The organism is Paraburkholderia dioscoreae (genome assembly GCF_902459535.1).
In the GTDB taxonomy this organism is placed as follows: domain Bacteria; phylum Pseudomonadota; class Gammaproteobacteria; order Burkholderiales; family Burkholderiaceae; genus Paraburkholderia; species Paraburkholderia dioscoreae.
This window is the reverse complement of sequence record NZ_LR699554.1, coordinates 3380746-3494936: the sequence shown is the minus strand read 5'-3', so window position 1 is coordinate 3494936 and position 114191 is coordinate 3380746. Positions and strand designations below refer to the sequence as shown.

Below are 114191 nucleotides of genomic sequence, written 5' to 3'. Positions count from 1 at the left end.
CGTACATGTGGTCGGCGCAGGCCTTGCCGGTCTGGCCGCCGCAGTGCAGTTGCAGCGGCGCGGCGCGCACGTCGTGCTGCATGAAGCGGCTGCCCAGGCGGGCGGCCGTTGCCGTTCGTATTACGACGCGAGGCTGGGCGCGACGCTCGACAGCGGCAATCACATGGTCCTCGCGGGCAATGTCGCGACGCTCAACTACACGCGAGCGATCGGCGCCGCCGACGAACTGGCCGGGCCGGCGCAGCCCGAATATCCGTTCGTGGATCTCGCCACGCGCTCGCGCTGGACCGTGCGCCTGTCGCCGGGACGCCTGCCCTGGTGGGTCTTCGATCCGAACGCGCGCGTGCCGAACACCGGGCCGGGCGACTATCTGGCGCTCGTGCCGCTGCTGTTCGCCAAACCCGGGCGCAGCGTCGCGCAGACCATGCGCTGCACCGGTCCGTTGTGGGACCGCCTGCTGCGGCCGCTATTTCACGCCCTGCTGAACGTCGAACCACGTGAAGCGTCGGCGGAACTGACGGGCGCCATCGTGCGGCAGACCGTGATGGCCGGCGGCCTTGCGTGCCGGCCACTGGTCGCGCGCAACGGTCTGGGCAGCGCGTTCGTGGATCCGGCGTTGCGGCTGCTGCAGCATGGCGGCGCGGCGATCAGGTTGGATTCGCGCCTGGAAGAAATCGTATTTGCCGCCAACAACGGCCGTGTGCAGGCGCTGAAATTCGCCGGCGAAAGCATCGTGCTCGAAGCGGGTCACGCCGTGATTCTCGCGGTGCCGCCGGAGACCGCACAAACGCTCGTGCCCGGTGTGCGCGTACCGACGCGCTTCGCGGCGAGCGTCAACGTGCATTTCGCGATCGATCCGCCGTTTGGTTTGCCACCGGTCACCGGGCTGCTCAACGGCACGGCCGAATGGCTGTTCGCTTTCGACGGGCGCCTGTCGGCGACCTTGAACGGCGCCGAGCTGCTGCTCGACACGCCGCACGAAGCGCTCGCGGCCACTGTCTGGGCCGAAGTGGCGCAGGCGGCCAACTTGCCTGCCGCGCCGATGCCGGCGTGGCAAGTCGTCGTGGAAAAACGCGCGACCTTCGCCGCGCTGCCGGATCAGGAAACGCTGCGGCCCGGCACGCGCACTCGCTGGAAAAACCTGATGCTCGCGGGCGACTGGACGGCCACCGGCCTGCCCGCGACGATTGAAGGCGCGATCCGCTCCGGCCAGAAGGCCGCGGATACGCTGCTGAATGAACCGATGGAACGCCGATGAACGATTTATCCCAAACCCAGCCGCTGGACGCCGTTTTGCCCGAAGTCGCGGGCGCGGTGCCGCCCGCGCCGGCCGCTGCGAGCGAAGCTCCCGCAGCATTGCTCGACGCCGCCATCACGCGCGCCACCGATGCGATCCTCGCCGCGCAAAAGCCGGACGGTCACTGGGTCTACGAACTCGAAGCCGATGCGACGATTCCCGCCGAATACGTGCTGCTGGTCCACTATCTCGGCGAAACGCCGAACGTGGAGCTGGAGCAGAAGATCGCGCGCTATCTGCGCCGCATCCAGTTGCCCGACGGCGGCTGGCCCCTCTTTACCGATGGTGCGCTCGACGTCAGCGCCAGCGTCAAGGCGTACTTCGCGCTGAAGATGATCGGCGACCCGGCGGATGCCGAGCACATGGTCCGTGCGCGCGAGGCGATCCTCGCCAACGGCGGCGCCGAAGCCGTGAACGTCTTCACGCGGATTCTGCTCGCGCTGTTCGGCGTGGTGTCATGGCGCGCGGTGCCCATGATGCCCGTCGAGATCATGTTGTTGCCCATGTGGTTTCCGTTCCATCTCTCGAAGGTGTCGTACTGGGCGCGTACCGTGATCGTGCCGCTGCTCGTGCTCAATGCGAAGCGGCCGCTGGCGCGCAATCCGCGCCGCGTGCGGATCGACGAGCTGTTCCGCGGTGCGCCGGTCAACACCGGCCCGCGCGATCGGGCGCCGCATCAGCATGCTGGGTGGTTCCGGTTTTTCAGTGGCGTGGACATGCTGCTGCGCGCGGTGGACGGTCTGTTCCCGAAAGCCACGCGCGAGCGCGCGGTGCGCGCGGCGGTGGCCTTCGTCGATGAACGGCTGAACGGCGAAGACGGGCTCGGCGCGATTTTCCCGGCTATGGCGAACTCGGTGATGATGTACGACGTGCTCGGCTATCCGGCCGATCACCCGAATCGCGCGATAGCTCGCCAGTCTGTCGAAAAGCTGCTCGTTATCAAGGATGACGAAGCATATTGCCAGCCGTGTCTGTCGCCGGTCTGGGACACCTCGCTCGTCGCGCACGCGCTGCTCGAAACCGGCGAGGCGCATGCCGAGCAGGCAGCCGAACGCGGGCTCGCGTGGCTGCGTCCCCTGCAGATTCTCGACGTGCGCGGCGACTGGATTTCGCGCCGTCCGAATGTGCGGCCGGGCGGTTGGGCATTCCAGTACAACAACGACTACTACCCGGACGTCGACGACACGGCGGTGGTCGTCATGGCCATGCATCGCTCGGCGGCGCTCACGCATTCCGAGGTCGATCGCGAAGCCATAGCGCGGGCGCGCGAATGGGTGGTCGGCATGCAGAGCAGCGACGGCGGCTGGGGTGCGTTCGAGCCGGAAAACACACAGTACTACCTGAACAACATTCCGTTCTCCGACCACGGCGCCTTGCTCGATCCGCCGACCGCGGACGTCTCCGGCCGCTGTCTGTCGATGCTCGCCCAACTTGGCGAACTGCCGCAGGGTAGCGAGCCGGCCCAACGCGCGTTCGCGTACATGCTGAAGGAACAGGAATCGGACGGCAGCTGGTATGGCCGCTGGGGTCTGAACTACATCTACGGTACGTGGACCGCGCTGTGTTCGCTGAACGCAGCCGGCATGCCGCACGACGACCCGCGCATGAAGCGCGCCGCGCAGTGGCTTCTGTCGATCCAGAACGAAGACGGCGGGTGGGGCGAGGGCGGCGAGAGCTACAAGCTCGACTACCAGGGCTACGAACGCGCGCCGAGCACGGCTTCGCAAACCGCGTGGGCGCTGATGGGCCTGATGGCGGCGGGCGAAGTCAATCATGAAGCGGTGGCGCGCGGTGTCGCGTACTTGCAGCGGGAACAGCGCGAGCATGGCCTGTGGGACGAAACGCGCTTCACGGCGACCGGCTTCCCGCGCGTGTTCTATCTGCGCTACCACGGCTATCGCAAGTTCTTCCCGTTGTGGGCACTGGCGCGCTTCCGCCATCTGAAGCGTAATGGTCTGACGCGCGTCGCGGTCGGGATGTAACGGATGCCTCTTCCGAGCACTCCTTCAACGGATGGCGGCCGTAGTGCCTTGCCGGTCATCGTGGTGACGGGCATGGCGTTCGAAGCGCGAATCGCTCGCGGCGAAGGCGTCGAGGTCGTCTACGCGGCGCGCGCCGATCTGCTGGAGCAGGCATTGAGCGCAGCGGTCGCGCGTGGCTGCTCGGGCATCATGAGTTTCGGCACGGCGGGCGGTTTGGCGCCGGATTTGCAGCCGGGCTCGGTGATCGTCGCGGACGCCGTCGAGGGGCCGTTTGGGCGCTTGCCGACCGATCGGCGATGGGCGGACAGGCTTGCGGCCGTGCTGGCAGCCGGGCCGCTCTCCGGGCGTGTGCGGCGCGGGCTCATGGCGGCTGTCACCGCGCCGTTGGTGAGCGCGGGCGACAAGGACGTGCTGCATCGCTCGAACGGCGCTCTGGCGGTGGACATGGAGTCGCATATTGCCGGCGCGAAGGCTGCCGCGCTTGGCGTGCCGTTCGCCGTCTGCCGCGCGATCGTCGATCCGGCGTGGCGTACGCTGCCGTCCGCGGCGACTGCCGGCCTGCGCGACGACGGCACGACCGCGCTTGCACCGATTTTACGTGAGCTGCTGCGCCAGCCGTCGCAACTCGCCGCCCTGATCCAGGTTGCCGTCGACGCCCGCGCGGCCCGCATCTCGCTAGTCGAGGCGCGGCGCGCGCTAGGCGAAGCCGGGGCCTTGCAGATGGCGAGCGCCTGAAAACGTCCTGTATATCCAGTGCCGCGCAAGTGTCAATCCAATGCGCGGCACCTCTCTGAAATCCCAACCCTTACTGCGTTACCGGTGCCGAAGCCGGCTGTGTGTTGTCGGCCGGCGGCGCTGCGGGCAGCGTTGGCGCGGGCGTGTCTGAAGCACCGTTCGGCGCTGCAGCCGGCGCAACCGACGTCGAGCCTGCTGCGCCGCTCGCCGGCGTATCACCCGGATCGGTGTAGTTGGGCACGCCAGCCGGGGCACCCGTGGCAGCGCCGGAGGCCGCGTTCGGCGCCTCCGCGGCGTCGCCCGGATCGGCGTAATTCGGCAGAGCGCCTGCCGCCGGTGCGCCTGCGGCAGGCACCGACGAAGCGCCGGAATCGCCCTGATCGTCGTAGTTCGGCAGCGGCGCCGCGGTGTCGCCCGTGCCGCGCAAACGCGCCTGGCGTTGCTGCGTATAGGCGTCGCGCACGAACGAGTACTTGTCCAGCGCGGCCTGTTGCAGCAGGTCCGACGCGCCCAGCAGGTCGGAACGCACGCTGACGAACTGCAGCACGTACAGCGGATTGCGTACCGCCGGCTCCATGTAGTTCAGCGGGTTGAACTTCACGTCGACGATAAGGCCCATGCTGTCACGCACGGTGCTCGGGCCGAACAGCGGCAGGACCAGATACGGGCCCGACGGAATGCCCCAGTGACCCAGCGTCAGGCCGAAATCCTGATGGTGCTTGGGCAGCCCGGCGGGCGTTGCCCAATCGAGCAGGCCGCCCAGACCGAAGGTCGAGTTGAACGCGAAACGGACGATGTCCTCGGTTGCGTCGGTAATCTTCAACTGCAACAGCGCGTTCGCCGCGTTCGTCAGATCGCCCAGATTCGAAAAGAAGTTACTCACCGCCGTGCGCAACGGCTGCGGCGTGACCTTCTGATAACCCTTCGCTGCCGGAACGGCGATATAGCGGTCCAACCCATCGTTAAAACTGAACACCGCCCGGTTCACCGGTTCGAACGGGTCGCCCGGTTTGCGGTCGGGGCCGGTGGCACAGCCAGAAATCAAACCGGTGGCGACGATTGCCAGCGCGGTGTTACGCAGCTTCATGCTTATATTCCTTTTTGCTTCGCGCGACGTGCGCGCGGCTTGCCCATCAGCACGGGTTGAAATACCACGGCGCCGATCAGCGTGCACAACAACGAGAGCGCCAGCAGACGCCCCATACTTGACGTCCCCGGATGGTGCGACAGCCATAGGCTGCCGAACGCCGTTGCCGTGGTCGCCGCGCTGAACAGCACAGCGTGCGTCAGGCTCGACTGCAGGAGGCCGGTCTGACCGTTGCGCCACGCCATCACGAAGTAGATCTTGAAAGCTACGCCGACGCCGAGCATCAGCGGCAGCGCGATGATATTCGCAAAGTTCAGGGGCATGCCGAAAACCACGCACAGTTCGAGCGTCACGAGCGCCGAGACCAGCAACGGAACCAGCGTGCGCAACATGTCGCTGACACGGCGCAGCGCGATCCACAGCAGGATCGCAATCGAGATGAGCGCGTAGGCGGCGGCCTGCAGGAACGCCTTGATGATGGTGTCGGCCGAATGCAGGATCGAAATCGGGCCGCCGATCGCGCCTGGCTCCGCCTTTTTCACCGCGTGGGCGAAGCGGGCGAGCATGGCGTCGTCGTTCGGATCGGTGCCGGGTTTCACCTTCGGCGAGATGTCGACGAGGGCGCGGCCGTCCTTCGATACCCAGCCTGACGAGATTTCCTTGGGCAGATTGTCACGGGTGATTTCAGTCGGCTGAAGCAGGTTGGCCAGCTGACCCAGCGCGATGCGCAACGTCTCGGACATCGCGGTTTCTGCGCGGTCGCGCGTGGCGGCGTTGGCGGCGGCTAACTTCTCTAGTGTGGCCGATAGATGCTTGGCTTCGGCGGCGCCAGGGCCTGGGTGATCGTCGGCGGCGAGCGAAAGCTGGTTCGACGTGCGCCTGAGCGCGGCGACACGCACCGCGTCCGTGGCCTGTTGCGCGGGCTGTTGCTGCAGCGCGGGCAACAGTTGCTGCGCGGCGCTCGCGATCAGCATCAGCTTTTGCTGCTGGTCGGTGGGAACGAAGGTGTCGAGCGTGTTGACGCGTCCCACTTCCGGCAACGTGCGCAGGCGCGCGGCCATGCGGTCGGCCTCGGCGAGCGACGGCGCCAGCACATGCACGTTGTTGACCGCGGCTTCCGGCGAGTCCTTCAGCGACAACAGCGTGGCCATCGACTCCGTGTGCGGATCCTTCAGATGAAGCGGGTTGAAGTCGAAGCGCAAATGCGTGAGCAACGGCGTGGCGCCGATCACGACGATCAGCGTGCCGATCAGCACCGGCTTGCGATGATGATCGAGAAAATCGTCGACGGGCGCGAGTTGCTTGAAGCCAGGCGAACCGGCTTCGCCCGGCGGATTGAAGATCTTCAGCAGGGCCGGCAGCAGCGTCATGTTGGTGAAGTACGCCACGAACATGCCGACGCCCGCGATTTCGCCCAGTTCGGACACGCCGCGGTAAGCCGTCGGCAGGAACGAGAAGAAGCTCAGCGCGACGGCGACCGCGGCGAGCGTGAGCGGCACGCCGATGCTGTGCGACGTATGCATGAGGGCGGCGGACAGACGGTCGTCGCGATTGCGCTCCTCACGATACTTGACGCCGAACTGCACGCCGAAATCGACCCCGAGCCCTACGAACAGCACCATGAAGGCGACCGAAATCATGTTGAGCGCGCCCACCATCAGCAGCCCGAGCGCCGCGGTGATGGCGAGCCCCACGAACAGCGTGATGAACACGGCCGCGATCATGCGGCCCGAGCGCAATGCCAGCCACAAAATGATCAGCACGACGATAAAGGTGCCGATGCCGTTGAGCACCGCGCCGTCCTTGACTGACGCGAATTCTTCGTCAGCGAGCGGTTGTTCGCCGGTCAGACGGATCGTGGCGCCATAGCGCGAGTCGAGGTGCAGCGCGGCGGCCGTGTTGCGGATCGACTTCGACGCCGTGGCGCCCGGCTCCAGCGCGTCGTAGTTCACGACCGGTTGCACGACGACGAAGGCGCGCGCCGGCTCCGTGGCCGCGCTCTTGTCGACCAGCGCACGCCACGAGAACGCCGCCGGTTGGCCAGCCAGCACCCTGTCGAGGGTGGTCGCGCTTTGCGACAGCAGATGGCTCATGTCGCCGAGCTTCACCTGACCGATCTGCAGCGGCAGCAACAGGCTCGTGGTGAGCGTGCCGGCGAGGCCGGTCAGGCTCGGATCGTGCGCGAGGGCATTGACGAGCGGGCGCGACTGGACGAGTTGCGAGGTGGTCGACATCACCTCGTCGGTCGACGGAAACAGCAGGCCGTTGTGTTCGAAGAACGGGCCGCCGGCCGGCTGCGAAACCGCCACGAATTCCTTGGGATCGGCTTTGAGCGCGGCAGTCAGCGCCTGGGCAGCGGCATCGGCGAATTCCGGCGCGCGTGCTTCGACGACCACCAGCACGGTATCGCCGCGATCGGGGAACGCCTGGTCTATGGCGTTGTCCAGAGCCGTCCATTGCTTGTCGGTCTCGATGAGACGGCTGATGTCCGTGTTGATCTTGAAGTTATGGGCAACGTAGAAGCCGCTCAGAACGGCGAGCACGAACGACACGGCGACGATCCGCAGTGGATGACGCACTGAATACGCGACGAGACGGACAATAGATGACTTCAGCATGTAGGCGAAGGTGGTCTTATCACGGTGTTGTTTTTGACGAAAGTGCACAAGTATACAGAGCCGGAGCGATTAGGCTCTGGTTCGCTAGCAAGTGCGGCTCCCGGAAGGGTGCTTTGGGGCGGGAACGCAATGTCGGTATACTGGTCTATCCTGCTTTCGCCGCGAGCTTGCGAGCCCGGCGGCGCTTTCTTCTTTCAGGTTCTGTCGAGCGTATGAAACGTTATCTGTCTGCTTTTCTGGCTGCGGCCGTCGTATCCACTGCGGCTTACGCGCAAAGCGCGCCCGACGCGGTGGTAAAAAGTGCTGTCGAGGGCACGGTGGCCGCGATGAAGGCTGACCCGCAGGCGCGCGGCGGCGACATGGCGAAGATCACCCAGCTCGTCCAGTCGCGCTTCCTGCCGGCCACCGACTTTCAGCGCACCACGCGGATCGCGGTCGGCAAGGCGTGGACCACCGCGACGCCCGAACAGCAAAAGCAACTGTACGAGCAGTTTACGCTGCTGCTCACCCGCACTTATGCTGCTTCGCTATCCCAACTGCGTGACCAGGACGTCAAGTTCAAGTTCTTGCCGGCCAACGTGCCGGCCGGTGCCAAAGACGTCGTCGTGCAGTCGCACGTGCTCAGCAATGGCGGCGACGACGCGATCGACTATCGCATGACCAAAGACGGCGCTGGCTGGAAGGTCTACGACATCAACATGATGGGCGCCTGGTTGATCCAGGTGTACCAGACGCAGTTCGCCGACCAGATCGCCAAAGGCGGCATTGACGGGCTGATCAAGTTCTTGACCGCTCACAATGCGCGCAGCGCGGGGTAACGGTCAAATGCCTCGTGAGGCATGAGGCGTAAAAAAAGCGCGGTGGTTTGATGGCCACCGCGCTTTTTTTCTTCGCGATCACCGGCGGCGCGACAGCACCGCCAACGACCGCTTAGTGGGCTGCTGTAGCCGTCTGCACTTTCTTGCCCTTGCCGGAAACCTTGATCTCTTCCAGCTTGATCTCGACGTGGCGGGAGAAGACATATTCGGCCGGGCGTTGCTTATCCAGAGGAATATCTTTGGTGAAAGCGCCCGACGTTTTCGGTCCGCGCAGGCTGACCTTCAACGCCTTCAGCGGATGCGCTACCGTGTCCATCACGGCGGTCGCTTCGAAACCGCAGTGAACCATGCAGTCGGCACACTTCTCGTAGTTACCCGTGCCGTATTTTTCCCACTGCGTGGTTTCCATCAGTTCCTTGAAGGTCTTCACGTAACCTTCGCCGACCAGATAACACGGCTTTTGCCAGCCGAACACGGTACGTGCCGGGTTGCCCCACGGCGTGCACTCGTACGTCTGATTGCCGGCCAGGAAGTCGAGGAACATGCCCGACTGGCTGAACGACCAGTTCTTGCCATTGTTGCCGCGCTTGAAAATCTCGCGGAACAGTTGCTTGGTTTTGTCGCGGTTCAGGAAGTGCTGCTGATCCGGCGCGCGCTCATACGCATAACCCGGCGAAACGGTGATGCCGTCCACGCCCATCGGGCCCAGCGTGTCGAAGAACGCGGCGACGCGTTCCGGCACGGCGTCGTTGAACAACGTGCAGTTGATGTTCACGCGGAAACCGCGGCGCTTCGCTTCCTTGATGGCGGCGACAGCCTTGTCGTACACGCCTTCCTGCGACACCGAATGATCGTGCGCCTGCTGATCGCCGTCGAGGTGAACCGACCACACGAAGTACGGATTCGGCTCGTAGTCGTCCATCTTCTTTTCCATCAGCAGCGCGTTCGTGCACAGGTACACAAACTTCTTGCGCGCGATGATGCCCTTCACGATCTGCGGCATTTCCTTGTGCAGAAGCGGTTCGCCGCCTGCGATCGAGACCACCGGCGCGCCGCATTCGTCGACGGCGCCGAGGCATTCTTCCAGCGACAGACGCTGATTCAGGATGGGATCCGGATAGTCGATCTTGCCGCAGCCATTGCAGGCGAGATTGCAGCGGAACAGCGGCTCCAGCATCAGGGCGAGCGGGTAGCGTTTATTGCCGGAGAGATGTTGACGCATGATGTATGCGCCGACCCGGACTTTCTGTAGCAGCGGAATAGACAAAACGTCCTCCTTAAACTTCGCGTGCGGCGAGTGGTTGCATCAGCTTCGATGGCAACTTGAATTCGACTTTCTCTTCACGGCCCGCCATCGTCGTGACATCGACAGGCCCCAATGCGCTCAGCGCATCGATTACGTTCTTCACCATCTCTTCCGGCGCCGAAGCACCGGCCGTGATGCCGACGGTCTGCACGTTCGCAAACCATTCCGGCTTCACCTCCGAACCGTCGGCGACGAGGTAACTCGCCACGCCGCTTTCGCTGCCGATCTCGCGCAGCCGGTTCGAGTTCGAACTATTGGTTGCGCCCACCACCAGCAGCACGTCCACCTGTTTGCTCAACTCGCGTACCGCCGCCTGGCGGTTTTGCGTGGCATAGCAGATGTCGCGCGTATCCGGGCCGACGATGTCGGTGAAACGGCTCAGCAGGGCGTCGATAATGCCACGCGTGTCGTCCACCGACAGCGTGGTCTGCGTGACATAAGCGAGCGGCGTGTCGAGCGGCAGGTCGAGGTTTTCGACCTCGGCCTCGCTCTGCACCAGCAGCACTTTGCCCGGAATCTGGCCGACCGTGCCTTCCACTTCCGGATGCCCGGCGTGGCCGATCAAAATCAGCGTGCGGCCGGCGCCGACATATTGGCGACCCTGCACATGCACTTTGGTGACCAGCGGGCAGGTCGCGTCAAGCACGTCGAGACCGCGCGCTTCGGCGTCACGCTCGACAGTTTGAGCGACACCGTGAGCGCTGAAAATCGCCACGGCGCCTTGCGGCACTTCGTCGAGTTCCTCGACGAAGCGCGCGCCTTTCTGGCGCAGATTGTCGACTACGTGACGATTGTGAACAATCTCGTGGCGTACGTACACGGGTGCGCCGTGTTGTTGTAACGCGCGATCGACAATCTCGATTGCACGAACAACACCCGCACAAAAGCCGCGGGGTTGAGCAAGGATGACTCGCATAAGTTGGCGAACTCCGACTGACGCGGGTTCGAAGAAGTCGGTAAATATGACTCTATCGCCGCGATCATCTAATTAGTTGACGTCTTGAGCCCGGCGACAGCCGGTACAGCAAAACCAAACGCGCATTCTAACGCTATCAGGCCGGCTTTGCTCTGGGGGCGCCCGGCCGGTGTTGGGCGGGCGCCGCAGTGGCAGGCGGCGGCTGGAGCGGCAAGCAGGCTCACGGCAATGCGGACACGGCAATCGTGCGGCAATCATTACACGCTGCAGCGGTTTAACGGAACCCTTAAACTACGTAGTCCTGCGGCGCTGCGGCGCCCGCATTACAAAAGGGTTTCGAGGCTCGCTGGATGGACGTCGATCAGTACGAAAATTTTCCGGTCGCGAGCGTGTTGCTGCCAAAGGCGCTGCGCGCGCCTGTCGGCATAATCTATCAGGTCGTCCGCACGGCGGGCGACATTGCCGACGAAGGCGACTGGAGCGCGGCCGAACGGCACGCCCGTCTCGCCGACTTCCGCGCCGGCCTCGACGCGGTGGCGGCGCGGCGCGCGGCGCCGGTGCACCCGCATCTGTTCGGCAAGCTCGCCGGTGTCGTGGCGCAGTATAAACTACCGCTCGCGCCGTTCTACGATCTGCTGCATGCGTGCGCTCAGGATATCGACACCAGCCGCTATGCCGACCGGGCCGCGCTGCTGGACTATTGCCGCCACTCGGCGAATCCGCTCGGGCATCTGATGCTGCACCTGATCGGCGCGGCCACGCCGGAAAATCTCGCCGACGCCGACGCGATCTGCACGGCGTCGCAGTTGATCAGTTTCTGGCTCGACGTCTCCGCCGACTGGAAAAAGGACCGCTTGTATCTGCCGCTCGCGGACCTGCGGCGCTTCAACGTGAGCGAGGCGCATATCGCCAACGGTGTCGCCGATCAGGACTGGCGCGCGCTCATGGCACATGAAGTGTCCTTCGTCCGGGAGATGCTGGTGCGCGGCGCGCCGCTTGCATTGCGCATTTCCGGCCGGCTGGGAATCGAGTTATGCGGCGCCATTCACGGCGGCCTGCGCTTCCTCGAACGGATCGAGAAGGCAGGCTACGACGTGTTTCGCGAGCGGCCGGAACTCAATACGTTTGACTGGTGCGTCGTCGCGGCCCGCACTGCAGTGATGTGGCTGTCGCGGCGCGTCGGTGTGGCAGCGCGTTCAATCGAGGGTAATGCTTAATGGCGGTGGTTCTGTTTCTTCTTTCGTGTGTTTCCCTGCTGATCTGGTGTGTGTTGCTGTTCGCGCGCGGCGGTTTCTGGCGCGCGCGTCCTGCCGCGCCGCTCACCATCGGGCCGCGCGCGTCCTGGCCGGCGGTTGCCGCCGTGGTGCCGGCCCGCAATGAAGTCGATGTGATTGCAGAGGCGGTCACCACGCTGCTTCAGCAGGACTATCCGGGCGAATTCCACGTGATCGTCGTGGACGACCACAGCACCGACGGCACCGCCGACGCCGCCCGGGCGGCCGCGTTGCAGTTGCAGTGCCCCGACCGCCTGACCGTGCTGAGCGCGAAGCCGCTGCCGCCGGGCTGGTCGGGCAAGGTGTGGGCGCAGTCGCAAGGTATCGAGGCCGTGCGCACGCTCGGCTTGCCGGCGGACTTTCTGCTGCTGACGGACGCCGACATCGGCCATCCCGCCGACGCGGTTGCGCAACTCGTCGCGCGCGCGGACGCGGAACAGCGTGATCTCGTCTCGCTGATGGTCCGCCTGCGCTGCGATTCGTTCTGGGAAAAGGCGCTGATTCCCGCGTTCGTCTTCTTCTTTGCCAAGCTGTATCCGTTCTCGTGGGTCAACAACCCGCGCAATCGTACGGCGGCGGCCGCAGGCGGCTGCATGCTGGTGCGCCGTAGCGCGCTGGAAGAAGCGGGCGGCATCGAGTCGATCCGCGCCGAGCTGATCGACGATTGCAGCCTGGCCGCACGAATCAAGCATCGCGGCACGGGGCGCCATCCGATCCGGCTGGATGTGGCGGCGCGCAGCGTATCGCTGCGTCCGTACGACAGCTGGCGTGAGGTCTGGAACATGATCGCGCGCACGGCTTTCACGCAGTTGCATTACTCGCCGTTGCTGCTGGCGGGCACGCTGGTGGGCATGACGATCATCTATCTGATGCCGCCGGTGGCCGCACTGGTGCTCGGTCCGACGGGGTGGCCCGCATGGCTTGCCTGGGCGGCCATGTGCTGCGCTTATGCGCCGATGCTCAGCTACTATCGCCGCTCGCCGCTGTGGGCGCCATTTCTGCCGCTGGTCGCGCTGTTTTATGTCGGCGCGACGTTTGCGTCGGCGGTGCGCTACTGGCGTGGCAAGGGCGGGCAGTGGAAGGCGCGTGTTCAGGCGCCAGTGCAGGAACGCTGAAGCAGCGCTCAGAAACGGTCGGAATGGGAAAGCAGCGCTCTCGGGCGCCGCTTTTTCACATTAGCCTTTGGTGAGCATCATGTAGAGCTGGATCACCATGTCCGGCGAGAACGTGAACGGCACCCAGCCATGGCCCGTATGGCGCATCACCAGCAAACGGTCGCCGTTCGACTGCTTTTGCACCGCCATGACCGGATTCTTCGTGGATACGAAGCGCCAGCCCGTAGGAATTCCAGGCGGCGGTTCCGGCGTCATCGAGGCGCGCGCGTTCGACAATTCCTCGATCAGTTGGCCGATCTGCTCCGCGCGCAGCGCGACCGTCTGGCCGCCGATCGTCATCGTGATCTCGTTCTGCGCGGGACGATTGATTTCGAGCGTGGGCTGAAGCTGCGGGGCCGGTGCCTTGTCTTCGACGGCCGCCTCGGTCCCAGCCGCAACCGCTTGCGCGGTGGATTCGGTCGCGATCGGATCCGCCGCCGTTTGTGGCGCGGCGGTGTGAGCGGGTGTCTCGGGGATGTTTTCGGCCTGCGGGGCCACGACAGCCTGAATGAGCTGATCGACGCCCATTTCCAGTGCGCCGAGCTGTTCGTGAAGATTCATGCGAGGTTTCTCTGGTAAGACCTACGATTTTACCTGCTGCGCGTAGGCTTTTACCTGTCGCTAACACGGTGACGTTGTAACAAATGCTTGCGGCTATACCGTATTGTCCGGCGCGGGCCGCGCGTTCGGATCCGCATCAGGCCTTCAGATAGCCCGCTTGCCGGAACCAGTCGAGCGCGTCGCCCAGACCCTGGCGGTAGGGTCGCGCACGATAGCCGAGCTCGCGTTCCGCTTTCGCCGACGTGAAATACATCTTGTTCTTCGACATTTTCAAACCGTCGACGGTGACGAACGGTTCGCGTTTCGTGATCTTGGCGATCGCTTCGGCGCCCATCGCCAGCGGATAGAGCGGCCAGCGCGGCAGGCTCAGTGTTGGCGCCTTGCGGCCGGTCAGCGCCGCGATATCCGCGAGCATCTGTTGAAGCGACAGATTTTCGCCGCCCAGGATATAGCGCTCGCCGATCTTGCCGCGTTCGAGCGCGAGGAAATGGCCGGCCGCGACGTCGTCTACGTGCACGAGGTTGAGCCCCGTGTCGACGAACGCCGGAATCTTGCCGAGCGCCGCTTCCACGATGATGCGTCCGGTCGGCGTTGGTTTGACGTCGCGCGGACCGATCGGCGTGGACGGATTGACGACCACGGCGGGCAGGCCGTCTTCCGCGATCATCCGCTCCACCGCGCGTTCGGCCAGCACCTTGCTGCGCTTGTACACGCCAATGGCCTGATCGGCTTTGAGCGGCGAGGTTTCATCGGCGGACTGGCCGGAACTGGTCACTTTCAGCGTTGCCACGCTGCTCGTGTAGACGATGCGCTCGACGCCTTCCTTCAGCGCCGCGCGCATCGTCGCCTCGGTGCCTTCCAGGTTCGAGCGCTCGATCTCGCTCGGGTCCGGCGCCCACAGGCGATAGTCGGCGGCCACGTGCAGCAGATAGCGTACGCCGCGCAGCGCGTTGCGCATCGACGCTTCATCGCGCATGTCGCCGACCACGATTTCCGCGTCCAGCGACTCGACGTTTTGACGCGGACTGGTGGCGCGTACCAGCACACGCACCCTGAAACCCTTCTGTTGCGCGACGCGTGCCACCGACGAGCCGACGAAGCCGGAGGCGCCGGTCACGAGTACGAGATCGCGATTCTGTTCGGTCATTCTGTTTCCATTTCCCTGCGTGACAGTCGACGGATTGTACGTGGCGCGCGTGTTGCGTGTCGCGCGGGCGGCCCGAGCGGACGGCTGGAGGCGCGTTGCCGAGCAAGCTTGCCGTGACGCGACTAGAATGCCGGCTTGAAGATTTTTGCGTTTGCATGGGACCGGAGTCAGTGCTGAAGCGCTAACTCCGGCCGACAGAGGAGAGGACGGCATGGCCCCGGATCTGGATCAGCGGATCGAAACATATTACGTGCGGGTGCGCGGCACCGTGCAGGGCGTCGGCTTTCGCCACGCGACCGTGCGGCAGGCCCACGCGCTCGGAATCAAGGGATGGGTGGCGAATCTCGACGACGGTTCCGTCGAAGCCATGTTGCAAGGCTCGGCCAACCAGGTGGACCGCATGTTGTCGTGGCTGCGTCACGGACCGCCGGCGGCGCGCGTGACTGAGGTCAGCGGCGAAGAGCGCTCGACCGAGAAGCGTTACGAACGCTTCGAACAGCACTGAGCCGACTTCTACCCAAAGAAAAGGCGTCGCGCCATCATGCCGATGGCGCGACGCCTTGCTGTTTTTGTGCCGCTACTTAAGTGAGTCAGCGGCCCGCCGCGTTCACCGCGCCACGAGCAGGCTTTCCGCAAAGCCCCATTCTTCCTCGACCCATTGATGGCTGCACACGAAGCCGGCGTCGTCGGCAATCGCGGGCATTTCTTCCGCGCGATACTTGTGGCTGCTCTCCGTCCAGATCGTTTCGCCCGCTTTGAGCGACACCGTCAATTGCGCCGCGCCCACGTGCGCGGTGATATCGCGTTTTGCCCGCAGATGCATTTCGATGCTGCGCGCGTCCGGGTTGAAGCGCGCGACGTGTTCGAATGCATCTAGCGGGAAGTCGCCATCGAGCTCGCGATTGATGCGCGCCAGCAGATTCAGATTGAACGACGCAGTGACGCCGATCGAGTCGTCGTAGGCGGCGACCAGTACGGGCGTCGGCTTGATCAGATCCGTGCCGAGCAGCAACGCGTCGCCGGGCGCGAGCATGTTGCGGATATCGCGCAGAAAACGCGTCGCCGCAAGTCTGCCGAAATTACCGATCGTACTGCCAAGAAACAGTACGAGTAACCGTTCGTCCGTTGCGCGTTGCTTGCTCACTTCGGCGAGGCCGGCCAGGTAATCGCGTTCATAACCCACGATCGAAATGCGTTCGATGTCGCCGAGTTCGCGCCTGCACAACTGCAATGCGCTGCGCGAAATTTCAATCGGGCAGTAAGAAGTGGGGCGTTTTTTACACAGTGCTTCCAGAATGCGCCGTGTTTTACGGCCGCTGCCGCTGCCGAGTTCGGCGACCGTCACGTCATGCGGCAGGTGCGCGACGATGTCTGCGGCGTGCTTCGCGAGCAGGCGTTCCTCGGCGCGGGTCACGCCGTACTCCGGCAGCACGGTAATCACTTCGAACAGCGCGGAGCCTACTTCGTCGTACAGATACTTCGACGGCAATTCTTTTTGCGGCGTATGGGTGAGACCCGCGCGAACCTCGGCGGCGAAGGCGGCACGCAGATCGGGCGATGCGTCGTGCGATAGGGCTGGCTGGGTCATGCTGTCTCCAGTAGTCACATTCGATAAGCGGGATTGCTGCCGGGGCGGCGGCACGCGCGGTGAAGCACAGTTGAGGCGTGCCGTGGGGAAGAAGGGCGGGCATGGTCCGTAGGACTGCCATTGCCGGCCCATGGATGCTGCACATGCTGTCCCACGAGGACTTCCTGTGGGGTTGCGAGCGACGCCGCCAACAGCGTCGCCATACTTCGTAGCAAGATTCGCGCTTGAGCCGCATTGCGCGAGAGTGTGCGATGTTGCCGCTGAAAAATCGCGACGTGGCCGGTCGCACGTGCAGTTATGTTCTAGTGCACCGACGCGCAATGCGCACGGAATAATTGCAGTCTGCTTGTAGACGCCAGCAGACCGGTGGCCGGATACCCGTCTAGAATGCCGGATTGCGTCGCTTTCGAAGACGAAAAACGCAGCGCCTGATTTGCACTGCCCGCTGGTGAGAACGCTGTGAGACCGCTTGTGAGACTTCAATTCCAATGACAACGACTAACGCCGCGGGACTGCATGCTGCGCTGCAAATACAACCATCAGCCTACCCACACGCATCTGCACCGACTGCCAAAGCGACTGCGCGACAGGGCGTTCAATGAACCAGTATGACCCAAAGCGCGGTATCGCGTTGTCGGTCGGCGCGTCGGCGATGTTTGCATTACTCTCCGCTTACGCAACACTGCTCGCGCCACTGAGCGGGCTCGACATTTTCGCGTGGCGCATCGTGTGGACTGTGCCTGGCGCGTTATTGCTGATCGCATTGCGAAAGCGCCTGCCTATTCTCCGGCAGCTTCTTTACCGCATGGTGACCGAGCCGAGGCTCGGCGCGGCGATGACCGTGAGCGCGGCCCTGCTCGGCGCGCAACTGTGGGTGTTCCTCTGGGCGCCGCTGCATGGAAGGATGCTCGAAGTCTCGCTGGGCTATTTCCTGCTGCCGCTGGTGATGGTGCTTGTCGGGCGCTTCTACTATCACGAGCGTCTCGACGGTCTGCAGTGGTTGGCCGTTGCTTGCGCCGCTGCGGGCGTAGGCCATGAACTGTGGATGACCGGTGCTTTTTCGTGGCCGACCTTGCTGGTCGCGCTCGGCTATCCACCGTATTTCGTGTTGCGCCGCAAGATCAATCAGGATTCGCTGGCCATGTTCACCGTGGAGATGATGCTGCTCCTGCCGGTGGCGATCGTGTTGGCGTTCAGCAGCGATTCGCTGGCATTGATCGTCGGGCGCGCGGATATGTGGTGCCTGTTGTTGCCCGGCCTCGGCGCGTTGAGCACCATTGCGCTGGCTTCGTATCTGAAGGCGAGCCGCCTGTTGCCGGTCGCGTTGTTCGGCATTCTCGGCTATGTCGAGCCGGTGCTGCTGGTACTGGTCTCGATCACGTTGCTCGGCGAAACACTTGGCGCCGCACAGTTGGCCACCTACATTCCAATCTGGATCGCGGTCGCGTTGACGGCATTGCATAGCGTGCGTCTCGTTCGCCTCGCGCCGGGCTGATCCGGATTGATCTGCATCGAACATGCAGATGGTGAATCAGGCGGCGCGCTCTAGTGATGCGCCGCTGTACGGTCCGCATTGATACGCGTCGGACCGACTTGTGCCTCGATCGCTTCGCGCAGCGCGGGTCGCCAGCCGAAGCCGAACAACGCTTCCGCAAGCACGAACAGCGGTCCGATCAGCAGGCCGATCACGTCGTCGACGAAGGCAGGCTTGCGATGCTCGTAAGCAACATGGCCGACGAACTGAAACACCCAGCCGACCAGAAAGAGACCGACGCCGATAACGAGCCACGCCAGCGTGGATTGCGCCGCCGCCCACTGGCCGAACGCGACACATAACGCGGACACGAACGCCATCATTACGCCGAGCGGCACGTCGAGCACGAGGTAGTAGAGCGTGGCCGCGACGAATAGCACCCAAGCCGGCGATAGCGTCATCGGTAACGCGCCCACAGCAAAAGCGGGCCGGCTCAACAACGTCGCCAACGCCAGCACGATCATCGGAATGCCGATGAAGTGCGTGGCGATATTGCGCCGGTCACGATGGTAGGCCGCGTATTGCGTCAGCTGTTGCGTCAGCGTTCTCATGGATCCCGCTCCCTGGTTAAAGTCAGCATAATCGCGGGCAGCGGAATTTGAAACCATCGGGTAGCCGACAATCGGACACGGGTGCCGTCCTATGACTGCGAGTTTTCCATCGAACAAGCTTGCCGCGGTGCTCGAGCGCAGCGCGTGGTTTCGCTCGGCGCCGGCTGCCATGCGGGCGCAACTGGTCGAAGCGGGGCGTCTCGAACGGCTCGCCGCCGGTCAACGGCTCTTCACACGCGGTGATTCCGACGACGGCCTCTATTGCGTGCTCGACGGCCTGGTGAGAATCGGTGCGGCCAGTTCGGCGGGCAAGGAGGCTTTGCTCGCCGTCATCGAACCGGTGAACTGGTTCGGCGAGATCGCGCTGTTCGACAATCGGCCGCGAACCCATGATGCGTATGCCGAGCGCGATTCCGAGCTGTTTCATGTGCCGCGCGCCGCGCTCGCCGAACTGCTCGAACGCACGCCGGCTTATTGGCACGTGTTCGGTTTGCTGTTGACGCAAAAACTACGCCTTGCTTTCGACGCGATCGAAGAAGCCGCGTTGCTGCCCGCAGCGCAGCGCGTGGCGCGCCGTTTGTTATTGATGGCGGGCGGCTACGGCGAGCCCGGCGCATTGCGGCGCGTGCTCAAAGTCCCGCAGGAGGATCTCGCGATGATGCTGGCGCTGTCCCGGCAAACCATCAACCAGATACTGAAGCAGTTCGAAACGCAAGGTGCGCTGAAGCTCGGTTATGCGGAAATCGAAATTACCGATGTGCACAAACTGGGCGCTTTGGCGCAATTGAATCCGGCAGCCGATTGACGGCTGTGCTTCTGCCTTTGCCTGCATAGACCCCGCATAGACCCCGCGCGATGCACCACGCGCCGCCACATCTTTATAAGCATTTTACGGCGCACCCCCATTTCTATTGCGATTCGCTATATCCAGCCCGGTAAGGTCGAGGGATCCCGGTCAGGAAGCGAAAATATGCATGGAGATAGCGCTCTGGAAGGTGTGTCACCACGACGAAGAGCCGACCGTTACCCGGCAACTCGCGGTTTCAAGATCATGCTTGCGGCGATCATGTTCTCGTTCGCTGCTGCCGCGCATGCCGCCGAGACTGATACCGATGCACAGTCGGCCGTATCGGCTCCGCTCGTCGCGAGCGACGCCACTCTGGAAGCCGGCTTGCCGACTCTCAGCGATATCACCGCCGTGCTGCGCGCGCAGTTTCGCGTGGCGCCGACGGAATCGCTGAAGATTGCCCGTGCGGTACTGATCGAAGCGGATCGCCACGCTATCTCACCCATCTTGCTGCTCGCCGTGATGGCGGTCGAATCGAGCTTCGATCGCAATGCGGTCAGCGTCGCGGGCGCGCGGGGGCTCATGCAGATCTTGCCGGCGGCGCATCCGCAATTGATTGCCGGCGCGGCCGATCTGACCGATCCGGCAATCAACGTGCGGATCGGCTCGACCATTCTGCGCCGCTATCTCGACGAAAATGGCGGCAATCTCGATGCCGCGTTGCTCCGCTACAGCGGCGGCGGACGTGGCTATGCGCGGCGCGTTGCGCTTCGCATGCAGCGTTTCGACGCAAGCTTGCGCCGCGAATGAAGTACTCATTCGCGGCGCAGCGACGGGAGATCGAACAGGGATTCGTTAGTTCATCACGCCGGCGAACTCCGCGCGCAAGTCCTGCAACCTGTCGCGCGCGGTGCTCAGACGCTCGACCAGTTGCGCCGACGCGCGCGAGACCGGCATGCGTGTTTCGTCGCTGAGCGAATGATCGAAGGCCAGCATGGCCTTGATGGCGGACGGATTGGGCGCGGCGAACAGGAGCCGTAAAACCGGCAGCAAGCTGGCGAACAGATTTCGCGCATCCACGTCGCGTTCGGCTCGCAGCAGATCCTGGAACGCAACCAGCAGGTCGGCGCAGACGTGCGCGCTGGCGAGAATGCCGCCTGTTCCGCCGTGATGCAGACAGTCGTCCAGGGCTTCGTCGGTGCCGCACAGGACGTTGATCGGCAGGGCGCTCAACTGGCTGAAGTGCTCTTTTACGCACTCCTTGATCGCGACGATGTTGCCGCATTCGAGGAGTCGCGCGACGGTATCCGGCGCGATGGACACGCCGGTTCGGTGTGGCACGTTATAGAGGACGACAGGACGCCCGGTCGCGCCTGCGACCTGCTCGAAATGCCACTGCACGCCGGCCTGATCCGGACATATGTATGACGGCGCGGAGACCAGATAGCCCGCGCAGTCCCACCGTTCGTAGCGCTGGATATCGTGCAGGACGTCGCGTGTATTCGATCCGCCGACGCCGATCAGCATTGGCAGACGGGAGCGGACTACATCGCTTAGCGCCTGCAATACGGTGAGACGCTCGGCGTCCTGTAGCAAGGCCGCTTCGCCGGTTGTGCTCAACGCGACAATGCCGGCGATCTCCGTGCGCGAATAATAGTCGGCGAGGCGCTGCAATGCGTCGATGTCGACTTCGCCGTTGCGCAGCGGCGTGACGATTGGTAACCAGATACCTGAGAACATGATTAGCGCGCCTTCGCGACCGCGCTGCGGCGCTTCAATGGGCCGATCATCGCGGCGGGAAGTGTCGAGATCAGCGTGTGCAGTGTGAAGTCGAGGTCGTCGAAGGCAATGTCGAGTTGTACGCGAATTTCCTGGCGCATCGCTTCCGTGGCAACGACATAGACACCGAGGGGAGAATGAAGCAGGACGCGAAGCTGGGTGCCGGGAAGTGCGCACGATCGGTGAGGCAGGGTGACCTGCAAGCGAACGCGTGCCGCGGGAAAGGGAATGACATTGTTGCGTTGAACGCGCGGCTCGTTGAGCGGCTGAGCGGCAGCGTTGCCGATTGATTGTGAGAGAGCCATGTGATGCGGCGTCCGTGGACGCCAAGGTTGATCAGGACAGTTCGAGATTAGACGTCGGCAGGTAAACGCAGTGCAAAAATTGAGGCATCCGCTGAAAAAATCATACTGGGCGATTGCGGATCCGTCTTGCCAGCAAGCATTCGTCGCGCGCTCGAACGTGCATAAAAAAAGGCGAGTCATATGACTCGCCCTCCCTGAACGGCACAGTTCGGCTTCGATTATCTACACATGCCTGGCCGGTGCGTGCCGAAACCGATCACCTGTTATTGCGTTTTCGTCGTGTCGGTTTTTGCGCCGTCGGCTTTTGCCGGGGCATTGCTGGCCTCTTTTGCGCTCTCGGTTTTGGGGTTGGCGGCGCTCGTTTCTGCGGCGGCCTTCTTCGTGGTCTTGTGCGCTTTTGCCGTGTGATGGGCAGAAGTCTTCTTCACATGCGTTTTGGCCGTGGTTTTGGCCGGCGCTTTGGTGGCCGCTGCGCCTTCATCCGTCGCGCCCGTTTGCACGGCGGTGCTCGCCTTCAGGTTCGCCTGTCCAGCGGGCTGCGTTTGCGCGGGCTGCGCAGGTTGTGTGCTGGACGGTGCGGCCGTTTGAGCAAAAGCGGTCGACACGAGCAAAGCGGAAGCGAGAGCAGCGAAAAGCGTCTTCATGGTTTAACTCCTGGTTTAACCGGTTGATTCTTGTGTCGCGGCTGAAATGATTCAGCGCTGCCGGGTTAACGCCCGCCGGGAGACAGGAGTTGACGAGCTTGTGGTGACAAAACGTAACCGCTGAAACATATCTTGGGATCCCGAAGCAGTTGTGGCTGCGAGACTCACCGCGGTGTGCAAGACGCGTGATACGACGAATGCGCTTTTTGAGGCGAATTCTTGAAGCGTGCGGCAGCGTGCGACGAGACGGCGAAGGCGGCGAGAAGTCTCCGCGCCTTCGCCCTACTATTACGCCGCGCTACCGCCTTATTGAAACGGATTCTGTACGACGCCCGGCTTGGCATCGGGCTCGTCCTTCACCTTTGCGGGCAAATTACCCTGCGCCTGCAAGCTGGCGACGATCGCATCCACCGCTTCCTTCAGTGCGATCGCCGCTTTCAATCCGCGCTGATCCTGTGTCAGTTCCAGCGTGCCGTTCAGCACGATGCGCGTGGTGCCGTTGCTCACGGTCAGCGCATCGCCCTGAATGTTGAGCACGTCGTCGTCGTTCGAATAGGGTTTAAACACCTTTCAGTCCTCCCGGTCGCTGATCTTTGAGGCTCTCCGGAATGCCCGGAAAACGGACGCCCGACATCGCCTCGAGTTCGTGAATCGTCTTGATGTCATAACGGTTGGTCGAAACATTGTCCACCACCACTGAGAACGCCATCTGCCGCGAAGGCACGTATACCACCTTGAACAACTGCGTCGGCACGAACACGCGCGTCGGTCCAATGGTCTGCAACTGCTGGCCGTTGAAGATCGGGCCGGTGACGACATACGTATCGTCGTACGAGACCGCGATCTTGCGCACGGAGGTTTCAATGCGTGCCCACAGGCGCTGGTTGTTCTCGCGGTTTTGCGGCACGACGTTGGCGAGCGAGAACGATTGTGCCATCGCTTCCTGATTCCAGCGATTGCCCGCCGGGCTCATGTGGCCGCGATCGAATCCGCTGCGTTTATAGTCCGCTAACGTGGCGCCTTCGCCGTCTGGCAAACGTGCGTCTTCAAAGAACTTGTTGGTGCGCACCATATCTTTGGCCGCCTCGATATGGTCGCGCGTGAGATGCTCCGCGGACCACAGCGGACCATGTGTAATACCCGAATGCAAAACCGCGAAATCGCTATAGCAGAGCATGCGCGTTTTGGGGGCCATCTTCTGATTGCTCAGAACCGGCCATTGCGCATTCGGCGTGAACTGGGTGCAGGAAGGCGCTGCGCTCGCGTGAGCTGCAACGGCTAACAACAGAGAGGCAAGCCACTTCTTCATGTGTCAGTCGATGGAGGGATGGGGGCGCAAGTATAGCGTTGCCATGCAAGGTCTGGCATCGGCAACCCTTCACGTCGCAGGACCAGAGCCCGGTATCCCAGAGCAGCAGCGCGCCGAGAAAGATCGATTGCAACGGATGATTGAGTAATGGCTCGAGCGTCTCGCCAAAAAGCATGAAGCGGCCGGCGAACATAGCGAAGAAAAAGCGTGTAGAGGCCGATATCGATGCGCCAGAACCATTCGGCCAACGCGGCCTTGAGGCAGCCTCGTCGGCTGCTCTCGACGGCACGGCAATGCTTGATCGCCCGCGACACATTCGCGTCCAGCAGATGGCTGTCGCACCGGGCATCGTTTTGATGCGACTCCGACATGCACCGCAGCCTGTGCGCTGAAGTGAGGATCATCCTGCCCGCACATTCCACCGTGTGATCTGCGCAAGCGCGGCAAGCCTCGCCATCAATGAAACCTCTCGTCCGCATCGCGCACATAATTTCCACAAATTAAGCTGGCTGCCAGAATTTTTTGGCAAGTGCCGTGAAATAACGTTGTTTCCTATTTTTTTGTCAGGTATAAATACGAACAACTGTGCGACTGGCGCACTAAATTGGGAGATATGGGCATGGCGGTCGGCAGAAATGGGGAGCGAGAAACGGCGGGTCATTCGGGAAAACGGCGCCGACTGCTCAAGTTGGCAGCATCGGCCGGCTTGTCGGCTGCGGCAGGTTTGCCGTTCGGCCGCGCCGCCTTCGGCGCGGAGCCGATCACGTTGCGCTGGTGGTCGACTCAGGCGGCGCCTGATCAACTGAAGGCCTACAAGGCGCAAATTGCCGGGTTCATGGCAGCGCATCAAGGCGTTAAGGTGGTGTTCGAAGCAACGTCCGACGAAGGCTATCCCGCGCAACTTGCTGCGGCCTTCGCGGCGAATCAGGTGCCGGACATCATCACGCACCTGCCTTCGTATGCAGCGCAAACGTATTACGCCGACGGCCTGGTTGCCCCTATCGACGACGTCGTTGCAGCCGTAGGTGCAGACAAGTACTACCCCAGCGCGAACGACGTGTTCAAAACCGCTGACGGCAAACTGTGTGCGACGGGACTCGCGAATACCGCGGCGGATGTGTTGTGGATCCGGCGCGATCTGATGCAGAAAGCTGGCGTGGAGAAGGTGCCCGAAACATGGGATGAGTTGCGCGCCGCGTGCAAGAAAATGCAGGGCGGGCGTATTTACGGCGCACCGCTGCCGTACGGACTGAACAGCATGACGTCGCTGATCATGCTGGGCTTCATCCACCGGGCGGGCGGTCAGGTGTTCACGCCAGACCTGCAGGTTGCCATCGACAGCCAGGCGACGCTGGACGCACTCGACTTCTACAAATCGATGCGTGAATTCTGCCCGCCGGGCGCGACTGGTTACAGCTGGGGTGAAAGCCTGACAGCGTTCGTATCGGGTTCGACCGCGACGGGCATTTATGGCGGACGCATACTCGACAACATCGCGACGCAGAATCCTGGTATCGCGGATTTCGTCACGTGTGCGACTTACCCGACCATTTCGAAATCGGTTCCGCCTTGGACCTATAACGACTTTCCGTGCATCTTCATTCCGAAGAAAGCCAAGAACATTTCGGCATCCAAACTGTTCGCGGAATATCTTTTCGATCCTGCCGGTTATATCTCGGAGTTGCTCGGTGCACCCGCGCACCTATTGCCAGTATTGAAGACCATTGCCGCGGACCCTCGTTACATTAGCAATCCGATCATCAGGAAGTATCCGAAAGAAGTAGCGCTGATGTCCGCCGCGGCAGCGGCGGGTCATAACCTCGGTTATGAGTCGCCGGCGCATAAGCCGAACCGGCGCGCCAACGAGATCGTCGCAAGCAACGTTCTGGCCGAGATGGTGCAGCGCGTCGTGCTGAACAACGAAGCGCCAAAGCCAGTGGTTTCCGCCACGGCGAAGAAGCTCGAAGCATTGATGAAAGCCTGAGCGATGAGCCCGGAATACCGCCTGCAAATCGCGGGCGGTATTTACAGCACGTCTGTGCCAGCCAGCGTCCGCGCTTCCTGGCAGTCAGGCAGAGATGGATCCGTTACGGAAATACGCATGGCTACCGCCTCATTGTCCAGCATGGGTGTTCGTTCGCTCGAGTCTGCTTATAGTCGGCTCGGTATTCTGCTGATCGCCCCCGCGATGTTGCTGCTGATTGCAACGATCGTGTATCCGCTGCTCTACGCGCTGTGGCTTTCGCTGAATTCGGTATATACGCCGACCCAGCAATCGTCATTCGTCGGGCTGGCCAACTACCGCGACATGCTCGGCTCGCCGACATTCTGGTTCTCCCTCTGGGTCACCATCGTCTGGACCACCTCGACGCTGATCCTGCAGATTCTCTGCGGCGTTGGGATGGCGTTGCTGCTGAACGAAAAGATTCTGTTCCGCTCGGCGGCGCGCAGCCTCGTACTGTTTCCGTACTTCGTGTCGACGGTGGTCGCGGTGCTGGTCTGGCGCTGGCTGTTCAACGACCTCTACGGCCTCCTGAACCAGGTTCTGCTCGAATTGCATCTTGTCGATGCGCCGGTGAACTGGCTGGGACAGATGCCGAATGCGATGATCAGCATAGTGCTGGTGGGTACGTGGAAGTACTTTCCGTTCGTCGTAATAGCGGTACTGGCGCGCCTTCAAACCATCCCGTTGTCGCTTTACGAAGCAGCGCGTATGGACGGAGCGGGCCCGGTCGGCCGATTCTTCGACGTCACGTTGCCTCAATTGCGCGAGGTGCTGGGCGTCGTGATCCTGCTGCGCATCATCTGGGATTTCAAGGAATTCGACCTGTTGTATCTGATGACCGGCGGAGGGCCGGTCAATCAGACGCGCTCCGTGCCGCTACTGGTCTATCAACAGGCGTTCGGTCTGAACCAGATGGGCACGGCCTCCACCTCGGCGGTGGGCATGATGGTGGTCATGGGGCTGCTGATGGCGGCTTATCTCTATCGTTCGCAGCGCACGAGGAGTCAAGATGCGAGCCGATAAATTCAACCCGCTGGCGTCGCTCGTGACCTGGGTGATCGTGATCCTGATGGTATTTCCGCTGATCTGGATGGTGCTCACGTCGATCAAGCCGCAAAGTGAATTGTTCGTCTTTCCGATCAAGCTGTTGCCGGAACACGTAACGTTCGAGCATTACCGGCGATTACTCGAAGACACACCTTTCCTGAGCTATTTCTGGAATTCCGTGATGCTTTCGGTAGCGACTACGGTCGTAGTAATGGCGGTGGCGACACTTGGTGGCTACAGTCTCGCGCGCTTCAGATATCGCGGTCGCGAGACGATCGCCGTGGCGGTGCTCTGCACCTATCTGATGCCGTCGGTCGTGCTCATCATTCCGCTCTATCTGATGATGGTGAAGCTCGGGCTCGAGAACACGTTGACCAGCCTCGTGATCTCGTACACCACGTTCGCACTGCCATACGCGCTGTGGCTGCTGCGGTCGTTCATGGCCGGTATTCCAGAAGATCTGGAGGCCGCCGCGCTCGTAGACGGTGCAGGCCGCCTCGGCGCGTTCAGGGACGTGATCCTGCCGCAGGCGCTCCCAGGCATTATTTCGACCGCGCTCTTCACATTCATTCTGGCGTGGAACGAGTACCTCTACGCACTCGTCATGGTCAACACCGATGAGACGCGACCGCTTACTACCGGTGTGATGAATATGCTCGTGTCGTCGTTCAACATTGAGTGGTCTTTGCTGATGGCGGCTTCCGTGATGATGAGCGTTCCATTGCTGTTCTTTTTCGCCTTCATGCAGCGCTATCTGACAAGCGGCTTTGGCGCGGGCGGAGTAAAGGGATGAATACCGGCAACACCAGACACACGCATTCTGGAGCAGATAAATGGCAGCAGTAAGTTTCAGGAACGTACGCAAGGTTTTCGGCGAGACCGTCTCCATCCCGTCGCTCGACCTCGATATTCGCGACGGCGAATTCGTATGTCTGCTCGGGCCTTCGGGCTGCGGCAAGACGACTACGCTGCGCATGCTAGCAGGCCTCGAACAACCGACGAGCGGCGCAATCCACATCGGCGGTCAGCAGGTGCATGAACTGCCGCCCGCCAAACGCGATATCGCAATGGTGTTCCAATCGTACGCGCTTTACCCGCATTTGACGGTGGCGGAGAACATTGTCTACCCGCTCAAAAAGCGCGGTGTACCGAAAGGCGAATGGCCGGCGATGCTGGCGAGCATCGCGCAGTTGCTGCAACTCGAACCGTTGCTGGCCAGAAAGCCAAAACAGTTGTCTGGTGGTCAGCAGCAACGGGTTGCGCTCGGTCGCGCGCTGATTCGAAAACCGAAAGTGTTTCTGCTCGACGAACCGCTCTCGAATCTGGACGCGAAGCTGCGCGCGCATATGCGGGCAGAACTGATCGAGCTACACAGACGGATCGGCACGACGACAGTCTACGTCACGCACGATCAGCTCGAGGCGATGACCATGTCAACGCGTATCGCCGTGATGAATGGCGGCGTCCTGCAGCAGTTCGGCACGCCTGATGAGATCTACTACCGCCCAGCCAATCAGTTCGTTGCGGGTTTCATCGGCACGCCGGCCATGTCGTTGATCGATGGTGACATGCAGCGCGACGATCACGGTTTCTCGGTGCGTGCCGGCGGTTTGTTGCTGAGACTGCCGAATTCGGCATTGCGCGGCGATGCGGCGCGCGAAGTGGCAATCGGATTACGCCCCGAGGACATCGTGTTGGGGCGAGGCGCGCACAGCGCTCGCATCAAGGTGGTCGAGCCGACCGGCCATGAATCGATCGTGCTGATGGAGTGCGGCGGCGCGACGCTTTGCACGCGGATTGCCAGCGACGTGCCGCTTGCCGCCGAACTGCGCGCCGGCCAGGACGTGCCTTTCGACGTCACGCTTGCGCGTGTGCATGTGTTTTGCCGGCAAAGCGGTTTGCGCCAGAACCGCGACGACGTCAACGTTACCGCGATCAAGCGCACCCGCGACGCCGCATGAACTTCGATTTCAATGACCACGGGATTCTGAATGAACCGAGATAGTGTGAACTGGGTCGGCGCAATGCCGGCAATCACCACGCCGTTCGACGATAACGGCAAGATCGATGAAAACGAACTGGGCGATGTCATCGAGCGGCATCTCGCGCTCGGCGCGACTGGCGTCGTGGTGGGCGGCTGCACTGGCGAATTCTGGGCAATGACCGCTGCGGAACGCAGCCGCTTGTTCGCGGTGTCGAAAGCGGTGATCGGTACGCGCGGCACGCTGATCGCAGGCACCGGGATGATTGGTGTGGAAGACACGATTGCGCTGACTTTGCAAGCCGAACAGGCGGGTTGCGACGGCGCGCTAATCCTGCCGCCTTACTTCGTCAAACTAACGGACGACGAAATCTACGCGCACTACGCCGCTGTCACCGCGTGTATCGGTTTGCCAGTGATGCTCTACAACATCCCCGGAAATGCGGTGAATTATCTGACACCGAAGCTGGTCGAGCGCCTGGGCCAACTGGAACGCGTGGTCGCCGTGAAGGAAAGCTCCGGTGACTGGAACAACTTTTACGGCACCTTCCTTGCCGTGCGGGACACTTTACGTGTCTTTTGCGGACCTTCCTCGGTATTCGGCGTGCCGGCGATCGAATTGGGCGCGGACGGTGTGATCGACTGTTTCCCGAATGTCTGGGACGAAGGAGGGCAAACGCTTTTCGAAGCTGCGCGCGATGGCGAACGGTTATTGGCCGCACGGCTCCAGGCTACGGGCCGTCGTTTGACCGATCTGTTTACGAGCGGGGGCCGCACGTTGTATCCGTCGACCAAAGCGGCGATGGATCTGCTCGGTCTTCCCGGCGGCGGCAAGCCGCGCGCGCCGCTGCGAGCGCTCAGCGCGAGCCAGTGCGACGCGCTCGCGGCCGGCTTGCAGGCGGAAGGTCTGCTGTAGAGCGGAAGGTGCACGGAAATATAAGCAAGGAGAGAACAATGACGCAACATCAAACGCAACCGAAGACGGATGCCAACCCCTGTGGCTTTTCCGTCCAGTACGGCAAATACATCGGCATTGGCGCAAACGGCAATCTGTGGGTCGACGGATGCGATGTGCAGGCACTCGCGGAAACGCACGGTGCGCCGCTTTACATCATTTCCGAAAACGAATTGCGCGACCGCTATCGTGCGTTTCGCGACGGTTTCCTTGCTCACTATCCGCAGGTCGAAATCCTGTTTGCGAACAAGTCGAATAACGGTCTTGCGATCCGCCACATTCTCAATCAGGAAGGCGCTGGCGGTGATTGTTTCGGCGTGAACGAGATGTATATAGCGTTGCTGGCCGGCACAGATCCGCAAAAGCTCGTGCTGAACGGATCGAACAAGCAGGACGAAGAGTTGGAGATGGCGATTGCCAACGGCATTTGCGTGAACATCGACGCAATGGACGAACTGGACCGTATCGACGTCATATCGAAGCGGCTTGGCAGGAAGGTCGCAATCGGCATCCGTTTGAAGCTCGACTTGCTGCCGCTTGCCGGACGCACGGGCGTGGCGATGCACGGTCCCGGCACGCTCAAGGAACAAAGCGATTCCACCAAGTGGGGCATGACGCGTGAGCAGACAGTCGACATCGTGAAGCGCGCCCAGAAGATGGCGAATATCGAACTGAAGGAAACGCATTTCCACCTGAGCCGCATGTCGAACGATCCGGAAAATTTCGCGATCATGGCACGCGAAATGATCGTCTGGTCCGGCTTCCTGCGCGACGAAACGGGCTGGACGCCACCATGCATCGATATTGGCGGCGGCTGGACCTTTGGGAAATGGTATGGCACGGGGCCGCGTTCGCAGATCGACGACAGCGCGGCGCCGACGCCGGACATTTACGGGCGCTTGTGCGGTGCGGCGATCCGTGAAGAAGCGGAGCGGCTGAAATTGCCGCTGCCCAAGCTGCGTATCGAACCGGGCCGGGCGATATCGGGGCCGTCTGGCGTCGCTGTTGGGCAGGTAGGGGCGATCAAACAGGGCGCGTCGAAGAAGTGGGTGAATCTCGACTTGTCGACGAATCATCTTTCGTGGGCGTCCGCGCTCGACTGGTATTACCACGCAGTCGCGGTCAAGGACACGGGGCGTGAGGCGAACGACCATGTCGATCTGGTCGGTCCGCTCTGCAATTCCGATGAAGTTGGTGCGGACCGGGTGATGCCGTTGCTCGAGCGGGGCGACTTCGTAGCGTTTCTCGATGCCGGCGGATACACGGAGTCCGGCGCAGCGCGCTACAACGCGCAATTGTTGCCGGCTACGGTGCTGGTCTCGGGCGATACCGCGGAGGTCACGACCGTGCGCGAGCAATGGCGTGATGTAGCGGGGCGCTTCAAGGTGCCTCCGCGCCTCCTGGCGGCCTCGTTCGCAAAGCCGGAGAAATAGGCCACGTTACTTACGGGTGCAACGGGAGGCTGCAGCGGGACGGTTCGATAAGCGGGCCGCCGCGCGGCTCAACAGGAGATAGGCCGACGCACGGTGCGCCGGCTAGCGGAGATGGTATGGATTTGGGAATCAGAGGACGTCGCGCGGTGGTATGCGGCGGGAGCAAGGGGCTGGGATTCGCGGCGGCGCGCTCGCTCGCGCGCGAAGGCGTGGACCTGACACTGGTCGCGCGGTCGCATGAGACGCTCCGCGTGGCCGCGCAACAACTTATCGACGAAACAGGAGTGAAAGTCGAAACGGTGAGCGCCGATCTGGGCACGGCAGAAGGCCGATCTGAAGTGCTGGCGAAAGCGGGGGTCGTGGATATCCTCGTTGCGAATCCCGGTATTCGCCAGGTGCCGGACGACTTCCGAACGCTCACCCGTGAGGCGTGGGACGGCTGGATGGAAGCTCACTTCTATTCGTCACTCGAATTGATCCGTGCCGTCGTGCCGGGCATGACCACGCGTGGCTTTGGCCGGATCGTCAATATGTCGGTAAGCTTCATCAAGTTTCCGCAGGTTGGCTTTGCGCCCAGTCACGCAGCGCGCCTCGCGCTGACCGGCGCGATTGCCGCAATGGCGCGTGAACTCATTGCGCGGAACGTGGTTATCAACAGCGTATGTCCGGGCCTGTTCGAGACCGACGCACTTATCACCAATCTGCACGGTCACGCGGCGCGCGGCAACACGACTTTCGAAGCGATCGTCGAAGACCGCTTGCGTCATTGCCCAGCCGGCAGATTTGCCGATCCGGCAGAATGCGGCGACCTGATCGCGTTTTTGTGCAGCGCGCAGAACGGTTTCATGACCGCCCAGAATATCGTCAACGACGGCGGCGTTTATCAAGGGCTATTCTGATGGCGCAAGTCGAAACGGAGGGACGCGTCGTGATGCTATCCGGCGCATCGCGCGGCATCGGCGCCGCTATCGCGGTGCGTCTATATGACGAAGGCTATACGTTGTCGCTCGGCGTACGCGACGCCACGAAGATCGCCCCGGCGCTGGCGGCGGATACCGCACGCGTGCTGATTGCGCACTACGACGCGTTTGAAGCGGCCTCGGCCACTTCATGGGTCGCAGCAACGCTCGAACGCTTCGGCCAGATCGACGCACTGATCAACAATGCCGGCATCCTGCTCGAAATCACGTTCGACCGCGGCGATGAAAGCGCGCTCGACCAGATGTGGGAAGTCAATGTGAAGGGTCCGTACCGCGCGATTCGCGCCGCCATGCCCGCCCTGAAATTGAGCGGCCGGGGCCGGGTCATCAACATTGCTTCGACCGATGGCAAGCGCTACCGGCCCACGGATTCCATCGGCTACTCGATGACCAAGCATGCAGTGATGGCGCTGACGCACGCGGCGCGTTTCGAAGGCTGGGATAGCGGCGTGCGCGCAACAGCGGTATGTCCCGGCGCGGTCAACACCGAGCTGATCGCGACATTCGCAAGCGCGAGCCCAGCGGCGGACCGGCTGGATCCGGAAACGGTTGCTGATACGATCGCCTTCCTGTTGTCGCTGCCGAACAATGCAACGGTGGCGGAACTCGTGCTGAACACCCGCCTGGAGCCGTCGCTTTGAAACAGGCCGCTTTCTCTTGCCGGACGCATCCCGGCATATGCGCTGATCGATCATGACCCAAACCATTCCTATCGAGTTCGAAGGTGCGACGTTGCGCGCGCGGCCCGGCGAAACGCTCGCGGCGACGCTAACCGCCCACGGCGTGCAAGATTTTCGAACTACCGCATCGGGGCAGCCGCGCGGCGTCTTTTGCGGAATGGGCGTGTGTCAGGATTGCCTGGTCGAAGTGGACGGCGTCGCCAATCGGCGCGCCTGCATGACGAAGATCGAAAAACCGATCAGCGTACGGCGCGGCGCGCATGGGCGACCGCTGATCGCGCCATCTCCATCCGCCGGCGTGAATGTGTCAGGCGCATTCACCGGCACGGACGAACCCGAGTTGCGCGAGCCCGAATTACTGGTGATTGGCGCAGGACCGGGCGGATTATCGGCGGCGCTCTTCGCGCAACGCGCGGGTGTCGGCGTAACCGTGCTCGATGAGCGTAGTCAGGCCGGCGGCCAGTACTACAAGCAGCTCGGCGTATCGGAGCAGGGCGTGTTGCCGGCGGACGCGCAACATCGGCGCGGTGCGGCACTCATAGATGCGGCCCGCAAGGCAGGCGTCCAGATTATTGCCGACGCGCCGGTCTGGGGCGCGTTCGAACCGAAGGAATTTATTGCGACGGTGCGGGGGCGATCCATTCGTTTTCGTCCCGCCGCCTGCATCGTGGCAGCCGGCGCGTATGAGCGCGGCTGGCAGGTGCCGGGCTGGACGCTGCCCGGTGTCATGACGACCGGCGCCGCGCAGACCTTGTGGCGCACGTCGCGGCGCCTGCCCGGCCAGCGCGTGCTGATCGCGGGAAATGGTCCGTTGAATCTTCAACTGGCGGCGGAGTTGCTGAGCGGCGGGGCGAGCGTCGCGGCGGTGGTGGAAGCGGCACCCGCGCCTGGCCTCGGCTCGCTCGATTCATTGCTGACTATGGGTCTTGCTGCCCCTGCGCTCGTCGCCGAAGGTGTCGGTTATCTGCGAACGGTAAAGCGACATGGCGTGCGTATCGTCAACGACACGGTGATCGAGTCGATCGAGAAAGTTGCCGGTGGACTTTCCGTGACGTTGGCGCATGTTTCGGGCGCGACGCTGACTCAGCGCATTGAAGTGGACGTGGTGTGTCTCGGCTACGGCTTCGAGCCGGCCAACGAACTGCTCCGCGCGCTGGGCTGCGTGCATGACTTCGATCCGCGCAGACGGCAACTGGCGACGCGCCGCGACGAGACAGGTCTGACGAGCATCGCGGGCGTGTATGCCCTCGGCGACTGCACGGGCCTCGGCGGTGCGAAAGCGGCGCTTGCCGAGGGCGTGGTCGTCGGTGCAGCGGTGGCTGCCGCGTTGGGCCATGCGCCCGCCGAAACGTTGATGCACGAACGTGCCCGCGCGGTCAATGAACTGGCCAGACAGCGCCGCTTCCAGCACGCGCTCTGGAACGTCTACGCGAGCCCGCTGACAGCACCCAGGGAGCGTTGTGGCGACACGGTGATTTGCCGCTGCGAGGAAGTGACTTTCGCTCAGCTCGATGCGGCGCTCGACGAAGGTCTCAGCACAGCCGGCGCGATCAAGCGACGCACGCGTATCGGCATGGGACGCTGTCAGGGCCGCTACTGCGCGCCTGTGCTGGATGAGATCGTGTGCGAACGCTTTGGCCGCTCGCGTGACGAGATGTCTGGTTTTGCCCCACGCGTGCCGGTCAAGCCGGTAACGATTGCGGAACTGAGCGGGCGCGGCAGCGGATCATGAGCCCCATCCGGATAGACGAATTGCCATGCCGTCAAACCGATGTCGCAGTGATCGGCGGAGGTATTGTCGGCTTGTGTCTGGCCGGCTTTCTTGCGCAGCGCGGCCGTGCGGTGACGTTGATCGATGCGGGCGGATCTTCGGCTTCGACAGCTAATGCCGGCAGCCTGCACGTGCAGATGCAAAGCCGCTTCATGCGGCTCTTTCCGCAGCGCGTGGCCGGTTTCGAACAGCAGTTGCCGCTCTATCCCAGAGCAGTTGAATACTGGCGGGAATTCGAGCGCGATATCGGCGCCGATTTCGAAATGAAAGTCTCTGGCGGGTTGATGGTTGCGGAGACGCCCGAGCAATTCGAATTTCTCGTGACGAAGAGTCGGCGTGAGCGCGAACTGGGTTTGTCGGTCGAGTTGCTCGAACGGGGCGATCTCGAGCGTATCGCGCCTTATCTCGGTCCAGCCGCATACGGTGCGGAATTGTGCGCCAACGAAGGCAAGCTCAACCCCCTCCGCTGCAATGCACAGGTGCGGGCGTGGGCGGTCCGTCTGGGCGTGACGATCGTCGACCGATGCAAGGTCGAACGACTGTGTGCCATCTCTCCGGGGTTCACGCTTGCCACCACGCTGGGTTCGCTCCAGGCGCGGCAGGTCGCAGTTGCGGCTGGTCCCGGTGCGCGTGCGTTGATGGATAGCGTGGGCGCTTTCCTGCCGGTGGAGCCCGAGCCGTTGCACATGAATATCACCGAGGCCGCGCCGCCGCTGATCCTGCATCTGGTGCAGCATGCGGAGCGTTCGATCACGCTCAAGCAGTTGTCTACCGGGCAAGTTGTGATCGGAGGTGGCTGGCCCGCGAAACTTGCACCCGGATCGGATTATCCTGTGGTTGATCCGGCGAGCCTGATTGGGAACGTTTCGCTGGCGCAATACATGGTGCCGTCGCTGGCGCAGTTGCAGATCATCCGCACGTGGGCCGGTCTGAATTCGAAGGTGGACGGGCGCGGTGTGCTGGGCGAGATGCCGGGTTTGCCGGGACTGCATGCGGCTATTCCTGGCGACGCCGGTTATACGCTTGGGCCGCTCACCGCCCGTCTGGTCGCCGATCTGATGACGGGCCGCGATCCGGGTGTCGACATGCAGCCTTATTCGCCAATGCGTCTGCAAGAGGAAGAGTTGCGGGCGCTGGCTGGACAATAAAACACTGGATTCATCCGCAGCGAAACTTCGGGCCACAACCAGCGCCGCACGGCTCGACGAGCCGTACGGCGCTTTCACATCAGAAGCGGTGACGCAGACCAATACGTACGCTTGTCTGCGTACTGGTGGTCGACGGCGTGAACAGGTAGCCCTGCACAGCATCGACGCCCGAGGAAGCACGCAGATAAGAGCCTTGCAAATAGACGTCGGTTCTCTTGGAGAAGTTGTAGTCGAAGCCGAGGCTGGCTTCGTTGTAGTGGTGTCCGTCCAGGGTCGAATAGAAGTAACCTGCCGAGGCGTTGAACGAAGGTGTGACCTGCCACGAGGCACCCGCGTCATACGTGCGTAGCACCGCGGTCTGGCCGAAGCCCTTGAACCAGACATCCGAATACGCAAGTCCGTAGGTGACCTTCCCCAGTATGTAACTCGCGCCGACCGTTAGCACGCTCTGACTGTCGATCTGCATCGCTGTGCTGGAGAACAGGTCGGTGACCTGGCCGGTGGACGGGTCGCGCGTTGCGGTAGTCTGGCCGAGGAAACTGGAGACGCCCATTGACGCATACGGGTCTATCGCATTCGAGCCATTCGGGTTGTTCATGCGCAGATAGACCACGCCGGCGGAGAACGGACCATGGTTATATTGTCCGCCAAAAGACCACGAACTATCTTCATGCAAACTGCCCGGCACGTTGCCGAACGAATACAATGCGCCGGCTTGCAATCCGTTGAAATCGGCACTCTTGAGCTTGATGACGTTGTCCAGGCGTTCCCAGCCCATGCGGTCCAGATCGCCCTGGTGAGTCGCGTAACCGCTTGCCCAGGCGCTCATCGCGTAGATGGCGGTGTAATCGTAAATCAGGTCGTATTGACGGCCCATCGTAATGGAACCGTATTTGTTTTGCAGGCCTACCCATGCCTGACGGCCGAATTCGCGACCACCTTGACGGAAGGTGCCATTTAACGCGTCGAAGCCGTTTTCAAGGGTGAAAATCGCTTGCAGTCCGCCACCCAGATCTTCCGTTCCTTTCAAGCCCCAGCGATTGCCCGACGCGATCGAGTCGTCCATCTTGATGTTGTGTGCGCCGCCTTCGTTGCTGACGAATGTGGGGCCTACGTCGATCACGCCGTACATCGTCACGCTGCTTTGTGCGTGAGCCAAACCCGTTGCCGCAACGCCGACAAGCGCAGCGATCCGTCTGATAGTCCTCATGCCGCTCAACTCCCCTGAATTGATACTGCTGGAAATTGGTAGTGCGAACCAGATGCCTCGCAGCAGGTGCGAAGCGGTTGACTGGGTCGAACTACCTGCACACGTGGTTTGCACGTTCTGCGGTCGCCACAGCACACGGCAAGTTGGGAATTTCGATGCAGGTGCTTTGTGACAAAACGTGCGCCATGCTAACATTCAGGCGCCATGTGAACAAAAATGATTGTGGGATTTTTATGAAATTTAGGTAATTTTCGCGTCATAAAGTGATGAGAGACGACAAAAATTACCGATATAGGGCGAGGTTCGGGACGATGGCAACGTTGCAGGCTTTATGAAAAGCAGGAAGATCATCAAATTCGGCGTGTGACAATTGTGCGCATGGCGCTCTGAAGTTCAACGAGTAAATTGGAGAAAGCTACGTGTGTAAAGTTTTTCGAGGCAGTTACGGCGTGACCGTTACGCCGTTCACAGCGGACGGTAAGTCGATCGATATAGAGGCGCTCAAGCGTTTTCTCGACTGGCAGATAGAAGCGGGTTCCCCCGGTGTCATCATTCTTGGCACCACGGGCGAGTTTTTGACGATCACGGACGAAGAACGCACGCAATATGTAGAGGCCACGGTCAAGCACGTTGCAGGGCGAATGGACGTGCTGGTCGGTACGATGAACGCGTCGACACCCAACGCGGTGCGCTACACCCGCGAAGCGGAAGCGCTCGGAGTGGACGGATACATGATTGTTCCACCGTATTACTACACGCCAACCGAAGATGAAATCTTCGAATACTACCGGGCGATTTCCGAAGCCACGTCGCTGCCGATCATGCTGTACAACAACCCGGTCACGACCAATGTCGACATGTCGGCGCAACTGGTGGCGCGTCTGACCCGTGCATTCGACAACGTGCGCTACATCAAGGAAGCGAGTATGGACGTAGGGCGTGTCTACGACGTGATCGAGGCCACCGACGGCGTGATGAACGTCTTCGCGGGCGAACGGCCGGTGGAAAGCTTCCTGCTCGGTGCGGTCGGATATGTCAATCCGTACGCGAACTACATTCCGAAAGCCTCCACGCGTATGTGGGATGCGCTGGTCGAAGGCGACATCGAAGAGGCAAAGACCATCCAGAAGATGATTGGCAGTTTCGACCGGATCATCGCGGAAGGTCATCCGACTTATGGGCATCAGTGCTACTCGAAGGCGCTGGCGGCATCGCAGGGTTATCCGGTCGGCGATGTGCGTCCTCCACTCACGACGTTTTCCGCGCTTGGTGAAGAAGGCATTCAACGGCGCGCGAAGATCGTGTCGATCCTCGACGACATCAACGCCTATGTCGCGCGCTGCGCGGCACAAAAGGCCTGAGCCCACCATGCGCGAGATCAGCCTGTTCACACCGTTCAGTTCGCGAGGCACGACTTTCGCCAATCGGATCGTCGTGTCGCCGATGTGTCAATACCGTGCCGTCGAAGGTCAGGTCGGCGCGTGGCATCTTGCGCATCACGCGCGCTTTGCGCTCGGCGGTGTGGGAGGTGCGCTGATCGAGGCAACGGCCGTTGAACGCGACGGCCGTATCAGCGAGGGCTGTCTCGGCCTATGGCACGACGGCCAGATCGCTGGTTTCCGTCAGTTGGCCGGGCTGTATCGCGATCAGGGTATCCCGCTTGGCGTGCAGATCGGGCACGCCGGGCGCAAAGCCAGTTCGGCTAGCCCGTGGGACGGCGCGGGACCGCTCGCGGAAGCAGTGCCGCCGCGCGGCTGGACCGCGATTGCGCCGTCGGCGCTGGCGCACGCCGACGGTTGGCCGATCCCCGTGGCGCTAGATGAAGCCGGTATTGCGCGCATCGTTGCCGCGTTCGCGGCGAGCGCGCGGCGGGCGGTCGAAGCCGGACTCGATTTTGTCGAGTTGCACGGCGCGCACGGCTATCTGTTGCACGAGTTCCTGTCGCCACTGGCGAATCACCGTACGGATCGCTATGGCGGCGCGTTCGACAATCGCGCGCGCCTGGCGCTGGAAGCCGCGCTCGCGGTGCGGCAGGCTGTACCGGAGGCCATGCCGGTGTGGTATCGCGCATCCTGCGTGGACGAAAGCGCGGGTGGCGTCACGCTCGACGAAACGGTCGAGCTGGCGCGGCGGCTGAAAAACATCGGCATCGATCTGCTCGACTGTTCGTCGGGCGGCATTCGCGGGCCCGTCGCGCGGTCGATTCGCGCAGAGGCGCCGGGACATCAAGTGCCGTACGCCGAAAGGATTCGTCGCGAGGCTGGAATGGCGACAATGGCGGTGGGATTGATCACCGAACCTGAGCAGGCGAACCGGATTATCAGCGACGGGTCAGCCGATTTTGTAGCGATTGGGCGCGAGTTGCTGGCTGATCCCAACTTCGTGTATCGCGCCGCGCGGGCGTTGGGCCATCCTTTTCCGCACGAAGTGCTGCCCAGGAATTTCGCCTTCTTCCTGGCGCGGCGTAACATGCTTTCTGCCGATGCCGTGACGAAGTAATCCGTCGCGTCTTCCCAACACTCCACCTGTCGAACCGATGAACGATGTCATTGTGATCGGCGGCGGTCTCGCCGGCTGCGCGACTGCCTATTACCTTGCCCGTGACGGCGTTGCCGTAACCGTGCTGGAGCGCAGCGAGTTGAATACGCAAGCGTCCGGGTCGAATGCCGGCAGCCTGCACGCACAGATTCCGCATGATCCGTTCGTCAATCGCGGGCCGCAATGGGCCAGAACGTTTGCGCCGACCATTGGCCTGCTGCACCGTTCTATCGACGTATGGCGCGGTTTGCCGGCCGAGCTCGACGCTGATCTGGAAGTGTCGCTGAAGGGGGGGCTTCTGGTTGCGACCGACGAATCGCAGATGGCGTCGATTGCGGCAAAAGCAGAAGTGGAGCGCTCGCAAGGACTCGAAATCCGTCTGCTCGACCGGGGCGAAGTCAAAGCGCTCGCGCCGTATCTGTCCGATGCGATTGTCGGCGGCGCGTTCTGTCCCGACGAAGGCAAAGCGAGCCCGCTTGCTGCCACGCTCGCTTATGCGCGCGCTGCGCGCACGCACGGGGTGGTGTTCGAGCGCCATGTCGCGGTGACACGGATTGTCCGTAGCGGCGAGGGCTTCGAGGTGTTCGCCGGCAACCGGGCATTCCGGGCGCGGCGCGTGGTGAATGCGGCAGGCGCCGACGCCGGCAAGATCGCATCGCTGCTCGGTATCGCCATCGACGTGCAGGGATTCGCGATTCAGGTTGCCGTGACGGAGCGCGTCGCGCCGCTGATCCCACACCTCGTCTATTCAGCCGGCGACAAACTCACCCTCAAACAGAATCAGGCCGGCTCCATTCTGATTGGCGGCGGTTGGCCGGCGCGCTGGCACAGCCGCGGTCATCCGAGTACCGACCCCGACTCGCTGGAACGCAATATGGCGGTCGCGCTGGCTGCAGTGCCGGCGCTCGGCGCGCTGTCCGTGATTCGCACGTGGGCAGCGGTGGTGAATGGAACCGACGACTGGAAGCCAATTCTTGGCGAAGTGCCGGGCACGCCTGGCTTCTTCATCAATTTCTTTCCGTGGATGGGCTTTACGGCAGGGCCGGCTATCGCACGGATCATAGCGAGTCTGGTGCAAGACAAACCGGCGCCCTTCGATGTCGACCTTGCGCCATTCCTGCTGGCGCGCGCCTGATTTCTCAGGCATGCGAGCCGGCGCACAGCCGGCTTAGTGATGCCGCAGAATCTTCCCGACGAAGTCCCGCGTACGTGCTTCGCTGGCATTGCCGAAGATCTTGTCCGGCGTGCCGATTTCGACGATCTGCCCTTTGTCCATCATCACCACCCGCGTGGACACTTCGCGCACGAACGACATTTCATGCGATACGAGCAGCATCGTGATGCCTTCGCTCGCCAGTGTGCGCACGGTGTCGAGAACTTCGTTCACGAGTTCCGGGTCGAGCGCGGCGGTGATTTCGTCGAGCAAGAGCAATTCGGGTTTCAGCGCCAGCGCCCGCGCAATGGCAACGCGCTGTTGCTGGCCGCCGGAGAGTTCGTCCGGGTAGCTACGGTGTTTATCCGCCAGGCCCACGCGGCGAAGCAGTTCCTTCGCCTCGTTTTCCACCTGATCGCGTGCGCGCTTCTTGATCTTCAGAGGCGACAGCGTGACGTTGCGCATTACGTCCATGTTCTGGAACAGGTTGTATTGCTGGAACACGATCGCCATTTTGTCTCGCGCAGCGCGAACGCTCTTGCGCGACGAGTAATTGAGCGGCTCGTCGTCGAGCACGACCCGGCCGGCAGTGGGCGGCATCAATCCGACCAGCGTACGCAGCAGCGTGCTCTTCCCCGAACCCGACGGTCCGATCAGGCTGATGACTTCACCGCGTTCAACCGAGAGTGTGATGTCGCGGAGAACCTGTTGCTGAGCGTATGCGCTTGAGAGCTTTTCGACTGCGAGGTGAGGCAAGGCGATTCTCCAGATAGGCACCCAGACGGCTTAACGGGTAGGACAGAATAAAGTAGGCGGCAAGCACCGCACCGTAGACGAGAAAAGGCGAGAAGCCGCGGTTCATCAACACCTTGCCGGTGAAGGTCAGTTCGACCACGCCCATTTGCGAGGCCAGCGAAGTGTCCTTGATGAACATCACCATGAAGGCGAAGGCAGGCGGCAGAATCACTTTCCACGATTGCGGCAGCAGCACGAGGAACAACGTACGCGTAAAACCGAGGTTCATCACCTCGGCCGCTTCGATCTGCTGCCGGGGAACCGATTCGAGTCCGGCGCGAATCACCTCGGACAGAAAGGCGGTAGCGACGATGCAAATGGAAACGGTCGCAATCGTGAAGAGCGAAACCTCGGAGCCGAAGCCTTGCAAGGCGAACATCACAATAAACAGATTCACCAGAAACGGAATACGGCGGAACACTTCCACCAGCATCGTCAGTACGATACGCACCGGCGCCAGCAGACGCGTTTTCGTATAGCGGATAACAGCGATCAGTGTGCCGAGTACGATGCCGACGCCGCATCCAAGCGCAGTCATGGCGAGCGTGCGGCCCATTGCTTCGAGCAGGAACTCGAGCGTGAAGCGGGTGAAAAACGTAGGGACTTGTGCAGCGATTTGATCGAGCATCAGAAGATCCTCGCTTTGACACGGAAGGCGTAGCGGCCGGTCAGCGCGAGCGCGATCGACGCAACGAACGTCAGTGCGACGTACATGGCGGCCACGACCGAGAAGGTTTCGATCGTGCGCATGTTCGCGCTGGAAATGTTGATCGCGCGGCCGGTCAATTCTTCCACGCCGAAAATGGAACCGATCGAGCTGCCCAGCACGAGCCAAATGAAAAAATTGCACAGCGGCGCGTAGATGGTCTTGGCGACGTGCGGCAAGATCACATAGCGAACCGTTTGCAGGCGCGACATACCGAGCGTTTCTGCGGTTTCCAGTTCAGACGTGCGCACTGAACTGATGCCCGAGCGCAAGATATCCGTGAGGTAAGCGCCGGAGTTCAGCGTGAGGCCGATCAGAACGGCGGCCATTGGCGAAAGGGTGATGCCGGCGTCCGGCAGCGCGTAGAACAGAAAGAATATCTGCACGAGGGCTGGCGTATTCGTCAGCACAACCACGTAAAGACCGATCGCGCGGCGTGTGAGCGCGCCACCGTGCAGCTTGCCGAGCGCACCGGCAAGACCGATCAGGCACCCGAGCCAGAATGAAACGAAGGCGATCTCGAGCGTCAGAACCGCACCGGTTGCCAGATACGGTAACTGGCGCAGCACATCGGCATATTGAAGCGTGTAGGTCATGGCAATCCAGAACAAATGACGGCGTGCCTTTGCAGGCACGCGCTGTCATGCAGGATGTGGCCGCCGCGCGGCTGTCCGTGCCAGCGGCCCCGGCTCAAAAACTCAGAAGTACGGGTTCGGTACGATCGGCTTCTGCATGGGCGTGCCATACGCCTTTTGCCAGGTATCGTTGACGAAACCCGACGAGTGCAGGTCGAACAGCACCACGTTCAGATAGTCCTTCAATGTCGAATTGCCTTTCGAAACGCCAATGCTGTCGTAATTGACGAAGATCGGGTCGTTCAGCGTACGCCACTTGATATTCGGATAGTTCTTGGTGAAATTCTGGAAGAAGTCGATGTTTTCGACAATCGCGTCGCCGCGTCCTTGTGCGACCGCGCGCACGGTATCCGCAATCGATTCGACCAGTAGCATCTTCGCTTTAGGCAGTTTGTCCTTCACATAATCGACCGACCAGTTGCCGCGCATGTCGACCAACGTGATGGACGGTGAATTCAGATCCGTCCATTTGGTTGCCTTGATCTTGCTGGTCGTTAACACGGACATCGACTCCGTGTGCAACGGCACGGTGAAATCGATCAACTGCGCGCGCTCGGCGGAGCGGGTCAGTGCACCTAACGAGATGTCGATACGATCAGATACGAGAAAGGGCACACGCTGCGCGGCTTCGGTCGGCACGAATTCCGCCTTGATATTCAGCGTGCTGGCAATCTTGTTGCCAACGTCGATATCGAAGCCGGCCAGTTGATTCGTTGCGTTGTACGAACTCATGGGGGGAAAGTTCGGGTTCACGCCGATGCGAATGGTGCCGCTCTTGATGATCTGATCGAGCGTGCGGGCTTCGGCCACCTGTGCGGTCATCGTTGCGACAACCGCAGCCAGCACGAGAAATACTGCTCTAAACATTGAGAACTCTCCGGAAGGGGCAAGTGGGAAATCGGGTGGCAGGCGCCATAGTCCGGATGCCGTCGCCCCGGTCGGCCTTGCCTGGCTGTCCACGAAAAAATTGTGGGCTCATCAAAATACGCTGTCAAAGAAAATGTGCGCAAGGCGCACTTATGTTCTCAAAAATTCCTTACTAACGCTTGCGCGAGAAACTACCGGACGTAGCTCGCGCCGTTGACGTCGAGCGTGGCGCCGCTCAGGTGGCGCGCCGTGCCGCTCGCCAGAAAAGCGACCAGATTGCCGATGTCGTCCGGTGGCACCCACTCGCCCATCGCGAGTGATGCGGTGATCTTCTCCTCGCCCCCCTGGGTCGCTGCGAATGCCTCGGACATCTGGGTTCGAACCACGCCTGGCGCCACGATGTAAGCGAGCAAGCCGTCGCGGGCGTGCGCGCGGGCAACGGTTTGCGTCATGGCGCGCACGGCTGCTTTGGAGGCCGCATAGGCGATCGTGTCGGGGTTGGTCACACCGCGTTGCGCTGCCCAACTGGAGATGGTGACGAGCACGCCGCCGCTCTGCTCAAGGAAATGCCGGACCGCACGCCGGATCAGCCTGGCCGGGGCGAGCACGTTGACGGCGAGCGTGTCTTCCCAGACAGCGTCCCAGGTCGCGTCGTCCGCGCCGAAGCCGCCGTGCCACAGCATGATGGCTGCGTTATTGACGTAGACGTCGATCTTGCCGCGCCAGGCCTCGGCGTCGTCCCACATTGCTTCGGTGGCCGCCAGATCGTGCAGGTCTGCCTGCACGAAATGCTTGCGCGCTGGCGGTACGTCGGCCAATGCCTGTTCGGCGCCCGCGCGGTCACTGCCGTAATGCGCGATGACGTGAGCGCCCGCCGCGCCCAGCGCGCCGGCAATGGCCGCGCCGATGCCTTTGGACGCGCCCGTCACGAGCACGGTCTTGTTTTCCAGACTGAACATAGAGATGACCCGAGTTGAGGAAGACAAACCGCGGCGGATTACTGAAGGCCCGCGTCTACGGGAAGCAGCACGCCGGTGATGCCGCTGGCGGCATCGGAGGCCAGGAACAGCGTGGCTTGGGCAACCTCGGCCTCGGTAGCGAGACGTCTCAGCGCATTGCCGTTCGCGAGTTCCTGTAGCGCGACATCCGCTTGCGCGCCGCCGGCACTGGCGCGATATCTGACGCGTTCGAGCAGCGCCTCGGTTGCGATCGGTCCGGGTGCCAGTGCATTGACACGAATGCCTTGCGGACCGAGATCGCGCGCCGCGGAGCGGACGATGCCAAGCACGGCGTGCTTCGACGCCGTGTAAAGCATCTGGCGTGCATGCGCCGCATACGCATTGATCGAAGCCATGACAACCACTGATCCGCGCGTGGCGCTCAACGCCTTGGCCGTTCTGGCTAGCGTGAGCGCGACGCCGCGCGCGTTCACCGCCATTACCCGATCCCATTCATCGAAATCGAGGGCTTCGGTGGTGCGCCAGCCGGGCACCAATCCGGCATTGGCGATCACGACATCGAGCTGGCCGAACTGTTCCACTGTTGCCGCGACGCAGGCGGCGACACTTGCCTCCGAGGTGACGTCGCAGTCGAGAGCCACCATGCCGTCGGGCGGTAGCATTCGCGACGCCGAAGGCAAATCTGCAACGACACCGACCGCGCCGGCCTGAGCGAAAGCGGTCGCGACAGCATGACCCAGGCCGCGCGCGCCTCCGGTGACCAGTACAACCTTACCCTTCAATGACGACTGCATGAACGATGGCTCCAATGGATATCTCTTTCGAGATTGCCATTGATACTAGCGCACAAAAGTTCGCTATGTAAACATCGCGTCATTAAAAAAGGGGATGGGAACTTGCGAAAATGGATAAAAAAACGGCACGCAAGGCGTGCCGTTCGGGTGCTGCTTCAGGTTTGCGGCGGCCTAGGCCTGCAACGCCCGGGTGATATCTTTCGACGCCTCCAGCATGGCTGACAGGATCCGGCTGTTGATGTCCTGTGGTGTCACGCGCTCGGCCGGACAGCAGACGTTGAGCGCAGCCACGACCTTGCCGTCGCGGTCGCGAATCGGCACTGAAATGGAACGTAGGCTGATTTCCAGTTCCTGATCGACGATGGACCAGCCGCGCAATCGGGTTTCTTCAACCAGTTCACGCAACTTCACCTTCGAGGTCACCGTATTCGGCGTGAATTTGTGCAGCTTCGCCTTTTCCAGATACGAGTGAAACTCGGCATCCGGCAGTGCGGCGAGGAGCACGCGCCCGGTCGACACGCAATGCGCGGGCGTGCGGCTGCCAATGGAGATGCCGACATTCATGATCCGGTTCGATGTAGCCCGCGCCACGTAGATCACCGAGTCGCCGTCGAGTACCGCGGCAAAGCACGATTCCTGCACATTCGCCGAAAGCGCGTTCATGATCGGCTGGGCGATGTCCCAGATGTTCATGGACGATAGCGCCGAAAAACCGATCTCTAGAATCTTCGGCTTCAGGTTGAAGTACTTGCCGTCGGTCTCCGCATAGCCCTCGCGTACGAGCGTGAGCAGAAAGCGTCGGACCGTGGCGCGCGTCATGCCGCTCGCCTCGGCTACTTCGCTCAGCGTGCGCCGCGGCGTGTGCCGGTTGAATACCTTGATGACTTCCAGTCCACGAGCGAACGAGCCGACGTAATCGCGATCGCGAACTTCGTCGTCGTCCTCCAAAGCCGTCTCGTATGCGGCCATATGCTTCCCCTTTAAGTAGTTGCAGTGGGCGCATGGCGCACAAAATCTGCATTACGTAAAGTTTATCAGCAGACTTCCGCAATGCACACATATTTGAGTTCAGTAAATTCCTCGATGCCGTGCTTTGATCCTTCGCGACCTACGCCAGATGCCTTGACTCCGCCGAATGGGGCGCCCTCGAAGGAAGTCGCGCCCGTGTTGACGCCCACAATCCCGCATTCCAGCGCTTCGCTGACGCGCCACACGCGCGCATTGTCGCGAGTAAAAAAATAAGCGGCGAGGCCGAATTCCGTGTTGTTGGCAGCCGTTACTGCTTCCGCTTCTGTTTCGAAGCGGAAGATCGGCGCAACTGGGCCAAACGTCTCCTCGATCGCGACTTTCATCGATTGGGTCACGCCGGTGAGCACGGTTGGTTCGTAGAACGAGCGGCCCAGGGCGTGCCGCTTGCCGCCCGCCGCGATCGTCGCGCCTTGAGCGAGCGCGTCCGCAACGTGTTCTTCGACCTTTGCGACCGCGTCGTCGTCAATCAGTGGACCCTGGGTGACGTCCGCGTCGAAGCCGTCGCCAACCTTGAGCGCGTTCACCGCGCGCGTCAACGCTTCGACGAACCGGTCGTGAATGCCGCCCTGCACATAGATCCGATTCGCGCACACGCAGGTCTGACCCATATTGCGGAATTTGGACGCGATCGTGCCGGCTACGGCGACATCGATATCCGCGTCGTCGAAAACGATCAGCGGTGCGTTACCGCCCAGTTCCATCGCCACCTTTTTGATCGTGCCCGACGCCTTCTGCATCAGCGAACGGCCGACTTCGGTCGAGCCGGTAAACGTGAGCTTGCGTACGAGCGGATGGGTTGCGAGTTCGTCGCCGACTTCCGATGCCGCGCCCGTCAGCACGCTGAACACGCCAGCGGGCAGCCCGGCACGATGCGCGAGTTCGGCCAGTGCGAGCGCTGAAAAAGGCGTTGCGCTGGCAGGCTTGAGCACCATTGTGCAGCCGGCGGCGAGTGCTGGGGCAGCTTTGCGCGGGATCATCGCCATCGGGAAATTCCACGGTGTGATGGCGGCGCACACGCCGATCGGCTGCCGTAGCACGAGCATGCGGCGGCCTGCCGTCGGAGCCTGGAGTACCTCGCCGTGCAGGCGCTTGGCATCTTCCGCGTACCACTCGAAAAACGCCGCGCCATAGAGAATCTCGCCGCGTGCCTCGGCGAACGGTTTGCCCTGCTCGGCGGTGAGAATCCGGGCGAGATCGTCGACATGCGCCACGATCAGCTCGTACCAACGTTTGATGATTTGCGAACGTTCTGCCGCAGGGCGCGCACTCCACGCGGGGAGCGCTATGTGGGCTTTCCTGATTGCGTCCGCCGTCATTGCGCGGCTCGCTTTCGGCGCTTTGCCGACCACTGCGCCGGTCGACGGGTTGATGACTTCGATAAACCCGTTGCCTGTCTGCTCGATCCATTCGCCATTCAGATACAGCGCTTGCTTGAGCAGGCTCGGATCGTTGAGTTTCAGCATCGTTGAAATTTCCTTGGTTGGGCGTGAACGTTTTTTTCCATTCGTTGATTTATGTTCTCATATCGCCCAAAATGACGCAATGCGCACAAATTTATTTAAATAAATTTGCAGTGAATCGACGCGATGCGATTCCCTGTCTGCTGTTTTTCGGCTGTTAAGCAGCTTCCCTACCTGGAGATAGTCATGAGTTTTCCCGTGGCGGACCACGCGCCCGACCTCAACAATCTGGACCGGCAATTCTTTTTTCATCCGTTTACAGCGCTGGGCGATCACGAGCGCAATGGACCGCTCGTGATGGTGTCCGGCGAGGGCGTGTGGTTGGAGGACAACCACGGGAAGCGCTACATCGATTCGATGGCGGGTTTGTGGTGCGTGAACATCGGCTATGGACGCCGCGAGATTGCGGACGCGATTCACGCGCAGGCGATGAAGCTGCCTTACTATCACACGTTCGCTTCGATGTCGACGGAGGCACCGATTCTGCTGGCGCAGAAGCTGATCGAAATGTCGCCGGTGCCCATGTCGAAGGTGTTCTTCGGCAATTCCGGGTCGGACGCGAACGATACGCAGGTGAAGCTGGTCTGGTATTACAACAATGCACGCGGCCTGCCGCTGAAGAAGAAAATCATCGCACGGCGGCGCGGCTATCACGGAGTGACGGTGGTGACGGCCGGCATGACCGGCTTGCCGGGACTGCATGGCGGATTCGATTTGCCGCTCCCGTTCATCAAGCACACGACGGCGCCGCATCGGCTCTGGGAGGCCGAGCCCGGCCAGAGCGACGCTGAATTCGTGGCAAAGCTCGCCAACGACCTGGAACAACTGATTCTGGCGGAGGGTCCGGAAACGGTCGGCGCAATGATCATGGAGCCGGTGATGGGTGCGGGCGGTGTAATTGTGCCACCGGAAGGCTACTACCCGGCGATCCAGAAAGTGCTCGACAAATACGACGTGCTGCTGATCGCCGACGAAGTGATTTGCGGCTTTGGCCGGCTCGGCACCATGTTCGGTACGGAGGCAATGGGCATGAAGCCGGATCTCATTACGGTGGCCAAGGGCGTGACGTCGGCCTATGTGCCGTTGTCGGCGTGCCTGGTTTCGGAGAAGGTGTGGCGCGCGATTGTGGCGGGCAGCGACAAGCTCGGCGTGTTCGGTCATGGCTTTACGTATAGCGGTCACCCGATCGCGGCGGCTGCGGCACTCGCCAACCTGAAGGTCATCGAAGACGAACAACTGGTCGCGCAGGCGGGCTCGCGCGGCAAGATCATGCATCAGTATCTGCGCGCGGCTTTCGCCGACCATCCTGCGGTGGGCGACGTGCGTGGTTTCGGTCTGATTGGCGCGGTGGAATTCGTCGCTGCACGCAACCCGGCCAGGCGTTTCGACCCAGCCTTGAAGGTGGGCGTTCGGGTGGCCAAGGCGGCGCTCGCGAGCGGGCTGATTACGCGTGGCTTGCCCGACGGCGATTCCATTGCCTTCTCGCCGCCGTTTGTCATCTCAGAAGAGGAGATTGCCGAGATGGTGCAACGTGCGCGCAAGGCGGTCGACCAGGTATTCGGTGAATTGAAGGCCGAAGGGCATTGGCAGGGCTGATCTGCGTACGGTCCGCAAACCATTGATTGGTGTGCGGACCGTTAGCCAGCTTCGCCGGTCAACGAGGACGCGTGGCGACGCTCCCTGAACTATGAAGCGCCGGTCACGGCGTGGCCCGTTTTTTCAGATGCGCGCGCCACGTCATCGCCCAGCGTGACGGGTCTTCCAGTGGTCCGCCGTCGATCCGTCCCGCCGGATGATTGTGCGGCGCGCTGCGGACGATATCCGGCGTGGTGTAAGCCTCGTGGCAGATCTGTTCAAGTACTGCGATCCACGTGTCGATATCCTCTTTCGACCACATCTCGCCTGCTTCCGGCGTAAAGGGCTGCGGCACGATCCACGGTTCGTGCGCGAGCCAGAATGCGTCTATGCCGAAATCGACCATCCGGTTCTGCACGTCGAACACCGTCACGCCCGTTTCCCGTTCGAGGGTTTCCAGGCTAAAGCGCGTCATCTCCATCCGCCATGCGTCGACGTGTGGATGCGAGCAGGTCACGCCGCGAATTTGCGTGAGTTTCTGCGTCATGTAGTTGTTCGCAAGAACCGAGATATCCGCTGCCGCCGCAATGCCTTGCGCGCCCATTGCGCGTACCCACGCGTAAGCCTTGATGACCGTTTGCATGTTGCCGAAGAATTCACGCACGCGGCCAATGCTCATGTCCGAGCCGGGCTCCAGCCGGTACGCACCGTCGTGCTCGACGACGAGCGGCCCCGGCAAATACGGCGCAAGCGCGTTGCTGCAGCCATATGCGCCGACTGCGGGGCCGCCGCCCCCTTTCGGGCCGCCGAAGGTCTTGTGCAGCATGAACATGCATGCGTCGAATCCGAGTTCCCGCGCACGAAGGCGACTCATCACCCCGTTGAAGTTGGCGTGATCGTAGAAGCACAAGCCGCCTGCTTCGTGCACGATCCGCACCCACTCCTTGATGTTCGGGTTATAGATGCCCATGTCGTCCGGATTGTTGACCATCAATGCGGCCGTGCGGCTCGAGACGACCGATTTCAACGCCTCGACCGACGGATAGCCGTTCTCCTCCAGCGTCAGCGTGATCACCTTGAAGCCCGCCGTGGCGGCAGTCGCGGGATTGCACGGATGCGACTGTATCGTAGTGATGATTTCGTCGCGCGTTTCCAGTTCGCCGCGCGCCGCATGGTAGGCGCGCGTCACGCATGCGTGTGTGTATGCCGCGTCCGCGCCGCCAGCGGGCTGGAACGTGAAGCTGTCCATGCCGGACAGCTCGCGCAGCGCGAGGTCGAGCGAATGGATGATGTGCAGCGCACCTTGCAGCGTATCGGGATGTTGGCGCGGATGTAATTCGGCGACTTCATCGCGCGACGTAATGGCTTCGTTCAGGCGCGCGTTGTATTTCATTGTGCAGGTGCCGAACAACGAGATGCCCATCATGCCGAGCGTCTGCTGCGACAGATGCAGATAATGGCGCAGCACGTCGGGCTCGGACATTTCGGGCAACGCCGGACGCTTCACGCGGCGCAGCGCGGCGGGAATCAGCTGGTCGGACGGGCCGACGGATGCGGTAACTCTGGGATCGGGTTCGGGAAACAGCACGCCGCGGCGGCCTTTGTACGACATTTCCATTACGATCGGTTCGTCCCAGACAGCGGCGTGATAGCGGCGCAGGGCCGGTTTAGTCGTCATGATTCAGGATCTCGCCAAGGGTGTCGAAGAGCCGGTCGATGTCGCGCCGCTCATGGAGCTCGGTGACGCAATAAAGCGCGCGCTGGCCGAATGCCGGAAACTCCGCGGACAGATCGTGGCCGCCAAAAATTCCGCGTGCGCGTAGCGCCTGATTGATCGATGCGACGCTGCGGCCCGTTGCGGAAAAATCGACGACGAATTCCTTGAAGAAGCTGCCTGATAGCGGCACCGTCACACCAGGAAGCGCGGCGAGCCGTTGCGCTGCATAGCGGGCCTGCGCAGTGATGAGCCGGCCTGCGTCCTCGAAGCCTTGCGGACCCATCAGTGACAGGTAGACCGCGTTAGCAATGGCCCAAAGGTAGACCGAGTTGCCGGTCCAGTCCTTGCCGTTCTCCCGCGATCCATACGAAGACTGCTCGGCGAGCGACAGGCCGAAGCCGATTTCGCCCGCGCGACTGGTGCTGGTCATGCTGACGAGCAGCGTCGGATATTCGCGCGCATAGCGTTCTTCGTCCCGGGTCGCGATGAAGCCGCCCAGACCGCCGCCGCCATACATGTGTACACCGAGCGGCTGGGTTGTGCCGACCACGATGTCCGCGCCATAAGACGGGGGCGGCGCGAGCACGCCGAGCGAAATCGGGTCCACGCCGACGATCATTTCCGCGCCCACAGCGTGTGCCAACGTGGCGAGCCGTTCGGCATCTTCTTCGAGGATGCCGAAGTAATTCGGCATTTCGATGTACACCGCCGCCGTGTCCCCGTCGATTTGCGCGGCGGCCTGCGCCAGATCGATGCGACCGCTCGCGGGATCGGTCTGCATCGACACGATCGACAGATGCTGCGCCATCCCAGACGGCTCGCAATAATTGCGAATCACGAGCAGACGTTCGGGATCGAGCACTTCCGGCACGAGCACCTTGCGCCGGCCGTTGAGGCGCGAGGCCATGCGCAATGCGTGGCCGGCCGCGCAACCCCATGTATAGACGGGCAGGCCGACCAGATCGCAATCGACCAGTTCGCCAAGCTGGCTGCAGAACTCGAACCATGCCTGATAGCGCCCCTGGTCAGACGAAGGCGTCCCCCAAACGGAGGTCAGAAATTCACTGCGTCGCGCGATTTCGTCGCAAATGGCAGGGACGTGATGACGCCAGCAGCCGCCGCCGAGAAAACTCAGTTCGCTTTCGCAATGACGGTTCTGACTGAGCGTGTCGATCAGATACCTTCTGAGTGCGGCTTCCGACGGGAGCGCGGGCGGCAGATCGAGGGGTGCCTTCGTCAGATGATCAGCGGGAATCTGCTCGAACAATTCCGCAACGGTCTTTGCGCCGATTGCGTCCAGCATCTCCTGCTGGATCGCAGTGACGGAATTGGCCATGAAGGGATGCGGCTGACTTCGCATGCGGTACTCCGGTGATGCACGCCTGATTTAAGTTGCGCACATTTGTTTGTATGGCGCACAATATAACCATATAAATTTGTTGTCGCAAGGTTGGATGCGAACGTGTCGATCTGCATTGGGATAGTCATCAATCCGCTTGCCGGCGTGGGCGGCGCGGTCGGACTCAAAGGAAGCGATGGGCCGCAGACCGTTGCCGAGGCACGCGCGCGGCAAGCCTGCTTCGCGGCGGGTACGCGTGCGTTGCCCGCATTGCTGCGACTGCGGGCGGCAGCGGATACGGCGTGTTTCCGTGTGGTCACTGCGGCGGGCGCGATGGGCAAGGACGCCTGCCGGCTTGCAGGACTCGATGCACGAGTTGTGGCGTGGCCCGCTGGTTCGCCGAGTTCTTCGGCGGATACGGCGGCGGCGTGCCGCGCGTTCATTGCTGCCGGAGCCGATCTGATCCTGTTCGCGGGCGGTGATGGCACGGCGCGCGATGTCGCCGCCAGTGTCGGGACATCTTTTCCGATGATCGGCATTCCGTGTGGCGTGAAGATGTATTCGGGCGTATTCGCCATGACATCGGCGCGCGCCGGGGAAGTGGCGGTCCAGTGCGCGCTTGGACGATTCGACGTGCATCCCGTCGAATTGCTCGATATCGACGAAGCGCAATTGCGCGCCGACCGTGCGTCATCGCGGCTGCACGGACATGTGCTGGCACCGGTAGACCGCACGCGGATGCAGGCGAGCAAGGCGCAGTTACCCGAAAGCGGTCTTGCGGATATCGAGGCGGCATGCCGTCAACTGGCGGCGGAATTTGCACCAGACACGCTGTATATCGTTGGTCCCGGCACGACGATGGCGACGCTTTGCGAATGCGCTGGCGTGCGCGGCACGATGCTGGGTGTCGATGCGATCGTCAATGGCAGGATCGTGGCCGCCGATGCGTCGGAAGCCACGCTGTTGACGCTGCTGGACAGATGGCCGTCCGCGTCGATCGTAATGGGAGTGATCGGACGCCAGGGATGCCTGTTCGGCCGCGGCAATCAGCCGATCAGCGCGCGCGTGCTGGCGCGCGTACCGCGCCAACGCATCGAAACGGTGGCGAGCGTTCACAAACTGCTGTCGCTTGTGGACGGCCGCCTGTTCGTGGATACCGGTGACGCCGACATGGACCGTGCGCTTGCCGGGCCGTTGCGGATTCGCACGGGGGCTAATCGCAGCATGGTGATGCGGTTGACCTGCTGAAAACTCGAATGGGAGAAGTGATGAAGAAGGTCGCGATCATCGGCGGGGGCAGCATTGGTGTTGCGTTTTGTATCGTGTTTGCCCGAGCCGGCTTTGCAGTGCATCTTTACGAACCGGCGCAAGAGCGGCGAAACGCCGTGAAACCCGAGGTGCTGACGCGCCTTGCCGATCTCGCCGAGTTTGGGCTACTCGCCGAACCAGCGGAGTCGATGCTGGCTCGCATTACGGTATTCGATGACCTGGCCGAGGCGATAAGTGAGGTTGTGCTCGTGCAGGAATGCGCGCCGGAGCGTGTCGATCTGAAACGCGAACTATTCGCGCAAATCGACCTGCATGCGCCTGCTACCGCAGTGTTGGCGAGTTCTTCGTCGGCATTGACCACGTCTTCTTTCGCCGGTGCTTTGCCGGGGCGCGCGCGCTGCCTGGTTGCGCATCCAGGCAATCCGCCTTATCTGATCCCGGTAGTCGAGATCGTGCCGGCACCCTTTACAGACGACGCGACGATCAGCCGCGCTACGGAGTTCTACGAATCGGCGGGGATGAGCACGGTCCGTGTGACGGGGGAGATCGAGGGGTTCATTTTCAACCGGCTGCAAGGCGCGGTGTTACGCGAAGCATATTGCCTGGTGCGGGACGGTGTGGCTTCGGTTGCGGATATCGACACGGTGATACGCGACGGCGTCGGCCTGCGCTGGTCGGTAACAGGGCCGTTCGAGACCGTTGATCTCAACACGCGCGGCGGGATCGCGTCGCATGCGCAGAAGATGGGGCCTGCGTACGAACGAATGGGCGCATCGCGTGGCCAGCATGATCCATGGACACCCGATCTCGTGACACTCGTGGCGGCCCAGCGGCGCGCTGCCTTGCCACTCGACGATTGGGATGCACGGGTTCGGTGGCGTGATCGCCAGTTGATGGGCTTGATCCGGAATCGCAGGAAAGCGTGACGATTGTACGTAAGCCTTTGAGATCCGGGGTGAGGCCGTCGATTCGCCCGGAGGCAGCCGCTCGCCGGAAGAGTCAGGTTTTCCACTAGCGGATTCGCACAAAAAAATGGGCCGCTTTGCAGCGACCCTAATGCGTGGATTGCCAACTCTACGTGCGCAAACTTAAGGCGGCCTTAAATTCGCGCGCGAGAACTTCTTTGATGTAGTGAGCGAACGCGCGTGCGAAATTGCCGCACGCGAGTCTCTCGCGCGCGGCAATTTCGACCGACAAGAAATGAGGTGCTGAAACCTAATTGCCGAACACGCTGTTTTCGGCGCGGACCGTTTGACGGTCCACTGCTTGTAGACGCCAGAAGCCGCTGGTCGGCGCGCGCGTCGGCAGGGCCGTCCATGCCGCGGCGCCTTGCGCGGCGCTCACGCGCTGTTTGCGGTCCACGTGTAAGCCGCGCAACGTGCACAGCGGTGCGTCCGTGCTCGGCGCACAAAGCGTCGTCACGCCGTTGTCGTCGTGCAGTTCGCCCCACGGCGGCAGATCGATCCCCTGGTGCGCCTCTCTCGACCACCGATGCTCTTCGGTATCGAGCCATAAGACAGCGTAGTCGTGGCTGACGGTGGGATCCGAACCGTTGATGAGGATGGTCAGTCGCATGGCAGTTCCGTACAGATTGCGAAGTCGTGCTTTATCAGTCTATGCCGCAACGCGTGTTATTCAAGGCAAAAGGTATGACGGTCGGGCACGAAAAAATGGACGCAACCGCGCAGCGCATTTGCGCGTGACGAGTACAGTAACCGCTGATGGATACCGATACGCCTGCGGCCACACCGCAGGCGTACGAACCTCGACTCTCAAGCCAGATCCAGGCTCGCTGTCAAATCTCCCAACGGCGCGAGCCCATTGCTCGCGAATGCGCGATCGCGTGCCACCACGCCCTTGAGCGGCGCGAGGCCATGCACCCGGCTGATCAATCGAAGAATCGAATTGGTGTCGTACACGGTGTGGTCGACATAACCCTTCTTCGCCAACGGCGAAACGACCAATGCAGGAATCCGCGAGCCCGGACCCCAGCGGTCGCCTCTTGGCGGCGAGACCGGATCCCACCAGCCGCCGTTCTCGTCGACGGTCACGATCACGACCGTATTCGCCCACTGCGGGCCGCGTTGAATATGTTCGATCACCGTCGCGATATGACGGTCGCCCGATTCGACGTCCGCATAGCCCGCATGCATGTTCAGATCGCCTTGCGGCTTGTAGAACGTGACCGTGGGCAAACGACCCGCATCGATATCCGCGATCAGACGGTTGGTCGACGCGTCGTTGCCGAGGCCGCCGTCGCGTAGATACCTGCGCCGCGCCGCCGTGCCCGGCGCGTAATTGGCGAAGTAGTTGAACGGCTGGTGGTGATACTGAAAGTCGGGCACGGCACCGGTATCCTGATGCTCCAACGCGTACTGCCATGCGCCGCTGTACCACGCCCAATCGACACCTTTGTCCGTCAGGCGGTCGCCGATCGTCGCGTAATTCTGCGGCGGCAGCACGCGCGGATTCGACAGATCCGCAAAGGCCGGATTGCCGCCTTCGGCCGGCCGCACGTTGCTCGGCTGATATGGCGGCGCCATCGTGTTGACGGCATAGCCGTCGGCGGTGAACGCGCCGTCGTTGACGAACTTCGGCGGACCGTCGAGCGCGGAGGCGGGCGAGTCTTCCGCCTGCTTCAGCCGTGTGCCGGTCGGATCGTCGCCTTCAACCACCGACACCATCTTCTTTGCCGGGCTGTTCTGAATGTCGGGATAGAACGGCGCCTGTGCCGAAATCAGAAAGATGTGGTTCAGCCACGAGCCGCCAAAAGCCGCCATGAAAAAGTTGTCGCACAGCGTGTACTGCTGCGCGAGATTCCACAGGCGCAGTGTGTCGGCGGAGTTGCGGTAGTGGCCCATCACTAGGCCGCCGGAATCGCCCCACGCGGCGAACTGGTTGTTGCGGCCGGCGTTGATCTGCATCTGGTTCTGATAGAAGCGGTGCACGAGATCGCGCGTGATCACGCCGGTCGGCAGCGGCGCACCCTGCGCGTCGGCGATGTAGAAGGGGCCGTTGCGCAGATCGACGATGTCTTTCTGGCCGATCATGTAGCGCTTGCCGTCCACTTCCTGCGCTTGCGGCACGAGGCCGCCCCAGATTGCCGGCAAGCGCGGCAGCGGCGTCTTGCCGTCGCGGTCGAGTTGCAGATAGCGCTTGGCGCTCACGGCATCGAGCGGATTTTGAATGCCGGGGAAGTTGCCGTACAGGTTGGCGAAGCTGCGGTTCTCCGCATAGATCACCACGATGTGCCTGACCTGATCGCGGAGCGCGGCGTCGAGGCGTAGGTCGGCGGCGCTGCGCGGCGCGCCGTCGCTGAACAGGTTCTGGTCGGTTTTGCAGCCGGTGAGCGCCAGTCCGAGACCGACCGCCGCGAGGCCGGTGAGAACCCGGCGGCGGTCGGGATCGTCCGGCGCGTCAGGGGTGTTGTCGGCGTTGGTGGCGCTCGGCGGCAGGTTGGAGTCGTGATCGGTCATCGCTAGGTTTCGACGTGGCTGTGACGGGCGCTCAGGCTCCGCTCGGAGCCGCCTATGCGCGGCACCGGTTGCGGATTCGAAGCGGGCGGAAAGTACAGGCTAAGGCAGCCGGCGCTTTACGCGCCAACTGTTATGCGTCGCGTCGACGGCAAGCAGAAGCCAATGCCGGGTGTCGACGGGGTGACGCTTTTGCGTGGCATAGCGGTCCACCATCAATTCGAGTTCGTCGAGCGTTCGTCGATGGCAAGTGGCGTTGGCGCCGGAACCGTCGGCGAATTCGACGACGGCCGCGGCCGCCCGTGCCTGCTCCGGCAAGTATGCGATGCGCACCGCGCAGCCCGGATAAAGGTGCGAGTCGGCAACCTGAATCTGAATGGAATCGGACATGGGTGTGGCCTCCGAACGCCTGAGCGGAGCGAATGCGCGGCCGCAGCGAGGCTTGGCGCAATGGACCGCTTCAAAGCATAGCACCGCGTGAAACGGTGGCGGTGCGGCGAAAGGCATGGTTAACCACGACCCAGCACACGACCCGGCACACGACCCGGCACACGACCCGGCACACGACCCGGCACACGACCCGGCACACGACCCGGCACACGACCCAGCGCACGACCCGGCGCACGACCCGGCGCACGACCTCGGGCACGTTCCGCCATACCGGCGAGCGCTCCACGAGTGTAGAGGATCGGACGGCTCGCGGCGGGGCGTGTCGGAAGAAATAACGACGACAGTGAAGGTGCCCGGCGGCACGCGCTATCATGCTGATCTGACCTTGATGAACAGCAGAAACGGCAGCCAAGATGGCAAAAGAAGAGCAGACAGGAGCGGGACGCAAGCACGCAAAGCCACGCGGTGCGGCAGCCGCGATTTCGCAGGACGACGCGGCGTTGCCGAGCCGGCTGGATGGCGCCGAGTCCCCGGATTCCACCGACGAAGAAAGCGCCGGCGGATCGACTTATCTCGTGCCGGGCCTGGAACGGGGTCTGCGTATTCTGGCGGAATTCAGCGCGCGCGAGCCGGTGCTCGGTGCGCCCGAATTGTCCAAGCGTATCGGCATTCCGCGCACCACCACGTTCCGTTTATTACAGACGCTCGAAGCGCTCGGCTTTCTGGAGCGCGTCAACGGCGACCGTTATTTTCGCCTGAGCGTCGCGGTGTTGAGGCTTGGCTTCGAATATCTGAGTTCGCTCGAACTGACCGATGTCGGCACGCCGATTCTCGAACGCCTGCGCGATGCCACGGGATTGAGCACGCATCTGCTGATTCGCGATCAGCGCGACGTGGTGTTCGTCGCCAAGGCGCAAACCCATGCACCGATGTTCAGTTCGGTGAAGGTCCACGTCGGCACGCGTTTGCCGGCACATGCGACGGTGCACGGCCAGGTGTTGATGGGCGATCTCAGCTTCGAGGAATTGCGCCAGTTATATCCCGAGCCGCAACTCGAACGTTTCACCGAACGCACGCCGGCCACCGTGGAAGAGCTGTATGGGAGAGTGCGCGAAAGCGCGACGCTCGGCTATGCGCTGAGCGAAGCGTCGTTCGAGCGGGGTATTTCGGTAGTGAGCGCACCGGTGCGCGACCAGAGCGGCAAGATCGCGGCCGCCTTGACGGTCACGATCCCACGTTCGGATATCGGCGAAGCCGAAGAGCGCGAGCCGCTCATCATTGCGGTTTGCCAGGCGGCGCTCGAATTGTCCGAGCGGCTCAGCTATCGGCCGCGTGCGGACGATCCGACCGCGATTCAGGCCCGCCGCAAGCCGGTGGCGGCGAGCTGATTCCGCTTTCGCCCCTGTTTCCGCTTCCGCATTCGCTTGGGCGCTAGTCCGGCTGCATTCGCCAGCCGGACCGCCTGCTTCACATCACAGCATCGTCAGCACATCAGAACGAGTGATGGATGCCGGTCAGGATGATCGTCTGGTTCCGGCCGCTCGACACACCTGCCGTAAAGAACGCCGCATCCGTGTTCGAACCCGCGCGCTCGTACAGTGCATTCACGTAGAGTTGCGTCGACTTCGACAGCGCGTAGATGTCGCCGATCTCGAACTGCGTCCAGCGATGCCCCGCCAACGTCGTCGTCGCGGCACCGCCGGCGACGCTGTTGAACGGCGTGAACTGATAATTCGCGCCGACGTCGTAGCTCTGATACGTGTCCGAGTGCCCGGCCGACTCCAGCTTCACGCGCGTGTACAGACCGTGCACCAGCAGCTTGCCGAACTGGTATGACGCGCCCGCGCCCATGTTTTCGACCTTGCTCGCGGTGTAAGCCGCCGCTGCCACGCCCTGGAAGTTGGTGATGCCCGTGGTGACGATCGACGGCGTGCGGTCGTGCTCATTCGCATACGTCGCGCCGGCCTTGAACGGACCGTTCGCATAGCTAAGCGCAAAGCTCAGTGTCTTGCCGGTGGAGAAGTTGGTCGTATTGCCGAGACCCATCATCGCGCCGACCTGAAAGCCGTTGAAACTCGCCGAGCGGAATTTCACCGAATTGTCGAACGGCACCACGCCCGTGTCGGCGAGTTCGTCGATATTGCCCGGGTGGAACGCGTACCAGCTGGCCGCCAGATAAGCCGTGCTCAGCGGACCCAGCACGTCGAAGCTGAACGGCGTCTGATGACCGAGCGTCAGCGTGCCGATCGTGTCGGAGCTCAAACCGACAAACGCCTGGCGGTTGAACAGCACGCCGGATTTCGCGAACGCGCCGGTGTTCGTATAGAAGCCGTTTTCCAACTGGAAGACCGTCTTCAGGCCGCCGCCCAGATCTTCCACGCCCTTCAGGCCCCAGCGGTCAGGCTGCATGTTGCCCTGTTCTTCCATCCACTTCGAATGGCCACCTACATTGCTGACATACGCGACACCGGCATCCAGGCTGCCGTATAGCGTCACACTGCTCTGCGCCCATGCGCCTGTCGTTGCGCAGATTGCCGTCAAGCCGGCCGCAATGATGTGCTTCACCGTTGGTTCTCCTGATCACACGACGGATAGCTTTCGCCAGATTCGTCGTCCCTGATCCTTGCTTTGGGTTGAATGCAGTTCTGGGTTTATGCGCCAAAACTGCTACGCTTTATGTTCCACCTATGGGCGTTTGTATCGCCTATGGAAAATTATAGTGAGTCTAGAAGTGGTCAAAATAAATTTTCGGACCCCGTACAAACCCGCATGAGGGCTGTCGGTTTCGTCTGAAAATACGGCTCAAAGCCAAGCGCTGTAAGGCTTGGCGCGCACAGGCGCCGGTCTCGCCGGTTCGCGCGGCGATGTATTTTGGCCGCCACACTCGGTGTTTTCCCCTACCCGTCCAGATTTTTATTTTTTCTCGCCGAAGCCGCTCCTATAATTATCCATACACGAACTGATGTTCCGTATATGGAACATAGGGCTTCAGGAGAAGGCGAGAAATGACTGAACAATGGCGCTGCGCCGGCCATGCCGGCGACCTGTCCGATGACGCGCCGCTCGAGTTCAAACTCGACGGCACGGAGATCGGCATCTACAAGGTGGGCGATGCGCTGTATGCGCTGGAAAACGTCTGCCCCCATGCGTACGCGTTGCTGACGCAAGGCTTTATCGACGGCGACACCGTCGAGTGCCCGCTGCACGAAGCCGTGTTCCATATCCCGACCGGCAAATGCCTGAAAGAGCCGGGTGGCCGCGACCTGAAGACGTATTCGGTACGTCTCGCCGGCGAAGAAATCCAGATCAAGGTGGAATGACATGCGAGAGCAAACCGTGAACTTCAATCCCTTCCTGAAGCCGTGGCTCGCGCCGCAGCCGAACAACGTCGCCGGCAAGGGCGTGATCGAGAAGCCGGGCGAAAGCGAGAACTTCATCTGGCAAACGCGCAAGGCCGAGCCGACCCAATACGAAAACGATTTCGGCGACGCGCTCGAAAAAGTGTTCGAAGCGGGCGCAACGGAGTTGCAGGAAGTGGTCGACGGTTTGAACCGCGTCGGCTTCCGCACTCCGGAAGGCAATACGTGGGACGCCGAGCGCCTCGCCGCCGAATTCCGCCTGCTCGCCGAATAAGCGCGCTTTCCCGAACACGTTCATCGCATCCGCATCCGGAGTCTTTTCATGACGTCCCCCAATACAACGCAAGGCGCGGCCGACCCGATCCAGTCCTATCTGAACAAAGGTCTGCGCAACTACTGGTATCCCGTTGCGCCGAGCTGGCAAGTCGGCGACGCGCCGGTCGGCATCACGCGGCTGGGCGACCAGATCGTGCTGTGGCGCGACAAGGAAGGCAAAGTCCGCGCGCTCGAAGATCGCTGCCCGCACCGCGGCGCGCGTCTGTCGCTCGGCTGGAACCTCGGCGGCAGCGTCGCATGCTGGTATCACGGCATTGAAGTCGACGGCGGTGGCACGGTTACCAAGGTGCCTGCTGTATCGAACTGCCCGTTGGAAGGCCAGAAGTGCGTGAAGTCGTATCCGGTCGAAGAGCATGCCGGCGCGATTTTTCTGTGGTTCGGCGACGACGCGCATAAAGAACCCGCGCCGCTCGTGCTGCCGGAAGAACTGGTCGGCGAGGAATACGCGAGCTTCCTGTGCATGTCGCACTGGAAGTGCAATTACCAGTACGCGATCGACAACGTGATGGACCCGATGCACGGCGCGTATCTGCACGCGACCTCGCATTCAATGGCTGAAGGCGACAAGCAGGCCGACATGCGCGTGCGCAAGACCGAAACCGGACTGATGTTCGAAAAGATCGGCCAGCGCGATGTGAATTTCGACTGGGTGGAACTCGGCGAAACCGGTTGCCTGTGGATGCGTCTCGCGATTCCGTACAAGAAGAAGTTCGGGCCGGGCGGCAACTTCGGGATCATCGGCTTCGCCGTTCCCGTCGACGAAGACAACTGCCAGGTCTATTTCTGGCGTACCCGCAAGGTGCAAGGCTGGCAGCGCGACGCATGGCGTTTCATGTATCGCAACCGTCTGGAAGGTCTGCATTGGGCCGTGCTGGAGCAAGACCGCTATGTGCTGGAAAGCATGGCGCCGAATGCGCGCGATCACGAGTTTCTGTATCAGCACGACGTCGGCATGACGCGCGTGCGCCGCATGTTGCGTCAGCGTGCGCAGCAGCACTTCGCCGATCTGGACGCGCATCGCGCTCAAGTGGCCAGCGCCACGCCGGCAGCGGCAGAAGCAGGTCACAGCCATGCATAACGACGCGCCCGCAGCGCTCAACGGACGTCGCGTCCTGGTGACGGGCGGCGCGCGCGGTCTCGGCGCGGCATTCGTCCGCTCGCTGGTGCAAGCCGGCGCGCGCGTGGTGTTCGGCGACGTGCTGCATGAAGAAGGTGAAGCGCTAGCAGCGTCGCTCGCCGAACAAGGTCATGCGGTCACTTACGTGCCGCTCGATCTTGCCGACCCCGCAAGCATCAAGCAATTCGCTGAGCAGGGCGCGGCGCAACTCGGCGGCATTGACGCACTGATCAACAACGCGGCCATCACCAACTCAGGCGGTAAGTTCGCCGACGAGTTGTCCGTCGAGACTTGGGACGCCGTGATGAACGTCAACGTGCGCGGTACCTGGTTGATGAGCACCGCAGCGCTGCCGTATCTGCGCGACTCGGGCCGCGGCAGCATCGTCAACATTGCCTCGGACACGGCGATGTGGGGTGCGCCGAAGCTGCTCGCTTACGTCGCCAGCAAGGGCGCGGTGATCTCGATGACCCGCTCGCTGGCGCGTGAATTCGGCGCGCATCAGGTGACGGTCAATGCGATCGCGCCGGGACTGACCGAAGTCGAGGCGACCGCGTATGTGCCCGCCGAGCGTCATCAGTATTACCTGCAAGGCCGCGCGCTCACGCGCGCACAAGTGCCCGACGACGTCACCGGGCCGGTGCTGTTCCTGTTGTCCGATGCCGCTCGCTTCGTGACCGGCCAACTGCTGCCGGTCAACGGCGGCTTCGTGATGAATTGATCTTGTCGAATCGAAAGGAGAAAGAGATGGCGGACGCCGATATCGAACGCAAATCGTGGGAACAACCCGCGGACGCGAGCTTTGCCCAATGGCTGGACAGCCGCGTCGCGCGCCTGGAAACGCGTCGCTATGACTGGGATGCACTGAAGTTCCAGGCCGACTACGACCCGAAGTATCGCCGCGCGCAAATGCGCTATGTCGGCACGGGCGGCACGGGCGTCGCGAAAGACGTGAACACGGTGCCCGCAGGCGGCTTCACGTTCTCGACGATGGTGATCCCGGCCGGCAACATCGGCCCGAGCCATATTCATATGGATGTCGAAGAAATTTTCTTCGTGCTGCGCGGCAAGATGAAAGTGATCTGCGAGAAAGACGGCGAAACGTGGGAAGCCGTGCTCGGCGAGCGCGATCTGATCTCGGTGCCGCCGGGCGTGTATCGCACGGAAATCAACATTGGTGAACAAGACGCGTTGATGTGCGTGATGCTCGGTTCACCGAAGCCGATTACGCCGACGTATCCGCCGGATTCGCCGTTGGCCAGCCTCAAGCGCTAAGCCTTCAAACGCTACCGCAGTTTCAAAAACACCCGCGAAGGAAATCATGTCCGCTGTTCCATCCGTTACCGCAGATCCACACGCCACGCTCGAAGCGCGCCTTGCGCGTTTCCCGGCGCAGCAGATCTGGCTGGCGTCGCAACGCGCGGTGAGCTATCGCGAAGTGGATAGCGCCGACAGCGGCGCGCTGCCGCTCGTGTTGCTGCACGGTATCGGTTCGGGCGCGGCGTCGTGGGTGCAGCAGTTCGAAGTGCTTGGCGCGACGCGCCGCGTGCTGGCATGGGATGCGCCGGGTTATGGCGCCTCCACGCCGGTCGCGGCCGACTCGCCAACTGCGGCTGACTACGCGAACGTGCTGAAGGAATGGCTCGACGCGCTCGGCATCGAACGATGCGTGCTGCTTGGGCATTCGCTCGGCGCGATCATAGCCGGCGCGTTTGCCGTGATGCATCCGCAGCGCGTGGCCGGGTTGCTGCTGTTGTCGCCGGCTGGCGGTTACGGCGCGGCGTCGGCGGAGGTACGCAACACGAAGCGCGATCAGCGTCTCGCGATGCTGAACGAACTCGGCCCGCAAGGTCTCGCCGAACAACGCAGCACCAATATGTTGTCCGCTCATGCAAGCGACGAAGCTCGCGCATGGGTGCGCTGGAACATGGCGCGCGTGATCCCGCACGGTTATGCGCAGGCCACGCATCTGCTCGCCAACGCCGATCTGGCGAGTGACCTCGCGCGCCACCAGGGCCGCATCAACGTGGCCGTCGGTGCCGACGACACCATTACCACGCCCGAAGCCTGCGAGCGTATCGCGCTGGCCGCGGGCACCAAGTTGCAGGTCGTGCCTCGCGCGGGGCACGCCGGCTATATCGAAGCACCCGCCGCGTACACCGCGATCATCGACACGTTCTGTCGCACGAGCGACGGACAACGGAGCCAATGAATGACGCCCGACACCATTAACGCCGAGCGCGACGCGGACGACGACCGCAACGACACCAATGGCGACACTGCCTACCGGGTGCCGGGTCTCGAACGCGGTTTGAAGATTCTCACGGAGTTCTCGCCACGCGAGCCGGTTCTCGGCGCACCGGAATTATCGAAACGCCTGAAGATTCCTCGCACGACGGTGTTCCGTCTGCTGCAAACCCTGGAATCGCTCGGCTTTCTCGAGCGTGCCGACAAGGACCGCAACTATCGCCTCGGCGTTGCGGTACTGCGGCTCGGCTTCGAATATCTGAGCTCGCTCGAACTGACCGACCTCGGCTTGCCGGTCATCGAAGCGCTGCGTACGGAAACGGGCCTCACCAGCCATATCGTGATCCGCGATGGACGCGACGTCGTGTTCGTCGCCAAGGCGCAAAGCCATACGCCGATTTTCAGCTCGGTGAAGGTGAATGTAGGCACGCGTCTGCCGGCTCACGCCACCACGCACGGCCAGGTCCTGATGGGCGACCTGACGCTCGACGAGTTGAAAAAGCTCTATCCCGAGCCGGAACTCGAACGCTTCACGAAGCAGACGCCCACCACCGTCGACGACCTGTATGAACGGATTCGCGACGACGCACGGCGTGGTTTCGCGATCAGCGAGTCGTCGTTCGAGCGCGGCATTTCGGTGGTCAGCGCGCCGGTGCGCAACGACACGGGGCGCATCGTCGCCGTCATCACGACGACGATTCCGCGCCACGAGATCGACGCGTCGCTGCTCGATAGCGGCCTGATCGACAAGGTCCGCCGCGCCGCCGACGATCTTTCGCAGCGGCTCAACTATCGGCCGAAGGGTGGGCCGAATGCGGGCAGCAAATACATGAAGGCATTGGGGCTCTGATGATCCAAATCGACTTGACCGGGCAGGTAGCGGTGGTGACGGGCGGCTCGTCCGGCATCGGCCTCGCCACTGCCGAACTGTTTCTGCGGGCCGGCGCCTCGGTCGCGATCTGCGGCCGCGACACCGAACGTCTCGCGCAGGCGGAAGCCGCGCTGAAGGCGCAGTTCCCGCAGGCGCAACTGCTTGCGCGCCGCTGCGACGTGCTCGACGCCGACGACGTAAAAGCTTTCGCGGAAGCCGTGCAGAGCCGCTTTGGCCGCGCCGACATGCTGATCAACAACGCCGGCCAGGGCCGCGTGTCGACTTTCGCCGACACCACCGACGAAGCCTGGCGCGAAGAACTCGACCTGAAGTACTTCAGCGTGATTCGCCCGACCCGCGCGTTTCTGCCGATGCTGCGAGACGTTGCCGCATCGAACAGTAACGCCGCGATTGTCTGCGTGAACTCGCTGCTCGCACTGCAACCCGAGCCGCACATGGTGGCGACTTCGTCGGCGCGTGCCGGTGTGCAGAACCTGCTCAAGTCGCTCGCGGTGGAACTTGCGCCGCAGCGCATCCGCGTCAATTCGATTCTGATCGGCATTGTCGAATCGGGTCAATGGCGCCGCCGTTACGCGAAAGAAGCGCAGCCGGGTCAGAGCTGGGAGGACTGGACCGCCGAGCTGGCGCGCAAGAAAAACATTCCGCTAGGCCGCTTCGGTCGCCCCGAAGAAGCCGCTCAAGCGCTCTTTTATCTGGCTACGACGCTGTCGTCCTATACGACGGGCAGTCATATCGATGTTTCTGGAGGCGTTGCACGACATGTCTAATAAAACCACCGTTGGCGAACTGATCGCCGCCTTTCTCGAGCAATGCGGCGTTCAAACCGCATTCGGCGTGATCTCGATCCACAACATGCCGATCCTCGACGCGATCCACAACCGCGGCAAGATCCGCTATGTCGGCGCGCGCGGCGAAGCCGGCGCGGTGAACATGGCCGATGGCCTCGCACGTGTTTCCGGCGGCCTCGGCGTCGCGTTTACCAGCACGGGCACCGCTGCGGGCAATGCAGCGGGCGCGATGGTCGAAGCATTGACCGCGGGCACGGCGCTGCTGCATGTCACCGGCCAGATCGAAACCGAATACCTCGATCAGGATCTCGCATACATTCACGAAGCACCGGATCAGCTGTCGATGCTGTCGTCGATCTCGAAGGCCGCGTTTCGCGTGCGTTCGGTCGAAACCGCGCTGCCGACGATCCGCGAAGCCGTGCGCGTCGCGCAGACCGCACCGAGCGGCCCGGTGAGCGTCGAGATTCCCATCGACATTCAGGCTGCCGAAGTCGAATGGCCCGCCGATCTGGCCGCACCGCACATCACGACGCTCACCCATTGCAAGCAACGTGTCGCGCAACTCGCCGATTTGCTGGCCACGGCCAGGCGCCCGCTGTTGTGGCTGGGCGGTGGTACGCGCCATGCGACCAGGGCAGTTGAGCGTCTGGTGGCGCTGGGTTTTGGCGTCGTGACCAGCGTGCAAGGCCGTGGCGTGCTGCCGGAAGACCATCCGGCGACGCTCGGCGCGTTCAACGTGCACGCGGCGGTCGAGAGCTTCTACAAGACGTGCGATGCACTGGTGGTGGTTGGTTCGCGTTTGCGTGGCAATGAAACGCTGAAGTACAAGCTCGCGCTGCCGCAACCGCTGTATCGCATCGACGCCGACGCGCTCGCCGATAACCGCGGCTATCGCAACGAGATGTTCATTCACGGCGATGCATCGGCTGTGCTGGAAGAACTCGCGACGCTGCTCGAAGGACGCCTCAAGGTCGATCCGGCATTCGCGCAAGACCTCGCTGCCGCGCGCGAAAGCGCCGTCGCCGATGTGGGCAAAGGCCTCGGCCCGTACAAGCGTCTCGTCGACGCGCTGCAAGGGGCGGTGGGCCGCGACTACAACTGGGTGCGCGACGTCACGATCTCGAACAGCACGTGGGGCAACCGCATGCTGAAGATTTTCTCGCCGCGTGCTGGCGTTCATGCGCTCGGCGGCGGTATCGGCCAGGGCATGCAGATGGGCATCGGCGCGGCGCTTGCGGGCAGCGCGGCGAAAACCGTGTGCCTCGTCGGCGACGGCGGCTTGATGGTCAACGTCGGCGAACTCGCCACGGCCGTGCAGGAAAACGCCAACGTGATGATCGTGCTGATGAACGACCAGTGCTACGGCGTGATCCGCAACATTCAGGACGCGCAATACGGTGGCCGCCGTTGCTATGTCGATCTGCATCAGCCGGATTTCGCGCAGTTCTGCGAGAGCCTGAAACTCACGCACTACCGCATCAAATCGCTCGACCAGGCCGACGCGATCATTCGCGAAGGCATGGCGAAGACCGGGCCCGTGCTGGTCGAAGTGGACATGCTGTCGGTCGGCTCGTTCGCCACCGCGTTCGCGGGCCCGCCGGTCAAGGAACAGGAGCCGGAACATGCGTGATGCGGGTTACGCGGGGCATCACGCACCCGTCGACGTCGCGATGATCGGCTTCGGCGCGATCGGCCAGGCGGTGTACCGCTCGGTCGCTGCCGATCCGACGGTGCGCGTGTCGCACGTGATCGTGCCGGAGCGTCATATGGGGTCGGTGCGTGAAGTAGTGGGCGACTCGGTGGATGTTGTGGCCTCCGTGTCCGCCTTGAGCAGTCAGCCGCATTTCGCGCTGGAATGCGCGGGACATAGCGCATTGGTCGATCACGTGGTGCCGTTGCTGAAGGCCGGCACGGACTGCGCGGTTGCTTCCATCGGCGCGCTCTCCGACATGATGCTGCTCGACGCACTGTCCGCCGCCGCCGATGAAGGCGACGCCACGCTGACGCTGCTCTCGGGCGCAATCGGCGGCGTGGACGCGCTGGCCGCGGCCAAGCTCGGCGGTCTCGACGAAGTGCTGTACACCGGCCGCAAACCGCCCACGGGTTGGCTCGGCACGCCGGCGGAACAGGTCTGCGATCTGAACACGCTGAACGAAGAGAAGGTGATCTTCGAAGGCAGCGCGCGCGAAGCGGCGCGCCTCTATCCGAAGAACGCCAACGTGGCCGCGACGATCGCGCTGGCCGGCCTCGGTCTGGACCACACCACGGTTCGACTGATCGCCGATCCGAACGTGACGCGCAACGTGCACCGCGTCGTGGCGCGCGGCGCGTTCGGCGAGATGTCGCTGGAAATGTGCGGCAAACCGCTGCCGGACAATCCCAAGACGTCTGCGCTGACCGCCTACAGCGCGATGCGTGCGCTACGCAATCGCGCGGCGCGCTGTGTGATCTAAGCCATCAGTTGAATAGCTGAAGCAAACCGGAACGACCGACATGACTCACTTCGATACCAGCCTCGTGCCCACCGGCGATATTTTCATCGGCGGCGAATGGCGGCAAGGGCGTGGCAACCCGTACAAAAGCCTGTATCCGGCGGATCAGTCGGTCAACATGGAAATCTCGACGGCCAATGCCGACGACGCCCGCGACGCCGTGGAAGCCGCCGACATCGCATGGCGCCGCGCGGACTGGTCGGGGCTGAAGCCGCATCAACGCGCGCTGATTCTGTACCGCATCGCCGATCTGATCATGGCGCGCCATGAAGCGCTCGCGCAATTGCAGCGTCGCGACAATGGCAAGCCGATCGGCGAAACGCGCGTACTGGTGGCGAGCGCCGCGAATACGTTCCGTTATTTCGCGGCCTGCCTCGAAACGCTCGACGAAGAAGTCACGCCCTCGCGCGGCGACTATCTGACCATGAGCATCTATGAGCCGATCGGCGTGATCGCCGCGATTACGCCGTGGAACTCGCCGATTGCTTCGGACGCGCAAAAGCTCGCGCCGGCACTCGCGGGCGGCAACGCCGTGGTGCTGAAGCCGGCTGAAGTGACGCCGCTGGTCTCGCTGGCATTGGCGCGCATCTGCGAAGAGGCTGGCGTGCCGAAGGGCGTTCTAAGTGTGTTGCCTGGAAAAGGCTCGGTGATCGGTGACGTGCTGGTGCGTCATCCGCTGGTGAAGAAGGTGTCGTTCACGGGCGGCACCGAAGTGGGCCGCGGCATTGCGCGCATCGCGGCGGACAAGTTGATGCCGGTGTCTTTGGAACTCGGCGGCAAGTCGCCGACCGTCGTATTCGACGACGCCGATCTCGATCACGCGGTCAACGGCGTGCTGTACGGCATTTTCAGTTCGTCGGGCGAAGCGTGCATTGCGGGTTCACGCCTGTTCGTGCAGCGCTCCATTTACGACACCTTCATGAAGCGTCTCGCGGACGGCGCGCGCAAGCTGCGCGTGGGCGACCCGTCGCGTTCCGAAACACAGATGGGTCCGCTGATCACGGCGGCGCATCGCGAAACCGTCGAGCGTTATGTCGCGCTCGGTCTGGAAGAGGGCGGCCGTCTGCTGTGCGGCGGCGAGCGCCCCGTCGGCGACGGCCGCGAAGCAGGCACGTATTTTCAGCCGACGATTCTCGAAGGCCTGACCAACAACGCCCGCATCTGCCAGGAAGAAATCTTCGGCCCAGTGCTGGTGGCTATGCCGTTCGACGACGAAGCCTCGTTGCTGAAAGAAGCGAACAACAGCGTATTCGGCCTCGCTGCCGGCATCTGGACGCGCGACTACAAGCGCGCCTACCGGATTGCCCGCGCACTCGAAGCCGGCACCATCTGGATCAACACCTACAAACTGTTCTCGATCTCGACACCGTTCAGCGGCTGGAAAGAGAGCGGCATGGGACGCGAGAAAGGCCGGCTCGGCATCCGCGAATACATGCAACAGAAGAGCCTCTACTGGGGCTTGAACGACGCGCCGCTGGCGTGGGCGAACTAATACGCAGGATACGCAAGAGGCACGTTATGACGATTCTCGGCATTGAACAGATTATTTACGGCGTGACGGACCTCGCCGCCTGCCGCCGCTTTTTTGCGGACTGGGGCCTGAAGGAAGTCGCACACGACGAAACCCAGGCGCGCTTCGAAACGCTGAACGGCTGCACGGTTCTCGTCGTGAATGCAAACGATCCGTCGCTGCCGCCCGCGTTCGAAGAAGGCCCGACGCTGCGCGAAGTGACCTGGGGCGTGGCAACCAAAGCTGAACTCGACGAACTGCGCGGCCGCTTTGACGGCCAGCCGGGCCATTTCGAAACCGACGACGCCGTCGGCTGCATCGACCCGAACGGCATGGCGGTTCGTGTTGAAGTGACTCGCAAGCGTGCGCTCGACATTCACGGTTCGCCGTCGAACGTGTGGGGCCAGACGTTGCGCGTCGATCAGCCGTCGCCGATTTATGAGCGCGCCGAGCCGGTCGAAGTGGGCCACGTGGTGTTCTTCACGAACCGTCTCGCCGAACAGGAAAAGTTCTATCACGAACTGCTGGGCTTCGAAATGTCGGACCGTTATCCGGGCCGCGGCGCGTTCATGCGCTGCGCGCCGCACGGCGGGCACCACGACATTTTCCTGCTGGCGTTGCCGAACGGTAAGCGCGGCCTGAACCACGTAGCGTTCACCGTGCGCGATATCCATGAAGTGTTCGGCGGCGGCATGCATATCAGCCGCTGCGGCTGGGACACGCAGCTCGGGCCGGGGCGTCATCCGGTGTCGTCGGCTTACTTCTGGTATTTCCAGAATCCGGCTGGCGGCCTGATCGAGTACTACGCCGACGAAGACCAACTTACGCCCGAATGGCAGCCGCGCGATTTCGAACCGGGTCCGACCGTGTTCGCAGAATGGGCGATCGACGGCGGCATCGATGGCAATACGCGGCGCCAGAAAAATGCGAAGGCGCCCGAGGGCAAGTTCATGACGGAGCGGAAAAATGACTGACGCTGCCGCTGCAAAGGCGCAAGCCGCCCATGCCGGACTCGAAGCGCCGCGCACGATCGTCGTGATCGGCGGCGGTCAGGCGGCCGGCTGGGTCGTGAAAACCTTGCGCAAGGAAGGCTTCGACGGCCGCCTCGTGATGATCGCCGACGAAGTCCATCTGCCGTACGAACGCCCGCCGCTGTCGAAAGCGGTGCTGGCGGGCGAAGCGGATATCGACACCGTGCGGCTCGTCAAGCCCGACGACTTCGAAGCGCTGAACGTCGAGGCGTGGCAACCGGATTGCGCGACTTCGATCGATCGCGAACAGCGCATCGTGCGCACGCAATCGGGCCGCGAAGTGCAATACGACCGCCTGGTGATCGCGACCGGCGGCGCGGCGCGCAAGTTGCCGGAGTCGCTCGTGAAGACCTCGCACGTCGCCTACCTGCGCACGCTCGACGAAGCAGTCGCCTTGGGCGAGCGGCTGCGTGCCAGCAAACGCGTACTGGTGGTGGGCGGCGGCTGGATTGGCCTCGAAGTCGCGGCCACCGCGCGCAAGCTCGGCGTTGAAGCCACCGTGGTGGAAGGTGCGCCGCGTCTGTGCGCACGTTCGTTGCCGCCGATGGTGTCCGGCTTCCTGCTCGACCTGCATCGCGCGAATGGCGTGGACGTGCGGCTGAACGCCACGCTCGTGTCGCTCGAAGATCATCCGAACGACGCCACCCGCATGCGCGCCACATTCGCGGACGGCTCGACGCTCGACGCCGATTTTGCGGTGGCCGGTATCGGTCTCACGCCGCACACGGCGTTGGCGCAAGCCGCCGGCGTGAAGGTGGAAGACGGCATCGTGGTCGATCACTTCGGCGCCACCGACGACCCGCGTATTTTCGCGTGCGGCGACGTCGCCAATCATCCGAGCGCGTGGCTCAAGCGCCGCGTGCGGCTCGAATCGTGGGCCAACGCGCAAAACCAGGCGATTGCCGCCGCCAAGGCATTGCTCGGCATCTTCGAACCTTACGCGGATATTCCGTGGTTCTGGTCCGATCAGTACGACGTGAATCTGCAGATTCTCGGCGACATTCCGGGCGACGCGCAATTGGCTGTGCGCGGCGATTTGCCGGGCAAACGCGCCACGCTGTTTTATCTGGAAGACAGTGCGATTCGCGGCGTGATCGCGATCAACACACCGCGCGAACTGAAACTGTCGCGCAAATGGATGAACCAAGGCCGGACCATCGACCTTGCGACCCTAACCGACGCCACAACGGCGCTTGCCTAACCACACCTACGACGGACGGCACAACGGCATGAGAACCATCGACAACACCATGGGGGACCGCAGCAGCGCCGGTGTCTCAGGCCCTGCGACCCGGGGCTCGATCATCGCGCGTCTCGAACGCTTGCCCAGAAACGCGATGCAGGTGCGCGCGCGCATACTGATCGGTCTCGCGACGTTCTTCGACGGCTTCGACGTGATCGCGATCGCGGCCACGTTGCCGATCCTGATCGCGAAGTGGCATCTGACGCCGTGGGAAATCGGCTTTCTGATCGGCTCCGGTTCGGTCGGACAACTGATCGGCGCGTTCGTCTTTCCGTGGTACGCGGAGCGCAGCGGACGCGTGAAGGCGATCGCGTTGAGTTCGGGGATTATCGGCATCACCAGCATTGCATGCGGTTTTGCGCCGACGTTCGCGGCGTTCGTTGTATTACGCGTGATTCAGGGGCTCGGGCTCGGCGGTGAATTGCCGGTGGCCGCGACTTACATCAATGAGATCAGCCGGGCGCATGGACGGGGACGTTTCGTGCTGCTGTATGAAATCGTCTTTCCGGTCGGCCTGCTCGCTTCGAACGCATTGGGTGCGTGGATCGTGCCGCGTTTCGGTTGGCAAGCCATGTACTTTATCGGCGGCATGCCGTTGATCCTGTTCTTCGTGCTGCGCAAACTGGTGCCCGAATCGCCGCGCTGGCTCGCCGAACGTGAACGGATGGCCGATGCGGACACGGCGGTGCATGCGTTCGAACGTGCGGTCAAAGGTCCGCTTCCGCCGGTGACGCATTCGGCCGAATTCGAGGCGATGGCCAATCGTCACCCGAAGCGCCGCATGAGTGACCTGTTCGGTCCCGCGTACCTCAAGCGCACGCTGGCCGTGGCGATGCTGTGGATCACCTGCGGTTTCATTCAATACGGCCTCTCGACGTGGCTGCCGACCATCTATCGCACGATCTATCACGCGCCGCTGCAACTCGCGCTGAATCTGGCGGTGGCGGCTTCGGTGCTCGGCGTGGTGGGTTCGCTGACCTGTGCGTTGCTGGTCGACAAGGTGGGGCGTAAGCCGATCATCAATCTGTCGTTCGTGGCATGTGCGCTGTCGTTGCTGCTGGCGGGCGTTTTCCACGATTCGTCGGTGTATGTGGTGGCGACGTTCTGTGCATTCTCGCTGGGCTTTCTCGCGTGCGGTTTTATTACGGCCTATGTGTATACGCCGGAGCTGTATCCGACCAGCATCCGTGCGATGGGTTGCGGTGTCGGCGGCGCGTGGTTGAAGGTCGCGGCGATCTTTGCTCCCGCTATCGTGTCCAAGACGATGATCGGCGGGAACTTGCAGGTAGCGTTTTATATTCTTGCGGCCGTGCCGTTCCTCGCGGCGGTGGCGGTGCATTTTCTTGGGATTGAAACCAAGGGCAAGGTGCTGGAGCAACTCGAGGCTTGAGGTTTGCCGATTTCGGTTTGAGGCGGGAATGAGTTTGGTGGGCGGTTGATGTTGTAATGCCGCGATAGCAGGGAGACGAGGGGCGCACCGGGTGGTGCGCCCTTTCGTTTTCGGGGTGGGTAGGTGCGGGAAGTTTCCTAATTCAATTGAAGATCGATCCGCTATAAATCGGATTCAGCTTTCGGTATCGTCTAGGTAGTTAGCAAAACTACAGGTTGGTGTAATGGTGATATCGATAAAAAATTCGTTTCGATGCCGGTGCCTTTTCCACCGCGCGCGGCGGGTTGCGAATGGCGGCGCGGTGGCTGCGATGGCCGGTCTGTTGGCTTCGGCCATGCCCGCGTACGCTGACGAGATCACTTACGGATACGACGCACTGGGCAGGCTCACGTCTGTTTCCGTGGCGGGCGCAACCGCGTATTACGACTACGACGCGGCGGGCAATATAACGGCGATCCGTCGGCAGGCAATGGTGTCCTCCACGTCTTCTGCGCCCGGCGCGACGGCTGCGCAATCTTCTGGCGCTCAAGTCCCCGTTTCCGCGCTCGCCTCTACGGCAACCAGCCTGCGCTAGCCGAGCGCGTCACCTCTTTTCCTCCCGGGAACCCCATGCAAGTCTTTGATGCCCTGGTGGCGCGTCGTGCGCTGCGGCGTCCGTTCGTTCTGTTGCTGTTCTTCATGTTGCTGTCGTGGTTCGTGGTGCCGCATGCGCATGCCAACGACTATTGCAACAGCCGATACATTGCCGCTGGTGCTTATCCCGCCGATCCGCAATGTCCGCTGAAGGCGGCGGCCGCCGACTTCGGCGGCATGGGCGGTTACGTGTGTGGCGATCCAAACGTGATCGCGGAATATTGCAGCGGCCCGGCGGGGACCGACACCACCGAACCAGCGTCGCCTGAAGGCAGCATGCCCGACGTGGGAGGGAACGACTGTTCGAGCGACGCCACGGCCGGTTGTGGCAACAGCACCTCGGGCGCCGATCCGGTGAACCTGTACACAGGCCAGTTCTACCAGTACGCGCATGACCTGTCGGTTGCAGATACAGCCGGAAGCCTTGATCTCACGCGGGTCTACCGTAGCGGCGCTTACGATGCGTCGGGCAATCCGTTGGCCGGTGCCTTTGGCGTCGGGATGAGTTTTACCTACGACACGATCCTTGCCATGAGCACTGATCGTCAGCGGTTCGAGTTGCGCGAGGCGTCAGGCATTCGCGTGCCGTTCACGCCGCGCGCGGGTAGCAGCAAGATCTGGGACGACCTGACAAGCCCGGGAGAGTACTACCGCGCGCGGATCGATGCCGTCGGCAGTTCGGGCATGACGCTGACGTTGCGCGATGGGCGGACTCAGCAGTTCACGATGATTGCCGGCGTCTATCGTCTGGTCCGGTTGCAGGACCGCAATGGCAACGCTGTCGTGATCGCACGCGACAGCAAAACGGGCGCGGTCATGACCGTCAGCAGCCCGAACGGCCGATTGCTCGATTTCACTTCGGTCACTGGCAGCCGCGGCACGCCGCTGGTTTCGCGCGTCAGCGATCCGCTCAAACGTCAAGTGAACTACCAGTACGACGGTCAGGACCGGCTGATCCAGTTCACGGACGCGGGCGGTGGTGTATGGCGATACGGCTGGGACAACCAGAGCCGTCTTGTCACTGTCACCGATCCTCTGGGCAACGTTCAGGTGAACAATACTTACGGGAATGGGCGCGACCTGAAGGACCGCGTTGTCTCGCAGAAGCTCGCTGACAACAGTACGTTCGGCTTCGCATACACGGTGGTCAACGGCAAGGTTGTGCAGACCGAAGTGACGGACCGCCGCGGCAGTGTTCGCCGGCTGGAATTCGATGCGAGCGGCCACGTCTTGCGCAATACCTATCCAGCCGGGCTCGACATTGTCCAGGTCCAGACCTATGCGTATGACGCCACCGGTCGGGTGACGAACCGCACATGGGCGGATCGCCAGTACAGCTACGCCTATGACACGAATGGCAACCGCATCGGCGAGGCCGATCAATACGGCACGCTGGTTACGCGTAGCTTCGACAGTTACAGTCGGCTGCTCACGGAGGCACAGGCCGGCGACCCGCAGCGCGGCGTGAGCACGATCTACGCGTACGACGCGAAAGGCAATCTCCTGACGGTCACGGACCGGCTCGGTAACCGTACGACGCTGACGAACGATAGCCGTGGGCGCCCTCTTACGGTGACCGATGCCCTGAAGGGCTTGACGAAATATGTCTGGACCGGCGCTGATCTGACCAGTGTCACGGATCCACTAAACCGTACTACCCAATTCACGACTGATGCCGCCGGCCGGTTGACGGCGGTACAGGATCCGCTCGGCAATAGGACGTGGCGCACGCTCGATGCACTGGACCGGACTACGGATGTCACCGACGCCGCAGGCGGGGTGAGCCACTTCACATGGGACAGTGGCGCTCACCTGCTCAGTCAGGTCGATCCAAAGGGTGTCACGACGCGCTACACGTACGACGCGATTGGCCGCCCGCGCACTAAAACCGATCCGTTGGGGCACAGTGAAACGTATACGTGGAACAGCGCCGGACAGATCGAGTCGTTAACTGACCGTAAAGGTCAGGTGACGAGCTACACCTACGATGCCGCTGGCCGCGCTTTGCAGACGGACTTCCGGACGGAGCCTGGCGCGTTGCCGGTTCGAAGCTGGGCGTATGGCTGGAACGATGCACTCGACAAGCTGAACGGCACGCGCGACTTCATTCCTACCGCGGACGGTCGGCACCAGAAGGAAGTCGATACGGTATTCCACTACGACAGCCTTACCGGCAAGCTGGTCCGCGCATTGGAGATCCCGACGTTTCAAGGAATCTGGACGTATCGCTACGCGCCCGACACCCGTGATCTGGCCGGCATCGATATGGATCGCGCAACGGTGAACTACAGCCGTGACGCGGAACATCGGGTGACCCAGATCCAGTATGAGGTAAATGATGAAGCGCCACGCACGTTCAATTACGCGTACGACCCGCTGGGGCGGCCCGGTCAGGTCACGTTTGCCAATGGCATCGTGGCAACCTATACGTGGGACGCCGCGAGCCAGTTAACGGGCATCACCTACAGGCGTGCTGACGGAAACGTACTGGGCGACCTGACATATGGCTACGACCTTGCAGGCCGGCGCACCAGAGCAGGTGGCAGTCTTGCGAAGGTCAACCTGCCGCAGGCGGTGAGTGACGCGCAGTACAACGGCGCGAATCAGTTGACGCGCTGGGCGGGGAAGACACTGTCGTACGACCTGAACGGCAATCTCGCTAGCGATGGTGTGAATCAATTTGGCTGGAACGAGCAGAATCTGCTGAGGCAGATCAGCGGCGGCGTGACGGCCAGCTTCAGTTACGACATGTTCGGCCGGCGCAACGATCGCACGGTCGATGGCCACCGCATGCAGACGGCCTGGATTGGCGATGAACTGAACTTCATGGTGCCGGATGGTGACTGGTCACAGCGTATTCGCATGTTCTCGCCTTATCAGGCAGGCGGCCCGGATGAGCTGACGTTCCGGCGTATTGGTGACGACGCGAGCCTGGACAGGTATGTGCTGCGCGATGCGAATAATAATGTGATCGCGCTCACGGATGCGGATCAGCAAAGTCAGACGCAGTACAGCTATGAGCCATACGGCGCGACTGTTCAGACAGGTGTTGCCGATCCCAACCCGCAGCAGTACACCGGGCGGGAGAATGATGGGACGGGGTTGTATTACTATCGGAACCGCTACTACAACCCGGCGACCGCAAGATTCATCAGTGAGGACCCCATAGGCTGGGCAAGTGGGCAGACGAACGCGTATGCTTACGTGGGTGGGAATCCGGTGCAGTTCAGCGATCCGGAGGGGTTGCAGATGGCGTTCCCCATTCCAGTGGGTCCGATGCCAGGTGGAGGGGGTGGGCAGGCTGGTGGTGTCCCGCGGTGGTTTAACGATCTGGTCAGCGGACCAACATGGGTGAAGCCGCCGGCAAATGCCTACGATCCGAACGGACCGAAGGCGCCCGGTAAGCCCTCAGCGGCGGATGGGTATCAAGATCCCAAGAATGGTGAAAATTGGGTACCCAATCCAAATCCGGGAAAGGGAGGTTCTGCGTGGGGATGGGAAGATTCCAGTGGGGACGTCTGGTGTCCGACCGGACAGGGCGGCAATGCCCACGGCGGTCCACATTGGGATGTTCAATCTCCCGGGGGACGTAACAGAAACGTCAGACCTGCAAGGCAGTGATGAAGAACATTCAGATCATTGATGGGGCACAGAATTGCGTTTATGACATATTCTCTGCTACCGATGAAGAGTTTGCTTTGCTGTTTCCAGGTGGAACCGACATTGCCTTTATTGATGAGGTTTACGCGGGAGGAGATCAACGGTTGCTTGACGTGGCATTCAAAAGTATCTGGCAACGTCGGGTCAAAAAAGCGGAAGCTTGTGGCATTCACGGGATCATCTTCTATGAACTTGAAGAGAAGAAGGCATACTACCCGACAAGGCGAGATGAGGAAGCTACCAATCCTGATGGTTCCAATCTTCGGTAGTTATGTATGAATGCCACTGGAAGACAGTGTCCTGTTGGGCATTGCTAGCATAAGTCTGAAGTTGCAATCTGAACGAGGGGCCGCATTTGCGGCCCTTCTGTATTTAAAGCGGTGTAATGATGAGTTTCTGGTGTTCGACGGTGATACGCACGCGCTGTCCGGGCTCAAAGCCGGCGGTTTCGATCCATCGTCCGGAGAGCTTCATCCACGGAAAGGTGGCCGGCTCCTTGCGCATATGGAAGGGCAGGCGTGCCGGTTTCTGGTAGCGCCAGGATTCCTGGATGGTGACAGAGCGTTCGGTGACGGGTGGACGTGCTTTATGATTGGCATCAGCCATGATCAACTCCTTGTGTGAGTTGGTGGTGGTCAGCGGGCGGTGAGTGTTGACGCACTCATTGCCCGCGCTGCGTTTACATCACTTCAGTCTGGACGACCATCGTTCGGCCTCGTACTTGATGATCATGCCTTCGAGCAGTTGCTTGATAACGGACTGCTGCTTCCTGGGCATGCTGGCGATGGCCTGGAACTGCATGGCCAGATCGGCGTCAGGCTCAAGCTCCTCTTCCTCAAAAATCAGGGAATCGGTGGTCACACGCAAGGTCCTGGCAATCTTCTTGATAGCCTCCAGGGACGGTTGCGAGGTACCGGCTTCATAGCGCTTGATCTGGGTGATGTGCAGGCCGATGGCGTCGGCCAGTGCCTGCTGTGTCAGGCCCTTCTGCTTGCGCAGGGTGGCGAGTCGTGCGGCGATGCTCATAGTAGAAAACCAGTGAGTCGAGAACGCCACGATCGTATCCCCACGAAAACATCAAACTTGACATTGGTAGCATACAAGATACTAAAATATAGAACAAGAGAGTCTTGACAGGTTTTAGCCAAAGGACGGTTTGATGGCCCGTATTCCGGATGCAGAGCTTGAGCGCCTGAAGGCCGAGGTGTCGGTGGAGCAGCTCGTGCGCGCGCACGGCATCGGGCTCGTGAAGTCGGGACGCGACTGGCGGGGGCGCTGTCCGTTCCATGAGGACGGCACGCCGTCGCTGGTGGTGACGCCTTCGAAGAACCTGTGGCACTGCTTCGGCTGCGGGCTCGGCGGTGGTCCGGTGGACTGGGCGATGAAGGCGAACGGGATCTCGTTCCGGCACGCGGTGGAGCTGCTGCGTGAGGGGATTCCTGCTTTAGCGGCCAAAGCGGGCGAGCGCACGACGGTGCGCGCGCTGGAGTCGCCGGTGTCGGTGGAGGTGGATGATGCGGCGCTGCTCGATCAGGTGGTGGACTATTACCATCAGAGCCTGAAGAGCTCGCCCGAGGCGCTGGCGTACCTGGAGAAGCGCGGCATTGCGGCGGCGGTGGAACCGTTCAGGCTGGGGTTTGCGAACCGGACGCTGGGGCTGCGGCTGCCTGAGAAAAATCGTGTTGCGGGCGAGGCGATCCGCACGCGGCTGCAGCGAATCGGGGTGATCCGCGAGAGCGGTCATGAGCACCTGAACGGATGCATCGTGTTCGGGTGGCGTGACGAAGCGGGGCATGTTGCGGGGCTGTACGGGCGCAAGATTGTGGAGAACCAGGCGCGCAACCTGCCGAAGCATCTGTATCTGCCGGGGCCGCATCGCGGGGTGTTCAACGCGGACGGTGTGCGTGGCCAGCGGGAAGTGATCGTGTGCGAATCGGTCATTGATGCGCTGACGTTCTGGTGTGCGGGGTGTACGAATGTGACGGCCGCGTTTGGTGCGGACGGGTTCACGGAGGATCACCTTGCGCTGTTCAGGGCGCAGGGCGTCGAGCGGGTCATCATCGCGTACGACCGGGATGCGGCGGGCGATGCGGGCGCGCAGAAGCTGGCACAGCGGCTCACGGTCGAGGGGATCGGATGCTACCGGGTGCAGTTCCCGCACGGACTGGACGCGAATGAATATGCGCTGAAGGTGACGCCAGCGGCGAAGAGCCTGGGTGTGCTGGTGCGGCGTGCGCAGTGGCTCGGCAATGGGGCGGCGCCTGTGCGTGAGGTGGTGGTGCCCACTCCTTCGTTAGCGGCTGGAAGTGCGCGGGCCGCGAAGCCGGTGCCGGTTGCAGGGCTGGCGGCAGAGGTGGCTCCGTTACCGCGTAACGCTGAACCACCCACCTCTTTAGCCGCTAAAGAAGCGGTCGTGCTGCCGGCGAGCGTTGAGCCCGCGGCGCCGGCATTCGATATCCCGTGCGAGGTGAGTGGGTCGGAGATCGTGTTCGCGCTGGATCCGGTGCGCTACCGTGTGCGCGGGTTCGATGCCAGGGCGAAGGCGACGGCGGGCGTGCTGAAGGTGAATGTTCTGGCGAGCGTGGGCGAGCGGTTCCACGTCGACACGTTCGACCTGTACCACGCGAAGGCGCGGGCGAACTACATCGCGCGGGCGGCGGCGGAGTTGCGGCTGACCGATGATGTGGTGAAGGCGGACCTCGGGCGGGTATTACTGAAGCTGGAGATGTTGCAGGCGGCGGCCGATGCGCCGGCGGCCGGCGCACAGATGAGGGCCGATGAAGAGCGCGCGGCGCTCGAACTGCTGCGCACGCCGGCGCTGCTTGAGCGGATCGTGACGGACTTCGCGGCGTGTGGCGTGGTGGGCGAGGAAACGAACAAGCTCATCGGGTATCTGGCTGCGGTGTCGCGCAAACTCGATACGCCGCTGGCGGTGGTGGTCCAGAGCTCGAGCGCGGCGGGCAAGAGCTCGCTGATGGATGCGGTGCTGGCGTTCGTGCCGGAAGAGGAGCGGATCAAGTACTCGGCGATGACCGGGCAGAGTCTCTTTTACATGGGCGAGACGAACCTGAAGCACAAGGTGCTGGCGATCTGCGAGGAGGAAGGGGCGAGCCGTGCGGCGTATGCGTTAAAGCTGCTGCAAAGCGATGGTGAGCTGACGATTGCATCGACGGGCAAGGATGCGCAGACGGGCAACCTGGTGACGCAGGAATACCGTGTTGAGGGTCCGGTGTCGATCATGCTGACGACGACGGCGATCGAGATCGATGAGGAACTGCTGAACCGCTGCCTGATCCTGACGGTCGACGAGGGACGTGAGCAGACCGAGGCGATCCACCGGCTGCAGCGTCACAAGCGGACGCTCGACGGGCTGAAGCTGAAGGCGCAGAAAGAGCGCGTGCTGTCGTTACACCGTAACGCACAACGGTTGCTGAAACCGCTGGCTGTGGTGAATCCGTACGCGGACCAGTTGACGTTCCAGTCGGAGCGTACGCGCATGCGCCGCGACCACGAAAAGTACCTGACGCTGATCGACACGATTGCGTTGCTGCACCAGTACCAGCGGGAAGTGAAAACGGTGCGGCATGCTGGGGCCGAGCTGGCCTATATCGAGGTGACGCTGGCCGACATTGAACAGGCAAACCATCTGGTGCATGAGGTGCTGGGCCGGAGCCTGGACGAGTTGCCGCCGGTGACGCGGCGGGTGCTGGAAGAGATTGCCCAGGCGGTGAAGGCGAAGCCGTTGCCGCGTGCGTCGGTGCGCTTCAGCCGGCGCGAGGTGCGGGAGTGGACGGGGCTCGGTGACACGCCGCTGCGCAAGCACCTTGAACGGCTGGTCGAACTGGAATACCTGCTGACGCACCGCGGGCAGCGTGGGCAGAGCTTCGAATACGAACTGATGTATGACGGCGACGGCAGCGACGCGACGCACCTGGCGGGTTTGCTGGATGTGACTACGATTGGCAGTTCGCCCCCCGGTGAAGGTGAGTTCGCTCCCGGTTCGCTCTGCCAGAACTCCCCTTCTGCTCCCCCATTGCTCCCTGTGCAAAACCGCGCAGATTCAGGCGGTGAAAGGCCGTGCGGCGATGAGTCGGGAAACGAAGCAGAACTGCATATCTACGGGAATAAAAAACCGGATGTGGCAGTGCGTACGTCGTACCAGCGGGAGCCGATGTGATGGAAAGCGGTGAAGTGGTGCGACGCAGGAAGCGCAAGCTGCGGAAGAAGCGCAGCGACGCGGTGCACACGCCTGAGCACGTGGAGAGCGCGCTGATGGTGTTTGTTAAAGGGTATCTGGACTGGCTGGCGGTGACGGGTCGCACGGAGCAGACGGTGCGCAGCCGGTTGGTGGCGCTGGAGCGGTTCGTGCGGTGGTGCGCGGAGCGCAGCCTGAGCCGTCCGCAGGAGCTCACGCGTTCGGTGCTGGAGGCGTACCAGCGATACCTGTACCTGTACCGCAAGCAGGACGGCAAGCCGCTGACGATCCGCACGCAGCAGACGATGCTCACGCCGCTGCGCGGGTGGTGCCGGTGGCTCTCGCGCGAGCAGCACGTGCAGTACAACGCGGCGGCGGAGCTGGTGCTGCCGCGCGCTCCGAAGCTGCTGCCGAAGGTGGTGCTGTCGGTGGTGCAGGTTGAGCGGCTGATGGATCAGCCGGACGTGGGCGGACTGACGGGGGCGCGTGATCGCGCGATCCTCGAGGTGCTGTACAGCACGGGGATGCGGCGCATGGAACTGATCGGGCTGACGATCTCTGACATCGATCTGTCTGGCGGCACGGTGATGATCCGGCAGGGCAAGGGCCGGCGGGACCGGTATATCCCGCTGGGCGAGCGTGCGTGCTACTGGGTGGAGTGGTACTGCGACCGGATACGGCCGTCGCATGCGGTGAGGGCCGACGAATGGACGCTGTTCCTGACGGACTACGGCGAGCCGTTCGGCAAGGGACGGCTGTCTGATCTGGTGAAGCGTTACATGGAGAGGGCGGGCATCCGAGAGGGGGCGTGTCACGTGCTGCGGCACGCGTGCGCGACGCACATGCTGGAGAACGGTGCGGATATCCGGTTCATCCAGGCGCTGCTGGGCCATGCGGACCTGTCGAGCACGCAGATCTACACGCAGGTGGCGATCGGGAAACTGAAGGAGATCCACGCGGCGACGCATCCGGCGAAGCTGGAGCGTGATGCGCTCTCCCTCCTAGTCGCTATCGAGGCCGAAGCGGACGGGGACGCCGAATAAGGGAGTGCGGACCTGGCGGTCCGATGGTGAGGAAGATCCAGCGGCCTGCGGCCGGAGACCTGGAGGGGCCGGGGGTAAATTGCCTGTCCCCTGCGGGCCAGTCAATTAAACATAACGCTCAGAAATTAGCACCGGTTAGCGGGCCGGCCTCGCTCCACCTGTCCCGTTGGCCGGCCCGCTAACCGGTGCTAATTTGCGTTATGTCTGGCGCCCCCGGCCCGGCCGGGTGCGCGAGGCGCACAGCAATACATCAGGGCCGCTGTGCGGCCGGAACCTGGTGCACGCAACAGCAATGCATGGCGCTGCGCGCAAGGCAAAGTCAGGGGCCGCGAGGCGGCCGGTCATGGAGTGAGCCCCGCCCACCCGTCAGTCTGCTGCGCGCGGGCTGCGGCCGCGGTGCGGCCTTCGCTGCGTGCTCGCAGCCTGCCTCCCGTCCGCCCCCATGGGGCTCCCCAATGTGCCGTTACTGCGTAACGGAAAACAGACCCCTAACGAAAAAGCGCAAAGCGTGCTTCGCATGCGGTGCAAGCCGCCATGTCGTCTTGCACCGCATTGCTGAGCGTAGAACCCGGTGGCCGTCAAGGCTGCCCTTCGGCGCGCGGTGCGCGGCCCTGACGGAGTAAGCGCGTGAGGTCAGCGAGGCATCGTTACCGCGTAACGAAGGCTTGCGCGATTCTGGCGCAGTGGGACACGACGGCCCTGTTCCGCCGGGTTTGCCGTCTCCCTTCGGGAGCCGTCAAACCCGGCGGGCGACAGCAACGTTACCCATCCGGCCAGGTGTCGTTACGCGGTAACACCTGGCATGCTGGAGTTACTGCGTAACGATCAATGAGGAGGCTTCATGGCAATGAGTAGTGCGCAACGGCAGGCGGCGTATCGTGAGCGGCATCTGAAGGACGAGAACGGCAAGGGCGAGCGGTTGAGCCTGGTGATTGACCTGCATGCGAAGCGGGCACTGGAGCGGGTCGCTGCGTGTTACGGCGTCACGCAACGGGCGATGCTGGAGCGACTGCTGGTGCAGGCCGAAGAGGCGGCGCTGAAGCGGGCAGGGAAGTTACCCCGCGGGCAGGCTGATTACTACGCTGGACGGTTGAATCTGGATATCTGAGGCGTTACGCGGTAACGGCGGCGGCCCTCCTGTTACTGCGTAACGACACTGAAGCCACACTTGTTTCGAGATACGAATCAATCGAGAATCGCGTCTGGAAAAAATTCTCTGGCCGGCGAAGTCGATATGCGGGGAAAGCTTGCCGGATAAGGGAAAGCGGCCCGTGTGAGGGCGGATTCGTGTCGGGGCGTTGGTTTACTATCGGAACCGCTACTACAACCCGGCGACCGCAAGATTCATCAGTGAGGACCCCATAGGCTGGGCGAGTGGGCAGACGAACGCGTATGCTTACGTGGGTGGGAATCCGGTGCAGTTCAGCGATCCGGAGGGGTTGCAGATGGCGTTCCCCATTCCAGTGGGTCCGATGCCAGGTGGAGGGGGTGGGCAGTCAGGTGGTGTTCCGCAGTGGTTTACCGATTGGGTGAACTCGATATCTGGTCCGCTTTCCAACAGGGAGAAGGACGTACCGAATAAGGGACCGGCAAATGAGTGGATCGATGGCGAAAATCGCTCTCGAAAATATGGTCCCGACGGACAGCCTGTCCTCGACATTGATAAACCGCATCAAGGTTATCCGAGGCCGCATGTTCACGAGTGGCCGGACGGGAAGCGCGAGCACCCGGGGCGCGATATTTGTCCGTTACCAAACGGTTGATTTGCGGAGTGGAAAGTTTTTGCTTGGAGGTCAGACATGAAATGGGACGAATTCATGGAGTGCGAGTTTTATTCCGTTTCGGTGGAACCTGTTGCAGGCGAACGGAACGTCTTAATAAGAATTCTGGACCATGAGAAGACGCGATGGCTGCTGACGGCATCCGGTGTGAAATATTTTTCGCTGGATGAAATGATGTTGCAGAACGTAATCGAGAGTATTCGTGTGTACGATTCGTCTGCTGCCGGCGCACAAGCTGTAGAGCTCAAGGAGAAAATACTCTCCTTGCTCCAGGGCCGATCGCCGCGAGCAGGAGATAATTCGTCGTTGTGTGAGGTAGTAGAAAGGCTAGTCGGTGAGATACAGGATTCGCTACGCGTGTTACTGGAAATTCGGCCAATTTACGGAGGAAGTGTGCTTTTGATTGCGAAAAACGTCGATTTGCAATGTGAATCTGCATAGCGTTGGCTTGCAAATCCAAGGCACAACTTGAACATGTCGAAGACCACTGGCGCAACCACTTTGCTGGTGTGCCGAACAAGTAGGTCGAATCCTTGAAATTGCCTGATGCATGATAGAAGGGCCGCGGCCCTTCTGCATTTAAAGCGGCGTAATGATGAGTTTCTGGTGTTCGACGGTGATACGCACGCGCTGTCCGGGCTCAAAGCCGGCGGTTTCGATCCATCGTCCGGAGAGCTTCATCCACGGAAAGGTGGCCGGCTCCTTGCGCATATGGAAGGGCAGGCGTGCCGGTTTCTGGTAGCGCCAGGATTCCTGGATGGTGACAGAGCGTTCGGTGACGGGTGGACGTGCTTTATGATTGGCATCAGCCATGATCAACTCCTTGTGTGAGTTGGTGGTGGTCAGCGGGCGGTGAGTGTTGACGCACTCATTGCCCGCGCTGCGTTTACATCACTTCAGTCTGGACGACCATCGTTCGGCCTCGTACTTGATGATCATGCCTTCGAGCAGTTGCTTGATAACGGACTGCTGCTTCCTGGGCATGCTGGCGATGGCCTGGAACTGCATGGCCAGATCGGCGTCAGGCTCAAGCTCCTCTTCCTCAAAAATCAGGGAATCGGTGGTCACACGCAAGGTCCTGGCAATCTTCTTGATAGCCTCCAGGGACGGTTGCGAGGTACCGGCTTCATAGCGCTTGATCTGGGTGATGTGCAGGCCGATGGCGTCGGCCAGTGCCTGCTGTGTCAGGCCCTTCTGCTTGCGCAGGGTGGCGAGTCGTGCGGCGATGCTCATAGTAGAAAACCAGTGAGTCGAGAACGCCACGATCGTATCCCCACGAAAACATCAAACTTGACATTGGTAGCATACAAGATACTAAAATATAGAACAAGAGAGTCTTGACAGGTTTTAGCCAAAGGACGGTTTGATGGCCCGTATTCCGGATGCAGAGCTTGAGCGCCTGAAGGCCGAGGTGTCGGTGGAGCAGCTCGTGCGCGCGCACGGCATCGGGCTCGTGAAGTCGGGACGCGACTGGCGGGGGCGCTGTCCGTTCCATGAGGACGGCACGCCGTCGCTGGTGGTGACGCCTTCGAAGAACCTGTGGCACTGCTTCGGCTGCGGGCTCGGCGGTGGTCCGGTGGACTGGGCGATGAAGGCGAACGGGATCTCGTTCCGGCACGCGGTGGAGCTGCTGCGTGAGGGGATTCCTGCTTTAGCGGCCAAAGCGGGCGAGCGCACGACGGTGCGCGCGCTGGAGTCGCCGGTGTCGGTGGAGGTGGATGATGCGGCGCTGCTCGATCAGGTGGTGGACTATTACCATCAGAGCCTGAAGAGCTCGCCCGAGGCGCTGGCGTACCTGGAGAAGCGCGGCATTGCGGCGGCGGTGGAACCGTTCAGGCTGGGGTTTGCGAACCGGACGCTGGGGCTGCGGCTGCCTGAGAAAAATCGTGTTGCGGGCGAGGCGATCCGCACGCGGCTGCAGCGAATCGGGGTGATCCGCGAGAGCGGTCATGAGCACCTGAACGGATGCATCGTGTTCGGGTGGCGTGACGAAGCGGGGCATGTTGCGGGGCTGTACGGGCGCAAGATTGTGGAGAACCAGGCGCGCAACCTGCCGAAGCATCTGTATCTGCCGGGGCCGCATCGCGGGGTGTTCAACGCGGACGGTGTGCGTGGCCAGCGGGAAGTGATCGTGTGCGAATCGGTCATTGATGCGCTGACGTTCTGGTGTGCGGGGTGTACGAATGTGACGGCCGCGTTTGGTGCGGACGGGTTCACGGAGGATCACCTTGCGCTGTTCAGGGCGCAGGGCGTCGAGCGGGTCATCATCGCGTACGACCGGGATGCGGCGGGCGATGCGGGCGCGCAGAAGCTGGCACAGCGGCTCACGGTCGAGGGGATCGGATGCTACCGGGTGCAGTTCCCGCACGGACTGGACGCGAATGAATATGCGCTGAAGGTGACGCCAGCGGCGAAGAGCCTGGGTGTGCTGGTGCGGCGTGCGCAGTGGCTCGGCAATGGGGCGGCGCCTGTGCGTGAGGTGGTGGTGCCCACTCCTTCGTTAGCGGCTGGAAGTGCGCGGGCCGCGAAGCCGGTGCCGGTTGCAGGGCTGGCGGCAGAGGTGGCTCCGTTACCGCGTAACGCTGAACCACCCACCTCTTTAGCCGCTAAAGAAGCGGTCGTGCTGCCGGCGAGCGTTGAGCCCGCGGCGCCGGCATTCGATATCCCGTGCGAGGTGAGTGGGTCGGAGATCGTGTTCGCGCTGGATCCGGTGCGCTACCGTGTGCGCGGGTTCGATGCCAGGGCGAAGGCGACGGCGGGCGTGCTGAAGGTGAATGTTCTGGCGAGCGTGGGCGAGCGGTTCCACGTCGACACGTTCGACCTGTACCACGCGAAGGCGCGGGCGAACTACATCGCGCGGGCGGCGGCGGAGTTGCGGCTGACCGATGATGTGGTGAAGGCGGACCTCGGGCGGGTATTACTGAAGCTGGAGATGTTGCAGGCGGCGGCCGATGCGCCGGCGGCCGGCGCACAGATGAGGGCCGATGAAGAGCGCGCGGCGCTCGAACTGCTGCGCACGCCGGCGCTGCTTGAGCGGATCGTGACGGACTTCGCGGCGTGTGGCGTGGTGGGCGAGGAAACGAACAAGCTCATCGGGTATCTGGCTGCGGTGTCGCGCAAACTCGATACGCCGCTGGCGGTGGTGGTCCAGAGCTCGAGCGCGGCGGGCAAGAGCTCGCTGATGGATGCGGTGCTGGCGTTCGTGCCGGAAGAGGAGCGGATCAAGTACTCGGCGATGACCGGGCAGAGTCTCTTTTACATGGGCGAGACGAACCTGAAGCACAAGGTGCTGGCGATCTGCGAGGAGGAAGGGGCGAGCCGTGCGGCGTATGCGTTAAAGCTGCTGCAAAGCGATGGTGAGCTGACGATTGCATCGACGGGCAAGGATGCGCAGACGGGCAACCTGGTGACGCAGGAATACCGTGTTGAGGGTCCGGTGTCGATCATGCTGACGACGACGGCGATCGAGATCGATGAGGAACTGCTGAACCGCTGCCTGATCCTGACGGTCGACGAGGGACGTGAGCAGACCGAGGCGATCCACCGGCTGCAGCGTCACAAGCGGACGCTCGACGGGCTGAAGCTGAAGGCGCAGAAAGAGCGCGTGCTGTCGTTACACCGTAACGCACAACGGTTGCTGAAACCGCTGGCTGTGGTGAATCCGTACGCGGACCAGTTGACGTTCCAGTCGGAGCGTACGCGCATGCGCCGCGACCACGAAAAGTACCTGACGCTGATCGACACGATTGCGTTGCTGCACCAGTACCAGCGGGAAGTGAAAACGGTGCGGCATGCTGGGGCCGAGCTGGCCTATATCGAGGTGACGCTGGCCGACATTGAACAGGCAAACCATCTGGTGCATGAGGTGCTGGGCCGGAGCCTGGACGAGTTGCCGCCGGTGACGCGGCGGGTGCTGGAAGAGATTGCCCAGGCGGTGAAGGCGAAGCCGTTGCCGCGTGCGTCGGTGCGCTTCAGCCGGCGCGAGGTGCGGGAGTGGACGGGGCTCGGTGACACGCCGCTGCGCAAGCACCTTGAACGGCTGGTCGAACTGGAATACCTGCTGACGCACCGCGGGCAGCGTGGGCAGAGCTTCGAATACGAACTGATGTATGACGGCGACGGCAGCGACGCGACGCACCTGGCGGGTTTGCTGGATGTGACTACGATTGGCAGTTCGCCCCCCGGTGAAGGTGAGTTCGCTCCCGGTTCGCTCTGCCAGAACTCCCCTTCTGCTCCCCCATTGCTCCCTGTGCAAAACCGCGCAGATTCAGGCGGTGAAAGGCCGTGCGGCGATGAGTCGGGAAACGAAGCAGAACTGCATATCTACGGGAATAAAAAACCGGATGTGGCAGTGCGTACGTCGTACCAGCGGGAGCCGATGTGATGGAAAGCGGTGAAGTGGTGCGACGCAGGAAGCGCAAGCTGCGGAAGAAGCGCAGCGACGCGGTGCACACGCCTGAGCACGTGGAGAGCGCGCTGATGGTGTTTGTTAAAGGGTATCTGGACTGGCTGGCGGTGACGGGTCGCACGGAGCAGACGGTGCGCAGCCGGTTGGTGGCGCTGGAGCGGTTCGTGCGGTGGTGCGCGGAGCGCAGCCTGAGCCGTCCGCAGGAGCTCACGCGTTCGGTGCTGGAGGCGTACCAGCGATACCTGTACCTGTACCGCAAGCAGGACGGCAAGCCGCTGACGATCCGCACGCAGCAGACGATGCTCACGCCGCTGCGCGGGTGGTGCCGGTGGCTCTCGCGCGAGCAGCACGTGCAGTACAACGCGGCGGCGGAGCTGGTGCTGCCGCGCGCTCCGAAGCTGCTGCCGAAGGTGGTGCTGTCGGTGGTGCAGGTTGAGCGGCTGATGGATCAGCCGGACGTGGGCGGACTGACGGGGGCGCGTGATCGCGCGATCCTCGAGGTGCTGTACAGCACGGGGATGCGGCGCATGGAACTGATCGGGCTGACGATCTCTGACATCGATCTGTCTGGCGGCACGGTGATGATCCGGCAGGGCAAGGGCCGGCGGGACCGGTATATCCCGCTGGGCGAGCGTGCGTGCTACTGGGTGGAGTGGTACTGCGACCGGATACGGCCGTCGCATGCGGTGAGGGCCGACGAATGGACGCTGTTCCTGACGGACTACGGCGAGCCGTTCGGCAAGGGACGGCTGTCTGATCTGGTGAAGCGTTACATGGAGAGGGCGGGCATCCGAGAGGGGGCGTGTCATGTGTTGCGGCACGCGTGCGCGACGCACATGCTGGAGAACGGTGCGGATATCCGGTTCATCCAGGCGCTGCTGGGCCATGCGGACCTGTCGAGCACGCAGATCTACACGCAGGTGGCGATCGGCAAACTGAAGCTGGGGGGCGACAATGAGTACGTCCGGTGTACCGACATTCATCTTGGCCGGTAGTGATGAGTCGGAGGCGGCGTAGCCGCCGAAGACGAGGAACTGCCGGCGGCGCCGGATCGGCGGGGCTTAGGATGGCTGACTGAATCTAAAAAGAGGCGGTCAGCCCATGTCTGGAAGCCGCATCACCGACCAGCAGGTCCGCCTCTATATGAACCATCGCAAACACCATCCGCAGAAGCTCGCTGCGGCGAAGTCAGGCATGAGCGAGCGCACGGCGCGGCGTGTCGAACACGAAGCCGGACTACCGTCACAGCAGCCGCGGCGCTACTGGCGCTCGCGCCCAGATCCGTTCGCCGATGTCTGGGAGAGCGAAGTGGTCCCATTGCTACGCGCTGCGCCAAAGCTGAAGGCGATCACTCTGCTGCGTAAATTGCAGGAGGACCATCCCGAGCGCTTTCCGGACAGCATGCGGCGCACGTTTGAGCGACATGTCAGCCAGTGGCGCGCGCTCGAAGGGCCGAACCAGGAAGTGTTCTTCCCTCAAACATATCAGCCCGGCGCACGAGGCCTGTCGGACTTCACGCACATGGGCAAGCTGTGCGTAACGATTGGCGGGATCCCGTTCAACCACCTGCTGTATCACTTCGTGCTGGCGTTCTCGCGCTGGGAGTACGCCAGCGTGGTCGATGGCGGGGAGAGCTTCCAGGCGCTCGCGACGGGATTGCAGAACGCGCTGTGGCAGGCTGGCGGCTGCCCACGCGAACATCGCTCCGACAGCCTGTCGGCGGCCTTCAGGAACCTGCAGGAAGAGGAAGACTTCACAGTTCGCTATGCGGCTCTACTCGAGCACTACGGGATGGAAGGCACGCGCAACAACCGTGGCATGGGTCATGAGAATGGCAGCGTCGAGTCCTCGCATCGCTATCTGAAGGATCAGCTCGATCAGGCCCTGGAGTTGCGAGGTCATCGCGACTTCGCGGACCGCGCCGCGTACGACGAGTTCGTGCGCGGAGTGGTAATGCGCCGCAACCGGCGCAATGCAGCAGCGTTCCAGATCGAGCGCGAACACCTGCTGGACCTGCCTGAGCACCGTACCACCGACTTCGTTGAGGAAGAGGCGCGCGTGACCCGCTGCGGCACGTTCACCGTGCGTTGCGTCCTGTACAGCGCGCCGTCGCGGCTGATCGGTCATCGCCTGAAGGTACGCCTCTACAGTGACCGGCTCGATTGCTATCTGTCTGGCGCGCTCGTGCACAGCACAGCGAGAGCCACGCACACGAGCAAACGGCGCGGTCGCGGCATCGACTACCGGCACTTCATCGAATCACTCAAACGCAAGCCGCAGGCCTTCAGGGGCCTCGCGTTCCGTGACGATCTGTTTCCGCGTGAAGCCTACCGGCGGACCTGGGAGCGGCTCGAGGTAGCACTGACGCCGCGCAGCGCATGCAAGACCATGGTGGGGCTGCTCGAGCTGGCAGGAAACCACGGCGTCGAGGCGCAACTGGCGCAGAGGCTCGATGCATTGCTCGAACTCGGTGAACTGCCCGACCTGAAGGCGCTGTTCGATGAGTTCGCGCCGCGCCAGGCCGAGTGTCCGGTGGTTGTCGTTGACATGCCGTCCGCCGCGCTCTATGACACGTTGCTCGATGAGGAGGTGCTCGCATGAACGCCGCCTACGATGCAGGCCGTATCGCGCTGATGCTCAACGAATTGCGCCTGCCAACCATCGGCCGGTTGTGGCCGGACTTCGCCGATCGCTCAGACAAGGAAAGCTGGCAGGCCTCCCGGTTACTCGGTGCATTGCTCGAACATGAACTCGCCGAGCGGGCCAAACGCAGAATCGAGCGTCATCGCACCGAGTCGCATCTGGATCCGACCAAGACGCTCGCCACCTTCGACTTCGGCGTTGTGCCCATGGTCTCGAAGGCGCATGTGATGGCGCTGGCCACCGGCGATTCGTGGCTTGAGAAAGGCGCCACGATCCTCCTGTTCGGCCCACCCGGCGGCGGGAAAAGTCACTTGGGATCCGCCATCGGCCATGCACTCATCGACGCTGGCTACCGCGTATTGTTCACGCGCACCGGCGAAATCGTGCAGAAGCTCCAGGTCGCGCGTCAGAGTCTGCAACTGCCTTCGGCGCTCGCGAAGCTCGACCGGTTCGACCTGATCATCCTCGATGACCTGTCGTATGTGCGAAAGGACCAGGCGGAAACCAGCGTGTTGTTCGAGCTGATCGCCGAGCGGTATGAGCGCAAAAGTCTTCTGATAACGGCCAATCAGCCGTTCTCGGGCTGGAATGATGTCTTCCCTGACCCCGGCATGACGGTGGCCGCCATCGACCGGCTGGTCCATCACTCGACGATCTTCGAGCTGAACGTCGAAAGCTACCGGCGCCGCAAAGCCAGCGACAAACAGAAGGAGCGACGCCGTCAATTACCCACTGACAACCCGAACGGAGCGACAACCATGGCCAGCTAAACAGCGACAATCACCTCGGCCGACCGGCGCATTGACTCATCAGAATTGCAACTCGCGCTGACCTGTTGCCTCACGTAGTTTGCTACCGGTCGGATTGTCCGGCGGGAGCGGCTCGAGGTGACGAGGCAAATCAGCATGACGGCACGCAAGGAGTTGGTTGCAGCATTGCAGTTGCGATATAGCGGCGCGACGTTCGGTGAGCGGAGCAGAATCCTCGACGAGTTCGTGGCTTTGACGGGGTATCACCGCAAGCACGCCATCCGGGTGCTGCGTGAGAACCCGGGCGCGATAAAAGGGCCGCGCGAGCGCAACCGGCTATACGACGAGGCGGTGCGTCAGGCGTTAACGATGCTGTGGGAAGCGGCCGACCGAATTTGCGGCAAGCGCCTGAAGGCGTTGATTCCAAAGCTGGTTGATGCCATGGAACGGCACGGCCATCTCGACATGGATCCGGTCATCAGGGCCAAGCTACTCCAGGTCAGTGCGGCGACCATCGATCGCATGCTGGCCAATGCGCGTTTGCATATCGATGGGCAGCGCAAACGCCGCAAGGGTGTGGGCTCCGCCATCCGGCGCAGTATCCCGGTGCGTACCTTTGCCGACTGGCGCGATCCGCCGCCGGGCTTCTTCGAGATCGACATGGTCGAACACTGCGGCGGCACAAAGGTAGACGGCGAGTTCGTCCACACGCTGACGTTGACCGATATCGCCAGCGGCTGGACAGAATGTGTGGCCATGCGTCGGCGTAACCAGGTACTGGTTATAGAAGCGTTCGACAAGGTGGCGGCCGATCTGCCATTCGCGATGCTTGGAGTGGATTCGGATAACGACACCGCATTCATGAACCAGAACGTCTTCGACTATTGCAAGGAGCACGGTCTTGAGCAGACCCGCTCGCGGGCCTACAAGAAAAACGATCAGGCTTGGGTGGAGCAGAAGAACGGCTCCGTCGTGCGGCGACTGGTCGGTTATGGCCGACTGAGCGGCACAGATGCAAGGAACGCGCTCGCGCAGCTATACGCGTCATCGCGTCTATACATTAACTTCTTCCAGCCTTCATTCAAGCTGAAGTCCAAGACGCGCGACGGCGCTCGTGTGCACAAGGCCTACTTAACGCCGGCGACGCCGTGCGACCGGCTTCTGGCCCACGACAGCATCGACCTCACCATCAAGGAGAAACTGAAGGCTCAGTTCGATGGTGTCGACCCCGTGCAGCTGCTGCAGGAGATACGGGTGGCCCAGCAGACATTGAGCGAATTCGCGGCCCACGGCGTGCGTGTCGAAGCAGTACCCGAGGAAGAGCCAGACGTTGCAGTGTTCCTCACGAGTCTCGCTTCGGCATGGAAAGAAGGTGAAGCACGTCCGACACATCGGAAGCAGCCCAAGGCAAAGCACTGGTGGAGAAGCCGGGTCGATCCGTTTGCCGACGCATGGCCGGTGATTGAAGGATGGCTCGTCGCCGAGCCCGGTGTTCAGTCCAGGGAGCTAATGAACCGACTGGCCACGATGGTGCCGGATGCGTATGCGAGCAAGGCGCAGCTACGAACGCTGCAACGCAGGGTCAAGGCATGGCGAGCCGAGCGTGTGAGGGAAATGGTTCTAGGAAACACGGGCAGGTCCGCCGACGCGTCAGCTGAAGTGTGAAACGCAAAACCTGAAAGTTGCCGGGGGCCGGGCGCTCCGCGCCCGGGAAACCAGGAAAGAAAGAAAAAAGAAGACGGAACGACAACAACCCCTCGGGTAACATTCCTTCTTGAGGCAACACGCCGGCCAAGATGAATGTCGGTAAACCGGACCTTCTGCTTGACGCTGTCCACTGAAGCAGATCCACGCGGCGACGCATCCGGCGAAGCTGGAGCGTGACGCCCTCTCCCTGCTAGCTGCTATCGACGCTGAAGTGGACGGGGACGCAGAGTAAGGGAGTGCGGGCCTGGCGGCCCGATGGTGAAGAGGGGCCAGCGGCCTGCGGCCGGGAGCAACGGGGCCGGGGGTAAATGTTGTGCCGGCTGCGCCGTCCCAACATTAAACATAACGCTCAGAAATTAGCACCGTCTGGCGGGCCGTCATCGCGCCAGCCGTTGCATCTGCCGGCCCGCCAGACGGTGCTAATTTGCGTTATGTCTGGCGCCCCCGGCCCGGCCGGGTGCGCGAAGCGCACAGCAATACATCAGGGCCGCAGTGCGGCCGGAACCTGGTGCACGCAACAGCCTGGCATGGCGCTACGCGCAAGACAAAGTCAGGGGCCGCGAGGCGGCCGGTTATGGAGTGTGGGCCCTGCCCACCCGGCAGTCTGCTGCGCGCGGGCTGCGGCCGCATGCGGCCTTCGCTGCGTGCTCGCAGCCTGCCTCCCGTCCGCCCCCATGGGGCTCCCCAATGTGCCGTTACTGCGTAACGGAAAACAGACCCCTAGCGAAAAAGCGCAAAGCGTGCTTCGCATGCGGTGCAAGCCGCCATGTCGTCTTGCACCGCATTGCTGAGCGTAGAACCCGGTGGCCGTCAAGGCTGCCCTTCGGCGCGCGGTGCGCGGCCCTGACGGAGTAAGCGCGTGAGGTCAGCGAGGCATCGTTACCGCGTAACGAAGGCTTGCGCGATTCTGGCGCAGTGGGACACGACGGCCCTGTTCCGCCGGGTTTGCCGTCTCCCTTCGGGAGCCGTCAAACCCGGCGGGTCATGACAAACGTTATCCATCCGGCCAGGTGTCGTTACGCGGTAACACCTGGCATGCTGGAGTTACTGCGTAACGATCAATGAGGAGGCTTCATGGCAATGAGTAGTGCGCAACGGCAGGCGGCGTATCGTGAGCGGCATCTGAAGGACGAGAACGGCAAGGGCGAGCGGTTGAGCCTGGTGATTGACCTGCATGCGAAGCGGGCACTGGAGCGGGTCGCTGCGTGTTACGGCGTCACGCAACGGGCGATGCTGGAGCGACTGCTGGTGCAGGCCGAAGAGGCGGCGCTGAAGCGGGCAGGGAAGTTACCCCGCGGGCAGGCTGATTACTACGCTGGACGGTTGAATCTGGATATCTGAGGCGTTACGCGGTAACGGCGGCGGCCCTCCTGTTACTGCGTAACGACACTGAAGCCACACTTGTTTCGAGATACGAATCAATCGAGAATCGCGTCTGGAAAAAATTCTCTGGCCGGCGAAGTCGATACGCGGGGAAAGCTTGCCGGATAAGGGAAAGCGGCCCGTGTGAGGGCGGATTCGTGTCGGGGCGTTGGTTTACTACCGGAACCGGTATTACAGTCCGCAAACTGGGCGGTTCATCAGTGAAGACCCAATCGGGTGGGCGAGTGGGCAGACGAATGCGTATGCTTACGTGGGTGGGAACCCGGTGCAGTTTAACGATCCGCGCGGCACGGAACGAGGGCGACCATACAATGGACTTCCGGGTACTTGGTATGTACATCCGATAACGGGGGATAGTAGATTTTATGGTCCAGATGGGAAGCCAGGTCTAGATATCGACGTGAGCCATAGTCATGATGAGATGTGCCCGCATATCCACGTTTGGCGAGACGGAAAGCGAGGTAGTGGTGAGGCGCCCTTCTGACGGAGGATGTCTGATCACCATGCCGACGGCAATGTAAGTTCAATGCGGGCGCGAATTGTTACCGAGGAAGCCATGGACATTTTTTTTGCGCGGACAAGGGGCGGGGTGGAGAGATTCCTTGACATCAAATCCAAAATCTTGGACGCAGAGCTATGGGTGAACGGCGGGGTGGATTTGGAAGGTATCGATACACATCAATATGCGATTACGAAATTCAACACCAGTTTCGATATGTCCAAGGATAGTGATCGTGATGCGGCTCTTGGGACGATAGAAGATCATTACAAGGACTGCACAATCTGGATTGAAGGCAACTGATGTGTTGAGTGTCTAACCGTCAGTCCGCACGTTGGGAATACAAAAGGGGCCGCATTCGCGGCCCCTTTTGTTTTACTATCGGAACCGGTATTACAGCCCACAAACCGGACGGTTCATCAGTGAAGATTCCCTGGGATACGCGAGTGGGCAGACCAATGCGTATGCTTATGTGGGTGGGAATCCGGTGCAGTTCACGGACCCGTTTGGCGAGTCCAAACTCATGCCCATTACGGGTGGGCCGCGAGGCGGGTTTATCGTTCATCCTTTTAAACCCAACGTGAACTACTACGATTCAAATGGCGACTTGTCGGCTCAGTATCATGGTGGTCATTCTCATGATGGGATGACGCCGCATGGCCACAACGCAGGTCCAGGGTTTGATCGCAACGACGGGCTGGAACTCTGCCCAATTCCATAGGCGGTTTCAGTAAAAGGGCGAAGAAAATGGACGAGGTAAGTGGTTCGGCGTGGCCTGTTGTGAAAGACAATGAGCTTCTCCTGAAGGTCTTCGGGAGATACCCATCCTTTCATGATGCGAGCGTGCTTTCCATCAGCATGGAGCGAGCCAAGCGGATGAGAAGACATGATCCGGCAGATGGGCCCGTCGATCCGCGTCGGCTGGAGTTTGTCGACGTGATACTTGAAGTACTACACAGGGAGCATCGACCGGCGGTCGAGCGGATTGGGCGGTCGGATTACGCGGTCACGATCGCCCTCTTGGATGTGCGCAGTGCCAACATTGATGTCAACGCCATGCTTGATGACAGCTTTGTTTCGGAAATCAGCTTGCGGCATCAGCCTGACGGGTTACTTGCGTTTGATCTTGAACCTAACATCGGGCTGGACGTTCGACTTGTTTGTGCGACGGCGGAAATCCGTTCCATCCGGCCTTATCGCGGCGCTGTGCTGCTGGAGCCCAATATTGTGGTGTTTCCATAGCTGATGTGGTTGTGAAATACAGAAGGGCCGCGTTCGCGGCCCTTCTGTATTTAAAGCGGTGTAATGATGAGCTTCTGGTGCTCGACGGTGATACGCACGCGCTGCTGGCGTTCGTGCCGGAAGAGGAGCGGATCAAGTACTCGGCGATGACAGGGCAGAGCCTGTTCTACATGGGCGAGACGAACCTGAAACACAAGGTGCTGGCGATCTGCGAGGGGGAGGGCGCAAGCCGCGCGGCGTATGCACTGAAGCTGCTGCAAAGCGATGGTGAACTGACGATTGCATCGACGGGCAAGGATGCGCAGACGGGCAACCTGGTGCACGCAACAGCCAGGCATGGCGCTACGCGCAAGACAAAGTCAGGGGCCGCGAGGCGGCCGGTCATGTCATGGAGTGAGCCCTGCCCACCCGTCAGTCTGCTGCGCGCGGGCTGCGGCCGCAGGCGGCCTTCGCGCCGTGCTCGCAGCCTGCCTCCCGTCCGCCCCCATGGGGCTCCCCAAAGTGAAGAACGAAAAAGCGCAAAGCGTGCTTCGCATGCGGTGCAAGCCGCCATGTCGTCTTGCACCGCATTGCTGAGCGTAGAACGCCGGTGGCCGTCAAGGCTGTCTTTCGGCGCGCGTTGCGCGACCTTGACGGTTCATCAGCGGGGATCCGATTGGGTGGGCGAGTGGGCGTCGCCTCTACAACGACATGACTTCTCCGATGCGACACGTTTCAGAAGCCCCAACGCACCCGCCAATCTCGACATCCCTCTACCCCGCCCGCCGCCTACCCCCCTCGATAACCCACACACTCATCACCCCAGCACTCACGCACGCAACAATATCCGGTTTATAAATCGCCAACACCATCCAGACCAGATTCGCATACCCACGAAAAAACGCCGGTACAGCGCCGCGCAGATCGCTCCAACGCGTCGTCGCCAGCACGCCGCCCGCTGCCGACATCACCGCAAACAAGGCCCACGCAAACTGTGTCGCACGCGCTTCGCGCTGAACCAGCAACACGATCAACGCTGCGAATCCAACGAACCAGAAAGGCGCGCAAGCCCAAAACACCCGTGGCCGACGCGCAACCCATTCGCGCCATTCCGCTTGCGAAAAAGAAATAAAGAACGCGAACAACACCCCATGCGCATAAGGCATCAACCACGCGCGCGGGTCCGCAGCGATCCAGTGGCCCGCAAAACCCAGCGCCGTCGCGCTGACGGCGGCAAGTATCGCGAGTTCCTTGACTGGCGGCCACCCATACACCAACGCAGCCCAGATCGTGCAGCCCCCCAGCGTAGCCATCGCGATCGATGTCGACCTGCCGCTGCCGTCGTCGCACAGCGCAACGGCGGTGGCACCGAGCCACACGGGAACCCACCCATAACGCAGCCAACCGATCGCACGCAATGCCCGCAGCTTCTGTTGCTGGGGCTCGGATAGCAACACGGTGGTAGTGGCGATCGTCACCAGAGCGAGCATGAGCGTCGACAGAAGAATGCCCAGTTGAGCAGGCGACCACTGATCGAACCATCGCCCACGGTTGGGGTTGAGCGAAGCACCGGCAAACAGCAAACCGCACCACGCATTCAGCGCAAGCGCCGGACCAAACAATCGGCCCGCGCCGATGCGGAATTTGAGGCAGCGTCCCCAGAAATCGACCTTTCCGGCATCGAGCCGCAGCCGCACGACATTCGGATGGTAGCGGCCGAGTGCGATCAGCAACTGCTCCATTTCGGCGCGCACCCCTGCACGAAGCAGCGCTCCTGCGCCTGCGGCCATTTGAGGCAACGGCCCTTCGAGCAACGCCATTGCGTTGGTGAAGCGCAGGCGCAGCGCGTCATAGTCCTCGTCGGCAAACACGCGGTCCAGCGCGAGCGCCGCAATGGCCGCGTTGCGCCGCCGCAGATGCATCGCGTTGTCCCGCCAGCCAAGAACCGCGCTCAGGTTCATGCGCAGCCTGGCCGGCGTGTCCTCGTTCAGACAATGACAGAGCGCTTGCCACTCGAGTTCGTCGCGCGTTGCAAGGTTGACGACGGTGGCGAACAGATCCTGCAGCGAACGACGCGACCCGAGGTCATCCGCTTGCGTGACGAAGTTTTGCCAGAGCTGGACGGCGATTTCGAAAGCGTCGGGCTCGCAAGCAGCCTGGACTTCAGACGCGTTGGCCGGGACCGGTTGCGTCGCCAACTGAATGGCAGAATTTTGCGTCGGCTCGATCAACACCGCAGCTTCTGCGCCTTCAGCATTCGCCTCTCCGGGCGCAGTGTCGGATCCCTTTGCAGCCCCACTGCCCACCATCTGCAACGCCGACTCATACGCGTAACGCAGACGCTGAAACGCCTCGGCATCTTCATCCGGGCGTTGCTGTTTCAACAGGCGTGCATACGCACGGCGCACCGCACGTTCGTCGGCATCCGACTCGATGCCGAGCACGTCCCACGGCCAATGCGTGTTCGAGATCGTATTCATGGCCGGTCAATAAGTCACATGCACGTCGAAACGATCCAGCAGCGTGCCCAGTTCGCCGCGCGCTTGCGCGATTTCGTCCGCATTCTGACGCTCGATCACCGCCTGGAAGCGAGCGATATGCGCGGCCAGATATTGCCGATGGTCGCCCAGCGTCTCTTCGTAGACACGGTCGGCGCGCGTCAACAGCGTACGGTTCTCGAGTTGATCGCGCGGATGGATCTTCAACGCACTCAACGCAGCGAGGCGTTCGCGGATTTCTTCCGGCGTCATCACGCCGGGGTTCTCTTCAATCACCATTGCGCGCTTCTTGCCGTCCGGAAACGCAGTGGCTTCCACTTCGAGCACGCCGTTGATGTCGTAAGTGAAGCGCACGTCCGCGCCTGCTTCTCCGGCTGGTTTGGGCGGCACCTCCAGCGTGAATTCGCCGAGCGATACGTTGTCCGCGCTCAGACGCGCTTCGCCCTGAAACACCTTGATGCTGAGTATCTGCTGACGGTCGCGCACGGTGAAAATGCGCTGCATGCGGCTCACCGGCACAATCGTATTGCGCTCGATGATCGGCAGAAAGTGACCGGGCACGAACTGACTCGGGCCGATCTGCATGGCGGTATCGATGCCGAGGCTATACGGCGCGACATCGGTCAGCACCATTTCGTCGAGTCCGGCGTCGCGCCCCACGAGGCCGGCCTGCACCGCTGCGCCCAGCGCGACCACCTCGTCCGGGTTCAGGTGTCCGGTGGGCAGGCGACCGAACATCTTCGAGACCAGCTTGCGGACCATCGGCATGCGTGATGCGCCGCCGACAAGGATGATCTCGTCGAGCGCGGCAACGGCGATCTTCGAATCGCGCAATGCGCGTTCCACCGGTTTGCGCAGCCGTTGCAGCAAATGCTCGCAGGTGCGCTCGGCGGTCGCTGCATCGAGTTCGAGCACGTGCTCGTTGCCGTCGATTGTGAGCTGAAGCGTGACGCTTTCAACGCCGTTCTGCGTGAGCTGACGTTTCGCACGTTCGGCCTGCTGATGCAGACGCTGTGCCGCAACCGGCGCGAGCGCCCTGATTTTCAGGCCGTTGCGATGGCAGAACAATTCGGCCAATGCTTCGGTGAAGTCTTCACCACCCAGGAAATTGTCGCCGGTGCTCGCGCGTACTTCCATCACGCCTTCGAAGAAGTCGAGCACGGAAACATCGAACGTGCCGCCGCCGAGGTCGAAAATCAGAAACTTGCGCTCGCTATCGCGTTGATGCACGCCATACGCAAGCGAGGCCGCAGTCGGCTCGTTGACGAGGCGCAGTACATTGAGACCGGCCAATTCCCCGGCAATGCGCGTAGCTTTGCGCTGTGCGTCGCTGAAATAGGCGGGTACGGCGATTACCGCGTCGCTCACCGCTTCGCCGAGAAAGGCGTCGGCATCGGCCTTCAGCGATTTGAGCAGCAGCGAAGAGAGCTCTTCGGGGCGCAGCGCTTGCGCGCCGAGCGACACGGTACGGCTCGTGCCCATGTAGCGCTTGAAGTTCGCGGCGGTACGCTCGGGATGCGTATGCAGGCGGTCGTGAGCAGGGCGGCCGACGAGGATGGAGCCGTCGTCGTCGATGGAAACGCATGACGGCGTGAGTGTCGCTCCTAACGCATTCGGGATGAGGACGGCGTGGTTGTCGCGCCAGATTGCCGCGAGACTATGCGTGGTTCCAAGATCGATGCCGATGATCGAAGGCATGTACAGTTTCCGATTCGTTTGCGCCCCTCCATGAGGAGATCGCCCAAGGGTTCGCTGATGAAACGCGTGGAGCCGGGTGCAGCTCCGTCCAATGGCGATAACGGCAGACCGCACGCAAACTTGAGCGGCGTGGGCAACGGGGACGGTGAGAATCGGATCGGGTAACGCACTGTGCATGGTGGCCGAACGATCGTCCACGCATGCGAATGCAGTGAGCCGTGCAGGGGCACACGGCTTACGGCTCATTGAGGCAAGCTGGAAGCGTGCTAGGCGAGCGTGCTGCGCGACATCGACATCACAGCGCTTTGCGATAGACCACAAACCCCGAACGGTCCGCGACCTTGTCGTACAGCTTCATCGCCGTCTGATTGGTTTCGTGCGTCTGCCAGTACACGCGTTGCGCACCATCGGTTCTGGCGCGCGCATAGACCGCCTCGATCAATGCGCGGCCGACGCCTTTGCCGCGCTCGGTATCGAGCGTGTACAGGTCTTGCAGATAGCAGATCGGTCCTGCCATCGTCGTGTGACGGTGATACAGGAAATGCACGAGGCCGAGCAACTGGCCGTTGCGTTCAGCGACCATTGCGTGCATCGGCTCGTAGCCGTCGAAGAAACGCCCCCAGGTGATTTGCGTGATCTCGCGCGGCAACGCTGTCTCACCCGAGCGGCCATAGAACGCGTTGTAGGCGTCCCATAGCGGCAACCAGGCGTCGAAGTCGGCGGGTACGGCGGGGCGGATTTGAATCGGGCCGGACATGTTTGATTCCTCGTTAAGTGAAGAGTCTCAAACCGTCAGCATAAGAAATTTGTCGCTCCATTGTTAGCTCCACCAAACGGCCAGATTCTGGAGCCACAGGCAGCGTGATTGCCTGCGTTGTGACGCGTCAGGGCGTTTCTGCCCTGAGCCATCGCGCGAGCATCGCGTCGTCGCCGGTTTCCAGCGACTCCGCGATTCGGCGGCCCACTGCCGCGCCGAACTTATACCCATGCCCGGAGCATGCGGACACCACTAGCGTGTTGCCGATCCGCTTCGAAAAGAACCGTTTATCCGCCGTGAACGTGTACGCGCAGGTTTTTACTTCGGATACCGTATATTCGCCGATGCGGCTGAACGGCGGAGAAAACAGCAGGCGCAAACGGTCGCCTTCACCGGGCGCCGCAATGCGGTTCGCGTCGGGATCCGGCGCGAACGTTTTATTGACACCGGCACCGAACTTCAGGCCGACGCCGTCGATGGGCGGCAGCACGTAGCCGTCACTCTCGCCGCCTATATCCACGATCGCAGGCGCCGTCGACCACGCGCCTTCCAGATCCACAGGCGGCTGCAGATAAGCGACGGTATTGCGATAGGTCATCAGGTTTTCGGCGAGCGCGGGGAACAGTTGCAACGTCCATGCGCCCGCGGCGATTACGAGCCGGTCGGCACGCACGATCGTGTCGTTTTCTATACGCACGGAAGCGGAGTGCGGATCGACTGCCAGCACTTTGGTGTGCATGCGAATGTCGGCGCCGCGCATTTTGAGCCACGCTTTCATGTCGCGTGCAATGCGTTCGCTGAACAGTGCGCCACCGTCGTGATCGAGGTAAGCGTAGCGAAACGTGTTCGGGTCGAGAAAGGGGTAACGTGTGGCTGCGTCGAGCGGTTCGAGCATTTCATACTCGAATTTCATGCGGTCCAGTCCGGCGCGGAAGTGTTCGGCGCCGTCGCCTGCGAATTGCGAAATGCCGAGTACGCCGCAATTGGCATAGTGTGATACGCCCAGGTCATTCCACAGCAGATCCCAGCTATCGAGAGCCTCGGCAATGGTGTGTGCGTAACCGTCTGCATTGCCGTAGGCGCGGCGGATCATGCGGTGCTGGTCGCCTGAAGCGGCAAGTGGATTGGGAATCGAGCCCTGCTCGATCAGTGTGATGTCGTGTCCCTGTTTCGAGAGCGACCATGCCGTGCTCAAGCCGGCAATGCCCGCGCCCACGATTGTTACCCGCATGCCCACTCCCCCAGTCGATCGTCCTGGGTCAGAGTCTAGCAGCGGGAAAAATAATCGGCGCACATCATCTGGATCCGCGCGCGAGTCTATCGAGGCGAAACGTCGTTCGGCAAGCAGTGGTCTCCGCGCGCCGCCGCGTCAATGTTTGCGATCCGGGCTATGGCGAAGCTGGTTGCGGACTTTTTTCGCCGCAAAGAGCGGTACGTAATCGAATACGCGCGCATCCTGCCGATAGACGGCCACGATGTCCGCATACAACTTCGAAACAGTTTCTGTCGGCGTGTCGGTTTCCTCGGCGATGCTTCTCATCAATTCGTCCACGTTAGGCTCGGGTTGTGACATGGGCTCCTCCAGGGGCGAGGCGGGTTAGACGGACAAAGCGCGCACAGCAGGAGTTCCATTAGAGGATGCGATGCACGACCATGCCAATTGAATCGATCTATCGCATGATTCGATTCACAGAGATTTTTGTCTTGCGGTGCAGCAAGTGCGCGCTCGGCGTGGTTCGCCGGAAAATCAATGTGTATGCCGGTGGTGAATGTCGGGGAAATGCGCGTGCGCGTGCGTTATTGGTGCATGGCGGTGCGGATGCGTGTGCGGCTCGGCGCCGTCCCACGCAAAATCGTGCTCGTGCTGATGATGCGCGTCGTGCCGGTGACGATGCGTGTGCTCGAGCGGATCGTGCGTGTGCGGATGTTCATGACGCTCGCGAATGTGCAGCCACACGCCCAGCGTCATCAGCGCGGCGGCGATCCAGAACAGCGGCGGCGGCAGTTCCGGCCAGAGCAGCCACGACAAGGTCACGCCGAACAGCGGGGCGACCGAGAAGTAGGCGCCGGTTCGCGCGGCGCCGAGATTACGCAGCGCGACGACGAACAGCACGAGACTGACGCCGTAGCCCGCAAAGCCCGTGAGCATGGCAAGCACCATGGTCGAGACCTTGGGCCATGCGGCGCCGAGCGTAAGCGCGAGCGCCACGTTGACCGACCCGGCTACGAGCCCTTTGATGCAGGCGATAAACATGGCGTCGTGCGCAGACACCTTGCGCGTAAGGTTGTTGTCGACGGCCCAGCACGCGCACGCGCCGGCCAGCAGCAATGTGCCGGGCGGCAGGCCCGCCGCGCCCGGCTGCCAGGACAGCGCCACGCCGCCCGCGACGATCGCGGCCATGCCGAGGAACACCTGCATGTCGACGTTCTCGCGAAACACGGCCCATGCGATCAGCGCGGTGAACACACCTTCCAGGTTGAGCAGCAGGGAGCCGGTGGCGGCCGGCGTCGTTTTCAAACCCAGCATCAATAAAGCGGGGCCCGCTACGCCGCCGGCCACGATCGCGCCGGCCAGCCACGGCACTTCACGTAGCGGAAAACGGCTATGGCTGGCCGGTTGCCCGGCGCCTCTGCCTTTCAGCCGGCGAGCCAGAATCAGGGTGCCAAGGCCGCCGCCGCTGCCGAGATAGAAAAGCCCCGCAAGCAGGAACGGCGAGAGCGAGCCGAGCAGCGCTTTCGCGAGTGGCGTGGTCGCGCCGAACAGGGCGGCGGCGAGCAAGGCGATGAACGCGGCGTTGAAGCGGGTAGGCATAGAGGTAATTCGCGAAGGAGCGGGCGTTGCAGACACGTTAATGCTAACCGGATGCGGCCGTGACGCAACTGACGGCGCGCGAGGCGCATCCGATCCCGCTTTTCAAGCGTATAACCCGCATCGTCATTGACCGGAGAACCCATGCCGCCGCTTGTCGCCGCCGCGATTGCGCTGTTTGGCCTCGTTGTGATTTTCAGCGCGGCCTGGGCGTGGCAGTTGAAGACCGAAAACGCCGGGATGGTCGACCCCATCTGGGCTTATTCGCTCGGTCTTGTGGCGGTGCTCTACGCCGTGCTCGGCACCGGCGACCCCGTGGCGCGTGCGTTGACCGCGCTGGGCGGTTTGATCTGGGGCGTGCGGCTCGGCGCGCATCTTTGGAAACGCAATGCAGGCAAGCCGGAAGACGCACGCTATCACCGCTTCCGCGAGGAATGCGGCGACAGGGCGGCGAGCCGGATGTTCTGGTTTTTCCAGTTGCAAGGGGTGATTTCGATGTTGCTGTCGATCGCGTTTCTGGTGCCGTCGTACCGCGGCACTGCGCCGGCCGCAGGCTGGATCGTGCTGGCCGTGGCGGTATGGATCGTCGCCGTGGCCGGCGAAGGCGCCGCGGACCGCCAGTTGCGAAACTTCAGGGCCGATCCGGCCAATCACGACGCCGTATGCCGCGTCGGCTTATGGCGTTATTCGCGGCATCCGAATTACTTCTTTGAATGTGTGCATTGGCTTGCCTATATCGCGCTGTCGATCGGCACGCCGTGGGCCTGGTTCACGCTGTTGCCGCCGGTACTGATGGCTTTCCTGTTGCTGAAGCTCTCCGGCATCCCGCTGCTCGAAGAAGGCATGGCGAAGCGGCGCCCCGGTTACGCCGATTACATGCGCACCACCAGCGCGCTGATTCCGTGGCTGCCGCGGCATTGAAGACCCACGCGGGCGCAAGCGCAGCACCTGCAAGAGAATCGCCCAAAAACGATAGGGAGTCAGTCTCATGAGCCTTTCCACCGCCGATCACACCATGCCGCCCCCGCCCGCCGAGCCCGCTGACGGCTGGCTCATTCAGCGCTGCGAACGCGGCTGGCTGCCTGACGGCGTGATCCGTTTCGGCATGCGTCGGCTGATGCGCCAGCGCTTGCGCGACGAAGCGCTCGACAACGGCGAGGTGCGCTCGCAAAGGCTCAACCGTCTGCTGGACGATCTGCGCGCGAGTCCGATCGCCATCGAAACGCAAGCCGCCAACACGCAGCATTACGAGGTGCCGGCGTCGTTCTTCCATGCGCATCTCGGGCCGCGTCTGAAGTATTCGTGCTGCCTGTATCCGACCGGCAGCGAGACGCTCGCGCAAGCCGAGGCGGCCATGCTCGAACGCTACGCCGAGCGGGCGGAACTGGCCGACGGTCAGCGGATTCTCGACCTCGGCTGCGGCTGGGGTTCGCTGTCGTTATGGCTGGCGGCGCGTTACCCGAATTCGCAGATCGTCGCGCTATCGAACTCGCATGCGCAGCGCGCGTTCATCGAAGCGCGCGCGGCCGAGGCAGGCTTGCACAATCTCTCGGTGTTCACGGGCAACGTTGTCGATTTCGAATTCGAGAACGGCGACGACGCACAGCCTGGCTGCGGCTTTGATCGCGTGGTGTCGATCGAGATGTTCGAGCACATGAAGAACTACGGCTTGCTGCTGACAAAAATCGCACGCTGGATGCGCGACGACGCAAAGCTGTTCGTGCATATCTTCGTGCATCGCACGCTTGCGTACCACTTCCAGGTACAGGACGGCAGCGACTGGATGTCGAAGTACTTCTTCACCGGCGGCACGATGCCGTCCGAGGCGCTGCTGCTCAATTTCCAGGGCGACTTGCGCATGGAGCGGCAGTGGTGGGTGAGCGGTACGCACTACGAGCGCACGGCGAATCATTGGCTCGCCGCGCTCGACGCAGCGCGCGACCGGGTGATGCCGATGCTCGCCGATACCTACGGCGCGCACGATGCGGCCGTGTGGCTGCAACGTTGGCGCATGTTCTATATGGCCGTGGCCGAGCTATTCGGCTACGCGAATGGGAACGAGTGGGGCGTTGGGCATTATCGGTTTGTGAAGCGGTTTGTGAAGCGTTGAATGGTGACTGGCCGGGTTTTCGAATCGCCCGGCGGGACATAACGCGTCGGGCGCCTTTCAGTGCGCTTGCGTGCCCGGTCTCCCGCTGGACGCTGTCGCGCGGCAGCCGCACGGACGATTTATCGTGCCGCCGGAAACTGCGCAGTCAAATGGACATCCAACCAGCAGGATCGATCCCGACGCATGCACGCCGACCGGCTCGAATTGCATGGCGACATCGGCGAAAATACGTCGCAGCAACGACAATGACGTTCTGTTCGCTTGCCTGTTGCCGCCAACCACCTGCCTGGAACTGCCGATGACCGCACCGATTCCGTTCGTCCCCGACCGCTTCAAGACCAACGCCGCGCACTACCTGGCGGGCCGTCCACCCTATTCGCCGCAGCTGATTCGCCGCGTCGCGCAGTCGTGCGAGCTCGGCGGTTCGCACCGGCTGCTCGATCTCGGCTGCGGGCCGGGGCAGTTGTCTCTGGCGTTTTCTTCGTGGGTCGGATCGGGTCTTGCGCTCGACCCCGAACCGGAAATGCTGCGCATCGCAGCGGGTCTCGGCGCCGGGATTGCGCCCAACATCGAGTATCGCGAGGGCAGCTCCTATGATCTGGCTCCTACTCTGGGGCGCTTTCGCCTGGCAGTGATCGGACGAGCGTTTCACTGGATGGACCGGCCCGACACGCTCGCCCGGCTGGATGAGCTGATCGAACCGGAAGGCGCGGTCGCGCTGTTCTCGACCGCGATCGTCACCGAAGCGCCGATTGCCTGGCTCGCGCCCTACCACGCGCTGGTCGAAGAGTATGCGCAGAGCGACCCGGCGCGCATGCAGCGCAAGTCGGACGACTGGGAGAGCCACGACACGGTGCTCGCGAAGTCGTCATTTCCGGCGCTCGAGCGTGTGTCGATTGTCGAAACACGGCGCACGTCGGTCGAATCGTTGATCGAGCGCCCCCTGTCGATGTCGAGTCTGTCGCGCGAACGGCTCGGCGAGCGGCTGGACGAACTGCAGGCACGCATCCGGCAGCTACTGGATGCGCATGCAACCAACGGCTGGGTCGAGGAACGGATCGAGTCGACCGCGTTGATCGCGCGGCGCGAGGCGTCGCATCGCCAGGGTGCAGTCGCTTCCCTGCGCCGGGCGCGCGAAATAATCTGAAACATACTGTTAAGCGCCCAGCGGAATAAAAACGCACACTGGGGCGTTTGCCTATTGCGGCGCGCGTGAACCTCCTTCGGTATCGCCGGATTTTCAAACAGCTTTCGCAGCAACGCGTCTGCGGACGGAACAACCATGAATACGCACGCCGACTCTTTGACCGATTCGAGCGGCACGCCAGTGCCGTCGCGATACACCCGCACGGCCATGATTCTGCACTGGCTGATCGCGCTGCTGATGATCGGCAACGTGGTGCTCGGCCTGAGCGCGGATTCGTTGCCGGACGACTGGGTGCGCCCGGTGGTCGATACCCATAAGTCGATCGGGATCACGGTGCTCGGTCTCGCGCTCATGCGCATCTTGTGGCGTGTGTCGCACAGGCCGCCGCCCTTGCCGCGCGAGTTTCCTTCGTGGGAGAAAATCGCCGCCCATGTCGCGCATTTTCTGCTGTATCTGCTGATGATTGCACTGCCACTATCGGGCTGGCTGCACGATTCCGCATGGAAGGACGCGGCGACGCACCCCATGCGCCTGTTCGATCTGTTTCCCTGGCCGCGCATCGGTTACGTGATGAATCTCGATCCGGCGCTCAAGGAGAGCTTGCACGATCGCTTCGGGGCCTTGCACACCTGGCTCGGCTACGCGCTCTATGCGCTGCTGGCAATGCATATCGGCGGCGCGTTGAAGCATCAGTGGATCGATCGCAAGTCGGTTCTGAAGCGCATGGTGCCTTGAGCGCTGCGTCCCCTTATCAACCGCAGCACCGACTAACCCGGCCGTCACTTTGAAGAAAACCCTGGAACAGGCTCTCGCGCTCGCGTCGCCGCGCATTGTGCCGCGCCGCACGACTGCGTTGAGTACGCTGATTCATCTGAGCGTGGTCGTGTTGTGGCTGCTGCTGTTCGCACGCGCCTTCTTTCTGCAGGGGGCGCTGGCCTGGTCGACGGGCATTGCCTACGTGGTGTACGACACCTTGCTGCTGGCGTTCGTCACGTGGAAAACGCTGCCGCTCATGCGGCGTACACCGCCGCTCGAACCCGAGTTCGAGCGGCGCAGCTTGCCGAGCATGGGCGTGATCGTTGCGTCGCATAACGAAGCGACCGTTCTGCCGGTGACGCTCGCCGCGCTGCTGCGGCAAACGCACGGGCCGGCGCAAATCGTCATTGCCGACGACGGCTCCACCGACTCGACCCGCGAGCTGCTCACTGGGCGCTTCGGCCTCACCGCGGCCGCCGACGGCGTGCTGAGCGCGCCGAGCTCGCTGTATCCGAACCTGTTCTGGCTGCGCGTGCCGCACGGCGGCAAGGCGCGCGCGCTGAACGCCGCGATCACCGTGATGACCACGGAAACCGTCATGACAGTCGACGCCGACACTCTGCTCGACGACGACGCCACCTACGCCATGCGTGCCGCTTTCGCGAGCGAGCCGAAGCTGGTCGCCGCAGCCGGCATTCTGGTGCCGGTGTGCGGCAAGTCGGTGTCGGGGCGTGTATTCCAGTGGTTTCAGACCTACGAGTACATGCGCAACTTCATCGCCCGTTTTGCGTGGATGCGCGCCGACAGTCTGCTGCTGATTTCGGGCGCCTTCGCTTCGTTCAAGCGCGACGCGCTGGTCGACGTGGGCGGTTTCGATCCGCAGTGCCTGGTCGAAGACTACGAGCTGATTCACCGGCTGCGCCGCTATTCGGTCGACCACGGCCTTGGCTGGGACGTGCGCGTGGTCGGCGACGCGCATGCCCGCACCGATGCGCCGGACAACCTTGCCAGTTTTCTGCGTCAACGCCGGCGCTGGTTCGCGGGCTTCCTGCAGACGCAATACTGGAACCGCGACATGACCGGCAATCCGCGCTACGGCACGCTCGGCATGCTGATGCTGCCGGTCAAGGCGATCGACACCATGCAGCCCATCTACGGCCTGACCGCGTTTGCGCTGCTGCTCGCCTTTCTGTTCGGCGGACACGGCGCGATCGTCGTGTCGATCTTCAGCGTGATCGGGCTCAAAACGGCGATCGATCTCGCGTTCTATCTGTGGAGCATTCATCTGTATCGGCGCTGGACCGGCGAGCGCACCGCCAACAGCTTGTGGATGGCGGTGTTCGCGGCGATCGCCGAGCCGTTCACGTTTCAGCTGGTACGGCATGTGGGCGCCACGCTCGGCTGGCTGCATTTCCTGCGCGGCGGGCGGTCGTGGGGCGTGCAGCGCCGCTCCGGCCTGGTGGCGCCGGACGAAGGCTGACGCGGCGCGGCGTCTTTTCAACAAGGTGTTCGAGGTGGGCGGTGCGCTTGTGCGGGCAGGCGCTGCCGAGGGTGGTTGCGCGGTCCTCGATCCCATAGGGTGTCGGGTTCTAGTAGACTGGCGACGATGCCGCCCGCAATCTGCAGGGTGGCGACCCTCTTTCCGCTCGTGCACGGAGACCCACCTATGCATGCTGTTCCCCCGCTAGAACAAGACACGGGCGATGCAACCGTCGATGTGCAGCCCGTCCAGGCAGCATCGCAGAAAAGCGCTCACGCGTCCGGCCAGGCGGCCAACGACGCGCCGGTGCGCGATCTGCGCCGCGTCGGCATTCACCCTGATTACTGGTATCCGCTTGCGTGGTCGCATGAGGTGAAGCGGGGCAAGACGCATGGCGTGACGTTCGCGGGCGACCCGATCGTGCTGGCGCGCACGGAGGCCGGCAAGGTGTTCGCGCTCGAAGACCGCTGCGCGCATCGTCAGGTGCCCTTGCATCAGGGCGTGGTGGATGGCGAATCGATTCGCTGCGGCTACCACGGCTGGACTTACGACTGTTCGGGCAAGTGTATCGACGTGCCGTATCTGGGTCGCGAACGTCTGCCGAACGGTGTGCGCTCCTATCCGTGCCACGAAGTGGAAGGCCTGATTTTCGTTTTCCCCGGCGACGCCGCTCTTGCAGAACAACGGCCCCTGCCGGATCTCGCCTCGGTTTCGGACAAGAAGTACAAGACGCGCCGCTTTGGCCGTCCGGTGAATTGCCACTACTCGTTCATGCACGAGAACCTGATGGACATGAACCATCAGTTTCTGCATCGCAAGCAGATGGGGCAGATGCGGGCGCGCTCGCTCGGCCGCCGCAACGGCGAGGGCTGGGTCGAAGTCGATTACACGTTTGCGCGCATGGCCGGCCAGCAACCTATCGGCGAAGCCATCGTGTTCGGCCAGAGCCGCAAAACCGGCGGCGACAACGACAAGGACGTGATGACGATCCGCACCGAGTATCCGTATCAGACGCTGCAGATTCGCACGTCCGAGCAGACGCTGGTGATGAATCTATGGATCGTCTATGTGCCGCTCGATCGCGAGCAGCGTACCAACCGCACGTTCGGCCTGCTGTCGATTCGCAAACCGGGCGTTCCCGGCGTACTGAATCTCGCATGGCCGCTGCTGGTGTGGTTCACCGAACGCATTTTCAAGGAAGACCGCGAGATCGTCGAAGCCGAACAGCGCGCCCACGATTCGCAAGGCGCGGACTGGAATCACGAGGTGTTTCCGGTCATCAACGAACTGCGCGCGTTGCTGCGCGAGCACGGCGCACCGGATCAGGTGGTGGGCGCCGGCACGGGCGACACCGAGGTGATTCGCTTCTGGGATTCTCGCCACGGCAGCCCGCTGGCGAAAAGCTGATATCCGGGTCTATCTGACGCCGGGCGTGTGGACGTGCAGTTTTGTTACTGATCGCGCCTGGCGCATTCACAGGAAAACTTTTCCCCGTCAAGGGGAATTAATCCATTTCCGGACGGTAGGGAATCCCGGGCGATCGAGCGGCGATAATGGCAGCTAATGCACGGCGGTTTGCGCTAATCGACATGCGCAGGCCGCGGACCCGTGTACCATTTCGCTTTTTCCGATCTTCAAGAATAGCCCGTGACTACGCAACAAATCCCTACCGCAACCCGTAAATCCCTCACTCTGCTGCAACTGCTGGGCCTCATCGGCGCTGCCGGCCTGATCGCCGCCATCGTACTGAACCAGTTCGTCTGATCTCTGCGCGAAGCCTCGGCGCGACGCTTCCGACCCATGCCGGCCCGTCCTGAAGGAAGCCCCTTGGGGACGCGCTGCCGGCTTAATCGATATTCCGATTTGCCATGTACAAGAAGGGCGTAGCCGTAGAAATCCAGTTTTCCCCCGAGCGGCTCAACGACGGCGCCGGCGATCCCTACTGGATCGATCTGACGCAGGCCGAAGCGCAGCGGTTGCTGGAAAGCCTGCAGGCGCGTCTCGCGGAAACCGGCGTGGGCACTGCCGCACCGTTGGTGGTGAGCCTCGATGAAACGCCGGCGTCGCAGGCGGCCGATGCGCCGCCTGCGTGCACCGATTCCGCCGCCACAGCGGACGACTTCAAGCAATGGGTCTGCGTGATCTGCGGCTGGGTCTACGACGAAGCCGAGGGTTTGCCGGAAGAAGGCATCGCGCCGGGCACGCGCTGGGCGGATGTCCCGCCCGACTGGCGCTGCCCGCTCTGCGACGTAGGCAAGGAAGACTTCGCGCTGGTCGAGTTTTAACCCAACCAACGGATGACTCGCGCGGCTTATTAACCCGCTCCCTCCGGAAAATCCGCGCCTACCGTCGTGGCTTCCCATGCATCGAAGTCGCCGCGCATGAAGTCCAGCTTCTTGCGGGCCAATTCGAGTGCAGTTTTGCCGAGCAGTAAACGCAGCGGCGGTTTGTCCGACAGCGCGGCGTCGATGATGGCCTGCGCCGCGCGCACCGGGTCGCCTGCCTGCTTGCCGCTGCGCGCTTCGGTCTGCGCGCGGCGCTCGCCGGCCGTGGCCGCGTAGTCGTCGATCACCGTGCCCGACTGTTTGATAGACGGACCCGCCCAGTTCGTACGGAACGGCCCCGGCTCAACGATCAACACGTCGATGCCGAGCGGCTTCACCTCCGTCGCCAGCGATTCGGACAAGCCCTCCACTGCGTATTTGGTGGCGTGGTAATAGCCGGTCGCCGCAAAGCTCGTGATACCGCCGATTGACGACACGTTCACGATCAAACCGCTGTGCTGTTCACGCATGATCGGCAAGACCGCCTTCGTCATGTCGATCAGGCCGAATACGTTGGTTTCGAACATGGCGCGGACTTCGTCGTCTTCGCCTTCCTCGATCGCGGCCAGATAACCGTAACCCGCGTTGTTGACGAGCGCATCGACGCGGCCGAAACGCTGCTTTGTCTGCGCGACTACGTCTTCGATCTGCTTGGGATTCGTCACGTCGAGCGCCAGAACCAGTGCGCGATCGGCGTGGCCCTCAACGATATCTTTCACTTTCGACGGGTCGCGTGCGGTAACCACCGCGCGCCAGCCGCGTTCCAGCACCAGTTTTGCCAGCTCGCGGCCGAATCCGGTGGAACATCCTGTGATCAGCCAGACGGGATTGTCTCGATTCATCATTTGGGGAAACTCCTGTTGATGGTCTACGACGTAAAGAAGACTCCATGCGGTGCGAGGGCGCTGTGCGCCGCTCGCCTCCGCAATTGGTTTGCTGCTGTGCTTAGCTTGAAGCGTGCCCGGACTTTTTCGGTGGGTGCCG

104 protein-coding genes and 1 pseudogene (1 of these 105 running past the window's edge) are annotated in these 114191 nt (G+C 62.3%); 66 read left to right on the top strand and 39 right to left on the bottom strand.

The features are described 5' to 3' along the window. The 3 genes in view from hpnE to PDMSB3_RS35735 are tightly spaced (at most 3 nt apart) and all read left to right on the top strand, a layout consistent with a single transcriptional unit that may run on beyond the window. Positions 1-1258: the 3' portion of a hydroxysqualene dehydroxylase HpnE gene (gene hpnE, locus PDMSB3_RS35745; RefSeq protein WP_165189580.1), read on the top strand. It extends 11 nt beyond the left edge of the window; only the last 1258 of its 1269 coding nucleotides appear in the window; its start codon lies off the left edge, out of view; the stop codon is at positions 1256-1258. Continuing rightward, positions 1255-3279, top strand: coding sequence for a squalene--hopene cyclase (shc, locus tag PDMSB3_RS35740; protein WP_007178627.1), 2025 nt, complete (start codon positions 1255-1257; stop codon positions 3277-3279). The genes hpnE and shc overlap by 4 nt, the downstream gene beginning before the upstream one ends. Positions 3280-3282: 3 nt before the next feature. Beyond that, positions 3283-4014, top strand: coding sequence for a phosphorylase (locus PDMSB3_RS35735; RefSeq protein ID WP_007178626.1), 732 nt, complete (start codon positions 3283-3285; stop codon positions 4012-4014). Positions 4015-4084: 70 nt separating this feature from the next. On the opposite strand, the gene PDMSB3_RS35730 is transcribed toward PDMSB3_RS35735, so the two are convergent. Continuing rightward, positions 4085-5101 (bottom strand): MlaA family lipoprotein, encoded by a 1017-nt coding sequence (locus PDMSB3_RS35730; protein ID WP_165189578.1) that lies wholly within the window; start codon positions 5099-5101, stop codon positions 4085-4087. Between the two features lie 2 nt (positions 5102-5103). Then, positions 5104-7719, bottom strand: coding sequence for a hopanoid transporter HpnN (hpnN, locus tag PDMSB3_RS35725; protein WP_007178624.1), 2616 nt, complete (start codon positions 7717-7719; stop codon positions 5104-5106). A gap of 212 nt (positions 7720-7931) precedes the next feature. On the opposite strand from hpnN, the gene PDMSB3_RS35720 reads away from it, so the two are divergent. Further along, positions 7932-8537, top strand: a complete 606-nt coding sequence (locus PDMSB3_RS35720) for an MlaC/ttg2D family ABC transporter substrate-binding protein (RefSeq protein ID WP_007178623.1) — start codon at positions 7932-7934, stop codon at positions 8535-8537. Between the two features lie 112 nt (positions 8538-8649). On the opposite strand, the gene hpnH is transcribed toward PDMSB3_RS35720, so the two are convergent. Together hpnH and ispH are read right to left on the bottom strand one after the other, a co-directional pair. Beyond that, positions 8650-9804: an adenosyl-hopene transferase HpnH gene (gene hpnH, locus PDMSB3_RS35715; RefSeq protein ID WP_007178622.1), complete on the bottom strand. Its 1155-nt coding sequence runs from the start codon at positions 9802-9804 to the stop codon at positions 8650-8652. Positions 9805-9814: 10 nt separating this feature from the next. Beyond that, a complete protein-coding gene (gene ispH, locus PDMSB3_RS35710) occupies positions 9815-10759 on the bottom strand; it encodes a 4-hydroxy-3-methylbut-2-enyl diphosphate reductase (RefSeq protein ID WP_007178621.1) in 945 nt (314 codons plus the stop codon). 350 nt (positions 10760-11109) lie between these two features. Between ispH and hpnC the strand changes: the two genes are divergently transcribed. Together hpnC and PDMSB3_RS35700 are read left to right on the top strand one after the other, a co-directional pair. Continuing rightward, positions 11110-11976, top strand: a complete 867-nt coding sequence (gene hpnC / locus PDMSB3_RS35705; RefSeq protein WP_007178620.1) for a squalene synthase HpnC — start codon at positions 11110-11112, stop codon at positions 11974-11976. Further along, positions 11976-13148, top strand: coding sequence for a glycosyltransferase (locus PDMSB3_RS35700; protein ID WP_007178619.1), 1173 nt, complete (start codon positions 11976-11978; stop codon positions 13146-13148). The genes hpnC and PDMSB3_RS35700 overlap by 1 nt, the downstream gene beginning before the upstream one ends. A 60-nt stretch (positions 13149-13208) precedes the next feature. On the opposite strand, the gene PDMSB3_RS35695 is transcribed toward PDMSB3_RS35700, so the two are convergent. Together PDMSB3_RS35695 and hpnA are read right to left on the bottom strand one after the other, a co-directional pair. After that, positions 13209-13748: a hypothetical protein gene (locus PDMSB3_RS35695; RefSeq protein ID WP_007178618.1), complete on the bottom strand. Its 540-nt coding sequence runs from the start codon at positions 13746-13748 to the stop codon at positions 13209-13211. A gap of 136 nt (positions 13749-13884) precedes the next feature. Beyond that, on the bottom strand, positions 13885-14895 hold the full coding sequence (gene hpnA / locus PDMSB3_RS35690) for a hopanoid-associated sugar epimerase (protein ID WP_007178617.1): 1011 nt from the start codon (positions 14893-14895) through the stop codon (positions 13885-13887). Positions 14896-15106: 211 nt separating this feature from the next. On the opposite strand from hpnA, the gene PDMSB3_RS35685 reads away from it, so the two are divergent. After that, a complete protein-coding gene (locus tag PDMSB3_RS35685; RefSeq protein WP_007178616.1) occupies positions 15107-15400 on the top strand; it encodes an acylphosphatase in 294 nt (97 codons plus the stop codon). A gap of 102 nt (positions 15401-15502) precedes the next feature. Here the strand turns inward: PDMSB3_RS35685 and egtD are convergent, their stop codons facing one another. Then, complete coding sequence (gene egtD, locus PDMSB3_RS35680) at positions 15503-16483, bottom strand: L-histidine N(alpha)-methyltransferase (protein WP_007178615.1); 981 nt, start codon at positions 16481-16483, stop codon at positions 15503-15505. 598 nt (positions 16484-17081) lie between these two features. Here egtD and rarD point away from each other — a divergent pair. Further along, positions 17082-17978, top strand: coding sequence for an EamA family transporter RarD (rarD, locus tag PDMSB3_RS35675; protein ID WP_007178614.1), 897 nt, complete (start codon positions 17082-17084; stop codon positions 17976-17978). A gap of 50 nt (positions 17979-18028) precedes the next feature. Here the strand turns inward: rarD and PDMSB3_RS35670 are convergent, their stop codons facing one another. Beyond that, on the bottom strand, positions 18029-18568 hold the full coding sequence (locus tag PDMSB3_RS35670) for an Mpo1 family 2-hydroxy fatty acid dioxygenase (RefSeq protein WP_165189576.1): 540 nt from the start codon (positions 18566-18568) through the stop codon (positions 18029-18031). A 91-nt stretch (positions 18569-18659) separates the two neighbouring features. On the opposite strand from PDMSB3_RS35670, the gene PDMSB3_RS35665 reads away from it, so the two are divergent. Beyond that, positions 18660-19373 carry a Crp/Fnr family transcriptional regulator gene (locus PDMSB3_RS35665; RefSeq protein ID WP_007178612.1) on the top strand — a complete coding sequence of 238 codons (714 nt, stop codon included), beginning with the start codon at positions 18660-18662 and terminating at the stop codon, positions 19371-19373. A gap of 165 nt (positions 19374-19538) precedes the next feature. Next, positions 19539-20165 carry a lytic transglycosylase domain-containing protein gene (locus tag PDMSB3_RS35660; RefSeq protein WP_007178611.1) on the top strand — a complete coding sequence of 209 codons (627 nt, stop codon included), beginning with the start codon at positions 19539-19541 and terminating at the stop codon, positions 20163-20165. A gap of 45 nt (positions 20166-20210) precedes the next feature. Here PDMSB3_RS35660 and PDMSB3_RS35655 read toward each other — a convergent pair whose 3' ends face one another. From PDMSB3_RS35655 to PDMSB3_RS35635, 5 genes are all read right to left on the bottom strand, one after another. Then, a complete protein-coding gene (locus PDMSB3_RS35655; RefSeq protein WP_007178610.1) occupies positions 20211-21095 on the bottom strand; it encodes a 4-hydroxy-tetrahydrodipicolinate synthase family protein in 885 nt (294 codons plus the stop codon). A gap of 2 nt (positions 21096-21097) precedes the next feature. Next, a complete protein-coding gene (locus PDMSB3_RS35650) occupies positions 21098-21619 on the bottom strand; it encodes a hypothetical protein (RefSeq protein ID WP_327197057.1) in 522 nt (173 codons plus the stop codon). Between the two features lie 83 nt (positions 21620-21702). Beyond that, a complete protein-coding gene (locus tag PDMSB3_RS35645) occupies positions 21703-22083 on the bottom strand; it encodes a hypothetical protein (protein WP_007178608.1) in 381 nt (126 codons plus the stop codon). A 306-nt stretch (positions 22084-22389) separates the two neighbouring features. Then, complete coding sequence (locus tag PDMSB3_RS35640) at positions 22390-22650, bottom strand: hypothetical protein (RefSeq protein ID WP_007178607.1); 261 nt, start codon at positions 22648-22650, stop codon at positions 22390-22392. Next, the gene (locus PDMSB3_RS35635) at positions 22643-23392 is read right to left on the bottom strand and encodes a DNA/RNA non-specific endonuclease (RefSeq protein WP_007178606.1); all 750 of its coding nucleotides are present in this window, start codon (positions 23390-23392) and stop codon (positions 22643-22645) included. The genes PDMSB3_RS35640 and PDMSB3_RS35635 overlap by 8 nt, the downstream gene beginning before the upstream one ends. Positions 23393-24080: 688 nt before the next feature. On the opposite strand from PDMSB3_RS35635, the gene PDMSB3_RS35630 reads away from it, so the two are divergent. From PDMSB3_RS35630 to PDMSB3_RS35585, 10 genes are all read left to right on the top strand, one after another. Further along, positions 24081-25376, top strand: coding sequence for an ABC transporter substrate-binding protein (locus PDMSB3_RS35630; RefSeq protein WP_157187733.1), 1296 nt, complete (start codon positions 24081-24083; stop codon positions 25374-25376). A 117-nt stretch (positions 25377-25493) separates the two neighbouring features. Continuing rightward, positions 25494-26420, top strand: coding sequence for a carbohydrate ABC transporter permease (locus PDMSB3_RS35625; protein ID WP_007178604.1), 927 nt, complete (start codon positions 25494-25496; stop codon positions 26418-26420). Continuing rightward, entirely contained in the window at positions 26407-27237 is an 831-nt protein-coding gene (locus tag PDMSB3_RS35620) for a carbohydrate ABC transporter permease (protein ID WP_007178603.1), read from the top strand. The genes PDMSB3_RS35625 and PDMSB3_RS35620 overlap by 14 nt, the downstream gene beginning before the upstream one ends. 40 nt (positions 27238-27277) lie before the next feature. Then, the gene (locus tag PDMSB3_RS38360; protein WP_007178602.1) at positions 27278-28405 is read left to right on the top strand and encodes an ABC transporter ATP-binding protein; all 1128 of its coding nucleotides are present in this window, start codon (positions 27278-27280) and stop codon (positions 28403-28405) included. Between the two features lie 30 nt (positions 28406-28435). Next, positions 28436-29341 carry a dihydrodipicolinate synthase family protein gene (locus tag PDMSB3_RS35610; protein WP_165189574.1) on the top strand — a complete coding sequence of 302 codons (906 nt, stop codon included), beginning with the start codon at positions 28436-28438 and terminating at the stop codon, positions 29339-29341. Positions 29342-29379: 38 nt separating this feature from the next. Continuing rightward, entirely contained in the window at positions 29380-30813 is a 1434-nt protein-coding gene (locus PDMSB3_RS35605; protein WP_165189572.1) for a diaminopimelate decarboxylase family protein, read from the top strand. A 116-nt stretch (positions 30814-30929) separates the two neighbouring features. Next, positions 30930-31712, top strand: a complete 783-nt coding sequence (locus PDMSB3_RS35600; RefSeq protein WP_165189570.1) for an SDR family oxidoreductase — start codon at positions 30930-30932, stop codon at positions 31710-31712. Further along, positions 31712-32434 (top strand): SDR family NAD(P)-dependent oxidoreductase, encoded by a 723-nt coding sequence (locus tag PDMSB3_RS35595; protein ID WP_165189568.1) that lies wholly within the window; start codon positions 31712-31714, stop codon positions 32432-32434. The genes PDMSB3_RS35600 and PDMSB3_RS35595 overlap by 1 nt, the downstream gene beginning before the upstream one ends. Positions 32435-32486: 52 nt before the next feature. Then, positions 32487-34205, top strand: a complete 1719-nt coding sequence (locus PDMSB3_RS35590) for an FAD-dependent oxidoreductase (protein WP_007178597.1) — start codon at positions 32487-32489, stop codon at positions 34203-34205. Then, complete coding sequence (locus tag PDMSB3_RS35585) at positions 34202-35392, top strand: NAD(P)/FAD-dependent oxidoreductase (RefSeq protein WP_007178596.1); 1191 nt, start codon at positions 34202-34204, stop codon at positions 35390-35392. The genes PDMSB3_RS35590 and PDMSB3_RS35585 overlap by 4 nt, the downstream gene beginning before the upstream one ends. Positions 35393-35471: 79 nt before the next feature. On the opposite strand, the gene PDMSB3_RS35580 is transcribed toward PDMSB3_RS35585, so the two are convergent. Continuing rightward, positions 35472-36602 (bottom strand): porin, encoded by a 1131-nt coding sequence (locus PDMSB3_RS35580; protein ID WP_007178595.1) that lies wholly within the window; start codon positions 36600-36602, stop codon positions 35472-35474. A 419-nt stretch (positions 36603-37021) separates the two neighbouring features. On the opposite strand from PDMSB3_RS35580, the gene PDMSB3_RS35575 reads away from it, so the two are divergent. The 3 genes from PDMSB3_RS35575 to PDMSB3_RS35565 are packed head-to-tail and all read left to right on the top strand — an operon-like array spanning position 37022 to position 40275. After that, positions 37022-37963: a dihydrodipicolinate synthase family protein gene (locus PDMSB3_RS35575; RefSeq protein ID WP_007178594.1), complete on the top strand. Its 942-nt coding sequence runs from the start codon at positions 37022-37024 to the stop codon at positions 37961-37963. 7 nt (positions 37964-37970) lie between these two features. Further along, complete coding sequence (locus tag PDMSB3_RS35570) at positions 37971-39101, top strand: NADH:flavin oxidoreductase/NADH oxidase (RefSeq protein ID WP_007178593.1); 1131 nt, start codon at positions 37971-37973, stop codon at positions 39099-39101. Positions 39102-39138: 37 nt separating this feature from the next. Next, the gene (locus PDMSB3_RS35565) at positions 39139-40275 is read left to right on the top strand and encodes an NAD(P)/FAD-dependent oxidoreductase (protein ID WP_007178592.1); all 1137 of its coding nucleotides are present in this window, start codon (positions 39139-39141) and stop codon (positions 40273-40275) included. Positions 40276-40308: 33 nt separating this feature from the next. Here PDMSB3_RS35565 and PDMSB3_RS35560 read toward each other — a convergent pair whose 3' ends face one another. From PDMSB3_RS35560 to PDMSB3_RS35525, 8 genes are all read right to left on the bottom strand, one after another. Next, positions 40309-41049, bottom strand: a complete 741-nt coding sequence (locus tag PDMSB3_RS35560; protein ID WP_007178591.1) for an amino acid ABC transporter ATP-binding protein — start codon at positions 41047-41049, stop codon at positions 40309-40311. Continuing rightward, entirely contained in the window at positions 40970-41716 is a 747-nt protein-coding gene (locus PDMSB3_RS35555) for an amino acid ABC transporter permease (RefSeq protein ID WP_007178590.1), read from the bottom strand. Before PDMSB3_RS35555 ends, PDMSB3_RS35560 begins: the two co-directional genes overlap by 80 nt. After that, positions 41716-42390, bottom strand: coding sequence for an amino acid ABC transporter permease (locus PDMSB3_RS35550; RefSeq protein ID WP_007178589.1), 675 nt, complete (start codon positions 42388-42390; stop codon positions 41716-41718). Before PDMSB3_RS35550 ends, PDMSB3_RS35555 begins: the two co-directional genes overlap by 1 nt. A gap of 102 nt (positions 42391-42492) precedes the next feature. Next, a complete protein-coding gene (locus PDMSB3_RS35545) occupies positions 42493-43296 on the bottom strand; it encodes a transporter substrate-binding domain-containing protein (protein WP_007178588.1) in 804 nt (267 codons plus the stop codon). 191 nt (positions 43297-43487) lie between these two features. Further along, positions 43488-44255, bottom strand: coding sequence for an SDR family NAD(P)-dependent oxidoreductase (locus tag PDMSB3_RS35540; protein WP_165189566.1), 768 nt, complete (start codon positions 44253-44255; stop codon positions 43488-43490). A gap of 38 nt (positions 44256-44293) precedes the next feature. Continuing rightward, positions 44294-45049: an SDR family NAD(P)-dependent oxidoreductase gene (locus tag PDMSB3_RS35535; RefSeq protein ID WP_007178586.1), complete on the bottom strand. Its 756-nt coding sequence runs from the start codon at positions 45047-45049 to the stop codon at positions 44294-44296. A 171-nt stretch (positions 45050-45220) separates the two neighbouring features. Beyond that, the gene (locus tag PDMSB3_RS35530) at positions 45221-46018 is read right to left on the bottom strand and encodes an IclR family transcriptional regulator domain-containing protein (protein WP_007178585.1); all 798 of its coding nucleotides are present in this window, start codon (positions 46016-46018) and stop codon (positions 45221-45223) included. Between the two features lie 65 nt (positions 46019-46083). Next, positions 46084-47541 carry an NAD-dependent succinate-semialdehyde dehydrogenase gene (locus PDMSB3_RS35525; RefSeq protein ID WP_007178584.1) on the bottom strand — a complete coding sequence of 486 codons (1458 nt, stop codon included), beginning with the start codon at positions 47539-47541 and terminating at the stop codon, positions 46084-46086. Positions 47542-47724: 183 nt separating this feature from the next. Here PDMSB3_RS35525 and PDMSB3_RS35520 point away from each other — a divergent pair, with 183 nt between their 5' ends. Continuing rightward, the gene (locus tag PDMSB3_RS35520; protein ID WP_007178583.1) at positions 47725-49134 is read left to right on the top strand and encodes an aminotransferase; all 1410 of its coding nucleotides are present in this window, start codon (positions 47725-47727) and stop codon (positions 49132-49134) included. A 103-nt stretch (positions 49135-49237) separates the two neighbouring features. Here the strand turns inward: PDMSB3_RS35520 and gcvPB are convergent, their stop codons facing one another. Together gcvPB and gcvPA are read right to left on the bottom strand one after the other, a co-directional pair. Then, on the bottom strand, positions 49238-50791 hold the full coding sequence (gene gcvPB / locus PDMSB3_RS35515) for an aminomethyl-transferring glycine dehydrogenase subunit GcvPB (RefSeq protein ID WP_165189564.1): 1554 nt from the start codon (positions 50789-50791) through the stop codon (positions 49238-49240). Continuing rightward, on the bottom strand, positions 50781-52190 hold the full coding sequence (gcvPA, locus tag PDMSB3_RS35510; RefSeq protein WP_007178581.1) for an aminomethyl-transferring glycine dehydrogenase subunit GcvPA: 1410 nt from the start codon (positions 52188-52190) through the stop codon (positions 50781-50783). The genes gcvPB and gcvPA overlap by 11 nt, the downstream gene beginning before the upstream one ends. Before the next feature lie 102 nt (positions 52191-52292). Between gcvPA and PDMSB3_RS35505 the strand changes: the two genes are divergently transcribed. Together PDMSB3_RS35505 and PDMSB3_RS35500 are read left to right on the top strand one after the other, a co-directional pair. Continuing rightward, positions 52293-53417, top strand: a complete 1125-nt coding sequence (locus PDMSB3_RS35505) for an ATP-NAD kinase family protein (RefSeq protein WP_007178580.1) — start codon at positions 52293-52295, stop codon at positions 53415-53417. A 20-nt stretch (positions 53418-53437) separates the two neighbouring features. Continuing rightward, a complete protein-coding gene (locus PDMSB3_RS35500) occupies positions 53438-54364 on the top strand; it encodes a 3-hydroxyacyl-CoA dehydrogenase (RefSeq protein ID WP_007178579.1) in 927 nt (308 codons plus the stop codon). A 289-nt stretch (positions 54365-54653) separates the two neighbouring features. Here the strand turns inward: PDMSB3_RS35500 and PDMSB3_RS35495 are convergent, their stop codons facing one another. The 3 genes from PDMSB3_RS35495 to PDMSB3_RS35485 all read right to left on the bottom strand — a co-directional run bounded on the left by PDMSB3_RS35495 (position 54654) and on the right by PDMSB3_RS35485 (position 57301). Next, a complete protein-coding gene (locus tag PDMSB3_RS35495; protein ID WP_007178578.1) occupies positions 54654-55013 on the bottom strand; it encodes a DUF3564 domain-containing protein in 360 nt (119 codons plus the stop codon). Positions 55014-55210: 197 nt separating this feature from the next. Then, on the bottom strand, positions 55211-56914 hold the full coding sequence (locus PDMSB3_RS35490; RefSeq protein WP_165189562.1) for an acid phosphatase: 1704 nt from the start codon (positions 56912-56914) through the stop codon (positions 55211-55213). Positions 56915-57013: 99 nt separating this feature from the next. Continuing rightward, positions 57014-57301, bottom strand: coding sequence for a hypothetical protein (locus PDMSB3_RS35485; RefSeq protein ID WP_007178576.1), 288 nt, complete (start codon positions 57299-57301; stop codon positions 57014-57016). 413 nt (positions 57302-57714) lie between these two features. Here PDMSB3_RS35485 and PDMSB3_RS35480 point away from each other — a divergent pair, with 413 nt between their 5' ends. Further along, the gene (locus tag PDMSB3_RS35480) at positions 57715-58689 is read left to right on the top strand and encodes an IclR family transcriptional regulator (RefSeq protein WP_007178575.1); all 975 of its coding nucleotides are present in this window, start codon (positions 57715-57717) and stop codon (positions 58687-58689) included. A gap of 103 nt (positions 58690-58792) precedes the next feature. Here the strand turns inward: PDMSB3_RS35480 and PDMSB3_RS35475 are convergent, their stop codons facing one another. Next, complete coding sequence (locus PDMSB3_RS35475; RefSeq protein WP_007178574.1) at positions 58793-59866, bottom strand: porin; 1074 nt, start codon at positions 59864-59866, stop codon at positions 58793-58795. 440 nt (positions 59867-60306) lie between these two features. On the opposite strand from PDMSB3_RS35475, the gene PDMSB3_RS35470 reads away from it, so the two are divergent. The 17 genes from PDMSB3_RS35470 to PDMSB3_RS35390 all read left to right on the top strand — a co-directional run bounded on the left by PDMSB3_RS35470 (position 60307) and on the right by PDMSB3_RS35390 (position 78268). Beyond that, on the top strand, positions 60307-60621 hold the full coding sequence (locus PDMSB3_RS35470) for a non-heme iron oxygenase ferredoxin subunit (RefSeq protein WP_006047381.1): 315 nt from the start codon (positions 60307-60309) through the stop codon (positions 60619-60621). A 1-nt stretch (position 60622) separates the two neighbouring features. After that, a complete protein-coding gene (locus PDMSB3_RS35465; RefSeq protein ID WP_007178572.1) occupies positions 60623-60934 on the top strand; it encodes a recombinase-like helix-turn-helix domain-containing protein in 312 nt (103 codons plus the stop codon). A 48-nt stretch (positions 60935-60982) separates the two neighbouring features. Further along, entirely contained in the window at positions 60983-62074 is a 1092-nt protein-coding gene (locus PDMSB3_RS35460; protein ID WP_007178571.1) for an aromatic ring-hydroxylating dioxygenase subunit alpha, read from the top strand. Then, a complete protein-coding gene (locus tag PDMSB3_RS35455; protein ID WP_007178570.1) occupies positions 62067-62834 on the top strand; it encodes an SDR family oxidoreductase in 768 nt (255 codons plus the stop codon). The genes PDMSB3_RS35460 and PDMSB3_RS35455 overlap by 8 nt, the downstream gene beginning before the upstream one ends. A 26-nt stretch (positions 62835-62860) precedes the next feature. Beyond that, entirely contained in the window at positions 62861-63388 is a 528-nt protein-coding gene (locus tag PDMSB3_RS35450; protein WP_165189560.1) for a cupin domain-containing protein, read from the top strand. 46 nt (positions 63389-63434) lie between these two features. After that, entirely contained in the window at positions 63435-64325 is an 891-nt protein-coding gene (locus tag PDMSB3_RS35445) for an alpha/beta fold hydrolase (RefSeq protein WP_165189558.1), read from the top strand. Next, positions 64326-65210 (top strand): IclR family transcriptional regulator, encoded by an 885-nt coding sequence (locus tag PDMSB3_RS35440; protein ID WP_007178567.1) that lies wholly within the window; start codon positions 64326-64328, stop codon positions 65208-65210. Next, complete coding sequence (locus PDMSB3_RS35435) at positions 65210-66019, top strand: SDR family oxidoreductase (RefSeq protein ID WP_007178566.1); 810 nt, start codon at positions 65210-65212, stop codon at positions 66017-66019. Before PDMSB3_RS35440 ends, PDMSB3_RS35435 begins: the two co-directional genes overlap by 1 nt. After that, the gene (locus tag PDMSB3_RS35430) at positions 66012-67670 is read left to right on the top strand and encodes a thiamine pyrophosphate-binding protein (RefSeq protein WP_035516860.1); all 1659 of its coding nucleotides are present in this window, start codon (positions 66012-66014) and stop codon (positions 67668-67670) included. The genes PDMSB3_RS35435 and PDMSB3_RS35430 overlap by 8 nt, the downstream gene beginning before the upstream one ends. Further along, positions 67663-68493 carry an aspartate dehydrogenase gene (locus tag PDMSB3_RS35425; RefSeq protein WP_007178564.1) on the top strand — a complete coding sequence of 277 codons (831 nt, stop codon included), beginning with the start codon at positions 67663-67665 and terminating at the stop codon, positions 68491-68493. The genes PDMSB3_RS35430 and PDMSB3_RS35425 overlap by 8 nt, the downstream gene beginning before the upstream one ends. Before the next feature lie 40 nt (positions 68494-68533). Then, positions 68534-70024 carry an aldehyde dehydrogenase gene (locus PDMSB3_RS35420; protein WP_007178563.1) on the top strand — a complete coding sequence of 497 codons (1491 nt, stop codon included), beginning with the start codon at positions 68534-68536 and terminating at the stop codon, positions 70022-70024. A gap of 26 nt (positions 70025-70050) precedes the next feature. After that, positions 70051-71016: a VOC family protein gene (locus PDMSB3_RS35415; protein ID WP_007178562.1), complete on the top strand. Its 966-nt coding sequence runs from the start codon at positions 70051-70053 to the stop codon at positions 71014-71016. Further along, positions 71009-72274, top strand: a complete 1266-nt coding sequence (locus tag PDMSB3_RS35410; RefSeq protein WP_007178561.1) for an NAD(P)/FAD-dependent oxidoreductase — start codon at positions 71009-71011, stop codon at positions 72272-72274. The genes PDMSB3_RS35415 and PDMSB3_RS35410 overlap by 8 nt, the downstream gene beginning before the upstream one ends. A gap of 28 nt (positions 72275-72302) precedes the next feature. Beyond that, the gene (locus PDMSB3_RS35405) at positions 72303-73706 is read left to right on the top strand and encodes an MFS transporter (protein ID WP_007178560.1); all 1404 of its coding nucleotides are present in this window, start codon (positions 72303-72305) and stop codon (positions 73704-73706) included. Positions 73707-74016: 310 nt separating this feature from the next. Continuing rightward, complete coding sequence (locus PDMSB3_RS35400) at positions 74017-74280, top strand: RHS repeat domain-containing protein (RefSeq protein WP_232064410.1); 264 nt, start codon at positions 74017-74019, stop codon at positions 74278-74280. A gap of 35 nt (positions 74281-74315) precedes the next feature. Further along, the gene (locus tag PDMSB3_RS35395; protein WP_165189556.1) at positions 74316-77960 is read left to right on the top strand and encodes an RHS repeat-associated core domain-containing protein; all 3645 of its coding nucleotides are present in this window, start codon (positions 74316-74318) and stop codon (positions 77958-77960) included. Then, complete coding sequence (locus tag PDMSB3_RS35390; protein ID WP_154872429.1) at positions 77960-78268, top strand: hypothetical protein; 309 nt, start codon at positions 77960-77962, stop codon at positions 78266-78268. The genes PDMSB3_RS35395 and PDMSB3_RS35390 overlap by 1 nt, the downstream gene beginning before the upstream one ends. Positions 78269-78371: 103 nt before the next feature. Here PDMSB3_RS35390 and PDMSB3_RS35385 read toward each other — a convergent pair whose 3' ends face one another. Continuing rightward, complete coding sequence (locus PDMSB3_RS35385) at positions 78372-78605, bottom strand: SymE family type I addiction module toxin (protein WP_165189552.1); 234 nt, start codon at positions 78603-78605, stop codon at positions 78372-78374. A gap of 78 nt (positions 78606-78683) precedes the next feature. Then, the gene (locus tag PDMSB3_RS35380) at positions 78684-79025 is read right to left on the bottom strand and encodes a helix-turn-helix domain-containing protein (protein WP_035516857.1); all 342 of its coding nucleotides are present in this window, start codon (positions 79023-79025) and stop codon (positions 78684-78686) included. 133 nt (positions 79026-79158) lie between these two features. Between PDMSB3_RS35380 and PDMSB3_RS35375 the strand changes: the two genes are divergently transcribed. From PDMSB3_RS35375 to PDMSB3_RS35355, 5 genes and pseudogenes are all read left to right on the top strand, one after another. Next, positions 79159-82176, top strand: coding sequence for a CHC2 zinc finger domain-containing protein (locus PDMSB3_RS35375; protein ID WP_165189550.1), 3018 nt, complete (start codon positions 79159-79161; stop codon positions 82174-82176). Further along, positions 82176-83237 carry a site-specific tyrosine recombinase XerC gene (xerC, locus tag PDMSB3_RS35370; protein WP_165189554.1) on the top strand — a complete coding sequence of 354 codons (1062 nt, stop codon included), beginning with the start codon at positions 82176-82178 and terminating at the stop codon, positions 83235-83237. The genes PDMSB3_RS35375 and xerC (PDMSB3_RS35370) overlap by 1 nt, the downstream gene beginning before the upstream one ends. 841 nt (positions 83238-84078) lie before the next feature. Beyond that, positions 84079-84345: a hypothetical protein gene (locus tag PDMSB3_RS35365; RefSeq protein ID WP_007178551.1), complete on the top strand. Its 267-nt coding sequence runs from the start codon at positions 84079-84081 to the stop codon at positions 84343-84345. A 190-nt stretch (positions 84346-84535) separates the two neighbouring features. Further along, positions 84536-85000 (top strand): annotated as a pseudogene (locus PDMSB3_RS35360) (RHS repeat-associated core domain-containing protein); the annotation flags it as partial. Between the two features lie 36 nt (positions 85001-85036). Then, complete coding sequence (locus tag PDMSB3_RS35355; RefSeq protein ID WP_007178543.1) at positions 85037-85459, top strand: hypothetical protein; 423 nt, start codon at positions 85037-85039, stop codon at positions 85457-85459. A gap of 138 nt (positions 85460-85597) precedes the next feature. Here PDMSB3_RS35355 and PDMSB3_RS35350 read toward each other — a convergent pair whose 3' ends face one another. Both PDMSB3_RS35350 and PDMSB3_RS35345 read right to left on the bottom strand, forming a co-directional pair. Beyond that, the gene (locus tag PDMSB3_RS35350; RefSeq protein WP_165189552.1) at positions 85598-85831 is read right to left on the bottom strand and encodes a SymE family type I addiction module toxin; all 234 of its coding nucleotides are present in this window, start codon (positions 85829-85831) and stop codon (positions 85598-85600) included. Between the two features lie 78 nt (positions 85832-85909). Continuing rightward, on the bottom strand, positions 85910-86251 hold the full coding sequence (locus tag PDMSB3_RS35345) for a helix-turn-helix domain-containing protein (protein WP_035516857.1): 342 nt from the start codon (positions 86249-86251) through the stop codon (positions 85910-85912). 133 nt (positions 86252-86384) lie between these two features. Between PDMSB3_RS35345 and PDMSB3_RS35340 the strand changes: the two genes are divergently transcribed. From PDMSB3_RS35340 to PDMSB3_RS35295, 10 genes are all read left to right on the top strand, one after another. Beyond that, a complete protein-coding gene (locus PDMSB3_RS35340) occupies positions 86385-89402 on the top strand; it encodes a CHC2 zinc finger domain-containing protein (protein WP_165189550.1) in 3018 nt (1005 codons plus the stop codon). Then, positions 89402-90421 carry a site-specific tyrosine recombinase XerC gene (xerC, locus tag PDMSB3_RS35335; RefSeq protein ID WP_165189548.1) on the top strand — a complete coding sequence of 340 codons (1020 nt, stop codon included), beginning with the start codon at positions 89402-89404 and terminating at the stop codon, positions 90419-90421. Before PDMSB3_RS35340 ends, xerC (PDMSB3_RS35335) begins: the two co-directional genes overlap by 1 nt. A gap of 106 nt (positions 90422-90527) precedes the next feature. Beyond that, entirely contained in the window at positions 90528-92027 is a 1500-nt protein-coding gene (gene istA / locus PDMSB3_RS35330) for an IS21 family transposase (protein WP_007178553.1), read from the top strand. Next, a complete protein-coding gene (gene istB, locus PDMSB3_RS35325) occupies positions 92024-92839 on the top strand; it encodes an IS21-like element helper ATPase IstB (RefSeq protein ID WP_165187785.1) in 816 nt (271 codons plus the stop codon). The genes istA and istB overlap by 4 nt, the downstream gene beginning before the upstream one ends. 135 nt (positions 92840-92974) lie before the next feature. Continuing rightward, positions 92975-94483, top strand: a complete 1509-nt coding sequence (locus PDMSB3_RS35320) for an ISNCY family transposase (RefSeq protein WP_007179840.1) — start codon at positions 92975-92977, stop codon at positions 94481-94483. A gap of 1116 nt (positions 94484-95599) precedes the next feature. Beyond that, on the top strand, positions 95600-95866 hold the full coding sequence (locus PDMSB3_RS35315; protein WP_007178551.1) for a hypothetical protein: 267 nt from the start codon (positions 95600-95602) through the stop codon (positions 95864-95866). 190 nt (positions 95867-96056) lie between these two features. Then, positions 96057-96392, top strand: a complete 336-nt coding sequence (locus tag PDMSB3_RS38075) for an RHS repeat-associated core domain-containing protein (RefSeq protein WP_232064407.1) — start codon at positions 96057-96059, stop codon at positions 96390-96392. A 6-nt stretch (positions 96393-96398) separates the two neighbouring features. Beyond that, the gene (locus tag PDMSB3_RS35305; protein WP_157187732.1) at positions 96399-96710 is read left to right on the top strand and encodes a hypothetical protein; all 312 of its coding nucleotides are present in this window, start codon (positions 96399-96401) and stop codon (positions 96708-96710) included. Between the two features lie 31 nt (positions 96711-96741). Beyond that, positions 96742-97128, top strand: coding sequence for an RHS repeat-associated core domain-containing protein (locus tag PDMSB3_RS35300; RefSeq protein ID WP_084747707.1), 387 nt, complete (start codon positions 96742-96744; stop codon positions 97126-97128). 26 nt (positions 97129-97154) lie between these two features. Continuing rightward, the gene (locus tag PDMSB3_RS35295) at positions 97155-97649 is read left to right on the top strand and encodes an Imm50 family immunity protein (protein ID WP_007178549.1); all 495 of its coding nucleotides are present in this window, start codon (positions 97155-97157) and stop codon (positions 97647-97649) included. Positions 97650-98401: 752 nt separating this feature from the next. Here PDMSB3_RS35295 and PDMSB3_RS35290 read toward each other — a convergent pair. The 6 genes from PDMSB3_RS35290 to PDMSB3_RS35265 form a co-directional block, all read right to left on the bottom strand. Next, positions 98402-100108: a J domain-containing protein gene (locus tag PDMSB3_RS35290; protein WP_165189546.1), complete on the bottom strand. Its 1707-nt coding sequence runs from the start codon at positions 100106-100108 to the stop codon at positions 98402-98404. A 6-nt stretch (positions 100109-100114) separates the two neighbouring features. Continuing rightward, positions 100115-101824: an Hsp70 family protein gene (locus PDMSB3_RS35285; protein WP_007178538.1), complete on the bottom strand. Its 1710-nt coding sequence runs from the start codon at positions 101822-101824 to the stop codon at positions 100115-100117. Between the two features lie 295 nt (positions 101825-102119). Next, positions 102120-102581 carry a GNAT family N-acetyltransferase gene (locus PDMSB3_RS35280; RefSeq protein ID WP_165189544.1) on the bottom strand — a complete coding sequence of 154 codons (462 nt, stop codon included), beginning with the start codon at positions 102579-102581 and terminating at the stop codon, positions 102120-102122. A 127-nt stretch (positions 102582-102708) separates the two neighbouring features. Then, positions 102709-103812, bottom strand: coding sequence for an NAD(P)/FAD-dependent oxidoreductase (locus tag PDMSB3_RS35275; protein ID WP_007178536.1), 1104 nt, complete (start codon positions 103810-103812; stop codon positions 102709-102711). Between the two features lie 138 nt (positions 103813-103950). Next, complete coding sequence (locus PDMSB3_RS35270; RefSeq protein ID WP_007178535.1) at positions 103951-104154, bottom strand: DUF3562 domain-containing protein; 204 nt, start codon at positions 104152-104154, stop codon at positions 103951-103953. A 174-nt stretch (positions 104155-104328) separates the two neighbouring features. Then, on the bottom strand, positions 104329-105393 hold the full coding sequence (locus tag PDMSB3_RS35265; protein WP_165189542.1) for a DMT family transporter: 1065 nt from the start codon (positions 105391-105393) through the stop codon (positions 104329-104331). A gap of 141 nt (positions 105394-105534) precedes the next feature. On the opposite strand from PDMSB3_RS35265, the gene PDMSB3_RS35260 reads away from it, so the two are divergent. The 7 genes from PDMSB3_RS35260 to PDMSB3_RS38355 all read left to right on the top strand — a co-directional run bounded on the left by PDMSB3_RS35260 (position 105535) and on the right by PDMSB3_RS38355 (position 113168). Further along, a complete protein-coding gene (locus tag PDMSB3_RS35260; RefSeq protein ID WP_007178533.1) occupies positions 105535-106311 on the top strand; it encodes a DUF1295 domain-containing protein in 777 nt (258 codons plus the stop codon). A 67-nt stretch (positions 106312-106378) separates the two neighbouring features. Next, positions 106379-107500, top strand: a complete 1122-nt coding sequence (locus PDMSB3_RS35255; protein ID WP_165189540.1) for an SAM-dependent methyltransferase — start codon at positions 106379-106381, stop codon at positions 107498-107500. A 298-nt stretch (positions 107501-107798) separates the two neighbouring features. Continuing rightward, positions 107799-108647: a class I SAM-dependent methyltransferase gene (locus tag PDMSB3_RS35250; RefSeq protein WP_007178531.1), complete on the top strand. Its 849-nt coding sequence runs from the start codon at positions 107799-107801 to the stop codon at positions 108645-108647. A gap of 135 nt (positions 108648-108782) precedes the next feature. Continuing rightward, entirely contained in the window at positions 108783-109382 is a 600-nt protein-coding gene (locus PDMSB3_RS35245; protein ID WP_007178530.1) for a cytochrome b, read from the top strand. Between the two features lie 49 nt (positions 109383-109431). After that, positions 109432-110883 (top strand): glycosyltransferase family 2 protein, encoded by a 1452-nt coding sequence (locus tag PDMSB3_RS35240; protein WP_007178529.1) that lies wholly within the window; start codon positions 109432-109434, stop codon positions 110881-110883. Positions 110884-111069: 186 nt separating this feature from the next. Then, complete coding sequence (locus PDMSB3_RS35235) at positions 111070-112290, top strand: aromatic ring-hydroxylating oxygenase subunit alpha (protein ID WP_165189538.1); 1221 nt, start codon at positions 111070-111072, stop codon at positions 112288-112290. A gap of 461 nt (positions 112291-112751) precedes the next feature. Next, on the top strand, positions 112752-113168 hold the full coding sequence (locus PDMSB3_RS38355) for a rubredoxin (protein WP_007178527.1): 417 nt from the start codon (positions 112752-112754) through the stop codon (positions 113166-113168). Between the two features lie 29 nt (positions 113169-113197). Here the strand turns inward: PDMSB3_RS38355 and PDMSB3_RS35225 are convergent, their stop codons facing one another. Further along, on the bottom strand, positions 113198-114052 hold the full coding sequence (locus PDMSB3_RS35225; protein ID WP_007178526.1) for an oxidoreductase: 855 nt from the start codon (positions 114050-114052) through the stop codon (positions 113198-113200). Between the last annotated feature and the right edge of the window lie 139 nt (positions 114053-114191).

Bases quoted from the DNA above. Each gene is read 5' to 3' on its own strand.
- PDMSB3_RS35735 (WP_007178626.1), top strand. From the start codon at position 3,283: ATGCCTCTTCCGAGCACTCCTTCAACGGATGGCGGCCGTAGTGCCTTG.
- PDMSB3_RS35280 (WP_165189544.1), bottom strand. From the start codon at position 102,581: ATGTCCGGCCCGATTCAAATCCGCCCCGCCGTACCCGCCGACTTCGAC.
- PDMSB3_RS35585 (WP_007178596.1), top strand. From the start codon at position 34,202: ATGAGCCCCATCCGGATAGACGAATTGCCATGCCGTCAAACCGATGTC.
- PDMSB3_RS35430 (WP_035516860.1), top strand. From the start codon at position 66,012: ATGTCTAATAAAACCACCGTTGGCGAACTGATCGCCGCCTTTCTCGAG.
- PDMSB3_RS35570 (WP_007178593.1), top strand. From the start codon at position 37,971: ATGCGCGAGATCAGCCTGTTCACACCGTTCAGTTCGCGAGGCACGACT.
- PDMSB3_RS35445 (WP_165189558.1), top strand. From the start codon at position 63,435: ATGTCCGCTGTTCCATCCGTTACCGCAGATCCACACGCCACGCTCGAA.
- PDMSB3_RS35390 (WP_154872429.1), top strand. From the start codon at position 77,960: ATGAAGAACATTCAGATCATTGATGGGGCACAGAATTGCGTTTATGAC.
- PDMSB3_RS35645 (WP_007178608.1), bottom strand. From the start codon at position 22,083: ATGAAGACGCTTTTCGCTGCTCTCGCTTCCGCTTTGCTCGTGTCGACC.
- PDMSB3_RS35420 (WP_007178563.1), top strand. From the start codon at position 68,534: ATGACTCACTTCGATACCAGCCTCGTGCCCACCGGCGATATTTTCATC.
- PDMSB3_RS35315 (WP_007178551.1), top strand. From the start codon at position 95,600: ATGGCAATGAGTAGTGCGCAACGGCAGGCGGCGTATCGTGAGCGGCAT.
- PDMSB3_RS35500 (WP_007178579.1), top strand. From the start codon at position 53,438: ATGAAGAAGGTCGCGATCATCGGCGGGGGCAGCATTGGTGTTGCGTTT.
- PDMSB3_RS35355 (WP_007178543.1), top strand. From the start codon at position 85,037: ATGAAATGGGACGAATTCATGGAGTGCGAGTTTTATTCCGTTTCGGTG.
- PDMSB3_RS35550 (WP_007178589.1), bottom strand. From the start codon at position 42,390: ATGACCTACACGCTTCAATATGCCGATGTGCTGCGCCAGTTACCGTAT.
- PDMSB3_RS35540 (WP_165189566.1), bottom strand. From the start codon at position 44,255: ATGTTCAGTCTGGAAAACAAGACCGTGCTCGTGACGGGCGCGTCCAAA.
- PDMSB3_RS35530 (WP_007178585.1), bottom strand. From the start codon at position 46,018: ATGGCCGCATACGAGACGGCTTTGGAGGACGACGACGAAGTTCGCGAT.
- gcvPB (WP_165189564.1), bottom strand. From the start codon at position 50,791: ATGACGACTAAACCGGCCCTGCGCCGCTATCACGCCGCTGTCTGGGAC.
- PDMSB3_RS35350 (WP_165189552.1), bottom strand. From the start codon at position 85,831: ATGGCTGATGCCAATCATAAAGCACGTCCACCCGTCACCGAACGCTCT.
- PDMSB3_RS35670 (WP_165189576.1), bottom strand. From the start codon at position 18,568: ATGAGAACGCTGACGCAACAGCTGACGCAATACGCGGCCTACCATCGT.
- PDMSB3_RS35465 (WP_007178572.1), top strand. From the start codon at position 60,623: ATGCGAGAGCAAACCGTGAACTTCAATCCCTTCCTGAAGCCGTGGCTC.
- hpnC (WP_007178620.1), top strand. From the start codon at position 11,110: ATGGACGTCGATCAGTACGAAAATTTTCCGGTCGCGAGCGTGTTGCTG.
- PDMSB3_RS35730 (WP_165189578.1), bottom strand. From the start codon at position 5,101: ATGAAGCTGCGTAACACCGCGCTGGCAATCGTCGCCACCGGTTTGATT.
- istB (WP_165187785.1), top strand. From the start codon at position 92,024: ATGAACGCCGCCTACGATGCAGGCCGTATCGCGCTGATGCTCAACGAA.
- PDMSB3_RS35470 (WP_006047381.1), top strand. From the start codon at position 60,307: ATGACTGAACAATGGCGCTGCGCCGGCCATGCCGGCGACCTGTCCGAT.
- xerC (WP_165189554.1), top strand. From the start codon at position 82,176: ATGGAAAGCGGTGAAGTGGTGCGACGCAGGAAGCGCAAGCTGCGGAAG.
- rarD (WP_007178614.1), top strand. From the start codon at position 17,082: ATGAACCAGTATGACCCAAAGCGCGGTATCGCGTTGTCGGTCGGCGCG.
- PDMSB3_RS35545 (WP_007178588.1), bottom strand. From the start codon at position 43,296: ATGTTTAGAGCAGTATTTCTCGTGCTGGCTGCGGTTGTCGCAACGATG.
- PDMSB3_RS35460 (WP_007178571.1), top strand. From the start codon at position 60,983: ATGACGTCCCCCAATACAACGCAAGGCGCGGCCGACCCGATCCAGTCC.
- PDMSB3_RS35555 (WP_007178590.1), bottom strand. From the start codon at position 41,716: ATGCTCGATCAAATCGCTGCACAAGTCCCTACGTTTTTCACCCGCTTC.
- PDMSB3_RS35225 (WP_007178526.1), bottom strand. From the start codon at position 114,052: ATGATGAATCGAGACAATCCCGTCTGGCTGATCACAGGATGTTCCACC.
- PDMSB3_RS35495 (WP_007178578.1), bottom strand. From the start codon at position 55,013: ATGCGACTGACCATCCTCATCAACGGTTCGGATCCCACCGTCAGCCAC.
- PDMSB3_RS35320 (WP_007179840.1), top strand. From the start codon at position 92,975: ATGACGGCACGCAAGGAGTTGGTTGCAGCATTGCAGTTGCGATATAGC.
- PDMSB3_RS35485 (WP_007178576.1), bottom strand. From the start codon at position 57,301: ATGTCCGATTCCATTCAGATTCAGGTTGCCGACTCGCACCTTTATCCG.
- PDMSB3_RS35655 (WP_007178610.1), bottom strand. From the start codon at position 21,095: ATGTTCTCAGGTATCTGGTTACCAATCGTCACGCCGCTGCGCAACGGC.
- PDMSB3_RS35375 (WP_165189550.1), top strand. From the start codon at position 79,159: ATGGCCCGTATTCCGGATGCAGAGCTTGAGCGCCTGAAGGCCGAGGTG.
- PDMSB3_RS35605 (WP_165189572.1), top strand. From the start codon at position 29,380: ATGACGCAACATCAAACGCAACCGAAGACGGATGCCAACCCCTGTGGC.
- PDMSB3_RS35700 (WP_007178619.1), top strand. From the start codon at position 11,976: ATGGCGGTGGTTCTGTTTCTTCTTTCGTGTGTTTCCCTGCTGATCTGG.
- PDMSB3_RS35535 (WP_007178586.1), bottom strand. From the start codon at position 45,049: ATGCAGTCGTCATTGAAGGGTAAGGTTGTACTGGTCACCGGAGGCGCG.
- PDMSB3_RS35580 (WP_007178595.1), bottom strand. From the start codon at position 36,602: ATGAGGACTATCAGACGGATCGCTGCGCTTGTCGGCGTTGCGGCAACG.
- PDMSB3_RS35260 (WP_007178533.1), top strand. From the start codon at position 105,535: ATGCCGCCGCTTGTCGCCGCCGCGATTGCGCTGTTTGGCCTCGTTGTG.
- PDMSB3_RS35305 (WP_157187732.1), top strand. From the start codon at position 96,399: ATGTCTGATCACCATGCCGACGGCAATGTAAGTTCAATGCGGGCGCGA.
- PDMSB3_RS35590 (WP_007178597.1), top strand. From the start codon at position 32,487: ATGACCCAAACCATTCCTATCGAGTTCGAAGGTGCGACGTTGCGCGCG.
- PDMSB3_RS35250 (WP_007178531.1), top strand. From the start codon at position 107,799: ATGACCGCACCGATTCCGTTCGTCCCCGACCGCTTCAAGACCAACGCC.
- PDMSB3_RS35245 (WP_007178530.1), top strand. From the start codon at position 108,783: ATGAATACGCACGCCGACTCTTTGACCGATTCGAGCGGCACGCCAGTG.
- PDMSB3_RS35345 (WP_035516857.1), bottom strand. From the start codon at position 86,251: ATGAGCATCGCCGCACGACTCGCCACCCTGCGCAAGCAGAAGGGCCTG.
- PDMSB3_RS35295 (WP_007178549.1), top strand. From the start codon at position 97,155: ATGGACGAGGTAAGTGGTTCGGCGTGGCCTGTTGTGAAAGACAATGAG.
- PDMSB3_RS35385 (WP_165189552.1), bottom strand. From the start codon at position 78,605: ATGGCTGATGCCAATCATAAAGCACGTCCACCCGTCACCGAACGCTCT.
- PDMSB3_RS35440 (WP_007178567.1), top strand. From the start codon at position 64,326: ATGACGCCCGACACCATTAACGCCGAGCGCGACGCGGACGACGACCGC.
- PDMSB3_RS35285 (WP_007178538.1), bottom strand. From the start codon at position 101,824: ATGCCTTCGATCATCGGCATCGATCTTGGAACCACGCATAGTCTCGCG.
- PDMSB3_RS35405 (WP_007178560.1), top strand. From the start codon at position 72,303: ATGAGAACCATCGACAACACCATGGGGGACCGCAGCAGCGCCGGTGTC.
- PDMSB3_RS35685 (WP_007178616.1), top strand. From the start codon at position 15,107: ATGGCCCCGGATCTGGATCAGCGGATCGAAACATATTACGTGCGGGTG.
- ispH (WP_007178621.1), bottom strand. From the start codon at position 10,759: ATGCGAGTCATCCTTGCTCAACCCCGCGGCTTTTGTGCGGGTGTTGTT.
- PDMSB3_RS35625 (WP_007178604.1), top strand. From the start codon at position 25,494: ATGGCTACCGCCTCATTGTCCAGCATGGGTGTTCGTTCGCTCGAGTCT.
- PDMSB3_RS35600 (WP_165189570.1), top strand. From the start codon at position 30,930: ATGGATTTGGGAATCAGAGGACGTCGCGCGGTGGTATGCGGCGGGAGC.
- PDMSB3_RS35650 (WP_327197057.1), bottom strand. From the start codon at position 21,619: ATGACTCGCCTTTTTTTATGCACGTTCGAGCGCGCGACGAATGCTTGC.
- PDMSB3_RS38355 (WP_007178527.1), top strand. From the start codon at position 112,752: ATGTACAAGAAGGGCGTAGCCGTAGAAATCCAGTTTTCCCCCGAGCGG.
- istA (WP_007178553.1), top strand. From the start codon at position 90,528: ATGTCTGGAAGCCGCATCACCGACCAGCAGGTCCGCCTCTATATGAAC.
- PDMSB3_RS35525 (WP_007178584.1), bottom strand. From the start codon at position 47,541: ATGCTGAAACTCAACGATCCGAGCCTGCTCAAGCAAGCGCTGTATCTG.
- PDMSB3_RS35490 (WP_165189562.1), bottom strand. From the start codon at position 56,914: ATGACCGATCACGACTCCAACCTGCCGCCGAGCGCCACCAACGCCGAC.
- PDMSB3_RS35290 (WP_165189546.1), bottom strand. From the start codon at position 100,108: ATGAATACGATCTCGAACACGCATTGGCCGTGGGACGTGCTCGGCATC.
- PDMSB3_RS35400 (WP_232064410.1), top strand. From the start codon at position 74,017: ATGGCCGGTCTGTTGGCTTCGGCCATGCCCGCGTACGCTGACGAGATC.
- PDMSB3_RS35425 (WP_007178564.1), top strand. From the start codon at position 67,663: ATGCGTGATGCGGGTTACGCGGGGCATCACGCACCCGTCGACGTCGCG.
- PDMSB3_RS35695 (WP_007178618.1), bottom strand. From the start codon at position 13,748: ATGAATCTTCACGAACAGCTCGGCGCACTGGAAATGGGCGTCGATCAG.
- PDMSB3_RS35520 (WP_007178583.1), top strand. From the start codon at position 47,725: ATGAGTTTTCCCGTGGCGGACCACGCGCCCGACCTCAACAATCTGGAC.
- gcvPA (WP_007178581.1), bottom strand. From the start codon at position 52,190: ATGCGAAGTCAGCCGCATCCCTTCATGGCCAATTCCGTCACTGCGATC.
- PDMSB3_RS35395 (WP_165189556.1), top strand. From the start codon at position 74,316: ATGCAAGTCTTTGATGCCCTGGTGGCGCGTCGTGCGCTGCGGCGTCCG.
- PDMSB3_RS35610 (WP_165189574.1), top strand. From the start codon at position 28,436: ATGAACCGAGATAGTGTGAACTGGGTCGGCGCAATGCCGGCAATCACC.
- PDMSB3_RS35270 (WP_007178535.1), bottom strand. From the start codon at position 104,154: ATGTCACAACCCGAGCCTAACGTGGACGAATTGATGAGAAGCATCGCC.
- PDMSB3_RS35720 (WP_007178623.1), top strand. From the start codon at position 7,932: ATGAAACGTTATCTGTCTGCTTTTCTGGCTGCGGCCGTCGTATCCACT.
- PDMSB3_RS35415 (WP_007178562.1), top strand. From the start codon at position 70,051: ATGACGATTCTCGGCATTGAACAGATTATTTACGGCGTGACGGACCTC.
- PDMSB3_RS35435 (WP_007178566.1), top strand. From the start codon at position 65,210: ATGATCCAAATCGACTTGACCGGGCAGGTAGCGGTGGTGACGGGCGGC.
- hpnA (WP_007178617.1), bottom strand. From the start codon at position 14,895: ATGACCGAACAGAATCGCGATCTCGTACTCGTGACCGGCGCCTCCGGC.
- PDMSB3_RS35235 (WP_165189538.1), top strand. From the start codon at position 111,070: ATGCATGCTGTTCCCCCGCTAGAACAAGACACGGGCGATGCAACCGTC.
- PDMSB3_RS35255 (WP_165189540.1), top strand. From the start codon at position 106,379: ATGAGCCTTTCCACCGCCGATCACACCATGCCGCCCCCGCCCGCCGAG.
- PDMSB3_RS35595 (WP_165189568.1), top strand. From the start codon at position 31,712: ATGGCGCAAGTCGAAACGGAGGGACGCGTCGTGATGCTATCCGGCGCA.
- PDMSB3_RS35365 (WP_007178551.1), top strand. From the start codon at position 84,079: ATGGCAATGAGTAGTGCGCAACGGCAGGCGGCGTATCGTGAGCGGCAT.
- hpnN (WP_007178624.1), bottom strand. From the start codon at position 7,719: ATGCTGAAGTCATCTATTGTCCGTCTCGTCGCGTATTCAGTGCGTCAT.
- PDMSB3_RS35665 (WP_007178612.1), top strand. From the start codon at position 18,660: ATGACTGCGAGTTTTCCATCGAACAAGCTTGCCGCGGTGCTCGAGCGC.
- PDMSB3_RS35635 (WP_007178606.1), bottom strand. From the start codon at position 23,392: ATGAAGAAGTGGCTTGCCTCTCTGTTGTTAGCCGTTGCAGCTCACGCG.
- egtD (WP_007178615.1), bottom strand. From the start codon at position 16,483: ATGACCCAGCCAGCCCTATCGCACGACGCATCGCCCGATCTGCGTGCC.
- PDMSB3_RS35265 (WP_165189542.1), bottom strand. From the start codon at position 105,393: ATGCCTACCCGCTTCAACGCCGCGTTCATCGCCTTGCTCGCCGCCGCC.
- PDMSB3_RS35380 (WP_035516857.1), bottom strand. From the start codon at position 79,025: ATGAGCATCGCCGCACGACTCGCCACCCTGCGCAAGCAGAAGGGCCTG.
- PDMSB3_RS35620 (WP_007178603.1), top strand. From the start codon at position 26,407: ATGCGAGCCGATAAATTCAACCCGCTGGCGTCGCTCGTGACCTGGGTG.
- PDMSB3_RS35480 (WP_007178575.1), top strand. From the start codon at position 57,715: ATGGCAAAAGAAGAGCAGACAGGAGCGGGACGCAAGCACGCAAAGCCA.
- PDMSB3_RS38360 (WP_007178602.1), top strand. From the start codon at position 27,278: ATGGCAGCAGTAAGTTTCAGGAACGTACGCAAGGTTTTCGGCGAGACC.
- PDMSB3_RS35340 (WP_165189550.1), top strand. From the start codon at position 86,385: ATGGCCCGTATTCCGGATGCAGAGCTTGAGCGCCTGAAGGCCGAGGTG.
- PDMSB3_RS35275 (WP_007178536.1), bottom strand. From the start codon at position 103,812: ATGCGGGTAACAATCGTGGGCGCGGGCATTGCCGGCTTGAGCACGGCA.
- PDMSB3_RS35660 (WP_007178611.1), top strand. From the start codon at position 19,539: ATGCATGGAGATAGCGCTCTGGAAGGTGTGTCACCACGACGAAGAGCC.
- PDMSB3_RS35450 (WP_165189560.1), top strand. From the start codon at position 62,861: ATGGCGGACGCCGATATCGAACGCAAATCGTGGGAACAACCCGCGGAC.
- PDMSB3_RS35455 (WP_007178570.1), top strand. From the start codon at position 62,067: ATGCATAACGACGCGCCCGCAGCGCTCAACGGACGTCGCGTCCTGGTG.
- PDMSB3_RS35410 (WP_007178561.1), top strand. From the start codon at position 71,009: ATGACTGACGCTGCCGCTGCAAAGGCGCAAGCCGCCCATGCCGGACTC.
- shc (WP_007178627.1), top strand. From the start codon at position 1,255: ATGAACGATTTATCCCAAACCCAGCCGCTGGACGCCGTTTTGCCCGAA.
- xerC (WP_165189548.1), top strand. From the start codon at position 89,402: ATGGAAAGCGGTGAAGTGGTGCGACGCAGGAAGCGCAAGCTGCGGAAG.
- PDMSB3_RS35565 (WP_007178592.1), top strand. From the start codon at position 39,139: ATGAACGATGTCATTGTGATCGGCGGCGGTCTCGCCGGCTGCGCGACT.